The 87,820-nt window shown below is 59.5% G+C and carries 72 protein-coding genes (1 of these 72 running past the window's edge); 52 read left to right on the top strand and 20 right to left on the bottom strand.

The window, feature by feature from the left end:
- Window positions 1-396 precede the first annotated feature (396 nt).
- Window positions 397-876 (bottom strand): RodZ family helix-turn-helix domain-containing protein, encoded by a 480-nt coding sequence (locus tag HDF15_RS07905; protein ID WP_184254364.1) that lies wholly within the window; start codon window positions 874-876, stop codon window positions 397-399.
- A 427-nt stretch (window positions 877-1,303) separates the two neighbouring features.
- Between HDF15_RS07905 and HDF15_RS07900 the strand changes: the two genes are divergently transcribed.
- The 6 genes from HDF15_RS07900 (at window position 1,304) to HDF15_RS07875 (ending at window position 10,743) form a co-directional block, all read left to right on the top strand.
- Window positions 1,304-2,773, top strand: a complete 1,470-nt coding sequence (locus tag HDF15_RS07900; RefSeq protein ID WP_184254362.1) for a hypothetical protein — start codon at window positions 1,304-1,306, stop codon at window positions 2,771-2,773.
- Window positions 2,774-2,827: 54 nt separating this feature from the next.
- The gene (locus HDF15_RS07895; protein WP_184254360.1) at window positions 2,828-3,937 is read left to right on the top strand and encodes an ABC transporter permease; all 1,110 of its coding nucleotides are present in this window, start codon (window positions 2,828-2,830) and stop codon (window positions 3,935-3,937) included.
- Between the two features lie 9 nt (window positions 3,938-3,946).
- On the top strand, window positions 3,947-5,224 hold the full coding sequence (locus tag HDF15_RS07890; RefSeq protein WP_184254358.1) for a glycosyltransferase family 87 protein: 1,278 nt from the start codon (window positions 3,947-3,949) through the stop codon (window positions 5,222-5,224).
- 18 nt (window positions 5,225-5,242) lie between these two features.
- Window positions 5,243-6,895, top strand: coding sequence for a S10 family peptidase (locus tag HDF15_RS07885; protein ID WP_260330913.1), 1,653 nt, complete (start codon window positions 5,243-5,245; stop codon window positions 6,893-6,895).
- Between the two features lie 458 nt (window positions 6,896-7,353).
- Complete coding sequence (locus HDF15_RS07880) at window positions 7,354-9,027, top strand: hypothetical protein (RefSeq protein ID WP_260330912.1); 1,674 nt, start codon at window positions 7,354-7,356, stop codon at window positions 9,025-9,027.
- 174 nt (window positions 9,028-9,201) lie between these two features.
- Window positions 9,202-10,743: a glycosyltransferase family 39 protein gene (locus tag HDF15_RS07875; RefSeq protein ID WP_184254356.1), complete on the top strand. Its 1,542-nt coding sequence runs from the start codon at window positions 9,202-9,204 to the stop codon at window positions 10,741-10,743.
- Window positions 10,744-10,768: 25 nt separating this feature from the next.
- Here HDF15_RS07875 and HDF15_RS07870 read toward each other — a convergent pair whose 3' ends face one another.
- Together HDF15_RS07870 and HDF15_RS07865 are read right to left on the bottom strand one after the other, a co-directional pair.
- On the bottom strand, window positions 10,769-11,638 hold the full coding sequence (locus tag HDF15_RS07870; protein WP_184254354.1) for an energy transducer TonB: 870 nt from the start codon (window positions 11,636-11,638) through the stop codon (window positions 10,769-10,771).
- 12 nt (window positions 11,639-11,650) lie between these two features.
- On the bottom strand, window positions 11,651-12,445 hold the full coding sequence (locus tag HDF15_RS07865) for an energy transducer TonB (protein WP_260330929.1): 795 nt from the start codon (window positions 12,443-12,445) through the stop codon (window positions 11,651-11,653).
- A 312-nt stretch (window positions 12,446-12,757) separates the two neighbouring features.
- Here HDF15_RS07865 and HDF15_RS07860 point away from each other — a divergent pair, with 312 nt between their 5' ends.
- The 8 genes from HDF15_RS07860 to HDF15_RS07825 all read left to right on the top strand — a co-directional run bounded on the left by HDF15_RS07860 (window position 12,758) and on the right by HDF15_RS07825 (window position 22,179).
- Window positions 12,758-15,595 (top strand): TonB-dependent receptor, encoded by a 2,838-nt coding sequence (locus HDF15_RS07860; protein WP_260330911.1) that lies wholly within the window; start codon window positions 12,758-12,760, stop codon window positions 15,593-15,595.
- 462 nt (window positions 15,596-16,057) lie between these two features.
- Window positions 16,058-16,525: a 50S ribosomal protein L13 gene (rplM, locus tag HDF15_RS07855; protein WP_014267733.1), complete on the top strand. Its 468-nt coding sequence runs from the start codon at window positions 16,058-16,060 to the stop codon at window positions 16,523-16,525.
- Between the two features lie 130 nt (window positions 16,526-16,655).
- Complete coding sequence (gene rpsI / locus HDF15_RS07850) at window positions 16,656-17,051, top strand: 30S ribosomal protein S9 (protein ID WP_014267734.1); 396 nt, start codon at window positions 16,656-16,658, stop codon at window positions 17,049-17,051.
- Between the two features lie 196 nt (window positions 17,052-17,247).
- Complete coding sequence (gene rpsB, locus HDF15_RS07845) at window positions 17,248-18,183, top strand: 30S ribosomal protein S2 (RefSeq protein WP_184254348.1); 936 nt, start codon at window positions 17,248-17,250, stop codon at window positions 18,181-18,183.
- A 144-nt stretch (window positions 18,184-18,327) separates the two neighbouring features.
- On the top strand, window positions 18,328-18,987 hold the full coding sequence (locus tag HDF15_RS07840) for a translation elongation factor Ts (protein ID WP_014267736.1): 660 nt from the start codon (window positions 18,328-18,330) through the stop codon (window positions 18,985-18,987).
- Between the two features lie 407 nt (window positions 18,988-19,394).
- Window positions 19,395-20,609 (top strand): RtcB family protein, encoded by a 1,215-nt coding sequence (locus tag HDF15_RS07835; protein ID WP_184254346.1) that lies wholly within the window; start codon window positions 19,395-19,397, stop codon window positions 20,607-20,609.
- A 137-nt stretch (window positions 20,610-20,746) separates the two neighbouring features.
- Complete coding sequence (locus tag HDF15_RS07830) at window positions 20,747-21,556, top strand: hypothetical protein (RefSeq protein ID WP_184254344.1); 810 nt, start codon at window positions 20,747-20,749, stop codon at window positions 21,554-21,556.
- 104 nt (window positions 21,557-21,660) lie between these two features.
- Window positions 21,661-22,179, top strand: a complete 519-nt coding sequence (locus HDF15_RS07825; RefSeq protein ID WP_184254342.1) for a hypothetical protein — start codon at window positions 21,661-21,663, stop codon at window positions 22,177-22,179.
- Between the two features lie 74 nt (window positions 22,180-22,253).
- Here the strand turns inward: HDF15_RS07825 and HDF15_RS07820 are convergent, their stop codons facing one another.
- Together HDF15_RS07820 and HDF15_RS07815 are read right to left on the bottom strand one after the other, a co-directional pair.
- On the bottom strand, window positions 22,254-23,387 hold the full coding sequence (locus HDF15_RS07820) for a YaaC family protein (RefSeq protein WP_184254340.1): 1,134 nt from the start codon (window positions 23,385-23,387) through the stop codon (window positions 22,254-22,256).
- A 440-nt stretch (window positions 23,388-23,827) separates the two neighbouring features.
- The gene (locus HDF15_RS07815; protein WP_184254338.1) at window positions 23,828-25,120 is read right to left on the bottom strand and encodes a hypothetical protein; all 1,293 of its coding nucleotides are present in this window, start codon (window positions 25,118-25,120) and stop codon (window positions 23,828-23,830) included.
- Between the two features lie 1,314 nt (window positions 25,121-26,434).
- On the opposite strand from HDF15_RS07815, the gene HDF15_RS07810 reads away from it, so the two are divergent.
- Window positions 26,435-27,031 (top strand): hypothetical protein, encoded by a 597-nt coding sequence (locus HDF15_RS07810; protein ID WP_184254336.1) that lies wholly within the window; start codon window positions 26,435-26,437, stop codon window positions 27,029-27,031.
- A 27-nt stretch (window positions 27,032-27,058) separates the two neighbouring features.
- Here the strand turns inward: HDF15_RS07810 and HDF15_RS07805 are convergent, their stop codons facing one another.
- Window positions 27,059-27,208, bottom strand: a complete 150-nt coding sequence (locus tag HDF15_RS07805) for a hypothetical protein (protein ID WP_184254334.1) — start codon at window positions 27,206-27,208, stop codon at window positions 27,059-27,061.
- A 514-nt stretch (window positions 27,209-27,722) separates the two neighbouring features.
- Between HDF15_RS07805 and HDF15_RS07800 the strand changes: the two genes are divergently transcribed.
- On the top strand, window positions 27,723-29,402 hold the full coding sequence (locus HDF15_RS07800; protein WP_184254332.1) for a VWA domain-containing protein: 1,680 nt from the start codon (window positions 27,723-27,725) through the stop codon (window positions 29,400-29,402).
- A gap of 401 nt (window positions 29,403-29,803) precedes the next feature.
- On the opposite strand, the gene HDF15_RS07795 is transcribed toward HDF15_RS07800, so the two are convergent.
- Window positions 29,804-30,055 carry a GlsB/YeaQ/YmgE family stress response membrane protein gene (locus HDF15_RS07795; protein WP_184254330.1) on the bottom strand — a complete coding sequence of 84 codons (252 nt, stop codon included), beginning with the start codon at window positions 30,053-30,055 and terminating at the stop codon, window positions 29,804-29,806.
- Window positions 30,056-30,197: 142 nt separating this feature from the next.
- On the opposite strand from HDF15_RS07795, the gene kdsA reads away from it, so the two are divergent.
- On the top strand, window positions 30,198-31,028 hold the full coding sequence (gene kdsA / locus HDF15_RS07790; RefSeq protein WP_184254328.1) for a 3-deoxy-8-phosphooctulonate synthase: 831 nt from the start codon (window positions 30,198-30,200) through the stop codon (window positions 31,026-31,028).
- Here kdsA and HDF15_RS07785 read toward each other — a convergent pair whose 3' ends face one another.
- Window positions 31,029-31,559 (bottom strand): DUF2393 family protein, encoded by a 531-nt coding sequence (locus HDF15_RS07785; RefSeq protein WP_184254326.1) that lies wholly within the window; start codon window positions 31,557-31,559, stop codon window positions 31,029-31,031.
- 141 nt (window positions 31,560-31,700) lie between these two features.
- Window positions 31,701-32,462 (bottom strand): ATP-binding protein, encoded by a 762-nt coding sequence (locus tag HDF15_RS07780; protein WP_184254324.1) that lies wholly within the window; start codon window positions 32,460-32,462, stop codon window positions 31,701-31,703.
- Between the two features lie 67 nt (window positions 32,463-32,529).
- On the opposite strand from HDF15_RS07780, the gene HDF15_RS07775 reads away from it, so the two are divergent.
- The 10 genes from HDF15_RS07775 to HDF15_RS07730 all read left to right on the top strand — a co-directional run bounded on the left by HDF15_RS07775 (window position 32,530) and on the right by HDF15_RS07730 (window position 43,311).
- Window positions 32,530-33,723, top strand: a complete 1,194-nt coding sequence (locus HDF15_RS07775) for an acyltransferase (protein ID WP_184254322.1) — start codon at window positions 32,530-32,532, stop codon at window positions 33,721-33,723.
- Between the two features lie 76 nt (window positions 33,724-33,799).
- Window positions 33,800-34,186 carry a PadR family transcriptional regulator gene (locus tag HDF15_RS07770; protein WP_184254320.1) on the top strand — a complete coding sequence of 129 codons (387 nt, stop codon included), beginning with the start codon at window positions 33,800-33,802 and terminating at the stop codon, window positions 34,184-34,186.
- Window positions 34,183-34,827 (top strand): DUF1700 domain-containing protein, encoded by a 645-nt coding sequence (locus HDF15_RS07765; RefSeq protein WP_184254318.1) that lies wholly within the window; start codon window positions 34,183-34,185, stop codon window positions 34,825-34,827. The genes HDF15_RS07770 and HDF15_RS07765 overlap by 4 nt, the downstream gene beginning before the upstream one ends.
- Window positions 34,828-34,865: 38 nt before the next feature.
- Entirely contained in the window at window positions 34,866-36,245 is a 1,380-nt protein-coding gene (locus HDF15_RS07760; RefSeq protein ID WP_184254316.1) for an ethanolamine ammonia-lyase subunit EutB, read from the top strand.
- Window positions 36,242-37,042 carry an ethanolamine ammonia-lyase subunit EutC gene (gene eutC, locus HDF15_RS07755; RefSeq protein ID WP_184254314.1) on the top strand — a complete coding sequence of 267 codons (801 nt, stop codon included), beginning with the start codon at window positions 36,242-36,244 and terminating at the stop codon, window positions 37,040-37,042. Before HDF15_RS07760 ends, eutC begins: the two co-directional genes overlap by 4 nt.
- An 89-nt stretch (window positions 37,043-37,131) precedes the next feature.
- Window positions 37,132-38,661: an NAD(P)/FAD-dependent oxidoreductase gene (locus HDF15_RS07750; RefSeq protein WP_221314324.1), complete on the top strand. Its 1,530-nt coding sequence runs from the start codon at window positions 37,132-37,134 to the stop codon at window positions 38,659-38,661.
- The gene (locus tag HDF15_RS07745) at window positions 38,658-40,127 is read left to right on the top strand and encodes an aldehyde dehydrogenase family protein (protein ID WP_184254312.1); all 1,470 of its coding nucleotides are present in this window, start codon (window positions 38,658-38,660) and stop codon (window positions 40,125-40,127) included. Before HDF15_RS07750 ends, HDF15_RS07745 begins: the two co-directional genes overlap by 4 nt.
- A gap of 86 nt (window positions 40,128-40,213) precedes the next feature.
- Window positions 40,214-41,737, top strand: a complete 1,524-nt coding sequence (locus HDF15_RS07740) for an NAD(P)/FAD-dependent oxidoreductase (RefSeq protein WP_184254310.1) — start codon at window positions 40,214-40,216, stop codon at window positions 41,735-41,737.
- Window positions 41,738-41,740: 3 nt separating this feature from the next.
- On the top strand, window positions 41,741-42,832 hold the full coding sequence (locus HDF15_RS07735) for a glycosyltransferase family 2 protein (RefSeq protein WP_184254308.1): 1,092 nt from the start codon (window positions 41,741-41,743) through the stop codon (window positions 42,830-42,832).
- Window positions 42,829-43,311 (top strand): hypothetical protein, encoded by a 483-nt coding sequence (locus tag HDF15_RS07730; protein ID WP_184254306.1) that lies wholly within the window; start codon window positions 42,829-42,831, stop codon window positions 43,309-43,311. Before HDF15_RS07735 ends, HDF15_RS07730 begins: the two co-directional genes overlap by 4 nt.
- 143 nt (window positions 43,312-43,454) lie before the next feature.
- On the opposite strand, the gene HDF15_RS07725 is transcribed toward HDF15_RS07730, so the two are convergent.
- Complete coding sequence (locus HDF15_RS07725) at window positions 43,455-44,513, bottom strand: GTP-binding protein (RefSeq protein WP_184254304.1); 1,059 nt, start codon at window positions 44,511-44,513, stop codon at window positions 43,455-43,457.
- Window positions 44,514-44,785: 272 nt separating this feature from the next.
- Window positions 44,786-45,976, bottom strand: a complete 1,191-nt coding sequence (locus HDF15_RS07720; protein ID WP_184254302.1) for a GTP-binding protein — start codon at window positions 45,974-45,976, stop codon at window positions 44,786-44,788.
- A 324-nt stretch (window positions 45,977-46,300) separates the two neighbouring features.
- Here HDF15_RS07720 and HDF15_RS07715 point away from each other — a divergent pair, with 324 nt between their 5' ends.
- From HDF15_RS07715 to HDF15_RS07690, 6 genes are all read left to right on the top strand, one after another.
- Window positions 46,301-46,750, top strand: a complete 450-nt coding sequence (locus HDF15_RS07715; RefSeq protein WP_184254300.1) for a helix-turn-helix transcriptional regulator — start codon at window positions 46,301-46,303, stop codon at window positions 46,748-46,750.
- Window positions 46,751-46,801: 51 nt separating this feature from the next.
- Entirely contained in the window at window positions 46,802-47,215 is a 414-nt protein-coding gene (locus tag HDF15_RS07710) for a VOC family protein (RefSeq protein ID WP_184254298.1), read from the top strand.
- A gap of 184 nt (window positions 47,216-47,399) precedes the next feature.
- Window positions 47,400-47,933 (top strand): dihydrofolate reductase family protein, encoded by a 534-nt coding sequence (locus HDF15_RS07705; protein ID WP_184254296.1) that lies wholly within the window; start codon window positions 47,400-47,402, stop codon window positions 47,931-47,933.
- 302 nt (window positions 47,934-48,235) lie between these two features.
- Window positions 48,236-48,478 (top strand): 50S ribosomal protein L31, encoded by a 243-nt coding sequence (gene rpmE / locus HDF15_RS07700; protein ID WP_014267750.1) that lies wholly within the window; start codon window positions 48,236-48,238, stop codon window positions 48,476-48,478.
- A 493-nt stretch (window positions 48,479-48,971) separates the two neighbouring features.
- Window positions 48,972-49,508, top strand: coding sequence for a hypothetical protein (locus HDF15_RS07695; protein ID WP_184254294.1), 537 nt, complete (start codon window positions 48,972-48,974; stop codon window positions 49,506-49,508).
- Window positions 49,509-49,525: 17 nt separating this feature from the next.
- Complete coding sequence (locus HDF15_RS07690) at window positions 49,526-50,818, top strand: tRNA-dihydrouridine synthase (protein ID WP_184254292.1); 1,293 nt, start codon at window positions 49,526-49,528, stop codon at window positions 50,816-50,818.
- Between the two features lie 488 nt (window positions 50,819-51,306).
- Here the strand turns inward: HDF15_RS07690 and HDF15_RS07680 are convergent, their stop codons facing one another.
- The 4 genes from HDF15_RS07680 to HDF15_RS07665 are packed head-to-tail and all read right to left on the bottom strand — an operon-like array spanning window position 51,307 to window position 54,455.
- Window positions 51,307-51,690: a hypothetical protein gene (locus HDF15_RS07680; protein WP_184254290.1), complete on the bottom strand. Its 384-nt coding sequence runs from the start codon at window positions 51,688-51,690 to the stop codon at window positions 51,307-51,309.
- Window positions 51,690-51,962 (bottom strand): BrnT family toxin, encoded by a 273-nt coding sequence (locus HDF15_RS07675; RefSeq protein ID WP_014267753.1) that lies wholly within the window; start codon window positions 51,960-51,962, stop codon window positions 51,690-51,692. The genes HDF15_RS07680 and HDF15_RS07675 overlap by 1 nt, the downstream gene beginning before the upstream one ends.
- Window positions 51,963-51,996: 34 nt before the next feature.
- A complete protein-coding gene (locus HDF15_RS07670; RefSeq protein WP_260330910.1) occupies window positions 51,997-53,871 on the bottom strand; it encodes a hypothetical protein in 1,875 nt (624 codons plus the stop codon).
- A gap of 53 nt (window positions 53,872-53,924) precedes the next feature.
- Window positions 53,925-54,455: a YfiT family bacillithiol transferase gene (locus HDF15_RS07665; protein WP_184254287.1), complete on the bottom strand. Its 531-nt coding sequence runs from the start codon at window positions 54,453-54,455 to the stop codon at window positions 53,925-53,927.
- A gap of 89 nt (window positions 54,456-54,544) precedes the next feature.
- On the opposite strand from HDF15_RS07665, the gene HDF15_RS07660 reads away from it, so the two are divergent.
- Window positions 54,545-55,459: a glycoside hydrolase domain-containing protein gene (locus HDF15_RS07660; protein WP_184254285.1), complete on the top strand. Its 915-nt coding sequence runs from the start codon at window positions 54,545-54,547 to the stop codon at window positions 55,457-55,459.
- Window position 55,460: 1 nt separating this feature from the next.
- On the opposite strand, the gene HDF15_RS07655 is transcribed toward HDF15_RS07660, so the two are convergent.
- Complete coding sequence (locus HDF15_RS07655; RefSeq protein WP_184254283.1) at window positions 55,461-56,630, bottom strand: acyltransferase; 1,170 nt, start codon at window positions 56,628-56,630, stop codon at window positions 55,461-55,463.
- 154 nt (window positions 56,631-56,784) lie between these two features.
- Between HDF15_RS07655 and tldD the strand changes: the two genes are divergently transcribed.
- The 5 genes from tldD to HDF15_RS07630 all read left to right on the top strand — a co-directional run bounded on the left by tldD (window position 56,785) and on the right by HDF15_RS07630 (window position 62,762).
- On the top strand, window positions 56,785-58,251 hold the full coding sequence (gene tldD / locus HDF15_RS07650) for a metalloprotease TldD (protein WP_184254281.1): 1,467 nt from the start codon (window positions 56,785-56,787) through the stop codon (window positions 58,249-58,251).
- Window positions 58,252-58,326: 75 nt separating this feature from the next.
- Window positions 58,327-58,647, top strand: coding sequence for a hypothetical protein (locus HDF15_RS07645; RefSeq protein WP_184254279.1), 321 nt, complete (start codon window positions 58,327-58,329; stop codon window positions 58,645-58,647).
- Window positions 58,648-58,668: 21 nt separating this feature from the next.
- On the top strand, window positions 58,669-60,093 hold the full coding sequence (locus tag HDF15_RS07640) for a TldD/PmbA family protein (RefSeq protein WP_184254277.1): 1,425 nt from the start codon (window positions 58,669-58,671) through the stop codon (window positions 60,091-60,093).
- A gap of 68 nt (window positions 60,094-60,161) precedes the next feature.
- Window positions 60,162-60,935: a TIGR03435 family protein gene (locus HDF15_RS07635; protein WP_184254275.1), complete on the top strand. Its 774-nt coding sequence runs from the start codon at window positions 60,162-60,164 to the stop codon at window positions 60,933-60,935.
- 372 nt (window positions 60,936-61,307) lie between these two features.
- Entirely contained in the window at window positions 61,308-62,762 is a 1,455-nt protein-coding gene (locus tag HDF15_RS07630; RefSeq protein ID WP_184254273.1) for an excinuclease ABC subunit C, read from the top strand.
- Window positions 62,763-62,906: 144 nt separating this feature from the next.
- Here HDF15_RS07630 and HDF15_RS07625 read toward each other — a convergent pair whose 3' ends face one another.
- Window positions 62,907-63,881: a Gfo/Idh/MocA family protein gene (locus HDF15_RS07625; protein ID WP_184254271.1), complete on the bottom strand. Its 975-nt coding sequence runs from the start codon at window positions 63,879-63,881 to the stop codon at window positions 62,907-62,909.
- A 202-nt stretch (window positions 63,882-64,083) separates the two neighbouring features.
- Here HDF15_RS07625 and HDF15_RS07620 point away from each other — a divergent pair, with 202 nt between their 5' ends.
- The 11 genes from HDF15_RS07620 (at window position 64,084) to HDF15_RS07570 (ending at window position 80,029) form a co-directional block, all read left to right on the top strand.
- Window positions 64,084-65,595 (top strand): MFS transporter, encoded by a 1,512-nt coding sequence (locus HDF15_RS07620; protein ID WP_184254269.1) that lies wholly within the window; start codon window positions 64,084-64,086, stop codon window positions 65,593-65,595.
- 220 nt (window positions 65,596-65,815) lie between these two features.
- The gene (gene rpe / locus HDF15_RS07615) at window positions 65,816-66,559 is read left to right on the top strand and encodes a ribulose-phosphate 3-epimerase (RefSeq protein ID WP_184254267.1); all 744 of its coding nucleotides are present in this window, start codon (window positions 65,816-65,818) and stop codon (window positions 66,557-66,559) included.
- A gap of 155 nt (window positions 66,560-66,714) precedes the next feature.
- Complete coding sequence (locus HDF15_RS07610; RefSeq protein WP_184254265.1) at window positions 66,715-68,544, top strand: outer membrane protein assembly factor BamD; 1,830 nt, start codon at window positions 66,715-66,717, stop codon at window positions 68,542-68,544.
- A gap of 142 nt (window positions 68,545-68,686) precedes the next feature.
- Window positions 68,687-71,449, top strand: coding sequence for a valine--tRNA ligase (locus HDF15_RS07605; RefSeq protein ID WP_184254263.1), 2,763 nt, complete (start codon window positions 68,687-68,689; stop codon window positions 71,447-71,449).
- 95 nt (window positions 71,450-71,544) lie between these two features.
- Window positions 71,545-72,927 carry a metallophosphoesterase gene (locus HDF15_RS07600; protein ID WP_184254261.1) on the top strand — a complete coding sequence of 461 codons (1,383 nt, stop codon included), beginning with the start codon at window positions 71,545-71,547 and terminating at the stop codon, window positions 72,925-72,927.
- 34 nt (window positions 72,928-72,961) lie between these two features.
- Entirely contained in the window at window positions 72,962-73,774 is an 813-nt protein-coding gene (locus HDF15_RS07595; protein WP_184254259.1) for a biotin--[acetyl-CoA-carboxylase] ligase, read from the top strand.
- Window positions 73,775-73,801: 27 nt separating this feature from the next.
- The gene (locus tag HDF15_RS07590) at window positions 73,802-74,599 is read left to right on the top strand and encodes a type III pantothenate kinase (protein ID WP_184254257.1); all 798 of its coding nucleotides are present in this window, start codon (window positions 73,802-73,804) and stop codon (window positions 74,597-74,599) included.
- Window positions 74,600-74,682: 83 nt separating this feature from the next.
- Window positions 74,683-75,387 (top strand): hypothetical protein, encoded by a 705-nt coding sequence (locus tag HDF15_RS07585; protein ID WP_184254255.1) that lies wholly within the window; start codon window positions 74,683-74,685, stop codon window positions 75,385-75,387.
- Window positions 75,387-76,688 (top strand): 23S rRNA (uracil(1939)-C(5))-methyltransferase RlmD, encoded by a 1,302-nt coding sequence (gene rlmD / locus HDF15_RS07580; RefSeq protein ID WP_184254253.1) that lies wholly within the window; start codon window positions 75,387-75,389, stop codon window positions 76,686-76,688. Before HDF15_RS07585 ends, rlmD begins: the two co-directional genes overlap by 1 nt.
- 334 nt (window positions 76,689-77,022) lie before the next feature.
- Window positions 77,023-79,719, top strand: a complete 2,697-nt coding sequence (locus HDF15_RS07575; protein WP_184254251.1) for a DNA internalization-related competence protein ComEC/Rec2 — start codon at window positions 77,023-77,025, stop codon at window positions 79,717-79,719.
- Between the two features lie 19 nt (window positions 79,720-79,738).
- Entirely contained in the window at window positions 79,739-80,029 is a 291-nt protein-coding gene (locus HDF15_RS07570) for a hypothetical protein (protein WP_184254249.1), read from the top strand.
- Window positions 80,030-80,218: 189 nt separating this feature from the next.
- Here HDF15_RS07570 and HDF15_RS07565 read toward each other — a convergent pair whose 3' ends face one another.
- The gene (locus HDF15_RS07565) at window positions 80,219-84,052 is read right to left on the bottom strand and encodes a TonB-dependent receptor (protein ID WP_260330909.1); all 3,834 of its coding nucleotides are present in this window, start codon (window positions 84,050-84,052) and stop codon (window positions 80,219-80,221) included.
- A gap of 255 nt (window positions 84,053-84,307) precedes the next feature.
- Complete coding sequence (gene xrtJ, locus HDF15_RS07560) at window positions 84,308-86,002, bottom strand: exosortase J (protein ID WP_184254245.1); 1,695 nt, start codon at window positions 86,000-86,002, stop codon at window positions 84,308-84,310.
- A 167-nt stretch (window positions 86,003-86,169) separates the two neighbouring features.
- On the opposite strand from xrtJ, the gene HDF15_RS07555 reads away from it, so the two are divergent.
- Window positions 86,170-86,715: a hypothetical protein gene (locus tag HDF15_RS07555; protein ID WP_184254243.1), complete on the top strand. Its 546-nt coding sequence runs from the start codon at window positions 86,170-86,172 to the stop codon at window positions 86,713-86,715.
- A 3-nt stretch (window positions 86,716-86,718) separates the two neighbouring features.
- Complete coding sequence (locus tag HDF15_RS07550; RefSeq protein ID WP_184254241.1) at window positions 86,719-87,444, top strand: hypothetical protein; 726 nt, start codon at window positions 86,719-86,721, stop codon at window positions 87,442-87,444.
- A gap of 70 nt (window positions 87,445-87,514) precedes the next feature.
- Here HDF15_RS07550 and HDF15_RS07545 read toward each other — a convergent pair whose 3' ends face one another.
- Window positions 87,515-87,820, bottom strand: partial view of a hypothetical protein gene (locus tag HDF15_RS07545; protein WP_184254239.1) — the final stretch only. It continues 357 nt past the right edge of the window; 306 of the gene's 663 nt are visible here — the last part of the coding sequence; the start codon falls outside the window, past its right edge — the gene reads right to left on this strand; the stop codon is at window positions 87,515-87,517.

Raw genomic sequence — 87,820 nt, 5'->3', positions numbered from 1 at the left:
GACTTCCACATGCCTCCACGACATCCAGACACCCCCCACAAATCTGTAAAGGATGTCTGGAGACAATGTGTAAAGGATGTCATGAGTCCGTACAGCTTCAGCCCCGCCGTTGGGACAACACCTGAAGCGGCTTCAGCCGCGGAGGGAGCGATGTCTATTTAGCCAGCGACACTATCCGTTGGAATATCTTCGACCTGCGGATCGAAAGCCCTTGTAGAGGGCTCTTGCATGCGGAAGAGCGCAGGCTTCCCCTCTGCACCGTCTCCTCAGTGACTAAAGTCACTGTATATGGCTGCTTCTAACGGCGGGGCTGAAACCCCGCCCCTTCAAAACAAAAAACTGAGCTCTAACTTCACCCGCACCCATAGCTTGAACCTTTGAGTTTGAGGACACGCCCTAACAGGCACCGGGGCCCTGCAAGCCTGAACCAGGATTCTCCGGCAGCCGGAGCATGCTCGAGGAAAACACGCCGTAGGGACGCACTCCGGGCTGAATGACGTAGTGCCAGGTCACCCAGGCCAGCGCGACAAGAACGATCAGAAGCAGCAGCACGCCCCACCAGTGCTGGCGCATGCCCGTTCCCATCTGTACGCGATTGCGCTTTACGTTTTCCGCAAAGACCGCCCAGTCCCGCTCATCGCTACTGGTATGGGTACTGGCGGCAAACCGCGCGAGCCACGATTCTTCCGCGATCCCCAGGTGGCGGCAGTAGCTGCTGACAATCCCCTTATTGAAGACGCCACCGGGCAGGCCACTGAAGTTGTCGGCTTCCAGGGCGCACAAAAAGCGCGACGGCACCTTTGTGCCCTGTGCGAGCTCTTCCAGCGACACCCCGCGGTTTTCACGTTCCAGTTGCAAGTCTCTGCCGAAGGACACCTTCGATCTCCAACGGTTCGGCTATGCGAACCGTGTCGCCATACTGGCGGACCCGATCTCTGCTACAAGAGCAGATCGACATTACTGTGGCCCTGCGAAGACCGTGCCGTGGCGCTCCCGGAGCCCACGCAAGTATCTTTCGCTCCTGCATCTACCTCTTGTGAAACCGGCTGCCCCCATTCCCTGTTCCGGAAGGAGCCAGCATATATCCCATGCCAGAATGCCACGAACTATATAAAGATCGCGAATGAGCATTCGCTACCGCACCTAAATCGTTACGGGTGCTTCCACTCATACTAATAAAGAAGTTACCCCCGGCTGCAAGCCCTCACCCGAATAGTTCTTCTCCTATCGACGATGGCATTCCTGTCAAAACAACAGGATGTCTGCAGGCCTGCGAAATTGCTTTGCTAGAATGAGATGTCCAATGCATATCCCTTATCCAGAGCGGATTTCCTATGCTTGGGCCACCACGTTCGCCACGGCACTTTTCATTGTGCAGATCTTCGAGCAGACGCAACTGATGTTTGCGCTCTGCTCTTTCGCCTTCATTCTTACCGCGACGGCAGCTTTCAATATCGCCGGAGGCCTGGATCGCCCCGTAGGCGCCTACATCTTCTTTAACGCCACGCTCACAGCCATCGTAGGTCTTGTCGTGAAGGCGTGCATAGGCGAACCGGCCAACAGCAACCTGCTTACCCCCCAGCTCACGATGGAGGTCTACCTCTTCGGGATGCTGGCGATGCTGTTCGGGGCCTATGTCGAAAGCCGCTTCCGGCCCCGTAAATCCTTTATTCAAGCCCGGCTTCCCATGCCGAGCCTGCGCTCTGTCTACATAGGCTCAACGGCTATAGCCCTGTTTCTCAAGGTCATTTATGCGCTTGCCGCAGTAGGGCTGATATCGGGCAGCCTCATCCAGACCATTTATAACGGCGATCATTTTTTGCCCTTCGCTCTCATTCTGGGCGTGATGTATACCATTCGCTCCAGCCATGGAGAGCGCAGCGTTACCCCCTGGCTGGTCTTCCTGTTTGCGCTTTCAACGGGAGAAGGGCTCTTGAGCTTTTCCAAGCAGGCTCTCTTCGGTCCCGCCTTCTGTTGGGTTCTCGCGGCCGCAATATGCCGCTACAGGCTGAAGATCGTCAACATCATCTCGCTCGTGATCGTTATCTATGTAGCCTACGCGTACGCGACTCCTTACTCGCAATACGGCAGAATCTTCAGCCAGGGAGGTGGGTTAGACAATGCAAGGCTCGCCGCCCATCTGCTTACCCACATGGATGAAGTCGTCAAGGCAAATGCAGAAAGTACCGCCGGAGTATACGGCAAGCTGGCTTACTACGATCACTCCATGGGTCTCCTTGACAGGCTTCAGATGCTGTCGCCCGATGATGCGCTCATTGGAGTAACGGAAGAATACGGCCCCATGGGTTACCAGCCTATGGTGGAAAGTGCGGAAAACATTATTCCTCGCGTCTTCTGGCCCGATAAACCTTTCGTCTACTTTGGCAACCTCTACGGACACCAGGTCGGCGCCATCACCGACGATGATGTTTCCACCAGCGTCTCTTTTGGACTCTCTGCCGATCTCTATCGCGAAGGCGGGTTGACCGGCGTGCTTCTCGTTGCGCCTCTTTGTATGGCTGCTGTCTTTTTTATCGTCTCCTGGTTCCTGGGCGATGTCCGAAGTCATCCCGCCGCGATCATCGCGGTCCTGGTCGTCGCACATACGGGTCCAGAGGGCGCTGTGGGTGGCCTTTTCGGCATGGTAGCCACGACGCAATACATGGTGATTCTCGCCTTTGCCTGCAGGTACGTCCTTCCGGTCGTCAGCTCTATCTTTGATCCTGAAAAGGCCGCGCCTGCAACCGCCGAACGCACCTTCGGCATGGCATGATTATCAAAAAGCTGGTGCTCTCCCCAGCCACAATTGGAAATTTAGCGTAACCCTATGAACAAACTCATTGTCGGCAATCTGGTCCATCGTCCGCTTCGCTCGGTCATCAGCGCCTTCGCTGTCGCCATCGAAGTCATCATGATCCTCTCGGTCGTGGCGATCTTCTACGGCATCCTCAATGGCAGCCGCACCCAGCAATCCGGCATCGGCATGGACATGATCGTGCGTCCCGGCACCGCCGGCGCACTGCTCAATACCAGCGCCGCCGCCGCCGACGTTCGTATCGCCGATGTGCTCCGCAAGCTCCCACATGTTCAGGTCGTCTCTCCGGTGAACATCAAACTCACCACCGGAGCCTCGCTCGAAAACATCTCCGGCATCGACTACGCCAGCTACAACGAGCTGAAACCTTTCGTCTTTATCAGCGGAACTCCTTTCCAGCAGCCCTTCGACGCCATCATCGACGACCTGGAAGCCACGAAGGGCAAGGGCGTTAAGGTCGGCGACACGATCAAGATTCTCAACCACGACTTCACGGTCCGAGGCATCGTCGAGCACGGCAAAGGCGGACGCAAATACATCCCTCTCGCCACCATGGACCAGCTTGACGGCAATCCCGGCAAGGCCGCGGCCTTCTACCTAAAGACGGAGGACCAACCAAAGTTCCAGGAGGATGTTCGCAACGAAATCCTGAATACTGACGGCATGCAGCAGTACAGCGTACAGACCATCCAGGAGTATCTCTCCACACTCACACCCGACCACCTGCCAGGCTTCAAACCAGCGTTGAACGTCATCATCGGCATTGCTACCATCATCGGGTTTATGGTCATCTTCCAGTCGATGTACACCGCCGTCATGGAGCGAACCAGAGAGATCGGTATTCTCAAATCAATGGGCGCAGGGCAATTCAGCATCGTCTCCGTCGTGCTGCGCGAGACCATGCTGCTGGCCATAGCCGGCATTTTCATCGGAGTCGTCGCAACCTATGTGCTGCGCTGGTTCCTGCACGCCCACATCAACCCGACCCTGAGCTTCCAACTCACACTGGAATGGGACATCAAAGCCGTCCTTATCGCGTTGGCCGGAGCTCTGCTCGGGGCCTTTTATCCCGCGCTCAAAGCAGCACGCAAAGATCCCATCGATGCTCTCTCGTATGAGTAGACAGGTTCCGTGACCGAACACCGATCTCCAGTTTCGAGTACCCTGCGCCTCAAACTCGCCATTCTGCTGACAGTGCTCGCGTTCGCGGAGTTCCTCGTGAGGGGCCCCGTTCTCGCCATGCACCAGCAGGGCAACGATATGGCAGCACCTTATATTGCTGCCATAAGGCTGATGCATCACCAGGATCCCTACAAGTACCCCGGGGTCCTGGAGGAATGGGTGGCTCGCGGCGCCGATCCTGACATAGGCCTCGACGACTCTGCCCAGCGCCCGATCTATCCTCCTACCGCACTCCCGCTCTTCTTTCCGCTGGCACTCTTTCGCTGGGTCGCCGCGCGCGCCCTCTACGTGCTGTTATGCACCGCGCTCTATACGCTGCTTGTTATCCGTTTTTCGGCCCTGATCAACACCAGTTGGCATAGCTCCCGCCGCTGGTTCTTTCTCGCCTTTGCCTTTGGACTGGCACCCATGCACACCGCCATCCGCCTGGCGAACCCCAGTGCAATCACCTGCATCCTGTTTCTCCTGAGTCTCCTGCTGGCCCATGAAGAAAACGACGCCGGCGCCGCGCTGCTGCTCGCCTTGTGCCTTTGCATCAAACCGACCATAGGCCCGCCCGCCCTGCTCTTATTTCTTCTGGGGAAACGATGGAAACTGCTCGGCCTCTGCGCAGGTTTTGTCTCCGCCATCTCTCTCTTCACCCTGGTTTACCTTGCGCCGGTTGGACGAGACTGGATTCTTCACTTACGGGAAAACACTGCTTATCTGTTCTCTTACGATGGAGCCGCTTCCTTCTTCGGTCCCAACCCTGCCTGCATCAACCTGCAGATGCCGTTTTACGCCATCTTCCATAGCATCCCCCTGGCAAATGTGCTGGCGTGGACCACGGCATCTCTCCTGGTGCTGTGGTGGTTGATCCTCCTGCGAAAGTCGCACGCTCACGACCCTCAAAAGAGCTGGCTGCTCCTCTCTGCCATCAGCTTGATCGGGCTACTGCCTATCTACCAGCGCACTTACAACACCGGCATCATCCTTCTGGCGCTCCTGTTTGTCTTCCGGCATCCGAAGTCGTTCCAGGCCAGGGCGGTTCTTGCGCTATCCACGGTCTTTCTGGTTCCCATACACACCATTTTGATCATGCATGTAGCGTTCCACCTCTGGCCTGTATTCAGGCAATCCAGATGGTGGGTTGCGGGCTTCTCGTGCCTGGAGAGCTGGGTCATTCTGGCGGCCATCATCCTTTTGCTCCATGCGGCCTCGCAACGAACCAGGCGACTGCAGACTTAACCCCGTTGAGAAGAAGGCATGTCCCCGAGGCTAAAGCCTCCTCCCTTCCTCTCCTCCATGTCCGGGCCTATCTCAGAAGCAAAAGCAACAGCAAATCCTCTGCATCCCCGCACTGCGCGCTCAAACACAATTACCATATCTCCCATGGTCTTCAAGCGGTTCACTTGTACAGTCCTCCTGCCCCTTTCTTTGTCCGCGCTAGGCTCCTCCGCGCTTCTCGCTCAGCGCGGCGGCCAGCCCCCGCAGGCCTCGCCCGCAACCGGCACTCCCGCCAAGCCCGCCGAAATCAAGCTCGAGCCCCTTTCCCCCGACAAATCCGTCGCTCAGACCATCAGCGTTCACGGCAAGACCCTTCACTACACCGCTACCGTCGGTACCATCAAACTCACCGCGCCTGACGGCCACCCCACCGGCGAAGTCGTCTTCACCTCTTACATTCTCGATGGCGACCACACCAACCGTCCCGTGCTCTTCGCCTTCAACGGCGGCCCCGGTGCTGCCTCCGGCTATCTCAACTTCGGTGCCGTCGGCCCCAAGCACGTCATCTTCGGCAACGCCGGCAACTCCCCCTCCGACCCACCCACCCTGACCGATAACCCCGGCACCTGGCTCGATTTCACGGACGAGGTCTTTTTGGACCCCATCGGCACCGGCTACTCCCGATCTCTCGTGGATGAGGCGGAGAGCCGCAAGCTCTTCTACGGCCCCACCCAGGATGTCGAGTACCTTTCCACGGTCATCTACAAGTGGCTGACCAAGAACGAGCGGATGCCCTCCAAGAAATATCTTCTGGGCGAGAGCTATGGCGGTTACCGCGGTCCTCGAATTACGCACTATCTACAGGCGGACCTCGGCGTGGGCGTCAACGGCCTCTTCCTCGTCAGCCCTTATCTCAACCCCAGCTTTGGCGACGGCAATCTCTCACCAGTCCCCTGGATGATTACCCTCCCCGCGATTACCGCCGCTCACCTTGAAAACGAAGGCAAGCTCACCCCCGAGGCCATGAAGGACGTCATCGCTTACGACGAAGGCGAGTACGCCTCTACCCTCATCAAAGGTCCCTCCGACCCAGCCGCCACCAATGCCATGATCCAGCACGTCACTGAAATGACCGGCCTCGATCCCGAGTTCGTCAAACACTCCGGGGGCCGCCTCGAAACTCGCGCCTTCCTCCGGGAAATCCATCGCGAGAACGGCACCATTGGCTCTGTCTACGACTCCAATGTCACCGACCCCGACCCCTTTCCCTACTCTTCCTTCCAGCAGTCCGGCGATCCCATCCTCGAAAGTGGCAAAGCCACCATCACCGAAGCCATGGTCAACTTCGTCACCGTCACCGTCGGTTGGAAGTCCGAAGCGCGTTACGACCTGCTCTCGTCTGAGGTAGGCAACCTCTGGGACCGCCAGAACCGCGAAACCGAGCGCGGCTCCGTACCTGACCTTCGCGAAGCCATCGCCGCCGACCCCAAACTCCACGTCGTCGTCTTTCATGGCTGGAACGATCTCTCCTGCCCCTTCATGGGTTCAATCCTCACCCAGAACGAGCTCCCGCCAACCCTCGCCAAGCAGGTCTCCATTCACGAATTCCCTGGCGGCCACATGTTTTACACCCGTCCCACCAACAGCGACGAGCTCCACCATCTGGCCGAGCAGACAGTCGCCAGCCACTAAAGCAGTATTGCTGAAGGTATACCCGAGGGCATGAATCTCAAGGTCGTTTTTCTCAACAAAAACGACACTCCTCTCCGTCTTCCGGGGGATAGTATCAGCAATACTGCTCTAGCATCCCGTCCAGCCGAGGAGCGCGGTTACCCGAACCGCTCCTCGGTTGGGCAGGTGGCTCACGAAAGCCATCAGCACGCTCAGGAAATACCCCAACACCTCCAGGGTGTGTCATCAAATTAGCCCTATGAGAACCGGCGAAGTGGATGGCGGCGAGGAAATTGCGGGTGGTGTTGGCGTAGAGTGTGGTTGCTGAGAATTGGATGAAGCATGCTGCCGTTTTTCTTCGGAAAAACGGTGTCCAGGCTTTTGATACGCTCTACATCTACAGGGAAACTGCTTTCGCTCCAGGCGCACGAACCTCCGCGCTTCTTTAAACGTATTTACGACATCTCACTTTTCATCGAATGCTGTCCTCTGAACCCACCAACCCGGCCGCTGCACCCGTCTCGGAGCTGACCCCGGCGCGCCGTGCCCCCGCGCAGCTCATCGTCTACGCTCTCCTGGGCGTCTCCGCAGTCTTCTTCGCTCTGCACTTTCTGCACCTCAACGCCGACTTCCCCAACAACTCTCCCTGGATGGACTGGGCAAAGTACACCGACGAAGGCTGGTACGGCGACGCAGCCATTCGGCACTACCTGACCGGCCACTGGTACTGGGAAGGCGACTTCAATCCCGCGGTCGCACTGCCGGTATGGCCGGCTATCGAATGGATCGTCTTTCGTTTCACGGGAGTCTCCGTCGGCGCCGCGCGGTCGCTTACGCTTTGCGTCTTCGCGCTTACACTGTTCACGTTTTACCGGCTCATCAGCCGCCATACCAGGGCCAAGACACACAGCTCCGGTCCTGCTCTGGCCGCTCCCATCGCAATCCTGTTTCTCTGCGCCAGCCCTTATTTCTACGTCTTTGAGCGAATGGCCATCCTGGAGCCGCTGCTGATCGCGCTCACCGCCCTTGCGCTGTTGGCGGCTTCGCATATGCAGCCCTTCAGCTTCCGGCGAGGGCCGATCAAGGCGTTGCTTCCCGCCCTTGCGCTCGGACTCTTACTCCCTGCGATGGTCCTCACCAAGACCACCGCCGTCTTTCTTGTTCCAGCCATCGCCTACATGATCTGGGCACGAGCCGGATATCGCCTCCGCACCGCGCTTCACTTCGCCATTCTCCCCGCGCTGATGGCGATAGGCCTCTGGCTCGCTTACATCCTGCTGATCGTGCGCCCGCACTATCTGGCGGACTACAAGTATCTCTTCTCCGCTAACGCGTACACCGGCATCGAACTTGAACCGTTCCCCACCGTCATCCTGAACACCATCACTGACGGCGGGTGGATGGGCCATGTGATCTATCCCCTGTTCTTCGTCGTGCTGGCGCTGGCTCTCTTCTGGCGTCCGAGGCTCTTCCGCAATCCTCTGGTGCCCTCGCTGCTGCTCTGGGTCGGCGGATACTTCGCCTTCCTCGTGTATCACAACAATCTGCAACCGCGGTACTACCTCGTCATCGCCGCGCCGATTACGGTGCTGGTAGCGCTGGGCATCGACTGCTTCCGCCAGAACCACACGCCTCGCGCAAAGCTGGTCGCCTCTCTGCTCGCAGCGCTGGCCGTTCTGAGCATCGTGATTCCCGATGCCCTTCTGCAGCTTCACTTCATCCGGCATCCGGAGTACACCTTCGAGGCTGCGGTCAACGGCATCAAGGACATCGTCCTCGCGGACAAAACCCATTCTCATCTCGTGCTGTCGATCTCCGGTTCCGACCTGACGTTGATGACCGGTCTTCCCTCTATCGACGACGACTTCGGAACGCTCGATCTCGATCAGCGCGTGAAGCAGTATCGCCCAGGCTGGTACGCCGCGTGGAACGAACTCGACGACGACAAGATGGATGCGCTCACTCCGCTCTACCGCATCGAACGCGTCGCGGCGTTTCCGTCGATGGACGACCCCGACCGCAACCTGCTGATCCTCTACCGCCTTGACCCTGCAGAACAGACAACAACAACGCGAGCGCACAAGCGCCACACCCCGAAACCACTCATCACGAAGATGGGACAGCAACCCAGTACCAATCAACTGAAACATTGATCGGAAAACGCCTCTCCGAAAAGTTGCAGAAGAGAGAATCTGCTGAACCCGCGATAGAATACGGAAGCAAAACGATACAACATCCAACCCATCTTTCAACCCTACGGTTTGCTCTCCGCTGCTCCATGGACATGACAGGATGACGCACCCTATTTCCGCAGTCAGGAAAGCCCTATGACACGCTCCCCCCAGCAAACGTCTTTCCCTCTGCCGCGAGTCATGTTGTTCACAGGCGTCTTCTCGCTGATCTATTTCATTCTGTTGGGCTGTTATCTTTCATCGCACAACATCATGTGGCTTGACGAGTTCTTTGCCTGGAACCTTCTCTCCGATCCATCGCTTTTCCACGTGATCTCCGGTTGGAACCACGGTGCCGATAGCGGAGGCATTCTCTACTACATCGTGGGCTGGCTCCTGATGAAGCTCACGGGGCCCCACGTCCTTACCATTCGGCTCTTCTCTGCCGTCTCTCTCTGGCTGGCGAGCCTCCTTTACTGGAGGCTCCTCGCGCGCAGCTTCTCGCCTCTCACAGCATTCTGTGCTGTAGCGCTGCTCTGGTGTACTCACGAGTTTGTCATACGAGTCGCCGAAGTTCGCTTCTACGGCTTCTACATCCTGATGACAGTCGTCGCTACCTATGCGACGCTCAGCACGATCTCGCGGCCGATGAGGCCACTCAAAATCTTCTTGATCTGTCTGTGCGCCCACGCTGCGCTCATCGGCAGCCATCTCATGGGAGCGGTATACAGCGGCGCCATTCTCATCGCCATTCTCGCCGGCAAACGTTCAAAAAACACTCTGGCTGCCGCTGCGGGGATTGTCTGCGCATGGCCGATGCTTTTGTTCTTTCGCTCGGCTATTTATTACGGCGCTGGCAATCAGGCCTCGCTCGACATGCCGCGACTGGCGGATCTCCTCATCTACTACCACCTCTCCCCCAATCTCAAAGTCGATGGACTGTTGTTCCTTGTTCTTCTTGTTTGCCTCCGGCTGATTCTGCGCAAGGCCAGCCTTCACCGTTCAAGCTGGCTGCTCTCCGATGCTCCACAGCCGCTCCTGCTGCGAGTCAGCCTTTGCTTCTTCCTCTCTCCCGTAGCGTTTTACCTGGCCTCCCATCTCGCACAGCCCATGTTCGCCAGGCGTTACATGTATCCCTTTCTGCTGGGGACTGCCACTTTCAGCACCCTCGTTCTCTGGATCGCTTCAAAAAAGACACCGTTCCGCAACCACCCTGCTTTGCTCCGTAGCAGTCTCCTGCTGCTTGCAGCTTTGATCCTGGCTTTACATGTGAGGGAGGTTTTACATCAGCCATCGAGGCCGATGATAGACACGCAGACGCTTGCGCAGGTGGCCGATGGTCTTCCACTCGTCTCTCCGGATGAGGAGGCCTTCTTCCAATTAAACTTCTATCCCAACCAGCCGGGTCTGCATGTCTACTTTCTGTCGAATCTCGAATCTGATCTGCTCCATCGTCCCAATATGCCCCTCGGCATGATGGGAACCATCCAGCACCAGGGATACTGGGCCGGGCGCATGGAGGATGTCACTCGCTTCGCCGGCGAACACAACAGCTTCCTTTATCTTGATTTCCCCCTGAAACGCCCTTTCAGGCAGGCCTATTTGAGCGATGCCGACTGGCACACGCAACCTGTAGGAACGATCCAGGTCCGATCCGCTCCCATCTCCATCCTGAGATTCGATCGCATCCAGCGCTGACCTTCCCGCAGGGAGACACCACTTCCTACTGCGGTGTCTGCACCACCAGGAAATCCTGATTCATCAGCACATTCGACGCCACAGGCTTGCCATCGAGCATCGCCGGAGTAAAGCGATACTTCGCCGCAGCCTCAACTGCACGTGCATCCAGCCCGTAGCCCAACGGCTGAACGATCGCAATATGCCTCGCTGTTCCTTCCGTGTCGACCACCAGGCGCATGTGGACGGTTCCGGTAACGTGATCGTGCGAAGCCGGAAGCGTATAACCAGCCTCCGCACGATGCGTAACCACAGCCTGCGAGCTGCCTGCGGACGGCACAGCCGCGAAGGTAACAACCTGCGCCCCAGTCAGCGAGTCCTGCGGCCACGCCATCGATGGATCAAAGCAGTGCTGCCAGTACTCGGGCATGGAGCGCTGCAGGGGCCGATCGATGCCCGTCGAGAACACCGCCTGCAACTCTCGTTCAAAAGCCGCGGCATCGCCTTTGTCGGCAAGCGTGAGACGCATCTTTTCCTCGTTCTGAGGATGCCGGTCGAACTCATGCCGGTCTGTCGCATAACGAATAGCAACCCGCACACCTTCCAACTCAATCGCGCCCGGCCCCTCGCGCACGACCTTCTGCACGTTGATGCCGGACAACGTCCAGTCGGTAGTTTTTGCGGTGCCCTGCGGTCTTCCCTCAAGATCGAAGCTGAGATTGTTGTCCGCGCAGAAGCAGCGCAGGAACAGTGCACGGCCAATCTTGAGAGCAGCCGCATCGACGACCGGATCGTGCTGTACGATCGGCACGGGTCCGCTCTCCGGCTTCACCACCGTCTGTTGAGCAAAGGCTGGCTGTAGAACTCCCATCAAAGATGATGTCAGAATCAGCGCGCTACGTTGGATTTGGAACATGATCTACATCCCTCAAGAGCGCTGGAAGTTCACCTCGACGTAGACGTCTACCCTGATAGGCTTGCCATTCCGTTGCGCCGGAATAAACCTGTACTGCGCAACTGCGGCAAGGGCTTGCTCATCCAGACCTAGTCCAGCGGGTTTGGATATGCTCACGTGACTGCATGATCCATCTGTCTCTATCCAGAAATGAACCTCTACCTTGGCGGAATAATTCATCCGTCGTGCCGCAACACTGAACTCTGGCGTGGGGGCATTCACTATTTTAGGTGGTGTCACCTTGCCACCTGCGTTTAACGTCCCAGGTGTCTTGTTCTGCGCATCCGGATGTTCTGCAACACCCGCTGCCGGCTGCCCGACAAGATGACCTTTGGCATATGTTTGCCAATAGAACGGCAATGTGGGCGCCAGCTCTTCGAGAGATCCGGCAAAGATCGCATCCAATGCCTTGCTGAAGTCCCGAGTACCGCTGCCCTCGACCTCCAGGGTAATCAGCTCCGGTGTGCCGTTATCGCCATTCCCCAGGGTCAGACCCTGCCGCTTATATTTCCCCGATTTGTCGAAGGTGAGTCCAACGCGCTGTCCCTCAATCGTCATATGGTCGCCGTGGATCTTTACCCGGAACGCATTGAAGCCCGCTTCGGTGAAGGAGACAAGGGAATAACTTTGCAGCGGCTTGCCGGCAGCATCAAACTTCAACTTATCTTCAGCCCAGAAACCCCGCAGATAAAGCGGCTTGCCGATCAGACGGGCAGATACTTCTTTTTCGGAATTTTGTGCTACCGCGACATTGGTTAAAAAGCCCATGGCCGGCAAGAGAACGACAAGTACAAACGTAAGCCGAAGAGTGAATCGAGAAATAGGCACGGCACTATCATCGCGTATTTCGGGTAATTACCAGTAACAATTCGTTGTTAATGGCTACGCATTCCTCCCGGCTTAGGCTGAACAAGCCTCGACTCGCAGAAGCGAAAAATACTCTCTCGCGGCGATAACGTTCACACCTTCTCGCGGTCTAAAGGGGGACACGGGCCCTCAACACGTGATTTTTCTTAGGTGGTTTTGATGCCGAACCTCTGGCGGTCGTACTGTGTTTTCTTGCTGAGTTTGATTGGATTCATGGGTTCGCTAACCTGCCGTGCACAAGGCCCCGCAGCAAGCTCCACAAAAGATGGTGTACTCACAGGCGTCGTCGTAGATCCCTCCGGAGCCACGGTGGCGGCCGCTACCGTGCATGTAGAGGGTCACGGAATCGAGCGCAATATCACGACCGACAGCACTGGCCGCTTCAACCTGAGCCTGCCCGCCGGTTTCTATGAAGTCATCATCGTGTCCGCCGGCTTCGATCCTTATGTCGGCACCGCAAAGATCATTGGCCAAGGCTCCGTCACCAACCTGCCTGCCTCGCTGGTCATCGCTACCCAGACCGAGCAGGTGGATGTGGCTGCCGACAACTCCTCCAGCACCTCCGGAGCGGACAACAAGAGCGCGACTGTGCTCAAGGCTGACGACATTAAGTCCCTCTCCACCGACGACGGAACCTTTCAGCAGGAGGTCCTTGCGCTCGCCGGCGGCGGCGATCCCCAGCAGCCTCCGCAGGTCTACGTCGATGGCTTCAGCGGAGGCCAGTTCCCGCCCAAGAACTCCATCCGCGAGATCCGCATCAACCAGAACCCCTTCTCCGCGGAGTACAGCGAGCTGGGCTTCGGCCGCATCGAGATCTTCACCAAGCCGGGCAGCAATAAGTTCCACGGCGAGCTCAACACCTACGGCAACGACGACGTCTTCAACGCCCGCAATCCTTATAGCGGCACAGGCCCGCAGCCGCCGTATCACTCGGTTCATTTCTATGGCAATGTAAGCGGCCCGATCGGCAAAAATACCTCCTTCTTTACCGACGGCTCCTACAACGACCAGCTGAACAATTCGATCGTCAATGCCACCACGCTCGATGCGAACCTGCAGCCTGTCGCGATTACGGAGACCGTCACCAACCCGCAGACGACCGGCTACTTCAGTGCCAAGCTCGATCGCCAGTGGAGCACCAACAACACCTTCACCGGACACTACCAGTTCAACCGGGCCTCGCTGACCAACAGCGGCATCGGCCAGCTCGTCCTGCCGTCCGAGGGCTACAACAGCTCGACGACAACCCAGACCCTGCAGCTCAGCAACACCCAGGTCATCGGCACCAAGATGACCAACGAGATGCACTTCCAGTACATCCGCACACGCCTGCAGCAGAACCCTACCGACACCTCACCCACCATCGTCGTGCAGGGCGCCTTCAACGGCGGCGGCAGTCCCACCCAGCAGTTGCACGATAACCAGGACGCCTACGAGTTCCAGGAGTACTTCTCCCTCGAACACAAGACGCACTTCTTCCGCATGGGAGGACGCTATCGCCTATACCGCGAGGCAAACCTTGCCACGGCCAACTACAACGGCCAGTACATCTTTCCGAACATCACGGCCTACCAGATCACAGAGGCCGGCTTGCAGAACGGTGCCAGCGATCAGACCATTCGAGCGACCTGCCAGCAGACGACGACCAGCACAAGCCCCATCTGCGGAGGAGCCACGCAGCTAACCATCACCGGCGGGCAAACCAACGCCTCCGTCTCGACAGGAGACCTCTCCCTCTATGCCGAGGACGAATGGAAGCCGCGCAAGGACTTTACGGTCGATCTCGGGTTCCGCTTCGAGACCCAATCGGCCATCCCGGACCACGTAGATCCCGCGCCCCGCATAGGGCTCGCCTGGGCCGTTGGCCAGACCGACAAGAGGCAGCCGTTTGTCGTGCTGCGCACCGGTACCGGCCTGTTCTATGACCGGTTCAAGGCGACGAACCTGCTCACCACGATTCGCGAGAACGGTGTGGCACAGCTGTCCTACACCCTCAATAATCCGAGCTCGGACCTCTATCCCCTGACCAAGCCTTCGCTGTCGTCCCTCATCTCAAGCCCTCCGACGATCTACCAGGTCGATCCCAACCTGCGCTCGGAGTACACCATCACCAGCGGATTCACCGCTGAGCGCGCCCTCGGCAAAAAGGGTAATATCAGCGCGAACTATCTCTATAACCGAGGCGATCGCCAGTGGCTCACACGCAACATCAACGCGCCTCTGCCGGGTACCTATATTTATGGCGACCCCACCAGCGGCGTTCGCCCGCTCGGTACCCAGCAGAACGTCTACCAATTTGCCTCTACCGGCATAACGAAGAGCAATGTCTTCTTTATCAACGGCCACTATCAGGCCACCAAGCGCATTAACCTCTTCGCGGCTTACGTCATACCGGCCAAAAAGTCCGATGCCTCCGGCGCCACCAGCTTCGCCTCCAACCAATACGATCCCAGCGTTGACTTCGGACGCACCGCCACCTCGCGGCATCGTCTCTTCAGCTTTGCCTCGCTGGATCTACCCCTCGGCATCAGCAGCTATACGTTCTTCTCCTGGCAGGGCGGCGTTCCGTTCAACATCACCACCGGAACCGACCTGAACGGCGATACGCAGTTCAACGACCGGCCCGCCTTTGCGACCGATCTTACCCGCCCCTCCGTCGTCAGGACTCGTTTCGGCAACTTCGATACGTCTCCCCTGCCCACGCAGACCATCATCCCGATCAACTACGGCAACTCGCCGAGCTTTGTGTACTGGGAGCTGGGTCTGTCGAAACATGTGAAGTTCGGTCCGCGACCGGCCCCGGAACCGCTTGCACCCGGCACGCCTGCCCCGAAGACTCCGGCCCCCAAGCCCGATCCACGCTATGACCTGACCTTCAACTTCGAAGCGGACAACGTGCTGAACCACGTCAACCCCGGGGTTCCGGTCGGCGTACTGGGCTCCCCGTTCTTCGGCCAGTCGATCTCGCTCAACAACCCGTTCCAGGGCAATACGACGGCCAGTACGGCGGCGAACCGCCTCATTAGCTTTGGGACGTCGTTTACCTTTTAGGTGCCCCAAAAGTGCGTAAATGGGAGGAAAAGGGTGGATAATCAACCAGAGACTCAACTCTGGGCGATTATCGCCTATCCGTCCCAGTGGGCAAAGAAAACATTGACATTGGTGAGCCCTTTGGCTAGGCTGGAATCTCGCGCAGTTTCGCGCCTGCACCTCCGTGTGCCCGGGTTTTGGGCGGCAACGAGAGGGTAGAGCGAGACACCGAGGTGAGTCCACCGGGGCAAGGCAAGCTTTTATCCACATAAAGCCTGTCAGCCATCGAAGCACCCACTCCCCAGCCCTGCCGCTAGATTCCTAGCAAAGGCTCTGTGCGCTCCATCGCAACGCCGGCTTCCTCGTGTGCGGGCAATCGTGCCTGCGCTCGTTTTGCCGCCTAACGCTGTAAAGAGTCCACAAAGTCTTCGAGCTACAAGCCGGGCCACGAAGGACGAAGACGGCAGAACCAAGGAGTAAACCGTGAATCTGAATAACACCACCACGATCCCCAGCGGCAAAGATATCGTCCGCAAGTGGTTCGTCCTCGACGCCAATGGCAAGACCCTGGGCCGCCTCGCTTCCGAAGCCGCCTCCGTCCTGGCCGGCAAGCGCAACCCTCTGTATACGCCCTACATCGACATGGGCGATCACGTCATCGTGATCAACGCCGAGAAGATTCACCTGACGGGCATGAAGGCCGGCCAGAAGCTGTACCGCCGCTACACGGGCTTCCCCGGTGGCCTGCGCGAAGAGAGCTTCGTGAAGCTGCTCGCCCGCCGTCCTGAAAAGATTCTGGAAGAAGCCATCAAGGGCATGCTGCCGAAGAGCAAGCTGGGCCGCCAGATGGCCACCAAGCTCAAGGTTTACAAGGGCGCCGATCATCCGCACTACGCTCAGCAGCCTGTGGCGCTTGAACTCGTCGGCTCGAACTCGTCGGCGAAGTACTAGGTTTCAGGGCCCAGGTTTCAGGGCCCAGCGAACAAAATTTCTGGACCCTGGGCCCTATGCCCTGGGCCCTAAGCTTCTCAAAGATTTCTGAGCCCTGGGCCCTAAGCCCTAGCCCCTCAAGAGGATTCATATGGCAGACCTGATTCAGTATTACGGAACCGGCCGACGCAAGAGCGCCATCGCGCGCGTCTTCCTGCGCCCCGGTTCGGGCAACTTCACCGTCAACGGCAAGCAGTTTGAGGAGTACTTCGTGACCCCGGCGCAGCGCGCCGCCGCGAAGCTTCCCCTCGGCATCGCCGACATCAACGAGACCTTCGACGTCCTGACCACGGTCAAGGGCGGCGGCGTCAACGGCCAGGCCGACGCAGTCAAGCTCGGCATCGCCCGCGCGCTGATGGAGTTCAACATTGAGCTCCGCAAGGCGCTCAAGTCCGGCGGCATGGTTACCCGTGACGCTCGCGGCAAGGAACGTAAGAAGTACGGCCAAAAGGGCGCTCGCGCTCGCTTCCAGTTCAGCAAGCGCTAGCTCTTGCTTAGGGATTAGGGCACAGGGATTAGGGATTAGCACGACGCAAGTTGTGTACTTCCTAATCCCTGATCCCTGGTCCCTAATCCCTAGCTTCACCTACCGGCATCGTGCTGGTGGCAGGAATCAAATCTCCCCTCGGGGATCTCAATCGCTTCACGTCGCAGCGCAAGCGATGCACGCATAAGGAGCCTCTATGGCCAGCATCACAATGAAGGAACTGCTCGAAGCCGGTGTCCACTTCGGCCACCAGACCAAGCGTTGGAACCCGAAGATGAAGGAATATATCTTCGGCGAGCGCAACGGCATCTATATCATCGACCTGCAGAAGACCTTGAAGATGTTCAAGGACGCGTCGAAGTTCGTCACCGATCTGACCGCGACCGGCAAGCTGGTTCTGTTCGTCGGCACCAAGCGCCAGGCACAGGACGCCGTAGCAGAAGAAGCTACCCGCGCCGGCATGCCCTACATCAACAGCCGCTGGCTCGGTGGTCTTCTGACCAACTGGGTCACCGTCCAGAAGTCGGTCAAGCGTCTCCAGGAGCTCGACGACATGTCCACGGACGGCCGTTATGAGCTGCTGACCAAGAAGGAAGTCATCAAGCTGGAGCGCGAGCGCAAGAGCCTGTCGACCAACCTCTCCGGTATCAAGTCCATGAAGCGCCTGCCCGACGCGATCTTCGTTATCGATTCGAACAACGAAGCCATCGCCGTTGCAGAGGCCCGCAAGCTCGGTATCCCCGTCGTTGCTGTCGTCGACACCAACTGCGATCCGACCGTGGTCGACTACGTGATCCCCGGCAACGATGACGCACTCCGCGCCATCCGCCTCTTCACCACGAAGATTGCGGACTCGGCCTACGAGGGCACGCAGATGATCTCCGAGAAGGCCCTGTCGCAGGAGTACGCCGACATCCAGCCGATCGCGACCGAGTCTCACTTTATCGGTGAGGACGGCGAAGAGATCTTCGGCGAGATCCAGGAGTCCGCCGGTGCGGCCGAGGCATCCGTTGAGGATGTCGAGGACGATTCCGAGACCATCGACCTTAACGCCGTTCTGGGCGGGGGCATCCGCAAGGCCCCAGCCGCAGAGACCGAGCCCGAATCCATCCCTGCTGAAGCTACTGCCTAGGCACCCGGAAGGGGTTCGGCTTTGACGGGATGGGCATTAGCCTATTCGTAATCAAAGCCCCCTAATATATGGGGGTGCTGGCTTCCAAGCCTGCACCCCTTTTTCACGCGCCCTCCCTGTGCGGGCGAGAAGGAAATTACTGCAATGTCTGAAACTCCGAAGATCGACGCCAAGCTCGTTAAGGAACTCCGCGAAAAGTCCGGCGCCCCCATGGGTGACTGCCTCAAGGCCCTGCAGGAAGCCAAGGGCGACATGGAAGAGGCGTTCGTCGTCCTCCGCAAGCGTGGCATGGCCTCGGCTGCGAAGAAGGCTTCGCGCTCCACGAACGAGGGCGCAGTAGGCACCTACATCCATGCCGGCGGCAAGATCGGCGTGCTGCTCGAGATCAACTGCGAGAGTGACTTCGTTGCACGCACCGACGACTTCCAGGAGCTGCTGAAGGACATCGCGATGCATATCGCCGCTGTCGATCCCCGCTTCGTAGGTAAGGATGAAGTCACCGAGGCCGACCTGGCTCGCGAGAAGGACATCTTCCGTTCGCAGGCCGCTGCTACGGGCAAGCCCGCACCGGTCGTCGAGAAGATCGTCGAAGGCAAGATGTCGAAGTTCTACGAGGAAGTCTGCCTGCTGGAGCAGCCGTTCATCAAGGAAGCCTCCTTGACGATCGGACAGCTCATTGCCCAGAAGGTCGCCAAACTCGGCGAAAACATCAGCGTTCGCCGCTTCGCTCGCTTCAAGATCGGCGAGCCGAACTACACAGTTGCTTCGGCAAAGGTTTCCACGCAGGAGGAAGTAGCGGCATAAGCCTCTCCTTCACCGCGTACTACCGAGCCCGGGCGACAGCCCGGGCTCTTTCTTTTTGTGCCTCAAACGATTCGCGTGCGAGGAGCAAAACAACCCCGGCACGTCCCTTTTTTTGCTGGAACGGATTTCACGGTGTGCGCCTAACCACACTTTGTCATCTCGACCGGAAGCCGCGCTTTTGCGGCTGTAGTGGAGAGACCCCTGTATTTTGCTCGCGCTGGCGATATTGCCCAGTGTGAGCAGCATGGGTGATCGATACACCCTCGAAATACAGGGGTCTCTCCACTGCGCATGACATAAAGCCGTCATGCTTCGGTCGAGATGACAAATCTATAGGGCAGGGCCATCATCGCAAAAACATCCGTGCCAGCACCAAGGGGGATACCGCCAGAAAGGAACACACTGCAATGCAGATCATCGACAACATCCCCGTCTTCGGAGAGCACGAAGCGAACACCCTCGAACAGGCGCGTCTCTGCGCCCGCACCGCCGACCGTTTCGCCCTGATGGCCGACGGTCATCTCGGCTACGGCGTGCCGATCGGCGGAGTCATCGCGACCGAGTCGCGCATCTCGCCTACCGCTGTCGGCTTCGATATCGCGTGCGGCAACAAGGCCGTGCGCCTCGACATGCCCGGCACGGAGCTTCGCGCGAACATCCACCGCGTCATGGAAGAGATCTGGAGCACGCTGAGCTTCGGCGTCGGACGGAAGAACGCCGAGCGCGTCGAGCACCCGCTCTTCGAGCGCGATGCGCACCCCGGCTGGGCCACGGAAGCGGCCGCGCCGATCAAGCGCAAGGCGGAGGCTCAGCTCGGCACCATCGGGTCCGGCAACCACTACGTCGATCTCTTCACCGACGAGCAGGACCGCGTCTGGGTTGGGGTACACTTCGGCTCGCGTGGCCTGGGCCACGGCATTGCGACGTGGTTCCTGAAGGCAGCGGGGGCGAAGGACGGGATGATGGTCGATCCCGTCTTCCTCGACGTTACGAGCGATCTCGGCGCGCAGTACATCGCCGCGATGCAGCTTGGCGGCGCGTACGCCTATGCCGGGCGCGACTGGGTGTGCTCGCGTGTGGCGAAGCTGCTGGGCGCAACCATCGAGGAGGAGGTGCACAACCACCACAACTTCGCGTGGCTGGAGGAGCACGACGGCAGGCAGCTCTGGGTCTGCCGCAAGGGCGCGACGCCGGCCTTCCCTGGCCAGCGCGGCTTCGTCGGCGGAACGATGGGCGAGCAGTCGGTGATCCTCGAGGGCACGTCGCCCGACCTCAGCACGGCGGAGGGACAGGCGACGGCTGCTGCGCAGGCTGCTTCGTTGTGCTCGACCGTTCACGGCGCAGGCCGTGTGATGGGGCGCAAGCAGGCCGCCGGGGTCTTCGACCGCAAGACCGGTGTCTGCAAGCGCGAGGGGCTGGTGAAGCCGGAGATGATGAACGACTGGATGCAGAGGTCGAACGTCGTACTCAAGGGTGGCGGGCTGGACGAGTCGCCGCACTGCTACAAGCGCCTGCCGGAGGTGCTTGCAGCGCATGGTTCTACGATTCGCGTGCTACACACGCTTACGCCGGTTGGCGTGGCGATGGCGGGGGCGAATGAGTTTGATCCTTATAAGGATTGAGCTTTGGCGACGAACCCAAACGAGCACGAGCTTGGGCGATAATCCGGGCTCGTGTTTTATTTTCACGAGGACATCTATATCTCACAACGGATTCGCCTCACAATATGTATGTACTCAACTCTTGCAAGGGGACATCGATGGACAAAGAAGCCCTAATAAGAACCGCCAGCACGCAAGCAATCGATGAAATTGCGCGAGTGCTAAGAATCGAGCCGACACAAAATTCAGTCACTCCAGCATTGAAACTAGCAATGGGTTCAGATTTGATGAAGGCATATAAACTTTCTCTTTATTTTGGCTTAGAAGCAGATCGATGCTTCGACCAGAAGGCTTTCTTCGCGAGTTGCCTACTCACCGCTGCAGCGAATGAGGCCTTTTTGACATTGACTTGCATTCAGGAAGAACAAGCAGTTATGACCACCTCAATCTATCGGGGATTGAAAAAGCCTTCGAAGACCTTTCGGGAAACCATTGCAGACCTCAGCCTCGACAAATTGATCAAAATATCAAACGAGCTTGGGTGGATTCCTAATGATGTTGTAAACCCAGAACTGCTGGAGGCAGTAATTCAAGATTTCCCGAAGCTAGCAGAGACCGTCTACCCAAATTGGAATGCGGCTCAGGTTGCACAAAAAGTTGAGGCTTTTCGGCGAGCGCCTGGACCTGAGATGTTAAAAGTAATGCAGGATATGCGTAATCTTGTGCATGCGACCAGATGGCTAAAAACTGGCAGTCTACTTGATGACACCGAGTTTGAAAGCAACTGCAAATTAGCCGTGATAGTCGGACGTGAGGTCGTTCTATGTTTTTCGCTTCGATCAACTAGGACTTTTGAGGCGAACCTGCAAAAACTTGGGAAATTCGAAGAATTACCAGAAAGTGTAAAAGCACGAGTCCGTGAACTCTTGCTTAGTGACATTCAAGGCACTACCGAGGAAATCGTATAACACCAAGCGAGAACCGATACTCACTCACAACATTGAGAAAATCGCACACTACCGCAACATCGATAAAATCTTTGGGGTAGACTGGGGTCCTCGGAGGAATTGCTATGGGTGCTCTACAAGCACACTCGGACGTACACAACCTTCTTTTGGAGGCAGCTAACCGGAAGCTAGAAAGCCAAAATAGTGTCATAGAACTATTGGACCAGAAGTCTTCAGTAGTTCTCGGTTTTTCGCTGGTATCCGTAGTTGAACTGTTGGGATTTTTGCTACTGGTGGCATCCGAACATGGAAAAGCAGTCAGCCCCGAACCTGGTTGGATTCATACTCTCTTCTACCTATCGCTAATCCTAGTTTTCATCGGCAGCCTTGCGGGACTTCTGGCTCTTCGAGGTAATCCATCTCACGGCTTCCATGCGTTGGAATTCAAGTCACTCCGCGCTAACCAATCTGGATACGAGGTGCTAGTGGAGGCTTTGCTAGAAAGTGTCGAGATGGCAATAATTCGAAATCATGGCGTGATCCGCCACAAACGAATTGAGCAAAGGGTCGCAACCTTTGCGATAGGGAGCGCGCTCGTTTTTTACACCTTTCTCGTCGCCAGGATCTTCTCTTCAAGATTTTAAAAAAAAACGAAATCACCAAATTATTCCTTGAGCAGGTTAAAGACTTATAGCTCAACGACGAGCAAAAGGGCCTCTTATGCAAGAGATGCTCGCGTGACCTCTCGCTCCAGCAATTCTGAGGCCATAAGGTAGAGATATTGAGTCGGAATTTCGGTTACTGCTCCGATTAGATGGGCACCATATCGCGTCTCAAGTAAACGATCAAATTGGTGCGGCTGATATCGGGTAATTGAACCCAACAAGAACATGATGAGGTACATAGAGAGTAGCTGCGGCAGGACTGAATTGGTTTCATTCTTGGGAGATAGATAAAGATAATATTTTCGATAAGGCGGATGCAGCAAAACTGAACACCAGAGGTAAGGACGGACGTTTGAAGTGAGTTCAGATAAGGCTTCGCTAGGGCGATGACTGTAGGCCGTGCCTCCAACTTGCTCGATGTATAAGGGATTGGAAACGTCAGATTCGGATGGATGTACAAACCTCCAATGCCTTCCGAGCCTAGAAAACTTCAAAGCATCTTCTTGAGAGAGGTGAAGTTTGGCGAGTTCTTGTTTGTCAATATGAAGACGTATCCATGCTTCATGATCAGTGCGACTATCGATATATTGCACCTCCTTTATCGGCAAGAATCTTTCCGGCTCATTTGCAGCTGAACACCAAACCCGATGACCAAATAATATTTGGGGCATAAGACTTCCAAGACGGTAATAACGTGTTGAAGGGACCGCTGTACCAGTAAGCGCTTCCTGAAACTGTGAAAAGAGTTGTGGTTTCCTGGATTGAGATGGATGAACCGTCAGTCTTGCACCTTCAACCTGGCGGATTCTCGCTCTTTCGGAAATACCATGTCCAGGACGGTCTTCAGGTGCGGTGTGACCACGAGTCAGAAGATAGGCTTTACTTAGATTTAGAAAAGAGTAATAGAGGAGAAGTGGCTTTGCGCCAAGATTTCGATTTCCCATCGAGATCGCGGCATCATAGAAATCCTCGGCCTGGGCGCGGAAAGCGAGCGCCGCTTCTCGAGATCTCTTTGGACAGGAGTCCGCGATGCCTTCGGCTATAAGAGCCCACGGATCTGATGTGAATATACGTTGTTGCAGTTTGGCTCTTCGTGTCTGCTTTACAGTAGGCCAATAAGAAAAGGGGACAACTTGGCTGGCAATCGTAAGAGGAGATCCATCTTTGGCTGGCGATAATCTCGACACTGTTGTCTCCGTTATCGAACGAAATGATCCTACCATCAATTTGTCGTTGAATCCTTGTATCCGCACCACGGGATTAGTTTCGGTGATGGAGCAGCACGATCTGACAACATGGACAGAGCTGGTTGAACCAACCCCACAAATCGACTCACAGTAGGCGGGTAGCCCAAATCTCAAGTTGTTCCATAGAAGTGGGTGCCCACGTCTCGCTTCTGAGACGTGGGCGCTCGTCTTGGCAGGATCCCTAGGTGCAACCGTTTGATTCATAGGTTGCTATAGAACAAAATCCTTTGGCCTGTCCTACAGCCCACATCTCAAAAAGCGAGACGTGGGGCACCCATTTGTTCCTGCTCAGACCTGGGCCACCCGCCTTCTTCCTTCAACGGCTCGTGGGCAAATAACATTAAGCGCGTTCTTAGAATCGATACCGGGTAATAGCTCAATCATTCAATTGTTGCGGTAGGTGCATCACCGTAAACCTCGCGCAATGCAGCAACGTGCTCAGCCGTCACATCATCGCGGATTGACCTAAGATATGCCAAAAAATCGTCCTTTACATTGGGCGAAAACACTTTCGCTGTATCTGCTGGCCTTAGATCCATCGGCACATTAAGCAATAGCGACCGACAGCCATTATCCATAAACATCGCATCACAATAAGGCAATAGGTGCCCAATCGTCTCAATGTCCGTATTGGTTCCCTCGTTCGGCAGTTCCTTTTGACCACCGGCGGCCCGCATTGCAAGCGACGCATACATGAGCGCCTGCAGCTTCACGAACGGCGCTTCCGAAATGCGGTTTGCGTCTCCGAAGGTCTTTTCCAGCCTGTCACGCTCTTCGGGTGATCGTTCTCCGCCATCGCGTGGAAACCTCATGATGCGTTTCACCCCCTCATGAAGCACCTCAACGGGCGAAAATATCATTTTCTCCATGACTTCCAGCGACATCTCTACGTCAGGCCGGAATGCCAATATTGCCTGTATTCGGTCTCGCTGGCTTTTGATTATGGACCCCCTTAAGTGCCCCTGGTATTTCTGGCGCTCCAAGTCATACCAATATTTGAAGGTCCGCTTTTCTTTAGCCCATACATCCCTAAACAAATGTGAAATATGAGATTCAATCTCATCGCGAACTTGCCGTAATTCAGCCGGAATAACAAATGGGTTGTTATCAAACGCGAAGTAAAATCGCGCCTCCCACGCATTAGGGTCTTTCGTTAGTACACGCCTCGGATCGAAACCGAACTGAGGCTCACGATTCTCAGACCAAGCCAAAGCCAATTCCCTAATTTGGTTATTGCTTATGTCGTTAAATGAGTTGAACCTGATGCCCCCGGACAGCGCCTCATAAGTTTTCTTAAGCTCGTCATTGAACAACGAGATTCTCGACTCCGTTTCATGGGACCTAGAGTTCGGGCAACAGATCAACTGCATTCCCCGTAACTGAAAGAGTAGGTCTCTCAACTCCGTCCAGAAGGTCTCTTTGGTCAGACGATCATTCCGCTGAAATCCCGGATTATCGAGTTTCATCAAATTGCTAATGACAAACTGGTCAAGGTAGATGATCTTTTTTCGTAACTTTGGCAACGAGAAGTACTGGTTGTGCCAGCAATCCCGACACCGCCGCATATACCGATCCGCACTGATCAGGTGGACGCCAAACTCTTTCTTGCCGCACGCAGGACAATTCCTAAATGGCGGCGAAATCATGTTGCGCGGATTGAAGAGTTCGGCCACTACGTGATTCTAGTGAAGCGACAGCCGGAAGGCTTGTCCCAAAAGCTGAAGCCCGTTCTGAGGTTTAGCCTTTGTGTCCGGACTGAAGGTCGGGGTGGTACCGATGGGTCGCCCCTTCAGGGCTCTGCCTTTATGGAGCGTCCGTAACCCAGGGTTTCACCCTGGGCTGGGATATGTCGCCCCTTTGGGGCTTAGAGAGTGCTCGTTTTAGCAGGGCTGCTCTCTATTCGACTTTTGTCGCCACTTGTTTTCGTCGTCATCCTGAAGCGTAGCTGAAGGACCCCCGCATTCGTGGTGGCAGAGACGTAAAGCGCTGGCGTTTGCTTGTCCCGCTTTACATCTGTGGTGGCACCAATGCGGGGGTCCTTCGCCTTTGGCTCAGGATGACGGCGAAAAATAAGCAACGGCAAAGACAAGCAATAACGGCGGAGAACAGGCGGCGGTAAGGGCGAAAGACATTCGACCAACGATAGCTTTGGTTTCAAGGATCGGCTGTCAGTGTACTGGCCGGCGCTGTGCAGGGATGAGGGTGGGCGTTTCGAGATCGTGGATGCGGAGTCCGGGAATGTAGCGCGCTGAAGCGCGTTCCCTCAGCGGCTGAAGCCGTGGGTTGAGGTGGGCTTTAATGGCATGGGTGAACCCATGACCTTAACGAGGCGTGGCTTTTAGCAGGACTTTTCAGTTATGAACCGACGGAATGAAGAGCGGTGAAAGCGCGATCTGTCTGTGGCGCAATCTATAGGTCGCCCCTTCAGGGCCTGCATTTATGGGGTCCGTAACCCAGGGTTTTTACACCCCAGCGAACAAAGGACGTTCGCCGGGGACCCCGTGTTCGCCCTGGGCTGGGACATGTCGCCCCTTTGGGGCTGGGTTCGGTGCGGCTTCTATCTGTTTTGCGTAAGTCCTCAGCCTTGCCTGTTTCGCGTAGGTCTTCAGTTTTGCGTATGCTCTCGGCGTTCCCTCCGCGGCTGAAGGCGGGTGGCCCACACGTATCCTGAATCCTTTGGGTGCTACCTTCATGACGGCATCCTCGTCATGAAGGGGGATAACGAGGGAGTTGTGGCCGCCCACTCATGCGCAAAGAACGCGCATGAATGGGGCACCCGGCAGCAGCGCGTCGCAGAAGATGCCTCGCAATGCGTGGCTGCACTGGCTGGCACTCGCTCGTGTGGTATCTCTAACGTTCATTCCATCAATCTCGTACTCTTGCGGGACAAGAGGGCTACCCTTTCCAGCAGCTTCTATTTCGAACCAGCTTTGAAGGATGCTGCAAACTTTAGAGACAGGACACTAGAAGGACGCAACGGAATGTCAATGAAACAGCTTGTCCTCCGCACCGTACTCACGGCACTCGTGATCGCTTCTCCACGTTGCGCCTTCGCGCAAAAGGCCAGCCTGTGCACAGAGCAGGAGGACGTCCTGTTCACCTGCACGCTGGCGAGCAGGAAGATCGTATCCGCGTGCGCTGAGGTCGACGCAGCGCAGAACGGATACAAGTCGATCGTCTACCGGTACGGCGCCAAGGACGCGATCAAGCTTTCGACCCCAAAGGCTCCCACGGATTTCCGCACTGTGATCCGGGTCAGTGAATGGACCAACAAGCGGAGCAGCAAACTCAGCGAGGATGACAGGTATCTTCGTTTCCTGAACGGGCGTTACAGCTATCTCACCTATACCTCGACCGGAAACAATTTCGACATTGCGGGCCTCGCCGTCTTCGATGGAGCGAAGTTACTGAAGAATGAGAGGTGCCAGCCCGACAGCTTCGATAGTCCTATGCTCAGCTTCAACGAGCTCCTGAATCTTGGCGTGCGAGAAGAAGAGGCCGCTGGAGAGAAAGGATTCTGGAAAGCCATCGCGCCTCCGGGTTCTGCGGTTCTGCGTCATACCTCCGAGATGCGCTCCAAATAGAAGGCGGGTGGGTGCCTCGTTTTGGTTTCAAGGATCGCCCGCCAGCGTATCGGCCAGCGTTGTGCAGAGGATGAGGGTTGTCGTTTCGCGGTCGTGGACGCCGAGTCCCGGAATGTGGCGCGCTGAAGCGCGTTCCCTCAGCGGCTGAAGCCGTAGGTTGAGGTGGCTTTTTGGCATGGGTGAACCCATGCCCTTAACGAGGCGTGGGTTTCTCCATGTCTCTTTAGGCGGGGTATTTAAGGATGGGTCGCCCCTTCAGGGCTCTGCATTTATGGGGGTCCGTGACCCAGGGCTTTTACACCCCAGCGAACAAAGAACGTTCGCCGGGGACCCCGTGTACGCCCTGGGCTGGTATGAGGTCGCCCCTTCGGGGCTGGGTTCAGTGCGGCTTCTGTCTGTTTTGCGTATGTCCTCGGCCTTGCCTTTTTCGGGCGGGTGGCCGACACGTATCCTGAACTATTTGGGTGCCCCATTCATGACGGCATCATCGTCATGAATGGAGTGGCGAGGGAGTTGTGGCCGCCCACTCATGCGCAAAAGGCCCAGGGCTAAAGCCCTTTCTGGTTCGCCTTGTTTCCGCGGCCTAAAGGCCGCTGCTACTCCGAAAAACAAGAAGGCCGAAGGACTGAACTGTAAACCCATTGAATAACGACTTGTGTATCTTGGTAGGCGTCGTCTGGAGCTTCCCTCGATGCGCTCTCTATCTGCTTCTGTATCCGCCGCTGCCTCCGCTTCTCTGCCCCTCTCTCTATCGCTTGTCCTCGCTCTCAGCCTTGGTCTGGCCGCTGGCGCACAACAGCCTGCTGCCCCAGCTCCTGCCGCAGCTCCGGCGCAGGCTCCGACTCAGGTCGAGCAGCAGCAGGCTCCTTCCACTGCGACGAACACCATCCGGCGCAACGTGCGGCTTGTGGTTCTGGATGGGGTTGTCGTCGATAAACAGGGCAAGGCTGTCACCGATCTCAAGCGTGAGGAGTTTCACATCACCGAAGACGGCGCACCCCAGCAGATTCGCAACTTCGAAGTCCCCGGCCAGTACACGCCGACGCCCGATGTCACGATCAACTCCACGGCTGACCTCGATCGCCTGGCGCCCCGTGCGCCGGTGAATATTGTCCTGCTCGATGAGTTCAATACGCGCTTCGAAGACATGGCCTTCGCTCGCTACTCCCTGAAGAAGTGGCTCGAGAAGCAGCCGGACAAGCTCGACACGCCGACCATGTTGATCGCCGTAGACCTCCAACACTTCACCGTGCTGCGCGACTACACGCAGAACAAAGAGGAGATTCTCAACGCGCTCGATCACCACTTCGTCGCCTACCCCTGGCAGGTGCATCAGTTTGCCTGGGTAGCGGAGCGCTACAACACGGCCCTGTACTCCCTGCGGCGCATAGCCGAGGCCAGCATCGGACATTTCGGCCACAAGAACATGATCTGGATCGGCCGCGGCTTCCCCACGTTCGACTACTCGCTCGTCTCGGCCGACACGCAGCTTTCGGTTCACAGCTCGGTTGAACAGACGGTCAACGAGCTCCGCGATGCCCGCGTTACGCTCTACACCATCGACCCGGCGGGGCTCCAGGTCAACCCCGGCGAGTATGGCAGAGCGGCGGCGCTCTTCGCACCCTTCGGCGGCGACCCCGACTTCCAGGCGCTCGCCCGCGCCACCGGCGGGCGCAACCTCTATGGCCGCAACGATGTCGATGCCGAGATCGGCACGTCTGTCCGTGACGGCTCCAGCCTCTATACCCTCACCTACGTTCCCACCGACAACAGCGAGGAGGAACATAACAGGTTCCGCAAGATCAAGGTCACGCTCGATCGCCCCGGTCTGACGTTCGCGACGCGTGAGGGTTACTACCCCAACCGGGCGCCCGCGCGGCCGAACAACGAGGGGAAGATGGGGAAACGGCTGGCCTCGGAGCTGGCGAATGCCGGGTCCAGCAATATGGCCTATGACGCGGTCTCCTTTACTGTGACCACCTCTCCCACCGACAGCAATACGTTCAAGTTCCATGTGGAACCGCGCGGGGTGCCGTGGTACTTTACCGACGGGTCCAAGCCGCGCTATACCCGCCTCATCGTGATGTCAACCACCTTCGATCGCAAGGGCAAGGAGTTGAAGGCCGACGGGAGAAGGATGGAGTTCAAGGCTCCTGCTTCTGCTCCTGCTACGGGACGCATCGAGATTCCTCTGGATTTCGAGGTTAAATTCGACGCCGTTCCCAAGGCGGTGCGGGCTCGCCTGGTGGTTCGCGTGGAGGCCTCGGGCCGCATGGGGACAGCCGATCTGACGCTCGGGCCGGGAGCGACGGCCAGCTCGTTCGCGACACAGGACGCGGCGGCTCCGGCGAGCGCGCCCGCAACACCCTAGTATCGACACCCCTTTGTTTACGTCCCTTCCCCACAGAGGCGTCATCCTGAGCGGAGCGTCCCAGCCTTTGGGGACGCGGAGTCGAAGGACCTCGAGGGTTGACCTCTTGCCTATGCCCTTTGGAGCTTTTCTACCTCGAGCGCTTGAGCCTGAACTTTCGTGCTGGAAAAGGTTCTGGCAGTAAGGGCGAAACAAAGTCTCTCGGGGTCCTTCGACTGCGCACCTCGCAAAAAGCGCGAGGCGCTTCGCTCAGGATGACGATTCTGTGGGAGGGGTGAACAAGATATGGGATGAAAGTGGTTGTCCCCTATTCGCCAGACGCCTAAGAGTCCGTTACCAGATAACGCACAAACAACGAGAGCCCGGCATGCCCGGGCTCTTGTTGTTTTATTTGCAGGCTTTTATCCCTTATTCGTAACCAGTCGATACAGCCAGGTCAGGACGATCGCACCCAGCGTTGCGACGATGATGCTGTAGATGATTCCGCCACCACCGACGTGGAAGAAGCTCATGAGCCAACCACCCAGAATCGCGCCGAGAATACCGATCACGATGTCGCCGATGACGCCGTAGCCTTCACCCTTCATGATCTTGCCGGTCAGGAAACCAGCGATCAGGCCGATCAAAATCCACCAGAGAATTCCGTGTCCCATACAATCTCCTCTTCTGCGTTGATTTGACTACGTGCGAATTGAACCACGGCACTGTTCGCAAGTCCACGACTTTTAATAAGGCCTTTTTCCGCGGCCCTATTCCACGTCCATTACATGTCCATTTACCGAATACACTTAACCTGTGAGCCATCCAGAAAAATTCAATATCGGCAGCGTGACCGCGGGCAGCGGCGAGCTGTTTCTTATCGCCGGACCCTGTGTCCTTGAGTCCGAGAGCCATGCACGCGGGTTGGCCGATGCCATCCAGCGCATCGCCTCCGATCTCGGCGTGCCCTACATCTTCAAGGCCAGCTACGACAAGGCCAATCGCACCTCGATCCACAGCTTTCGCGGCCCCGGGCTGGCCGAGGGCTGCCGCATCCTGCGCGCGATCGCGGAGAGCAACAAGCTGCCGGTGCTGACGGACATCCACTCGCCCGAGCAGTGCGTGGCGGCGAGCGACGCCCTGGGGCCGGTCGAAGCGATGTTGCAGATTCCGGCGTTCCTGTGCCGCCAGACCGACCTGCTGATCGCCGCCGCCAACACCGGCCGCGCGATCAACGTGAAGAAGGGCCAGTTCGTTGCGCCGTGGGACATGCGCCATGCGGTCGAGAAGATTCGCGAGAGCGGCAATCAGCGCGTCTCGCTGACGGAACGCGGTGCCAGCTTTGGCTATAACAACCTGGTCGTCGACATGCGCGGGCTGCCGGTCATGCGTGAGTTCGCGCCGGTGGTCTTCGACGGGACGCACTCGGTGCAGACGCCGAGCGGCGGTAAGGGCGTCTCGGGCGGCCAGCCGGAGTTCATCCCCGTACTCGCCCGTGCGGCGGTGGCGGCTGGGATCGATGGCGTGTTCCTGGAAGTCCACGACAACCCCGCCGAGGCCAAGAGCGACGGCGCGAATGCGCTGCACCTGAACAAGCTCAAAGGGGTGCTGGAGACGCTGCTGGCGGTGCACGCGGCCGTGCGGTAGCTATCGCGTACTGACCTGCGTGGCGTGGATCGCGGGCTTCTGCTGGTTCCAGTTGTCGTTGATGCCTTCAAAGATCAGCCGGAAGTCGGCCTCCGCGCCGGGAGCCAGCGGGGCGGCGCTGACCGGCTCGGTGTCGATGTAGGGTTCGCGGGTGCGGATCAGGCTCAGGGGGACGGTCTCGGTCTGCGGCGGCATCCCTGTGTCATTGGCGAACAGTACCTGCACGGTAACGCCTGTGACCGTCGACGGACCGTGGTTGGCGATGTGGCCGTCGATGTAGGTGGACTTGCCGCCGGAGATACTCGTCGATTCGCTCATCTGAATGTTGCTGATCGCGAGATTGGGGCCATAGGCCGCGTTGGAAGCAGACGCGCCACCATGACGGTGGCCCAGCATCACCAGCACAAGCACCAGGATCACCACCGCGACCGAGGCGATGGCCACAGCCGTCGTGGGAAAGCTGCGCTCGCGGGGCGGCTCGTTGAACATTCCGGAAGATGGCGGCGTTGGCTTCGGGTCAGGTGCCTGCATGATTGCCGATTCTATACCGCCAGCGTGCGTGTGATTGCAAACTCGACTCTCGGGGCTCGCAACTCGGAACTGGGGGCAAGACTGGCCAGGGGTTTCTTACGAGATTCGAGAGATGAGTAGCGAGTTACGAGTTAAAAACGCTCAGGCGAAGCTGGCGCGTTTGACCTTCTGGCGAAAGTCCTCGCCGGTCATCTCGACGACGACGCACATCTCCTGCAGGCGCGAACGCATGCGCTCGCCGATACGGTCGCCCAGGGTCTCTTCGCGCACCGCGGCGCGCGCACCTGAGATCTCGCCGCCAAAGGGCGGAAGGTTGGCATAGTTGGTCGTGATGATGGTCGTGCGGCGGTCGTTGTAGCGGGTGTTCAGGATGTGCGCGACGGTATCCCACACCCAGTCGGTCGGCTTCGACGCGCCGAGCTCGTCGAGCACCAGCACTTCGGCCTCAAACACCGGGGCGAGGACTTCGAGCTCCGTCTCGTTCACGCTGCGGTTGTAGCTGTTCTGCACCTGCTTGAGCAGGTCGCGATAGTCGTAGAACAGACCCTTGGCGCCGCGCTCGGAGATCAGCGCCTGCAGCATTCCCACCGCAAGGTGCGTCTTGCCGACGCCGATGGAGCCGGTAAGCAACAGTCCATTTCCGTTGGTGTCGAACGGGTAGCCCTGCACGAACTTGCGCGCCATCACATGGGCGGAGCCCAGCGAGCGGCTGGCCCCGGCGAAGTTGGTGACGTACTCGTCGAGCGAGCAATGCGCGTAGCGCTGCGGTATCCGTGCCTGCTCGGTTGCCCGCTCGGTGCGGCGAGCCGCCCGGCAAACGCACTCCTGCGCGACGCGGATGCCGCCAGGGCGTTCGATGAGGCGCAGGCCGGAGCCGTCGCAGATAGGGCAGGGTTCAACCATCGATATCCAGTATCGCAGCCTTGCCGCTCTGTGCGAATCGAGCCGCAATTGTGCTAAATCTTGACGAGTGACCTCGCCCGGGATCGTCAACAAAAACGAAAGATCTTATTATCGAGGTCTCGACGGCCTGCGTGCCGTCGCCGTGATGATGGTCTTTCTGCAGCACTACGCGGCGGGACAGGCCTTTCTCTTCGGATGGGGATGGACCGGCGTCGATATCTTCTTCGTGCTCTCCGGCTTTCTCATCACCGGCATTCTCTATGACAGCCAGCATCAACCGCACCGCTACCGTGACTTCTACATGCGCCGGACTCTGCGCATCTTTCCGCTGTACTACGCCATCTGGCTGGCTGTTCTGATCGTCGCACCCCTCGCACAGTGGGAGTGGAACTGGCGCTGGGCCTTGTGGCCGGCCTACTTCGGCAACTACGCACGATTTCTGTTTCTGCATGTGCCGGGAGATCCCTATCGCTTCGACCGGCTCACATGCGGCCCCCTCGTCAGTCACTGGTTCCAGAGCCCCATGCACCTCTACATCGGGCATTTCTGGTCGCTGTGCGTGGAAGAACAGTTCTATCTGCTATGGCCGCTGGTGGTCTATACGCTACGCAGACGCGAGATCCTCATCAAAGTCTGCGCCGGTGTCATCCTCGCGGCGCCTATCTTCCGATGGGGCCTCACTCTGTTCTTCACGCCACAGATGCTGGGCATGGAGCTGCTTTACCGCTGCATGCCGACACGTGTGGACGCTCTCCTGATCGGCGGTCTTGTGGCTCTCTGTCTGCGTGGACCGGAGAAAGAGTGGCTTCATCGCTGGCGGAGAGCTCTGCTCGCATCGTCCGCAGTGCTGTTCGTTCTGGCCTACATCCTCGCCGTGGATGTTCTCAAGCTGCCCTTTCATGGCTCGGCGACGAACTGGATCGGAGTGTATGGCTTCACGCTGATCGATCTCTTCGCGGCCGGGCTCATCCTCGAAGCGATCCAGCCCAGTAGCTGGTTCAGCCGTCTGCTGAGCCTAAAAGGCCTGCGCAGCTTCGGCGTCATCAGCTATGGCTTTTACGTCTATCACGATCTTCTGCATGACCTGTTTGCCTATATGGCGAATCGATTCTTTCGTCCGCATGCGTTTGCCGTAACCATCACGCTGGCTTTCTTTGGCTCATGGGCCATTGCATGGCTCAGCTACCGCGTTCTCGAACACCCCATCCTGAAGCTGAAAGATCGTTTTGCGCACCAGGAGCACAGAGCACCCGCAATCTAGAGCTATAGAGAGAGCCAAATTTGGCATTGACAGCTTGTAGCCATTGCCATATACATTGCATTACGAGGTATGTTGCATGGGATTATCGAAAACGGAACTACCCACTGGAGATGCGCCGGATCGATGGGAGGCCCAACTGCGCAAGGGTGCTCTAGAGATGGCTGCTCTCGCCAGCCTGTGGGGAGGAAGGCTCTATGGGCTGGAGATCATCCGGTTTCTTGACAGCCAGTCCAGCCTTGCTCTCGCCGAAGGCACGATGTATCCCATTCTGAATCGACTCAAGGCAGAAGGCTTGCTCACATCCGAGTGGGTGGAGGCTGAAGCCGGTCATCCCCGCAAGTACTACTCGCTCACGCAGGCCGGTATTCAGCGGCTCCGGTTAATGGCCGAGGCGTGGAACAACTTCTCCCGGGGCCTCGATCGCCTCCTTGAACCCGTACTTGAAAAACAGGAGGCACGATGACGGACGAACAACAAGTCGAGCAATATCTCTCTTCTCTCCGCGCCAATCTCGGAGCCATCACTCTTGCCGAGCGCGAGGAGATCCTTCGCGAAATCCGCGCACACATCCGCGACTCCGCGGAGGAACCAGGCAACTCTGTGTCTGTTGTCCTGCTGCGTCTCGGCCCCGCAGCCGCGCTGGCCGCTGAGTATCGCGATGGCGTGCTCATTCGTCAGGCCAGCCGCAGCTTTTCGCCCTGGTCATTGATGCGAGCGACGCTTCGGATTGCCGCCAGAGGTATCTTAGGTATTCTGGTTTTCGTCTGCGGTCTCTCCGGATATCTCACCGGCTTCGTCCTGATTCTGACAGCCTTCCTCAAACTCTTTTTCCCTGGCCGTACAGGCCTGTGGACGAACGGCAGCGCCGAACATCCTCAGTATCTCGGCGGGACGATGTCTCACACACCACAACCTCCAATGCATGAGATTCTCGGCTGGTGGCTCATTCCCGCCGCTCTCCTCGCGGGTGCTTTCTTCCTTGTTCTTACGACCTTTGCCATTCGCTTCTTTCTGCGTATTTCACCGCGAAAACGAAGCGGACCCCGCAGTTCATCTCCGCACAATCAACAGTCACAAACAAGGAAAGCCGCGGGCATCGCATAAGTCTGTAACGGCGACCTACTACAATCTGGGCAACACGTATGCCCTACAGCCATACAGTTCGCGGCATGAAACACACCTTCGCCGACCTGCGGACGCTGCTGGCCAAGGCTTCGCCGCTGCGATCGGGCGACCAGCTTGCGGGCATTGCAGCCTCCGGGGCGGAGGAGCGCGTCATCGCCCAGATGACCCTCGCCGAGCTGCCATTGAGCGTCTTCACGAATGAAGCCGTCGTCCCCTACGAGACCGACGCTGTAACACGCCTCATCATCGACAGCCATGACCCACAAGCCTTTGCGCCGATCGCCGGGCTGAGTATCGGTGAGTTCCGAGACTGGCTGCTTTCGGATGAAGCCACCAGCGAGCGGCTCGCAGGGCTGTCGATCATGCCGGAGATGGCCGCCGCCGTCTCCAAGCTGATGCGTGTGCAGGATCTGATCCAGGTGGCGCGCAAGATCTCGGTGGTCTCTCGCTTTCGCACGACCGTCGGTCTCCCCGGACGGCTCTCCACCCGGCTGCAGCCGAACCATCCCACCGACGATCCACTGGGCATCGCCGCCAGCATCCTGGATGGTCTGCGGCTGGGGTCCGGCGATGCGGTCATCGGGATCAACCCGGTCTCGGACAGCGTGGCCAGTGTGACCCATCTGCTGCGGCTGATCGACCACGTGCGCCTGCGCTACAGCATCCCCACCCAGAGTTGCGTGCTGGCCCATGTCACAACCCAGATGGAAGCCATGCAGCAGGGAGCGCCGCTCGATCTCCTCTTTCAGTCGATCGCCGGAACCGAGGCGGCGAATGCGTCGTTCGGCGTCAGCCTGGAGCTGCTCGACGAGGCCCACGCCATGGCCCGCGAGCTCAGGCGTGGCGGACTTGACGGTGAGACCGGCGGAGAGAACGTCTTCTACTTCGAGACCGGCCAGGGCAGTGCGCTCTCGGCGAACGCGCATCACAAGGTAGATCAACAGACGCTCGAAGCCCGCGCCTACGCGGTCGCACGCCGCTACAAACCGATGCTGGTGAATACCGTGGTCGGCTTCATCGGGCCGGAGTATCTGTACGACGGCAAACAGATTCTGCGTGCGGGGCTGGAAGACCACTTCTGCGGCAAGCTGCTCGGCCTGCCGATGGGCTGCGACATCTGCTACACCAACCACGCCGAAGCCGATCAGGACGACATGGATGCCCTGCTGACCATGCTGGGCGCGGCCGGCGTCAACTACATCATGGGCGTGCCCGGCGCCGACGACATCATGCTGAACTACCAGAGCACCTCGTTCCACGACGCGCTCTATCTGCGCCGCCTGCTGGGCCTCAGGCCCGCGCCGGAGTTCGAAGCCTGGCTCGCCGGCGAGGGCTTCCACCAACTCCAGCGCCTCGGCCAGCCTGCGGCGCTTCTGCCGCCGGAGGTTGCCCAATGAGCCGCGAGATCGACAGCCGCGAGATTGACAAGCTCGATGAGCCACAAGCGCTCCCCACCACCGCGCGCCTCTCCCTGGGACTGACCGGTGCTGCCATTCCTACGCGGGAGCAGCTTCGCTTTCAGCTCGATCATGCGCTCGCGCGCGACGCGGTTCACACCCTGCTCGACATTCCGGCACTGCTGCATGGGCTGCAGCAGCGAGGGCGCGCGGGCTTCGTGCTGCGAAGCGCGATCGAAGGTGAATCCCGACAGAAGGGCCGCCATCTCTACCTGCGCCGCCCCGATCTCGGCCGCACCCTGCATCCCGACTTTGCACAAGCGCTGCGGGACTATGCCGCGAGCACCCCGGAAAAACCCGACGTTGCCTTCATCCTCGTGGACGGACTCTCCGCGCTGGCCATCGAGCGCCATGCGCTGCCGCTGCTCGATGCCCTGCTTCCCACGCTGGACGATCACAGCTCCCTGGCGCCCATCTGCATCGTCTCGCAGGGCCGCGTGGCCATTGGCGATGAGATCGGACATCTGCTCGGAGCAAAACTTGTCGTGCTGATGATCGGCGAACGCCCCGGACTCAGCTCGCCGGACTCGCTCGGGGTCTACATTACGTGGAACCCCCTTCCCGGCCGCACGGATGCCGAGCGCAACTGCGTCTCGAACATCCGTCAGGAAGGTCTGAGCTATAACGATGCTGCACAACGTATCGCGTTCTATATGAAGGAAGCCCGGCGGCTTGAGACTACCGGCATCGCACTCAAGGAGACCTCGGCGCCGGAGAGCAGCCGCGTCTCCGATTAGCCAGCGCCCGGGAGTTGCCCGGCTGGAATAAATGCGCGAATCAAAATTCGATCCATCCAGATGTTCCGTCGCGCCGTACTATACGGAGAATGATAAACAGGCGCATCGTTGTAATCGGAGCAGGTCCGGGGGGACTGGCGACTGCGATGCTTCTTGCGCGAAGAGGCTTCAAAGTCCAGGTCTTCGAGAAGGCCGACCGCATCGGGGGGCGCAACGCAGAAGTCGTCCTGGGAAGGTATCGGTTTGATCTCGGACCTACGTTCCTGATGATGAAGTACATCCTGGACGAGCTCTTCGAAGAGAGCGGTCACGCCACGGATCACTACCTGGACTGCCGTCCTCTAGATCCCATGTATCGCCTCTATTTTCCGAATAAATCCATGCTGGTTCGATCCCGTCCGGAGGATATGCGCCGGGAGATCGAGAAGGCTTTTCCGGGAGAAGGAGCGGGGCTCGATCATTTCCTCTCGGCTGAAAGCATCCGGTTCAAGAAGCTGTATCCCTGCCTGCAACGCGAGTACGGCAGCCCGTTCGATTTTCTCAGCGGGACGCTGCTCTCCGCCTTGCCGCATATTGCTCCCGGCAGATCGCTGTACGACGTGCTTTCCACGTACTTCCGCTCCGAGGAACTTCGGCTCGCATTTACGTTTCAGTCCAAGTATCTCGGCATGTCGCCGTGGGATTGCCCAGGCCTGTTCGCCATGATTCCCTACACGGAGCACGCGCACGGAATCTACCATGTGATGGGCGGCCTCTGCCGCATCTCGGAAGCCTTTGCTCAAGTTGCTCGCGAGGCAGGAGCGGAGATTCACACCTCGTCTCCGGTCAAGCAGGTATTGCTCGATGGCCGGAAGGCCTGCGGCGTGGAGCTGGCCAATGGAGACAAAATCGCTTGCGACGATGTCGTCATCAATGCCGACTTCGGGTATGCGATGAGTACTCTCTTCCCGGAGAACACCCTCAAGAAGTACAAGCCGGCGGCGCTGCGCAAACGCGAATACTCCTGCTCGACCTTCATGATCTATCTCGGGCTGGACAAGACGTATCCCGAGGCGGAACATCACATGATCGTCTTCGCCAAAGACTATAAAAAGAACCTGGAAAGCATTACGAAGCACAAGACCGTTTCGGAAGACCTTTCTGTCTATATCCGCAACGCGGCGACGCTCGATCCCTCGTGCGCTCCGGCTGGACATTCCGCCCTGTATATTCTGGCGCCGGTGCCGAACAATACCAGCGGCATTAACTGGGAAGAGCATAAGGCCGCCTATCGCGATCGCGTGCTCGATCTGATCGAGCAACGCACCCCCTGCAAAGACATCAGCCAGCATATTCGCGAGGAGCTGATACTGACTCCCGACGACTGGGAGAAGAACCTCTCCGTGTTTCTGGGCGCGACCTTCAATATGTCCCATAGCTGGGACCAGATGCTGTACTTTCGCCCCCATAACCAGTTTGAAGAGTTCGACAACACCTACCTTGTCGGAGGCGGCACCCATCCCGGCAGCGGATTGCCCACCATCTTTGAATCGGCCCGCATCTCTTCCAACCTGATCTGCCGGAAATACGGCGTGGCTTATCCCGAGCCCAAACTGTTTACCGAGGAACCGCAGGCGTGAGCGAAGGCAATAGCTTCGCCACTCGCATCGAGAATGCCCGCCGAGCCCAGGCTCAGTGGGCGAAGCTCAGTGTCGCTCAACGCTGCCGCGCCCTTTGTCCTCTGCGAAACGCAATCGCCTCGCAGATCGACCGGATCGTCTCCGTCCTTTCTGAAGAAGTCGGCAAGCCTCCGCTGGACGCGCTTACCGGCGACATCATGGTTACCCTGGAGCAGCTTCGATTTTATGAACGTGAGGCCCCACGGATTCTGCGCACCCGTTCGATCGGCAAACCGTGGTTCCTGTTCTCAGGCACACGTTTCAGAGAGTCTCCACAACCTCATGGCGTCGTCCTCATCTTCTCGCCCTGGAACTATCCTTTTCAGCTCTCGGTCATCCCGATGGCGACCGCGCTCTTCGCAGGCAACGCTGTCTTGCTGAAATGCTCGGAGCAGACACCACGCACAGCTTCACTGATAGAAGCTCTTTGCCGCGAGGCGAACCTTCCCGAGGGTTTGGTGCAGGTGTCCTGCGAACCGGCTCAGGCCGCGGAACCTGCCGAGGCGGCCTCCGGCCTCATCGATGCCGGCCCTGATTTTCTCTTCTTTACCGGCTCCAGCCGGAACGGCCGTGCTGTCGCGCAGCACGCAGCCAGACATAGGATTCCGGCGGTATTTGAACTCGGAGGAAAGGACGCCTGCCTCGTCTTTTCCTCCTGCGATCTTGCGCGCGCTATCCGGGGTGCACTCTATGGCGCCTTCTCCAATGCCGGGCAAGCTTGTGTTGGAGTGAAACGCATCTATGTCGAGCAGTCTATCTACGCTGCTTTCCTGCGGGGGTTTCTGGAGGGCATCGGAAGCCTTCGCATGGGCACAACATTCGACTCGGATTTAGGACTTGTCCGTTTCGACTCTGTCAGGCGGCTGCTTTCGGAACAGGTCGATGACGCTCTGGCGCGCGGCGCAACCCTGCACACGGCATGGCAGCGCGACTCCGGCCAGGTGCCTCCGTTGGTCCTTACCGGGGTTCCCCCTGAATCGCTGCTGCTCACGGAAGAATCCTTCGGGCCTGTTGTCTGCCTGGAGCCCTTCCGCGATGAAGCGGAAGCTCTCGCGCTCGCCAACTCCACCGCCTTTGCGCTCAGTGCCAGCATCTTCACGGGAGACTCCACTCAAGGACAACGTCTTGCCCTGCAACTTGACTCAGGGACCTGTGCGATCAATGACGTGATCCGCAACATCGGCAATCCAAGTGCGTCGTTCGGAGGGAATCGCGCCAGCGGGTATGGCCGCTATCATGGCCCGGCAGGTCTCCTTACGTTCTCCCGCACAAAATCGGTCATGACCGTCACACGGCCCCAGGCGACGGAGATCCACTGGTTTCCTTTTACTCTTCGGACTTTTCAGCGTCTCCGCAGCCTGCTGCTCTTTCGACATGCGAGCGGGTCTATCGGAAAACGCATCAGACATCTGTTCCCGCAGCGCTAAATGGGCGTCTATTCAGATTCACGGAGTTTCACCGGCACAGGTTACTTCCAGCAGTCTTATACCAAAGAGAATCCACCGAGAATGTCATGAGCACACCAGCCACCAGGACGGGAAACGCAAGACGGGTCGTTGTCATCGGTGCGGGGCTGGGGGGAATGACCACCGCCATCCAGCTTGCGCGCGAAGGATTTCAGGTCGATCTTCTCGAAAAAAATGGCTGCGTCGGCGGCAAACTCAACCTGCGTCGGGAGGCAGGATTCAGCTTCGATCTCGGTCCTTCCATCTTCACGCTTCCACAGATCTTTCGCCCGGTCTTTGAAGGCGACGGCAAGCGATTGGAGGACTACATCACTCTCCAAAGAGTGGATCCCCAATGGCGTAACTTTTTTGAAGACGGCAAAATCATCGACCTATGGGAAGATCCCGCGAAGATGAGCGAGGAACTCAGCGCTCTCGGCGGCGATGCCGTTCTGGACTACAAGCGCTTTCTCGAGTACTCCCGCAAACAGTACGAGATTGTCGAAAGAGGCTACTTCGAACGCGGCCTCGACACCTTCTGGCAGTTTGTTCGCTTCTATGGTCTTCGCGGCGCGCGCGATCTGGACTACACGGGAACGATGGCAGGCGGTATCGCCAAGCGCGTACGCGATCCCTATCTACGAGACATCCTCGAATACTTCATCAAGTATGTGGGATCTTCCGCGTATGACGCTCCAGGGTTCATGAATCTCATGCCGAATATTCAGCTCGAGTTTGGGCTGTGGTACGTCTCCGGCGGCCTCTACGAGCTGGCTCGCGCCTTCGAGAAGAGGCTGGAAGAGACTGGGGTTCGTCTACATCTCAAGCATCGAGTGTCGGATATCGACAAGGAAGGCGACCGGGTTACAGGCGTTCAGGGTATCTCCGATCAGGGGGAGACGTTCTCCTTCGCAGCTGACTTTGTTGTCTCCAACATGGAAGTGCTTCCCGCCAACCAGCAGCTTCTGAAAGAGCCCGAGCGAGTCATGAAAAAACTTGCCCGGTTCGAACCCGCCTGTTCCGGTATCGTGCTTCATCTGGGTCTCGATCGCACGTATCCACAACTGGCACACCATAACTTCTTTTTCTCCGGCGATCAAAAGGCACACTTCCATCGCGTCTTCCGCGAAAAGCTTCTGCCCGACGACCCCACGATCTATCTGGTGGCCCCTACGCGCACCGATCCCTCCCAGGCTCCCCCCGGCTGTGACAACATCAAGATCCTTCCGCACATCCCCTACCTGAACGACCAGCACCCGTACACGCGTGAAGACTGCGTCGCGTTGAAGGAGCGCTGTCTCGACAAACTGGAACGCATGGGCCTGACCGATCTGCGAAAGCACATCGTTGTGGAAGATTTCTGGACGCCTTTCGACATCGAGGAGCGATATCTTTCCAACCGCGGCTCTATCTATGGAGTCGTCTCGGACAGGCGGCGCAACTTCGCGTTCAAAGCTCCAAAACGCAGCCCCCGGTACAAGAATCTTTTTTTTGTCGGAGGCAGCGTCAATCCAGGCGGCGGAATGCCCATGGTGACTCTTTGCGGACAGCATGTAGCCAAGCTCATCCTGGAGCAGTCGGAAGAGAGCTGAACCATGATGGCGATTCTGATGACCTGCATGGGAGGGTTTGTTTCAGGGTTTCTACTCCTGCGCCGAATTCAAGTGATCCCTGAGGCAGTCTCCATCGAGGCAGAGTTCCTGGATGTCTCGGTGCAGGATGTCTCAGTGATCATTCCCGCTCGCAATGAAGCCGAGAATCTTCCAACACTCCTGGCCTCCCTCCTGCATTCGCAGCCTCCTCCCGCCGAGGTCATCGTTGTGGATGACGGCTCTACCGACAATACGCGTGCCATCGCCCTGAGCTTTGGGGTCTCTGTCATTACACCCGGCGACCCGCCGCCCGGCTGGCTCGGCAAGAACTGGGCCTGCCATCATGGTGTTCTGGCTGCAACCTCGGAGACGCTTCTGTTTCTGGACGCGGATACCTGGGTGGTCGCAGGAGGGCTGGAGCGCATCCTCTCGTTCTTTCGTGGCTTGCCACCCGACAGCGCTCTTTCCATCCTTCCCTTCCACACGACCAGGAAACCCTACGAGGAGCTTTCGCTTTTCTTCAATCTTCTGATGGCGATGGGAGCGGGCGGATTTAGCGGCCTGGATAAACCCCGTCTCTTCGGGCAGTCCCTGATCCTTCATCGAGACCTCTATCTGCGAGCGGGAGGCTATGCCGCCATTCGTGGAGAGCTTCTTGAGAATTTGCATTTCGCTTCCAGCATTCAGTCTGTAAACGGCCATACCCATACCGTCTCCGGTCGCGGGACACTCCTGATGCGGATGTTCCCGCAGGGAGTGGGTCAGCTTTGCGAGAGCTGGCAGAAAGGATTCGCAGCCGGCGCGCGGGCTACGTCGACCGTTGTCCTTTGCCTCTCAGTGCCCTGGCTGTCTAGTGCGGTTTTCGTGTTTTTGGCGGTTCTCGCAGGGACGGGACTGATGCGTTCCTTGGCCTTTGCCTTTTATCTTCTCTTCGCTGTACAGATCGCGGGTATGGCCCGGCAGGTCGGCAGCTTCCGGCTCACTACAGCCCTTCTCTATCCTCTCCCGCTGCTGTTTTACTTCGCCCTCTTTGGCCGTTCGGCCTGGTTGCAGTTTGCGCGCCGCCCGGTTACGTGGAAGGGGCGCCAGCTGTGAACCTCATCGCGATCACCGCCAATATCGTCGGCTGGCCTATCCTTCAACTCTCTATTGCCCGCATGAGCCTGCACCTGCCGCAGCGCTGTTTCGCGATAGACCGCGCGCCTTCTGCTCGTCAATTGCGGGAGGCCGACTTGTACCGCAGGGTGCTTCGCATCAGGAAATGGAAGGCTCTCCTGCCTGACGGGACAGGCTGGATTGGGGGGACATTTCCCAAACGCCGGCTGGCATCGCGCCATCCTGAATACCTTCTGCGCTTTGCGCTCGAAGCGCGTCGCGGCGAGTGGGCCCATTGGTGCATGCTCTGCTGCGCTCCTATTTTTTATCTGTGGAATCCGCCCTGGGCCTCGGTGGTGATGACCATCTATGCGCTCCTGGCAAACCTGCCTTGCATCCTCGTGCAGCGTTACAACCGCATTTTGATTCTGAGAGGCGTTAGGGCGAACCATCAAGCTGGCGTTCGGGATAAAGATTGAGCTGGGCAAATCGCCTACTTAAGGCGCAGCAGACGAAAGCAAACTGCAAACGCGAAGGACGCCGGGTTGCGCAGAGTTTACGTTGCGTGAGCTCGGCGCACTCGGCATTTGCACTTTGATGGCACATGCTAAGAAAGACCTAGCTACGTATTGGGATCCTGACAGGCCTCGTCCATGGCGGAGATAAGCGCATTGAAGAAGCCTTCGACGACGTCTTTCTTGATGCTCTGCGTGATAATGACGAGCCGGGTACGGTGGTCCTCGTCGGGCCATTGATCCAGCCACTGCACGGGATGAAAGATGTGCTGCACGCCGTGAACCACGGCAGGGCGGTCCTCTCCCTTTACATTGACGATGCCCTTCATGCGCAGCAACTGTGGCCCTACCTTCGCGGCCATAATCTCGATGAACATCTCAAAGGCCAGCCCGTGGATCGGCTGTTCGTGCGTGATGGCAAACGATTCGATCTTGTCGTTGTGCCGATTCACGTTGTGATGGTGATGATGATCTCCCTCGTGCTCCTGCTTCTGGTAGGCCTCTGCCTGGAGCCAGCTTCTTACGTCCTCGGTCTTCTTGAAAGGGTCGTATCCCTCTTCGCCGAAGAGATCCGACACGGAGAGTTCCGGTGGCCGTCCCGTGAGAATCTTCGCCGCAGGGTTGATGCGGTGAAGCCTGTCGATCAGTTCTTCGCGAACGTCTTTGCTGACGAGGTCCGTCTTGCTCAGGAGGATGCGTTCCGCCATGGCGGCCTGTTTGCAGGACTCCCGATGGGTATCGAGCGTGTGGCTGCCATTGACGGCATCTACCACCGTAACGACACTGTCGAGATGGTAGAGGGCCTGTAGCTCCGGCGAGGTCATCAGTGTATGGATGATGGGTACAGGGTCCGCGAGGCCGGTTGTCTCGATCACCACCCGGTCGAATCCTGAGCCGACGTAGCGCCTTGCGATCAACGATTGCAGGGTTTGATGAAGATCGTCCTGGATGGTGCAGCAGATGCAGCCGCTCTGCAGTTCGACGATGTTCTCATCGCTATGCTCGACGAGACTGTGATCCAGGCCTACTTCGCCGAACTCGTTGATGATAACGGCGGTGTTGGTCATCTCGGGCATCTTCAGCAGGGCGGAGAGCAGCGTGGTCTTGCCGCTGCCGAGAAATCCGGTGATCAGACTGACGGGGACGGTGTTGGGAAGATGGGACATTCGAGGGGGCCTCTCCTGAGAGAACTTTGCGCAGATTCAACACGCACACGGTCTTGTCTTTGTCGTTTTTGCTTTTCTGGTTGTCATTCCGAGCGGAGCGAGGAACCTGCTTTCCGCCGGTGCCGCCGCAGCACTTTTTCAGCGCCACAATTTCACCCTACGTTTTCTGGGTAATACGAACGAAGAACGGGAGACAGCAGGTTCCTCGCTCCGCTCGGAATGACAACTAGAAAAGCAAAAGCAAAGATAAAAACGGCAACGGCAAAGACAAGTTATCGGCCGGCCTGAAATCCATACCAGGCGTTGGGTCCGGCCTTCATCTCGCTCTTTGTCAGCAGACACTCGTCAAACGTTTTGGTCAGGCCTTCTTTATCCATATCGACGCCGATGAAGACGATCTCTTGCCGCCGATCGCCGTACTCTCCCTCCCACACGCGTCCCAGATAGTCCTTCAGGTGCGGCTGGTCGCGCAGCAGGTCGTCGCGGTCTCCGTAGCAGGCCATCCACGGGCCTGAGTTGCTCATGTCGGTGGTGCCGCCGGCGATGGAGAAGGTGTAGCACTCGTTGGGCTGCGAGGCGAACCAGACGAATCCCTTCGAACGCAGCACGCCCTCCAGTCCGGCGTTGGTCGCCATGGCGAAGCGGTGAGGATGAAACGGGCGGCGCGCGCGGTAGACGAAGCTGGAGACGCCGTACTCCTCGGTCTCCGGCGTGTGCTCGCCGCGCATCTCCATCAGCCAGCCGGGGCTGTTGCGGGCGGCGGCCATGTCGAAACGGCCCGTGTTCAGAAGACGCTCCGGAGCGACCTTTCCATTCACCGTCTGAATCACGTCGGCGCGGGGATTCAGCTTACGGATCAGGTCCTGCAACAGGCCCATTTCCTCTTCCGAGACCAGGTCGGCCTTGTTCAGCAGGATGATGTCGGCAAATTCGATCTGCTCGTTCAGCAGGTTGGAGAGCGTGCGCGTGTCGTCATCGCCCATCGCCACCTTGCGGCGCAGCAGAGAGTCCTGCGAGGTGTAGTCGTGGACAAAGGCCCTGGCGTCAACGACCGTCGCCATCGTATCCAGGCGCGAGACCTTCTCCAGTGAGTCCCCGGTCTCGTCCTCGAAGGTGAAGGTCTGGGCGACGGGCAGCGGCTCGGAGATGCCGGTCGACTCGATCAACAGATAGTCGAACCGCTGTTCGCGGGCCAGCCGGGAGATCTCTTTGAGCAGATCCTCGCGCAGCGTGCAGCAGATGCAACCGTTCGTCATCTCGACGAGCTTTTCGTCGACCCGGCTCAGGGGCGACTGCTGGTTGACCATGTCCGCGTCAATGTTGATCTCACTCATGTCATTGACGATCACCGCAACCTTGAGGCCGCTGCGGTTGTGCAGGATGTGGTTCAAAACGGTGCTCTTCCCCGCTCCGAGGAAGCCGGAGAGGACGGTAACGGGCAGGCGGGTATCGGTCGTCGACATATCCGCACTGTAATTTATTGAGAATTTATTCGCAATAGAAGCCGGCCGGCATTTGCGCTTGACGTCAGAAATGCGGAGATACCAAGCAACAATTACATGCTTTTCTCTCGCTTGAAGTAGTGGAAAACGCCCATCCAACTGCCGCAGCAGAGGATACGTGTCATGTTATGTGTCCGAACACAGGGAGTCGTCAATACTCGCAATCGGAAACACGTCCCCCCCTGCCTGAAAAATCGGCAAAGCGGACAAGGCTTTACAATCGTGCCGTGGCCGCGAGTCCCTTACAAACGCTGCCGCATAAGCATCTGTACCTCGTGAGCCTGTATGTCCGAACAGGAATTCCAGAAGCTCTATCTGTACCGCCGCATCGTTCAGGCAAAGCTGTTCATCGATACACACTCCGCTGAGAGCATCGATGCCGGCGATATCGCGGACGAGGCATGCTACTCGAAGTATCACTTTATCCGCACCTTCAAAAGCATCTATGGGAAAACGCCTCACCAATATCTGATCGCTGTTCGGATAGAACGAGCCAGGGCGCTGCTGGAAACCGGCATGCCCGTAACGGAGGTGTGCCTATCGGTCGGGTTTGACAGCCTCGGATCTTTCACGGGACTTTTCAAACGGCGCACCGGCCTTACGCCTTCGGCTTACCAACGCGACAAGCTTGCACGAACCCGGCAAATTGCCGCTGCGCCGCTGGCCTTTGTTCCAGGGTGCTTTGCCGCGATGTACGTACGCACGCAAAATAGCAATATTCGAGAAGCGTCGTAGCCACTCGGGCCGCTATATTCATCTCCGTAACTCATCTACGGAGGAAATGAAATGATTACCAAACTGAATCACGCAAGCATCTTTGTACTCGACCAGGACAGTGCCTACGACTTCTACGTCAACAAGCTGGGCTTCAAAGTAAACACCGACGCGCAGATGGGACCGAAGGGAAGATGGCTCACCGTCAATCCTCCGGAGCAGCCCGATCTCGAACTTACCTTGATGGCCATCGATGAAAAGATGATGTTCGACAAGGACTCAGCGGCGAAGATGCGCGAGCTCGTCGCTGCAGGCACATTCGGCTTCGGGACCTTCCTGTGTGACGACATGCTCGCAACCTACGAGGAGCTCAAAGCCAAAGGCGTTCACTTCAAGAAAGAGCCCACCCATGAGTTCTACGGTTTTTCCGCCGTCTTGCAGGACGACTCCGGAAACTGGTTCTCGCTCAGTGAACGGCCTAAGTAGACGATTTATTGATTGTCAATTGGAATGAAAATGCGGTAGCGTCTCAGTTTGGATCTCGAGATTGGGAAGCGTACCTCTGCTGCTTGGTCACACCGGCAATGCGTCGCGCAGATAGTGTTGAACTTCACCTCCGCGCGACGTCGGCTCAAGCTGTTCTGAAGAACCTGGAAAGGAGATTCACAGCATGGCGAAACTTGTCTACGGATTGAACCAGTCTCTGGATGGCTACGTCGACCACACGAAGTTGGGGCCGCCTGTGCCCGAGATCTTCCGTCACTTCGTTGAGCACGTGCGTGGTCTGACGGGCCTCCTATACGGTCGCCGCATGTACGAGATCATGCGTTATTGGGACGACGACCTTCCCGATTGGGACGCGAACGAACGCGACTTCGCGGTTGCATGGCGAAGCAAACCGAAGTGGGTCGTGTCGCGCTCGCTCAAATCAGTTGGCCCCAACGCCACGCTTGTTGCGGACGACTTCGAGACGGCGATACGCAGGCTGAAGGCTGAGCTGGCTGGCGAGATTGGCGTTGGCGGACCAGACCTGGCACAAAGCCTGACCGAGGCCGGCCTTATCGATGAGTATCGACTCTACCTCTGCCTTGTCGTGTTTGGCAGCGGCAAACCATTCTTCGTCGGCCCCCGCCCCCCTCTCCGCCTGGTGGCCAGCGATCTCATGGGCTACGACGTGATTCGGTTGACGTACGTTCCTGCTTAAAAGTATTTCCCCTGTTACCGAGAAGTAGATAGAGGATTTGAGTGCCGTTCTTCCTGGGGAAAACCGGCACTCAGACCCGTGACTAGCTCACCTACGGGAAAATGCTCTAGTTGTGCGACTCGCCCTTGACAGCAAGTGCTAAACTAGTAAAAGCGCCTGAAACCTCGGGAGTCGGGGTCCAAGCTCGCAGCGCGACAGGAACATCGATGCATTGAGCCCCTTGAAGATCGGCCCAACCGGCTGGTTTCAATGCCACTGCAAGCGAACCGTTCTGCGGCGGGTTAGCTACGAAAGGTATCACCATGGCAAAGACTGGAATTCATCCCACCTACGAAAACATCAATGTGAAGTGCGCCTGCGGAAACATCTTCCAGACGCGTTCCACGCACAAGGGCGACATCGTCGTCGAAATCTGCTCCGCCTGCCACCCGTTCTTTACCGGCAAGCAGAAGCTGGTCGACACCGCCGGACGCATCGAGCGCTTCCGCCGCAAGTTCGCGGCAACCGATGCGAAGAAGGCCGAAGCCGCTGCCAACGCGAAGTAACTCTCGCAGCATTTCAGCGAAACCGAGAGGCCTCCGCGATCAGCGGAGGCCTTTCTTACTTACGGTTTGTGGAACAATGTCGCCATGCCGCCTGTAACGATACAGCACTACATTCAACGAGCGACAGATTTTGGTCGGGGGATGAGACTCACGCAGGATGACGATTCCTATAAAAACTCATCTGCACTCCTTGCAATACACTCTGCCATCTCTTACGCCGATGCGCTACGAGTCGGATTGGGAGATCGACAGCTTTCATCCGACGATCATAAGACTGCTGCGGACACATTGAAGCAGCTTTTGGCTTCGAGACCCCTTGCAGACCAAGCTGGCCTAGGCCACCTGCAGTATCTGATTTCGAAAAAGAGCGGCGTAGCTTACGGCGACCAAAGACTAGATACAAAGATCCATCAGATGGTAATCACTAAAGCCGAACGATTCGCACAGTGGGCCAATAACGTTGGGGCTCAACTCAATATCGAGGGGTGGAAGCATGACGACAACTGAAGAGAAACAACAGCTGGGAAGAGCTAAGAATGCGACGCTGACATTTTTGGAACAGCGGCTCTCGGTTCCAAAAATTTATATAGATGCCGACTGGGATGGAAGTCATGTCGATGTGTTAGCGATTGATCGCGATGGCGTGGGCGATGTGCATGTTGCATTGCTTTGTATTCGCAAACGCTTCGAGGACCAAAGTTTAGACATCGTTGACCAGGCACGGAATATCGACGAGCTTATCGACCGGTTTGCCGGCATCCCCGCGCAATACAAGTACGTCGCCATCGTGGATGTTCTTCGAGGGGCTTCTGCATATAGCGAACCGTTTGGATTGTCATCACTCCTCCTTGAAAAGTCGCTTGCTCCCGACGGGATTGGAAGAATCGGGTTTCTTAAAATCGAAGTTCCTTTCGTTGGCGACCCAAAGGTCAATATGGAAATTAAGCCCGAGCGGTTTCGTGCAACGATTGCAAAGCTGGCTGACGAATACGTAACGCAGCATAGTGCCGACTGGGAAATTCGCGCCTAAGGATTCATGAAGCCCCAATGAAGAAGGACTGGAAGAACAATACGACCTTAGACACACGCGAGATGCCGCCCGAAGCGCGCGTGCCCGCCGAGATGCACATCGGTGGCGTCCGGATCGCGCCCGCGACCGTGCTCGCGCCCATGGCCGGAGTTACGGATACGGTCTTCCGCCGCTTCATCAAGAACTCATCGATGTTTACCGCCGAAGCGGCTACGCCCGAAACACAGGGCTCTGAAACACAGGGTGCGGACATTGACGTTGAGACCTCGAATGAGGTCTCCGGCTGCGGGCTCATCATGACGGAGTTCACCTCGGCCGACGGGCTTTCGAGGATGCGCGAGACCAAGCGCAAGCGCTACCTGACCTACTACGAAGACGAGCACCCGATCTCGGCGCAGCTCTTCGGATCGAACCCGGCCACGCTCGCGGAGAGCGCCATCATCTGCCAGGACGCGGGCTTCGACCTCGTCGACCTGAACCTCGGCTGCCCGGCCAAGCGCGTTGTTGCGTGCAACGGCGGCTCAGGCCTGCTGCGCGACCTGCCCGCAATCCGCACGATCTTTGAGCGCGTGCGCGCGGCGGTGACGATTCCCTTCACCGTGAAGTTCCGCATGGGCTGGAACGACTCGAACATCGTCTGCGTGGAACTGGCGAAGATGGCCGAGGACTGTGGCCTGAACGCCGTCGCGCTGCACGCTCGCACGCGCGAGCAGGGCTATACCGGCGAGGCCCGCTGGGAGTGGATTGCCGCCGTGAAGGACGCCGTCACGATTCCCGTGATCGGCAACGGAGATATCCGCACCCCGGAAGATGCCGCCGCCATGGTTGAAGCGACCCACTGCGATGCCGTGATGATCGGCCGCGCTGCACCGGCGAATCCGTGGATCTTCCGCCAGATTGCGCAGTACACAGCCTCCAAGCAGGCCACCGGCGTGGGCACATATGACAAGCCCTCCGACATGGACCGCTACCGCATGATCCGCGACTACTTCGAGCGCCTGATGCACGAGGTCGCGGAGCATCCGGAGATCGTCGGCCCTGCCGATAGCGATCTGGAGAAGCGCCTGAAACGCAATCACGAGAGCGCGCAGCGCGACGCCATCGGACGGATGAAGCAGTTCGCGAGCTGGTTCACGCATGGCGTTCCCGGCGGCGCCACGCTGCGCAAAGAGATCTTCGATGCCAAGCGCGGGGCGCAGGTGATGGAGAAGGTGGAAGCGTTCTTTACGCAGCGCGCGAACGAGTCGCAGCCGGACTTTGTTTCCGAACCGGACGCGGAGCTTGAGGCTGCACCCGCGGCGTGGGGCTAGATTTTCGTCTCGACGCGCGGGTGCGACTTGCTGTCGCACGAACTTCAGAAGTTCCGATCAAGATGTCCGCCGGAATCTTCAACTCAGCATTAAGCCGCCGAATCATGGGAAGAGTCAGCCTACGGCTTCCGCCCAGCACCTCGGACACACGAGCTCGACTGCCAATAAGAGGCTCAAGGTCGCGGCGTGTCAGCCCTTGCTGCTCCATACGAAAGAGGATCGCCGCGACCGGATCAGGAGGCGGCACAGGGTAGTGCTGTTCCTCATAGGCCGCAACCAGTGTGGATAGCACGTCCAGTTCGTCGCCTTCAGCCGTGCCCGACAGGAGCGCCCCAAAGGCGTTCAATGCGCTTGAGTGCGGCAACGTAGTCACGTTTATTGCGAATCGGTTGGATCGTCATATCGGCTCTCCATGTACTCCACTGTCTTCACGTCGATGCGGTCATACTCGGCGTGCGTTCCAAGCCACTTGATGTAGATCGCGTTCTCTACACAGCGCGCGAACGAGCCGCAGCCGGAGTTTGTTTCCGAGCCGGACGTTGAGCTTGAGGCTGCGGCCGCCTGGATGAGCTAGATGTTTCTTTTGATTCTTGAGCCAGGGCCTCATGCAGCAGCATCTTGAGATACGTCTGATAGCGCAGGCCCTTTGCCTCCGCCTGCGTCCTAGCTTTGGCGAGATCATCATTGCTGAGCCGAATTGTGGTTGCAGTGGTGCTGAGCCCCAACCGCCTGGCGGTCGTGCCACGGGTGATTTTGCCCTCTGCTTCAGCTCTCTCGAACAGTTTAACGACCAGGTTGGGATTTGCATCCCACCATTCAGCCTCTTCGCGTTCTGTCGCGAACTTTGGAACCCCTTCCACTTTGACACTCATCACTGTCTCCTTTGGCCCTGTATGTATTTCAATCGAAGCGCGCGAGGAGCTTCATAGGCCGTAACCACCCGCAATCGTTCTTCGCGCCACGTTGTGAGTACTACGAGATAGCGCAACGCTTTCGTCGCGCCAACATGCAATACTCTCTCTTCATCTCCGTGAATCTGCACCATCAGTTCGAGGGGATCATTGAGAAGGACGTGTTCCGCCTCCTCGGGTGTAATGTCGTGCCGAGCGATGTGGCTTATATTTGCTTCATCCCAATCGAACACCTACTCCTCCATTGTACATACAACGTATTGACACTCAACTCCGCCCGGCCTGCTTCCTCCACACCACACGAATCTCCTGCCGCCAGCGCTCGTCGAGCGCCAGCAGGCTCCACTCCACGCGCGGTGAGACGTAGCGCAGAATTGTCTCCGTTGCCGGGTGGATGTGCAGCGCGGGAGCCACGAGATATAGCCGCGGAGGCAAGGGCGAAAGCTCGACACCACGAAAGTAGCCGTGGCGCTGAAACTCGCCGAGGCCCGTCGTCGCGTCGGCGGTCTGCAGATGATGGTGGCGCACGCGTATCCAGTAGTCGAGCCCTTGCAGCGCGAGCTGGAGATCGTCGTCGGCCTTGAGTTCGATGACTGCCAGGCGGCCGTCGGCGGTGACGCCAAGCAGATCGAGCAGGCCACGGTCGCTTGCACCCGCAATGGCGGGCACCTGCGTGTAGACATGATTCGGATCGAGATGAGGGATGACGCGGGGTTCGTGAGGATTGCCCGCCTCAGCGAAAGACGGGGCGGACTCAGAGCTATCCGCGCGGTTGCCGCGCGTATCGGGATCGGGGTCGTTTGCGAAGGCTTCGTCTCGCGGCAAAGAAGCAACTCTCGGCTGAGGCGCGAGGCTGCGTGTGAGCGGAGCGAGATCGCGGCGCAGCACCGACTCCAGCCAGCGTTCGGGAGCAGCCCGGTAGAGAGGGTCTTGTGCAGGATTGTCCGCCTTCGCAGGACGCTCCGCACGAAGCTGCAATCGCGAGTGCGCGGCGGTGGCCGAGGCTGCGCCGATACGACGTGACGGTCTCTGGCCGCGACGAGCGAAATCGGTAGCAGAGCCAAATGCGCGGCGACGGCGGAAGAGTTCCGCGATCCTGGCTGCAATCTCGCGGCGAGTAGCGGGCATCAGAGGTGTCTCATCGACTCCTGCCGTAATCTCCAGCGTACGCGCAAAGCTGTTCGGCGCAAGACCGATGCGGGCGCGGGCGAACTCCATGCCGTGCAGCAGAAAAGCCAGCTCCGCCGTGCTGCGTAGACGCTGCTCTACCCGTTGCTCTTCATCAGCGGGCACAAGCTGCATCACCTGCTCGATGGCATCTGCAAATCTCTCGCTCGCGGCCTGCTCGTCGGGATGATGCACCAGCCGCGTGCGTAGATTGCCCTGATCAGCGGCATCACGCGGCGTCAACTCTTCCGTGATCTGATCGAGTTCGTAGAGCCGCCACTGGGCTGCCGCCTCGTTGAGCCAGGCAAGACGCGAGAGCGTCAGCGTTGCGGTGCCACGCGGCAGAATGAGCTTGAGCCCTTGATACAAGCGCCTGCCGCCGGCCTGCTCACGGCAGTGATGCAGCCACAGAATGCCGAGCGTAAGGATACCGTCGATAGTCGTTGCGGTCTCCTGCTCGTTTACCCCGATCACGGCCCAGGCCTGGTTACCCCGCACCAGCGAACCACGCGCATAGGCCGGACCAAAGCTGCGTTCGAGGTCCATCGCGGTGCGAAAGGCGTCGGGTTTCCAGTCGGGAAACTCGCGTTGCAGCACTCGTTCCAGTGTCTTGAGGTAGCGCGTGCGTGCAGCCTCGCGAGTGGTTGGAGTGCGGCGCTCACGCGAGCTTACGAGTTCCAGCAGCTTGGGCTGCGCCTGACCGAAGCGTTGCGTCGAGAGCCGCAGCGATCCATTGCGCGGAGTCGCGGAGAGGATGCGGCGCACCATGTTGCGCTCTTCGCTCCACAGATGCAGCGTGCAGCGGTCGTGCTCGGTGGAGAGCGTGTACTTCGCGGAGCGGAGGTCGAAGAGAACTTTGCCGTCTTCGAGCACGGCGGCTTCGCCATGTTGCGCGACGAAGTCTTCGATAGCGATCGCGATCTGCGCGGCGGTTTGTTGCGCGGCTGATTTGTCCGCGGAGGGTCGGGGCGGCATAGGGAAGCTAAATGACCTTGCTGTTTTCTGTTGGCTACTTCCTGTTTCCTGCCTTACCAGCCGCGCTGTGTGCGCAGTCTCGTAATGTGCGCGACATGGTGGAGCGAGTGCCACGCATACTCCAGCGTCACCAAATCGAGCGGCCTCGGGCCTCGCTCGCTGTGGCGAAAGCCGCGGTGCCACTGCTCTTCGGTCATCGTCTGCAGCAGCATCACCCAGCGCGCATGGACGCTTTCGATCAGTTCCAACGACCACTCGACGGGCGCTGCAACGTCAGGCAGTTCGGCGAAGGCTTTTTCGTCGTAGCCGTTGACCTCGGGCCAGTCCTCGGTGAGGGCCTTGCGCAGGCGGTGGAAGGCGGTCATGTGCGAGTCCGCGACGTGATGTACCACCTGGCGCAGCATCCAGCCTCCCTCACGATAGGGAGTACTGAGCTGTGCCGCGCTGAGGTCCCGAACAGCCTCGCGCAGCAACTCCGGCATCTCAGCCAGTGTAAGGATCGCGTTGCGACGGTCTTCCGGGGTAATGGTCTGGGGCGGCGTGAACGTACCGATAGGATAGCGAGGGTCCGGCGGCTCGGGCATCGTGCGATTTCCTTGAGGGTAGCGCTCTACATGGCCGCTCTCTGAGAGAGATTGTAGCCGCAGTTGTAAGCTGGGCAGGAGGAGAATCAATGCGCATCGTGGGTCTGGGTATCTTATTGGGAACAATGGCCGTCTGCGGCTGTTCACGGGGCAGTGGTCCAGCGCAATCCGCCAGTTCCACTCCTGCAACTTCCGCTTCGGCGCAATCTGCTGTTCCGGTCGCATCCTCTGCCTCGGCCGACACACAATCTCTCGGCTTCGACCGCAACGACTATCCCGGCGACGACACCATGGCCGCCATGCGCAAGGACTTCGCCTTTACCGGCTACTGGCTCACCGTCCCTCCCGGCGACGACACCAACTCCTGGGCAGGTAAACGCGAATTGCTCAAGCAGCAGGGCTGGGGCTTTCTCGTGCTCGCCAACGGCCGGCTCGACGCGGAGATTCTCAAGGCGAAGAAGGCCGGAACTACACCTGCAGACCTCGGGCGCAAGGATGCCGCTGTTGCTGTAAAGGCTGCCCAGAGCGAAGGCTTTCCTAAGAACACCATCGTCTTTCTCGACCAGGAGGAAGGTGGCCGTCTGCTCGATGAACAGGCTGCCTACCTGCTGGGCTGGACGGAGGCCGTTGCTGCCTCGGACTACCGTCCGGGCGTCTATGCCAGCGGGCAGCGAGTACAGGATGACCCCGGCGTGTGGATCGACACCGTGCAGGACATCCGCGAGCGCGTGAAGAAGGGTGGGCTGCATGAGGTCGCCATCTTCGACACGCAGGACCAGTGCCCTCCCGCAGCGGGGTGCACGCTGAAGACCAAGCCGCTCTCCGAAGCCGGAGAGCCCGATCTGGTGGCGTGGCAGTACTCGCAATCGCCGCGCAGACCGGCCATCACCAAGAGCTGCGCGAAGACCTACGCGTCGGACGGCAACTGCTACGCTCCGGGATTCCCGAAGGTATTTCTGGATATGAACGTCGCGAACTCACCCGACCCCTCGCACGGACGTTGAGCTAAAGAGCGGGCTCCAGGCGTGCTTCTTCATCAACCGAAACTGGTACGCGTTTTTCGCGGCGATCGCGCAGTGCCAGGAAGGGCCGCTCCACGCAGAGATAGAGAATGGCCGCACCTGCGAGACAGGTAAAGCCGAAGAGCACTACCGAGCGCCAGTCGCGGGCCTGCGCGAGGTGGGGCCAATAAAGACTGTCGAGGTGCGCGATTTCCTTGTGCGTCAGGTAGAGGCTGAAGGCGAGCGTTGCCAACAGCTTTGCGCCCGGAATGCGCACGCGCCCCAGCCAACTGCGCGTCTCGATGGCGGCGACCACCAGGAACGCCAGCCCCAGCGATAGCAAGGGGTAACCGATCACGATACCCACGGCGGCTGGGCCCGTATCGGAGCTGAAGCGATTGGCAAACAGGTACGTGCAGCCGCCAACAAGAGCGCAACCCGCCAGCAAAAGCCAGTTCGCGCGACGGGCGATGGCGGACCACCATGCCGGGCAAAAGATCCTGATCAGCGCCAGAGCCACTCCCGCCAGCAGACCATCGAGACGGCTATAGGTCGGGTAGTAGATGCGTTCGATGTACCGCGTGCTGAACTCGTCTCCGTGCGGATCCAGTGGGCGCAGGACGTGTACTAACTCGTAGCTGCGCATGACAACTCCCAGCACAACGAAGAAGAGCAGTACGGAGACGGTCTTCCATGCCGCAGGCCGGCGCGACAGCCACAGCACCAGGAGCGGGAGCAGCAAGTAGAAGTGCTCTTCCACGCACAGCGACCACACGTGCGAGAACGCATAGTTCTTTGAGTAGTCGACAAAGAGGTTCTCGGTGAAGGTCAGAAACTGCCACAGGGGCGACATTCCCGTGTTCTCATGCCATGCCGGCCAAAGCAGGTAGAGCCCCAGGACTACGAGGTATGCCGGCAGAATCCGGTAGGCGCGCTTGCGATAGAACTCGATCAGCGATACCTCCTGCCTCCGGCTCACCGGCCGCAGCAGCTGCGAGCCGATCAGGTAGCCGCTGAGTACAAAGAACAGGTCGACGCCCATCCAGCCGAACCTCGCGACCGGCATCAGCTGCTCCGGCAGCCTCCAGGACAGGTGAAAGGCCATTACGGCCAGAATTGCCAGCGCGCGGAGGGTGTCGAGACCTGCAATTCGGGTGGAGATAGGCTTTTTCATGGGGTTATGGGGTTAAAGCGGCGTCTGAGCACGATAGTACGGGCCATTCAGGCTGCGGATTTCGCGGGGTATACGGAACGCCAACACTCCCGTTCAGGCGCGTCAGAAAGGCCAGCGGCGCTGCAATGTCCGAGTATCGGACTAGAATAGAAAGATGGCGTCCGCCTCATACTCATTGCTGCCTGAAATCACCGACCACAAACGATATTTCTTCGAGAAACTCGGTCTCAGTGAACGTCTGCTCGAGCGCTGCCTCGGGGAGGCCCTGAGCGCGGGCGGTGAGTTTGCCGATCTCTACTTCGAGGCGGTCACCTCAACCTCGCTGGGCATGGATGAGGGAATCGTCAAGACGGCATCCCAGGGGATCAGCGTGGGGTGCGGGATTCGCGTGCTTTCGGGCGAGCGCACCGGTTTTGCCTACACCGACGACCTCAGTTCGGACCGCCTGCTAAAGGCTGCGCGGACAGCAGCACTGATCGCCAGCGGACCGCAGATTGAGCGCGTCCAGGGCTTCACCGAAACGCGCACACCACAGCTCTATCCGGTGGCAGGGGTGAGCAGCGACGTCGAGATCGCCGCGAAGCTGAAGCTGATCGAACGCGCCGACAAGGCAGCCCGCGACTTCGACCCGCGCATCGTGCAGGTGCGCGCCAGCATCAACGACGAACTGCGCCGCATCCTGATCGCCGCCAGCGACGGCACCTTTGCCAGCGACACGCAGCCGCTCGCGCGGCTCAACATCTTCGTCATCGCGAAGGATGAGCAAAACAACATGGCGCGCGGCACCAGCGGCGGCGGCGGACGCGTAGCCCTGGACTTCTTTACCGGCGACAAATCTCCCGAGCACTTCGCTCGCGAGGCCGCACGCACGGCAATTTTGCAGCTTGGCGCAGTAGCTGCACCCGCAGGGGAGATGGAAGTCGTGCTCGGCCCCGGCTGGCCCGGCGTGCTGTTGCACGAGGCCGTCGGACACGGCCTTGAGGCCGACTTCAACCGCAAGAAGACCAGCGCCTTTGCGGGCCTGATCGGACAGCAGGTGGCGTCGAGCAAGGTGACGGTCGTCGACAACGGAACGATGCCCGGACGGCGCGGGTCGTTGAACGTGGACGACGAGGGCAATCCGACGCAGGAGACAGTGCTGATCGAAAACGGCATTCTGCGCGGCTACCTGAGCGACAAGCTGAGCTCGCGGCTGATGAAGATGCCGAACACCGGCAGCGGTCGCCGTGAGAGCTACCAGGCCATCCCCATGCCACGCATGACCAACACCTACATGCTCAACGGCGAGGACCAGCCCGAGGACATTCTGAAGAGCGTGAAGCGCGGACTCTACGCCGTGAACTTTGGCGGCGGCTCGGTCGACATCACCAACGGCAAGTTCGTCTTCACCGCCAGCGAGGCCTACCTGATCGAAGACGGGAAGGTAACCGCGCCGGTCAAGGGCGCAACGCTGATCGGCAATGGACCGGAGGCCCTGAAGTATGTGTCGATGGTGGGCAACGATCTCGCACTCGACGAAGGTATCGGCACCTGCGGCAAGGCCGGGCAGAGCGTGCCGGTCGGCGTTGGCATGCCGACGGTCAAGCTGGACCGCATGACGGTCGGCGGCACAGGCCGCTAGCCGCGGCAAACAGTTTCGAAGACTACAGAAAAGAAGCCTTCACGCACCGCAACCGCACCAGGAAAGAAATCATGCATGGCTACGAAGGTTGAAGCGAAAACGGAAAAACTGTACGAGTGCGAGGTAAAGCGGCGCCGCGTTCGCGCGAGCGGAACCGGCTATGAGCCGTTCTGGAAGATAAAGAACGTGGACGAAGCCCTGGGCGACGGCGACACCGAGTTTCGCTGCAAGGACTGCCACGGAGCCTTGAAGGTGCACAAGCGCCACATCGCCAACGGCCCGGCCTCGCATGCGGCGCACAAGCTGAAGAGCGATGCGGAGCACTGCGCCGGCATCCTCATCCGCGCGGCTGAGGAAAGCCGTCCGGCGAGGCTTTCGAGCACCCCAGTACAGTAGACCAACAGGCAGGAAGATACATTGGCTACCGAAACAGATTCGAAGACAGAGTGGCAGAGCCTGGCTGCCGACATTGTCGCACGCGCGCTCCAGGCGGGTGCGACCGACGCCGAAGCCGTTGGCTTTGAGAGCGAAGAGTTCTCCGTCAACATCCGCCTGGGACAGGTGGAGCAGCTCACGGAGTCAGGCTCGCGAGCGCTTGGGCTGCGTGTTTTCTTCCCCTCCCAGGGCGGACAACGCACGGCCAGCACCTCGACCTCGGACCTCTCACGTGAAGGCCTGGAGCAGTTGGTGCGCGGCGCGGTGGAACTCGCCAAGGTTACAGGCATCGATCCCTTTGCGGGCCTGCCCGAGCGTGAGGCCTTTGGCTCGCAGAACGTCGACGAACTGGCACTCTACTTCGACGACGTGCACGACATTCCCGCCGCCGAGCGCATCGACATCGCCCGCCGGTGTGAAGCCGCCGCGATGGGCTTCGACACCCGCATCCAGAACTCCAGGGGCGCGGACTTCGACGCCTCGAACGCGCGGCAGGTGATGGTGAACTCGCGAGGCTTTGCCGGCGAGTATCGCCGCAGCTACTGCGGCTTCTCGGCAGCGCCTATCGCACAGGATGCGAGCGGAGCGATGCAGGGCGGCTCCTGGTACTCGAGCGCACGCAGCGCGAAGCTGCTCGATTCGCCGGAAGAGATCGGCATCATCGCCGCCAAGCGTGCGCTGCGGAGACTCGGCGCGCGACGCGTTCCTACGCAGAAGTGCTCTGTCGTCTTTGCGCCGGAGACCGCGCGAGGGCTGATGGGCAACCTGCTGAACGCGGCCGACGGCGACGCGATCTATCGCAACGCGTCGATGTTCGCGGGTAAGCTCGGCGAGCAGGTTGCGGGCGAAAATATCACGATGGTCGATGACGGCACGATGGTCTTCGATCACGCATTGGCTGACGGCAGCACGCTGCGCGTGGGCGGCTTTGGCACCTCGCCCTTCGACGGCGACGGCCTTCCGACACGCCGCACCGTGGTGATCGAACGCGGCGTGCTGAAAGAGCTGATGCTGAACACCTACACCGCGCGCAAGCTCGGCATGCAGACGACTCACAAGGCCTCACGGGGACTCGCAGGCGCTCCGGGTATCGGCGGCGGCAACTACTTTCTTGAGCCGGGAACGGCGACGCCGGAGCAGATCATCGGCGATGTGCCCTCGGGGCTCTACGTGCTGCAGACGATGGGCACCGGCGTGAACCTTGTCACCGGCGACTACTCGCTGGGCGTGAGCGGGTTGTGGATCGAGAATGGCGAGCTCGCATATCCAGTCGAAGAGATCACGATTGCGGGAAATTTGAAGGATATGTTCCGCAGTGTGTCGGCGATTGGGAATGACCTGGAGTTTCGCGGCAGCGGCGCGGTGCCGACAGTGCGGGTTGAAGGCATGACGGTGGCGGGAAGCTAAGGCTTTTGCCTTTGTCTTCCGTATCCCCTCCAGCTCAGGATGGTGCAGGATGCAAGCAAGGAGGTTCGATGCGGAATACGCTTCTTTTATCGTTCTGCTTCCTTGCTTGTGGATTGTTGCCAGCGCAGCAAACTCCTGAAGCACCCCAAAAGTTTGCGGTTGCGACCATCAAACCGAGCAAACCGGACGCGGTGGCGCTTACGCAGATTCGCGGTAATCGTTTTGTGACTGAAGGCACGACGTTCATTGACGTCTTCAAGTATGCGTATAACGTTCATCCGGACCAGGTGGTGGGAGGCCCGGCGTGGCTGCGGACAGATAAGTTCGATATTCTTGCCGACCCCGAGACAGAGAACCGGCCGAGCTCCGATCAGATGAAGGCGATGATGCGGACTCTGCTGACGGAGCGCTTTCATCTGGTGATGCATCGCGAGCAAAAGAATCTTTCGGTCTATGCACTGTTGAAGACAACAGATTCGCCCAAGCTCACGAAGAGCACTGCCGATCCCAACGGCATCCCGGCAGTCGGCTATGACCCACGCGGCGAACTGCAGGCAGGAAATGCAACGATGGCCAACTTCGCGACGTTCCTGCAGCGTTTCGCACTTGATCGGCCTGTGGTTGATCAGACGGGCATTGCCGGGCATTTTGATCTTGTACTGCGGTGGACACCTGATAATTTTCGGGCAGACGGCAAGTCTGGCGATTTACCGCAGGACATGTCTGGAGTTCCTGGTTTATTTACAGCGATCAAAGAACAGCTTGGATTGAAGTTGCAGCTGACCAAGGCGGATACCGATGTGTTCGTGGTCGACCACGTGGAGCAGCCTTCGAACGATTAGGCCATTGAATTCAGTGCCTGGCACGAATGTGGCTTTTAAGCCTGGGCCTTCGTTCCGCTCCCGGCAAAAAGCCCGGGGCTGAAGCCCGATTCCTGCCTACCCTTAATTCCGTAGCCTAAAGGCCACGGCTCCCTCCGACCCGCGACGCTAAAGCGTCACGGTTTGCGCTTCGCGCTATTTAGAATATCTCCACAGTTCGGCGAAGGAACAACTCGCCACACTCGCGGGCATCGTTTGTACTGGCGCATACCTCGGTGACGGCTCTGGCAAAGAACGGGAGAAAGCAGATTCGCTCGCTGCGCTCGGAATGACAAACCAGAAAGGCAAAAGCAAAAAAGCAAAGGCAGCTTCACCCCGGCTACAATTCTCGCTGTGAGCGCGGACTTTAATTTCAGCCATCGCATCGAGTTTCTCCCGGCCAACGCCGATGAGATTCTGCGCAACGTTCCCGCAGCTCCTGGCGTGTTCGCCCTGCGTGGCGAACGCGAAGGCGATGAGCCTTACCTCACGCGCGCGGCGGATCTGCGCAGAAGATTGCGGCGATTGCTCGCTCCCCCGGAAGCGGTCGATGAACAGGGCCGCCCGGTTCTTTCCAAGCGCCTCAACCTGCGTGAAAAAGTCCGCTGGATCGAGTGGACGGCAACGGGCTCGGAGTTCGAGTCCGCATTGGTGCTCTACTGCGCATCGCGTGCAGTCTACGGGGCCGAAGAGGCACGGCGGCGACTGCGGCTGCATCCTCCTTACTTCCTGCGCGTGACCATGACGCACCAGCATCCACGGGCCTACTCGACCAATCGCCTGAGCAAGCGGGCCCTCGCGGAGACCTTCGGCCCCTTCCCTTCGCGAGCGGCGGCGGAACGCTACTGCGACGCGGTGCTCGATCTCTTCAAGCTGCGGCGCTGCTATGAAGACCTGCAGCCCTATCCGGAGCATCCCGGCTGCGTCTACGGCGAGATGAAGAAGTGCATGGAGCCCTGCAAGCTGGCGTGCTCCGCCGAAGAGTACGCCGCTGAAGCCCAGCGTGTCTTCCGGTTCTTCGCCACGAGCGGCGAGTCGATGCTGGCGGAGGTTGCCGAGCAGCGCGAGAAAGCCAGCGAGGCCATGGACTTCGAGGAGGCAGCCGCTCTGCACAAGCAATGGGAGCGCGTGAAGGCTGCTTCCCTACTGGTCGACGAGCTGGTACGTCCGGTCGCGGAGCTGCGTGCTGTTGTCCTACAGGAGGCTGCGCCACGCGCGGGAGAGAAGCTTGAGGAGGCCGCAGTCTTTCTGCTGGAGCGGGGAAGGATCGTTGGGCCGGAGCCGTTGTCGACTCTGGGTGTTCGTGCGGTACGCGAGCAGACAGCTGTGGGAAGCTCCCTGTTCGCACAACCGCTGATGCTTTCGGCCGTCCCGCTCGATGAGCCTGCTTCCGTGCCCGAAGCTCCGGCTGCCATGAAGACCGCGACGCTCTCTCCCGAGGACCGTGCGCGCGAAGTATTGCAGCGGCTCGCGGAACGCGCAGACTCTGCGGGCGAGGCGGAGATCAACGAGCGCTGCGATTCGCTCTCGCTCTTTCGGCGCTGGTACTACCGGCCCGAAAAGCAGCGTGCAGGTGAGGTCTTTCTGCCGAACGCCGATGGCGCCTGGCCCATACGCCGCATCCTGAACGGAGCCGCGCGGATTGTGCTCGGGCCTCCGGGTGAGTTGCAGTCCGTCGATCGCGAGGCCGCGAAGAACTTGAAGACGAAGGTGATTCACCCGGGCCGCGAGGGCGTGGAACGCGTTGTGCCGGTGCTGCCGAAGCGCAGCCGCTCGCGCAAGAGCGTGACGCCGACAGATATCGGGTAATAGATCTTCCTGGCATCCTTCGGTTTTGCTTCGAGTAGCGAGAGATGAGTTGCGAGAGGCGAGTAATGACTCGTATCTCGTGTCTCGCTGGCTCGGAGCATCTTTTCGGTAGTTCCCGAGCCTCTGTGGCCGCCCATCATGCGTCTATCCTCGATGAAGTTGCGAAGCCATCACCTGCGCGCGCGCCGCATCGAGAATGTGCATCACGTCGCGAGAGATAGTATGCGTCAGTACAGGACTCATCTTCATATCCGTGCGCAGCAACTGACAGAAATGATCCACCTCATACTGAAGCCCGCCTCCCGCAAAGGGCTCGTCCAGTGTGACCGTGCGACCGTCCTTATACCGGATGGTGGCCCGTACGGGGTTCCACCAGGGCGCATGCAGGGACACATGGCCGCCCTCCGCGCAGAGCGTTGCTTCACCGGGGGACGAGAGTCCCATGCCGCAGTGAAGCTGCGAAAATCCGCGCTGATGCTCCACCTGCACAAAGGCAAAGGCGTCTACACCGTTCTGCATGCGACCAATGGTCGCGATAGACGAGGCTGGCCCAAGCCACTCCACGGCCAGCCACGCCTGGTAGACGCCGATACCCTGCAAGGCGCCTCCGTGCAGATCGGCCCGCCACGAAGGATGATACTGCGACACACGCGCATCGCAGTATCCCGACTGCACATACTGCACATTGCCGATGGGATCTTTTTCCAGATGCTCGCGCAACGAGCGGTGAAGCGGAAAGAAAGGAGGCTTCATCGCCTCCATAAAAAGCTGGTTGTTTTCGCGAGCCGCGACCAGCACCCGATCCAGTTCTTCGCTGCTTCGCATCAACGGCTTCTCACATAGCACCGGTTTGCGCGCCTCCAGGGCGGCCAGCGCAAATGGCTCATGCGTGTCCGGCAGGGTAGCGATATAAACGGCATCGCATCTGTCGAAGAGTGCGTCCAGCGTCAGGCACACCTCGGCATTGCCGGCTTCAGCCAGGGCGGCCACGGTCGCTTCGTTGCGTCCCCACACGGCGGAGACACAGGCGTTCTCCGTATGCTGCATGCTGAGGGCGAAGCGACGCGCGATGCCGCCGCTGCCAATGATGCCAAACCTGATCTTGTCTTTTCCGCTCATGTCGGCATTTGTACCTTGCCGGTCGATAAGCCGCAAGGGCGCGGCGTCCTTCTGGTTCCTGCCTCTTGGCGTCGAGTTGCGAGAGATGAGTTGCGAGAGGCGAGTAAGGACTCGTATCTCAATTCTCGTATCTCGCGACTCGGAGCATCGCTTCGGGTAACGGATCGGTAAGATGATCCTCGTGTCCCTCTGGAGGGCGACGATGCACGCTTCCTCGAAAACACCCTCGGCCGCTGTCGGACGAGGGGTTCTGGTTGCGACCATTCTCGGATCGAGCATGGCCTTCATCGATGGGACAGTCGTCAATGTCGCACTTCCAGCAGTGCAGGGTGCTCTGCACGCGACCGCGAGTGATCTTCAATGGGTCGTGGAGTCCTATGCGCTTCTGCTCGCTTCGCTGCTTCTGCTGGGAGGCTCACTCGGTGACCTCTACGGTCGCCGAAGGATCTTTGTCTCAGGCGTGCTGGTCTTTGCTGCTGGTTCAGCGTGGTGCGGATTCGCTTCTTCGATTGAGTTTCTGATTCTTGCGCGAGCCTTCCAGGGAGTCGGCGCAGCGCTATTGATACCGGGAAGTCTAGCCATCATCAGTTCGTCCTTTCCGGCAAGCGAACGAGGCCGCGCCATCGGCACGTGGTCGGGCTTTACAGCCATTACGGCGGCGATCGGTCCGGTTTTGGGAGGCTGGCTGGTCCAGCATGGCTCCTGGCGGTGGGTCTTCTTTATCAATCTCCCTCTGGCGGTTGTCGTTGTGGCGTTGACGCTGCGTTATGTCGCAGAGAGCCGCAATCAAGAGGCCAGCCGGATTCTGGATTGGCGAGGAGCCTCGCTGGCAACCATTGGCCTGGGAGCGACAACCTACGCGCTGATCGAAGCTCCACACGGTGGCCGTATCGTGTGGGCGATGGGCGTTGCCGGGGTTGGCGCGCTCGCCGCCTTCTTACTGCTTGAGGCGCACTCCCCAGCTCCCATGGTCTCCCTGAAGCTATTCCGCTCGAAAGACTTCAGCGGGGCCAACCTGCTTACCTTTTTCCTGTATGCGGCTTTGAGCGGCCTGCTCTTCTTTCTCCCACTCGATCTCATCCAGGTCCAGCACTACTCCGCGACCCAGGCGGGAGGCGCGCTGCTGCCGCTGATTCTCTTAATCTTTCTACTGTCCCGCTGGTCCGGTGGATTGATCGCACGCTATGGGGCAAGGACACCTCTGACGATCGGACCGCTTATAGCAGCGGCAGGCTATGCGCTCATGCTGAGAGGCGGCATCGGCCAGTCCTATTGGACGACACTCTTCCCGGCCATCTTGACGCTTGGACTGGGGATGGCGATCAGCGTAGCTCCGCTCACTACAGCCGTGATGGAATCCGTTCCCGACAGCGAAGCGGGTGTGGCTTCGGGAGTCAACAACGCCGTTTCACGAATTGCCGGACTCTTAGCGGTCGCAGTCTTCGGCCTGGTCTTGTCGTTCGGGTTCAATCGGGCTCTCACTCACAGCCTTGACCATCTGGCGCTCTCGTCCGAAGCCCTGCAAAGCATCAACCGTGAACGCCCGAAACTCGCGGGAGCCGAGACCGGTGACCCGCGAGTAAGGCGAGCGATCAACGAAGCCTTCCTGTCCGGGTACCGCGATATCATCCTGATCTCCATTGCCCTGAGCGTACTCAGCGCGTTCAGCGCCCGCATGATTTCATCCAGCAATCGGGAGACGGCGGGGTCATAGAAGCTGGCATCCGTGGTGTTCTTCTGTTTGCTTCGAGTTACGAGATATGAGTTGCGAGAGACGAGGAATCAGCTCGTATCTCGACTCTCGTGTCTCGCGACTCGACGCATCCCTGAGTGGTAGCCCCTGGCCTCTACGGCCACACCCTCATGCGCAAAGCTTCAGTCACGATACGCGAGGCTGGTAATCTTGAAAGATTCCGGCAAGCGGGAGAAACATTGTGATTGAGTTAGCATTTTCGATTCTGGCGGCGGACTTCGCACATCTTGCGGACGAGATCGCGCGCGCTGAGCGTGGCGGCGGCACCATCGTCCACGTCGACGTGATGGACGGCCACTTCGTGCCCAACATTACCTTCGGGCCTCCGGTCGTGAAGGCGATCCGCCCCGTCACCAAACTGCCGCTCGATTGCCATCTGATGATCGAGGACCCCGACCAGTTCATCCCGGCGTTTGCTGAAGCCGGGGCGAATATGGTCAGCGTGCACGTGGAAGTGTGCCGCCACCTGAACCGCACCCTGCAGCACATCATCGACCACGGCATGGGCGCGGGCGTCGTCATCAACCCGGCGACGCCGGTGGAGATGCTCATTGAAGTGCTGCCGATGGTGCACCACGTGCTCGTGATGAGCGTGAACCCCGGCTTCGGGGGGCAGAAGTTCCTGCCGCGCTCTGTCGAGCGGATCGCGCACCTGCGCCGCCTGCGGGAGGAGATGGGGCTGAACTTTCGCATCGAGGTCGATGGCGGGGTCGCTCACGATACGGTGGCGAGCGTCGTCGAAGCAGGAGCGGACATGCTCGTGGCCGGCTCGGCGATCTTTGAGAAGGGCAAGACCGAAAAGAATGCCCGTGAGTTCCTTCGTATCGCACGTAAAGCTGCGGGAGAGAAAACAACAAGGGTGAAAGCAGTCCCCCGCCCAGGCAAGAAGACGCTCCCCCGCCGGGTTCCCCGCGCGGGCAGATAGAGCAGTTCACAGCAGATCGGCTGAAAAGAGAGAGGTTTGCCCGGTTTCTTCCCCTGAAAACCATCCGGCACGGCTCTCCCGAGGCCAGTAACGGTGAAACTGCACTAGAATAAAAGGCAGTTCCCGCAGCATCGCTGTGGGCGGATGGAGTTGCAATGCGTACAGGGTTTGGAAGTTTTTTCACGAGCCGCCGGGCTGGATGGATGGCCGGGCTGGCAGTAGCAGCGATGCTGTCCCCGTCTCTTGCCCTTGTGGCTCAGGAAGCAGCACCGGCAGCGGCGACGCCGCAGACAACCGAGCCTGCTACGACCGCTCCCGCGCAGGCTACCGACGGCGCTCAGGCGACCAGCGCTACGCTCAGCAATACCCCCGACAAGAAAAAGAAGCACGAGAAGGTGGCCAAGGCCGATCGCGTCAAACAGGGCAAAGACACCCGCGCGGTGATCAAGCGTGACACGAAGCTCCAGCCGCAGCTCAGCAAAGACGCGCAGTTGCCGGACAAGCAGCTCTACGACAAGGCGCTGGCCCAGTCCAAGAGCGGCCACTACGATGTAGCCCGTCTCGACCTGCAGACGCTGTTGAACACCTATCCTGACTCGCAGTACCAGATGCGCGCCAAGCTGGCCGTCGCCGATAGCTTCTACCGCGAAGGCGGTTCAGCCGCCCTGGCCCAGGCCGAGCAGGAATATACCGACTTCATCACCTTCTTCCCGAACGTACCCGAAGCCGCCGAGGCCCAGATGCGCGTCGGTGACATCTATCTGAAGCAGATGGACGTTCCGGATCGCGACTACACCAAGGCTCTGAAGGCCGAGGAAGCTTACCGCACCATGCTGCGGCAGTATCGCGATGCTCCCCCCAAGCTGCTGGAAGAGGTACGCCAGAAGCTGCGTGAGGTCCAGGAAGTAATGGCCACGCGTGAGGCCGAGCTGGGCGCGTTCTACGCCTCGCACGAGAACTGGGCAGCAACGATCGCTCGCTACCAGACCGTGATCGACACCTACCCGCAGTACAGCCACATGGACGACGCCCTGATCGGACTCGGCGATGCCTATGCGGCCCAGGCCCACATCATCCGCTCGCAGACCCTGCCGGAAGCAGCGCGCGCCAAGCTTCTGCAGGAGTATGACGGCAAGGCCGCAACCGCCTACCGGACAGTGGTTCTGGAGCACTCGGCTGCGCCACATGTGGAAGACGCCAAAGAGCGGCTCGCCGCCATGAACCTGCCGATTCCGGAACCGACCCCGGAACAGGTCGCGGCCAGCGAAGCCCTCGAGAACAGCCGTGCACAGTACACGATGTCCCGCCGTCTCCAGTTGCTGATCCTGCATAAGCCGGATACGGTCCCCGCAGCACGTGCGGGCGATCCTCCGCTGGACGATGCGGCAATCACCACAGCTCCGCAGGTCATCAAGCAGATGCTGGTCAGCTATGCGGGCGCACTCAATCCTGCAGCAGCAGCCGCTGCCGATGCAGCCAAGACTCCTATTACAGCCGCTCCAGCGACCGACAGCGCCGCTCCAGCCGCCACACCGGAGCCTTCAGCCGCTGCCGCGCCGCCTACCCTCTCCGACGTTCCCGCACCAGGCGAGGCCGCTCACGACAGCACTACGAACACGATGGAAGCCGCCCCAGCCCGTAGCGGACCCACGGGTACAGGCCTGGGAGTTGAAGTGCTGACTCCTGGAGTGAGCACGTCTCCCGTAAGCAATCTGCCTGCGGCGACGGGAGCTCCCGACCCCAACAACGGACTGCCTACTGCCGGACCGAAGGACACGGCTGCTCTGCCGCCTATCGAAAAGCCAGCCGAGGCTCCCGACCAGGTAAACGAGCTGAAGGGTGCGCCGGCACAACCGGCGGCACAGACGGCGACGACCGGGAAGAACGGGAAGAAGAAGAATCCCAAGCAGCCCTTCGACAAGGATGACGAAAGCTCCAGCACCCACAAGAAGAAGAAGGGTCTGGACAAGCTGAACCCGCTCTAAGAAGCAGAGTGTAGAGGATAGAGAGTAGAGCGAATAAGGGGGCGGCGCTGAATGATCGTATTCAGCGCCGCTCTTTTGTTTTCTCTATCCTCTACGCTCTATTCCTCTACACTCTGTCCTCCTCCTGCTACGCTTAAAGCTTATGAATCAGGAACTGCCAAAGGCATACGATCCGTCGTCGATTGAAGAGAAGTGGGCGAAGTTCTGGGTGGAAGAGCGGCTGTTCGATGTCGCCACCCCCGCAGGCGAAGCCGACCCAGACAAGACCTTCGTGCAACTGCTGCCCCCGCCCAACGTCACCGGCCGGCTGCACATGGGCCACATGCTCAACCAGACGGAGATGGACATCCTCACGCGCTGGCACCGCATGCGCGGCGACACCTCCGTGTGGGTTCCGGGCACGGATCACGCGGGCATCGCGACGCAGATGATGGTCGAGCGGCAGCTCGCCGCCGAAGGCACGACGACGCGCCAGCAACTGGGGCGCGAGGCCTTCACCGAACGCGTCTGGAAGTGGAAGGAACAGTACGGCAGCGCGATCACCGACCAGATGCGGCGGCTCGGCGCGAGCGTCGACTGGTCGCGCGAGTACTTCACGATGGACGAGCGCCTGAGCCGTGCCGTGAAGGAGAGCTTCGTGCGTCTGTACGAGCAGGGGCTGATCTATCGCGGCGCGTACATCGTCAACTGGGACCCGCAGATTCAGACCGCGGTCAGCGATCTCGAGGTAGAGTCTGAAGAGCGTGCAGGCTCGCTCTTCCACATTCGCTACGATCTGGCAGATGGCTCCGGCTCCCTCGTCATCGCGACCACTCGCCCCGAGACGATGCTCGGCGACGTCGCCGTTGCCGTGAACCCAACGGACGAACGTTACACGGCGTTCCTCGGCAAAAATCTAATTCTTCCCCTGGTCGGCAGAGAGATTCCCGTTGTCGCCGATGACTGGGCCAATCCTGAGTTCGGCACCGGCGCGGTGAAGGTCACGCCTGCGCATGACCCGAACGACTTCGCGATCGGCCAGCGGCACAATCTGCCCTCGCCCAACATCATGGACGAGCGGGCGCACATCAAGCTCGAAGGCTCGCCCTACGACGGCCTCGACCGCTTCGAGGCCCGCAAACGCATCGTCGCCGACCTTGAAGCCGCGGGGCATCTCGTGACCATCAAGGACCACACCCTGACGCTGCCCGTCTCGCAGCGTACCGGCGCGATCATCGAGCCGCGGCTCTCCATGCAATGGTTCCTCAAGATCCAGCCACTCGCCGACAAGGCCATTGAAGCGGTGGACAAGGGCTACATCAAGTTCACGCCCGACAACTACCGCAAGACCTACGGCGAGTGGATGAAGAACATCCACGACTGGTGCATCTCGCGGCAGCTCTGGTGGGGACACCGCATCCCTGCGTGGCACTGCGGCGATTGCGGTGCGATCAACGTCTCGCGCGAGACGCCCACTGATTGCACCAGGTGCGGCGGCGCGAAGCTGGTACAGGAGACCGACGTGCTCGATACCTGGTTCTCGTCGGGCCTGCTGCCCTTCACCGTCTTCGGCTGGGACGGAAGCGATAAGCTCACACCTGATCTTGCAGCCTTCTATCCGACACAGCTTCTCGTTACGGGCTTCGACATTCTGTTCTTCTGGGTCGCCCGCATGATCATGCTGGGCTGCCACTTCATGCTCGATGTGCCGATGCCTGACGGCTCGCAACGCACACTCGCCGATGCCGTGCCTTTTCGCGAGGTCTACATCCACGCGCTGGTGCGCGATGCCGATCGGCAGAAGATGTCCAAGACCAAGGGCAACGTCATCGATCCCATCGAAGTCGTCACAAAGTACGGAACGGATGCAGTCCGATTCACGCTTGCCTCGCAGGCTTCGCCGGGAACGGACATCGCCTTCAGCGAAGCCCGCACTGAGGGCTATCGCGCGTTTGCGAACAAGATCTGGAACGCCGCGCGCTTCCTGCAGATGCAGATCGAACGAGGCCACGAAGCCGGGTACAAGGTCTCGCTGGGAGCGCACGATTCCATCTCTCTGGAGCTGCCGGAGCAGACGCCGCTTGAGACGCGCTGGATCTTTGCGCGCCTGAGCACGGTGTGCGCTGACGTGGAGCGCTCGCTCGCGGACTATCGCTTCGACGAAGCCGCGAACGCCGTCTACCAGTTCTTCTGGGGCGAGTTCTGCGACTGGTATCTCGAGCTCGTGAAGCTGCGGCTTGAATTTACCGCCGAAAAGAACGAGATCACCGCGCTCACACTCGGCGCGCTGGTCAGCGTGTTCGAGGCCGCGCTACGGCTGCTCTCGCCCTTCATGCCGTTCATCACCGAAGAGCTCTGGCACGCGCTCTATGCCTCGGTTGGCAATGAATCACCGGCGAAGTCCATCGCGCTCACACGCTTTCCGCAGGCTGGCGACTTCGCCAACGATGCCCTCAGTGTCGAGGCGATGAATACGCTGCAGGAGCTCATCGTCACGGTTCGCGGGCTGCGCAAAGAGCTCGGCGTTCCGGAGAAAGAGGCCACGCCGATCCAGGTCCATGCGAACAATCGCATCTCCGCGCTGGCCGATGCGAACTCCGACATGCTCGCCAGGCTCGCTCGCGTCAGCTCCGTTGAACTGGTGCACGAGGCCCCGACGGGCAATAGCGCGCGCGCCACGGCCAACTTCGATGTAGCGGTGATCTACGAACGCCAGATCGATGTTGTCGCCGAACGCGAACGCCTGGAGAAGGACCTTGCGAAGTACGACAAGGGCCTGCAGGCGGCAGAGCGGCAGTTGAACAACGAGGGCTTTGTGGCGAAGGCTCCGGCACATATCGTCGAAGGGTTGAAGAAGCAGGCCGCCGAGACGCGTGCGCTGAAGGACAAGGCCCAGGCCGCGCTTGACGCGCTGCCGGCGGTCTAATCCTGGCTGCCGAATTTATCGGTTTTTTGTTTTGACTTGCCTGCGGCCTGCCCTTAGCCTGCGAACACTTGTATTCGCGCCGGCGAGGAGTTTCTATGGCAACCGCACGAAAGTCTCAGGCAAAGAAAACCGTTAAGAAAACTGCAGCGGCTGTGGCGAGCACACTCTCGCCACAGCCCCCCAAGGGCACGCCCGCCGGTACGCCGATCTTTGCCGATCCCACCTTTACGCCGGACCCGACAAAGTACAAGGTTGCGCACGCCTCCGACACGCAGGCCTACAAGGAGATGGACGCTCTCATTGCGGCCCACAAGTTTCTTCCGCTGGCGTTTCCCAGCGTTCCTGGCGTCGCTGAGCCCGTCCTGAACCTCGCCGATGCCCTCGGGCCCGGCGGCGCGGCCATCGTCTCCAGCATCGAGAGCGCCGGCAAGATGGTGTTTCACTCGGCAGGCGACACCGGTGCAACCCAGGGCCCGAAGACCGAGAACGAAGTGGTGGACAAGTTGCTCGCCGACTTCACCGGTGAGGCAGCGGGAGCCGCACCCCGGTTCTTCTACAACCTCGGCGACATCGTATACAGCTTCGGCGAGCACAAGTACTACTACGACCAGTTCTACGACGCCTACCGGAACTATCCCGCACCCATCTTTGCCATCCCCGGCAACCACGACGGCATCGTTCTGCCCGCGCCCGCCGGTACCGGCAACCCGGACGATTCGCTGAGCGCCTTCCTCGCGAACTTCTGCACGCCGGGCTTCGCGCACTCCACCGACTCCGTAGGCATCTCGCGCACCACAATGATCCAACCCGGCGTCTACTTCACGCTGGAGGCGCCCTTCGTTCGCATCCTGGGCCTCTACAGCAACATCATGGAGAATCCCGGCGTCATCTCCTCCACCCCCGATCCCAAGAGCGGCAAGCCGAAGTTCCCCAATCTCTCGGACGTCCAGATCGACTACCTGACGGCCGCACTGACTCGCATCAAGAAGCAGAAGTTCACGGGCGCTGTGATCCTCGCCGTCCATCATCCTCCCTATGCCTTCGGCAAGCACTCCGGCTCGATGGTGATGTTGAAGGAGATCGACGCTGTCTGCGCGGCGGTCGGCGTCTGGCCCCACGTGGTTCTCTCAGGACACGCGCACAACTACCAGCGCTTCACCCGCACCCTGGGCTCGCGCCAGATCCCGTTTTACGTCGTCGGAAACGGGGGCCACGGCCTCTCCAAGCTCAACATCGACCCTACGCTGCGCACGCCCATCCCGATGCCGGCCTTCGCACAACCCGAGCGCAATGATTCCGTCACGCTGAACAGCTACGACTTCAAGAACTACGGCTATCTCCGCATTGTGGTCAACACAAAGCTGCTTCACCTTGAGTACCATCCGGCCTCGGATGGCACAGATACCAAGACCCCTGACGACTCCGTGACCATCGATCTCGCGACCGGCACACTCACCACCCAGACGATCCAGAGCTGAGCCCGCAACGCGTAATCGCTGTAGCATTGAAGATATGGTTTCGGCTGAAGAGTTCAATGTTGCGGAGATCCGCGCCGCGCTGATCGGCACACGCTTTGCCCGCGGGCTTCAACACTTCGCATCCGTCGACTCGACCAATGCCAGGTTGCTCGAAGCAGCGGCTTCAGGCGCGCCTGAAGGCACGGTCTTCGTCGCGGACGAGCAGACCTCGGGCCGCGGGCGCGGAGGCCATACGTGGCACTCCACGCCGGGAGACGGCCTGTATGTAAGCATCCTCACCAAACCCGCGCTGCCGCTGCGCGATGCACTCCTGATCTCGCTCGCGACCGGCCTTGCGGCACAGCGTGCCATCCGAGAGTGCACCGGACTGACCGCCGACATCCGCTGGCCGAACGATCTCCTGCTCGACGGCAAGAAGTGCGTCGGCATCCTCGTCGAGACCGCGCTGGAGCGCGACCAGAACGCCGCTCTGCGCTATGCCGTCATCGGCGTGGGAATAAACATCAATCACCCGTCCTTCCCAGAGGAGATCGCTCCTTTGGCGACGTCACTGCGGCTCGCGAGTGGCAAGCCACTGCAGCGTAGCAGTCTGTTGATCGCGTTGCTTCGAGCCCTTGACCACGAGTTGATGCTGCTGGAAGACGTATCGGCTCCACGCGAAAAAGATCTGCTCACCCGGTTTGCGGAAGCCTCTACCTGGGCGCGTGGAAAACGCGTGAAGGTGCCCGAACAGGGCGGATATACTGGCGTAACGGCCGGTCTGAACGAGCATGGGTTTCTGCTCGTCGCAAGCGACGACGGCGTGCTGCGGACGGTGCTCTCGGGCGGCGTTCGCGAGAGGGAATAACACCTCAACCGAGGCGGAAAGGCGACCATGCTACTGGCACTCGATATCGGCAACTCCAATACGGTCGTGGGCCTCTTCCGTCTCTCGGAGGGCGAACCGCACGAACTGGTTGCGGACTGGCGCATCACGACTCCTTACAAGCAGACGGCGGACGAACTGGGAGTGCTGCTTCAGACGCTGTTCTCCATGCGCGGCCTGAAGCCGGACGTCGTCACCGGCATCGCCATCTCCTCCGTCGTGCCGCCGCTCGACTCCAGCCTGCGGCTTGTGTGTGAGATGTACTTCCACATCAAGCCGCTCTTCATCGAGCCCGGCGTCAAGACCGGCCTGCCGATACTGACGGACAATCCCAACGAGGTCGGAGCGGACCGCGTGGTGAACTGCGTCGCAGCCTATGAGCTGCTCGGCGGCCCGACCATCGTCATCGATATGGGCACAGCGACGACTTTCGATGTCGTCTCGAAGAAGGGCGAGTTCCTGGGCGGGGCCATTGCTCCCGGGCTGGGCATCTCCGCCGAAGCACTGTTCTCGCGCGCCGCGCGGCTGACGCGCGTGGAGATTAAGAAGCCGGCAAAGATCATCGGCACCAGCACTACCGACAACATCCAGATCGGGCTCTACTACGGCTACATCGGGCTGGTCGACGGCATCCTCGAACGGTTTATCGCGGAGCTCGGCCCGGAGACCAAAACGATCGCCACCGGCGGCCTCGCCAAGCTGATCGCGGGAGGCTCCAAATACATTGGAGCGGTCGACGAGATGCTCACTCTGAACGGCCTGCGGCTCATCTGGGAACGCAACCAGGAGCGCCATAGAAGGCGGTGAAGCAGGGATTAGGGAACAGGGATTAGGGATTAGAAAACCTATGTTCCCTAATCCCTAATCCCTAATCCCTAATCCCTGCTTTTATGAATTACTTTCATTATTTTTCGGAGATCGAAGAGCGCTTCAGCCGCAGACGCGGCTCGTTGCTGATGCTCTCCACGCTGGACTGGGCGTTGATCGAGACCTGGCGCGAGGCCGGGATTCCGCTCGAGGCTGCGCTGCGCGGAATTGACGACGCCTTCGATAAATACGACGCCAAAATGCAGCGGGCCAAAGGCCGCATGCGCAAGGTCAACGGCTTGGCGTGGTGTGCGCAGGCCGTCATGCAGGCTGCCGAAGATATGGCCGAAGCAGCGACCGGCGCTGTGAAGACGGCACCGCAGGAGGCCGTCGAGAGCGGCTTCGAGACGGAGCGCGTCGCTCGCTTCCTCGAGGAGAATGCGAAGGCCGTTGACGCGGCGAAGCCTCCTTCGACTGCACTCGGCGAAACTGCACGACGCCTGCGCGAACTCGCGGAGGTGCTGCGCAGCGCCGCTCCGATGCCTCTGGATGAGCTCGACCGCACGCTGACGGTGCTCGAAGAAAAACTCTTCGCGACACTGATGAGCACGGCTCCCGAAGAGGAGATCGTCGCTCTGCGTGAACAGGCGGACCGTGAGCTCGCGCCATACCGGGCGAAGATGGGCGCGGTGCAGATTCGGCAGATCCAGGCGCAGTTCCTGCAGAAGCGCCTGCTCGAAGCCCGCAGCCTTCCGCGCCTCAGCCTCTTCTACATGGGGCACGAGTGATGGCAGAGACCGTTCGCATCGAGCGAGCTGTTTACGGAGGTGCGGGTCTTGCGCACAGAGCCTCGGGCGCAGTGGCCTTTGTGCCCTTCGTGCTGCCGGAAGAGCTTGCAGAGATCGATGCGCCTTCAGGGGCGAACGAAGCCGTACTGCAGCGCGTGATGGAACCTGCACCCACGCGCATCGATCCACCCTGCCCGCACTTTGGCCGCTGTGGAGGCTGCCAGTATCAGCACGCAGAGTATGCGGCGCAGGTTGAGATCAAGCGCGACATCCTGAGAGAGACCATGCAGCGCGCGGGCGTCGACGCGCTGCCGGAGATCGCAAGCCACATGGGCGAGCCGTGGGGTTACCGCAATCGCGTGCGCTTTCGTCTTGGCAAGGTGGAGGGCGCATTTCGCGTTGGGTATAGCGTTCGCGGAACCAATGCGTTTCTTCCCATTACGCAATGCCCTATCGCTGCTCCCTTGCTATGGAAGGCTGCCGCGGCTCTTCTACAGCTTTCCGAAGATAACAGTGAAGCGAAGCTATGGCTCGAGGCTGCGAACGAAGTAGAGTTCTTCTGCAACGCCGATCTTTCGCGCCTGCAGATGACGCTGCTGTGCACACGCGCAAAGCCTGCCAAGAAGAATAGCTTCGCTCGTCTGTGTGAGGCCTTGCAGCAGGGTGTGCCGGAGCTCTCGGGGGCTGGCGTTCTTACGGGCGATGCTCGTGGGGCGAATACGAACTTCACAGAGAGCTGGGGAACAGCAGGCCTTGCGTATCGCGTTGCCGATGAAAACTACTGGGTAAGCCGCGGCGGTTTCTTTCAGGTCAATCGCTTCCTTGTAGAGGAGCTACTACCTCTCGTCTGCGACGGACGCAGCGGTGATATTGCCTGGGACCTGTACGCTGGCGTCGGGCTTTTCTCGCGGGTGCTGGCGCGTAGCTTCGCGCAGGTGACCGCCGTAGAAGCCAATCCCTCTGCGGCAAACGATCTTCGCATCAGTCTCGGAAAGCTTGGCTCGCAGCACCGGTCGGTACAGGCTTCGACACTGGAATTTCTGCGGGGCGCTGTCGTGCAGAGAGAACGGCCTGCGTTGATCGTGCTCGATCCGCCACGCGCGGGTGCGGGACTGGAGGCTTGTGAGCTGCTGCTGAAGATCGCGGCCCCTGCCGTGGTCTATGTCTCGTGCGATCCGACGACGCTGGCGCGCGATCTGGTTGTGCTGCAGCGGGACTATCGTATTGCGGCGATGCATCTGGTCGATCTCTTTCCCCAGACCTTTCATCTGGAGACTGTTGTGATGCTGGCGCGCAGGTAGGGTGGAACCGCGATAGGTTGTGTTCTCAGCGCTCTTGCCTTTGTTCTTGTCTTTGCCTTTCTGGCTTGTCATTCCGAGCGTTGCGAGTGAACCTGCTTCCTCCCGTTCTTTGCCAGTGGCACCGCAGACGTTTGTGCATCAGCCCAATCACGCTCCAGTTCTAGCTCACATATTTTCTGGGTGATACAAACGAAGAACGGGAGACAGCAGGTTCACTCGCTGCGCTCGGAATGACAAACCAGAAAAGCAAGAACAAAAGCACCGCTTTAATGGCACACTGGGCAGAACTCAGTCGTCGCCTCTCATGCGGGTCATAGGTACTTCAGGTTTCTGGATGGACTCCGCTCCGGCGGTCGAAGCTCTGCGCTTTCGCAGGATGCCCCTGCTGGTTGCCGCGCTTTGTTTCGCTCTCGGAGACATACTCTCCCGAAGCGGGCATGCTCCCGTTCTGCTTGCTGGATCGACCGCGTTGTTACTGCTGCTCGCAGTCCTCAGCCAATGGCGTGCCAGGCGCATCGCCATTGTTCCCGCGCTCACGTTATGGATCGTTGCCGGCTGCTGGTGCGCGCAGATACAACCCGCGATTCCGCCACAGACAGCGCTGATCCCCTACGCCGATGGCCTGAGCCGCATCGTGCGTGGGCGTGTGGTGCGCGTGCGGCTGCTCCACGAGACACAGCAGAACGAAGCTGCCCCACAACAGCCGCAGGAACCGTGGCGCATGGAACCCGGCGCGTGGGAGACCGACAACGAACATCCGTTGGAGTCCGTCGATCTGGATGTGCAGGCCATTGAAGATGTAACGCCGGACACCTCCACCATGCGGCCACTGCAAGGCGGAGTGCGCGTGACGATCACTGGCAATGCGCCGGTGCTGGACTGCGGTGACGTGCTCGAGCTGCCGCTTCGTCTGCGCGTGCCGGACACCTATCGCGATCCCGGCGCATGGTCGCACGCGGCTGCTCTGCTCAATGAAGGCATCGCTGTGCAATCCAGCGTGAAGGCCGCGCGCGTGCGCAAGACCGGAGCCGCGATTCGAGACTGGCGATGCCGCCTGTACGCCGCACAGTCATGGGCAGCGAGCCGCATCGACACGCTCGTACACTCCCGCGCCAATCGCCTGCTGCCCGCAGCCGCACACCTCAGCGCCGAAGATGCCGCAATCCTGAGCGCAATGCTCTTCGGCGACCGTGGACGGCTGAGCCAGACGCTGCGTGCAGGCTTCGAACGGACCGGCACGTTTCATCTCTTCGTGGTGTCGGGGCTGCACATCGTGCTGCTGTCAGGAGCGCTCTTCTGGGCTCTCCGCAAGCTGCGCACGCCGGAAGGCATAGCCGTTGCAACAACCATCGTTGCAGCAACGGGCTATGCACTGCTCACAGGCTTTGGCGTGCCGGTGCAGCGTGCACTTGGGATGACGGCGGTGTATCTGCTGGCGCGCTGGCTGGCCCGTGAGAGCGGTGCGCTCAATGCACTCGGTGTGGCAGGGCTCGCCGTACTCGTGTTCGATCCGCGTGCGCTATTCGAGGCTGGCTTTCAGATGACCTTCCTGGTCATCCTCGCCATCGCAGGACTTGCGTTGCCGCTAAGCGATCGCCTGCTGCACTCCTGGAAGCGAGCCACGCATAATCTCTGGCTCGTGCGGCTCGACGCCTTTCTGCCGCCGCGGGTCGCGCAACTTCGCGTGCGTCTGCGCATGTTCGGCTTGGTCTTTGCTCAACTGCTCGGCAAAGGCGCACGTGATCTGCCGCTATGGCTGCTGCTCGCTGTGACCTGGGCCTGTGAAGCGTTTCTGATCGGCGTCGTCGTAGAGCTCTGCATGGTGCTGCCAATGGCCGTCTACTTCCATCGCGCCACACTGCTGGCACTGCCGCTGAATCTGATCTCCGTACCGCTGATCACAGTACTGATCTGCGTTGCGGTTCTCACGTTCTGTCTGGCTTTGCTCAATAGTTGGCTGGCGATGATTCCCGGCGCGCCCACCGCTCTGCTGCTGCACACCGTACGCGCTCTGGTGGAGCATCTCGGCCACATCGCTCTAGCCGATCTGCGCGTGCCAATGCCTGCCCCTGCGGCGATCGCGCTGGCCTGTGCCGCCCTCGTCTTCTGCTGCTGGGCCCTGCGTGCTCGGCAGCGGAGGTGGCATTGGATCGGTGTTGCCGCCATGGCCGTGATACCACTGGCAGTGCTGCTGCCGGAGCCGCCGTTGCTGCATCGCGGCCTGCTGGAGGTCACGGCGCTCGACGTTGGCCAGGGAGACTCGCTACTGGTCATCTCCCCCGAAGGCCGCACGCTGCTCGTCGATGCAGGCGGTCCCGTCGGGCAGCAGGTACCGTCTCCGGACCGGTGGGACGTCGGCGAGGAGGTCGTCGCGCCCTATCTATGGTCGCGGCGCATTCGCCGTCTCGACGCGGTGCTGCTGACGCACGCGCACAGCGATCACATGGGCGGCATGCCCGCGGTGCTGCGCGAACTGCGTCCACGCGAACTCTGGCTCAGCGTGCAGCCGGGCAAATCGCCGGGGCTGCACGCCTTGCTCGAAGAGGCACAGGAGCTTGGGGTCACCATACGCTGGTTTCGAGCGGGCTACGCGTTTCCCTGGGGAGGACTGCACGCCAGCGTGCTCGCTCCCGAAGCGAGCTATGAGAATCCCCACGAGGCCGTGAACAACGACTCTTTAGTGATGCGCCTGGACTTCAACAAAGCCAGTGTCCTGCTCGAAGGCGATGCCGAAGCGCCGAGCGAAGCGGCGATGGTTGAGCATGGACGCGTCGCGCCGGCGACCCTGTTGAAGGTTGGCCACCATGGCAGCAATACTTCGACGACACCGGAGTTTCTGGCCGCCGTCGCGCCTCGCGAGGCAGTCATCAGCGTCGGCCGATACAACACCTTCGGGCATCCACGCTTTGAGGTGCTCGGCCGCCTTGAAGCCGCACACGTCAAGACCTTTCGCACCGACCGTGAGGGCGCGGAGACGTTCCTGCTGACGAGCGAGGGTGGAATCTCCGCTGGTACCGCCGCATCTCATTAAGTAGGCGAAAGGAGCTACTATGCAAAAAGATATGGGAGCGACAGGAGTCACACCGGATCCCGTGAAGCCTCTGCCAACGCCAGAAGCGCTCGAAGAGCAGCGCCTGATCCGCCGCATGCAGATGATGATGAACATGGTGATGCAGGTGATCGCGCAGGACTCCACCCTGACCATCGACGACGCCTCGCAAATGATCGCTGACGCCCGCTCCGCGGCGCTCGCGATGTTCCCCGGCAAAGAGCTCGCCTACGACCTGATCTGGAAGCCGCGCTTCCAACGGCTGATGCGCGAGCGCTTCCTCATCATGTAATGTCTCATGTTCGCAACAAACAAAGAGGCCGCCCGACGGGCGGCCTCTTTGTTTGTTGCGATTGAAAGACTGAGGTTAGAGCATTTTCCCTGTTGCTGGGAATCCGGAAACGGGCGTGCAGCGGCGTTTTCATTGGGGAAAACACCCATAAAGATCGAGGCCCCGCTCTACACCTACAGGGAAAATGCTCTAGAACGCCAGGCGGCCAGAAAGCTGGATAGCCCGACGGTTGTAGTTGGCGTTAGGACCGACCGTTCCGAAGCTCGAGTTACCGAGCTGCGTGCTCGCGACAGCGAAGAACGTGTGGTTCGTTACGTTGTACATCTCGGCACGGAGGTCGAGTTTTGAATTGATGACGTGGATAGGAAAGCTGCGAACCACGGCCAGGTCGAGCTGGTAGTTGCCAGGACCGTAGAGGTTATACGCAGCCGTACGCGCGCCGTTGGCGAAGGTATACAGCGGAGCGAACGGAGAACCGTTGGGGAAAGCACTGGTAGCGGCTAACTGCGACGGGTAGATGAAAGGTCCCGTCGGAGCAGCCTGAGTTCCAGCGCTGGTCGCGATATAGCTGATGGCTGTCGTATTGGCAGCAGTGATGCCCTTGCCCCACCTGCCGTTCACGCGAACCGGACCGGTGAAGTTGGGATTGTAGTTGGCCTCATTGCAGGTTTGCGCAGGGTTGGTCTGGCAGGAAGAGGCTGTAATCGAGAGGGGAGAACCGGAGAACGCCTGGAAGATCTCCGAGATCTTGAAGCCTCCGAAGATGGCGCGCTCGATCTCGTTGCGATTGGCGATCGTCTTGCCAAAGGGCACATCCCAGACACCCGTGATGACCACATGCTGCGGCTGGTTCGTAGTCGATACGCTACGTTCTATACGATCGGCGGCATAGGATTTGTTTGGCTGATTGGCGATGGTTCCAGCCGGAATGGCATAGCCCGTCCGGAAGGTGCCTCCGTCATCGATGGAACGCGACCAGGTGTAGTTGGCCATGAACGTAAGGCCATGCGCGGGACGCATATTGAACGAAGCCTGGAGGGCGTTGTAGTTGGCGTTCGCGACGTATCCGAACGTGTCGCTGACGGACTGGAAGGGGAATGGTTTAAGCGCTGTGGCAATCGACTGCGACGTGGTGAATTTGGCTGGGCAGGCTGCGCCATAGAGCGCACAGTTGGCCGGAGTCGCCAGGGCAGTCAGCCCTGAACCCAAGGCAAGATACTTGGGGTCCAGCGCATCGGCCCAGACGCCGCGGGGATTGCCTCCATCGGTGGGAAGGAAGTGGCCCTGCGACCCGACGTAGGAGATCGTGGACGTAAAGGCGTCGGTCCACTGATGCTGGAACCCGAAGCTGTAGTTGACGAACTCAGGAGCGCGAGCACCAACGTAGGGATCGTCATATCCTATGCCGGATGGCGTTCCGGTAAAGCCTGACACGGTCGTATAACCCGTTCCAAACTGTGGGCCCGATGCAACGCCAAGTGCGGGAGCGTAGGCCGGAATTGCGCCGTTCGCACCTGTCAGCGGCGCGGTGCTCAACAACATGCCGTTGGCTGAGAAGCTCGGAGCCGCGGAGAAACCCAGAGTCCCAAGGCTGGTGGCCGATCCACCAACCGCGTTGCCATGGGAGAACATGAGCCCGTAGCTGGCGCGCCATACCGTCTTCGGATCGCTCTGGTAGGCCAGCCCGATGCGCGGACCAAAGTTCTTGTACCAGTTCTGAACCGGCGTGGAGCAGTTACAGGTGCCCGGACCAGTGCCGGTGAACTGCAGCGCACCGTTCGCGCCGGTAACAGGGTTGGCAAGCGTAGGACTGAAGAAGCTCTCCGCGTTATGAACCTCCCGGACGGACGGATAGTAGTCCCAGCGCAGACCGAGATCGGCTGTCAGCTTCGAGGTGATCTTCCAGTTGTCCTGAACGTAGGGTGAGATAGGGCGGAAGCGCGCGCCAAACTCCGACTGGAGATAATCCGTAAAGGATGCCTTATCGATCTGCCCGATCAGGAAGCTGGCATACGCTTCGCCCGTACCCGAGACCGCTGCGTACTTCGGATTGGTATTGCTGGAAGGAGTGATGCCCGCTGTCTCGGTGACCGCGTTGGAAAGGGTAAGCGGCGAGCTGCCGCCCGTGTCATTGATTACGTTATAGAGCAGCCACGCGATCTGGGCGCCAAAGGTGAAGGTATGTTTGCCCTTGACCCATTGCAGGTTGTCGACCAGCGTGTAATTTTCGGCCAGGGTAACGTTCGGCGCATTGCCGCTCCACCAGCTGGGAGAGTTGTTGATCGGCGACGCGATGGAAGAGCTGAAATCGACAAACGGAAAGGCGTTCTGCGCCGCTCCCACCGGCAGACCGGAGAGGCCGGCAGCGGTAGCGGAGTACTGCGGTGACTCATCGGAATCATAGGTCGGCCCGTTGTAGCGTGCATACCCATACTTGAACTGGTTGACGAGGTGCTCGGTGAAGGTATGCGTCTCTTCAACGATACCCACGGCTGTTTTAGGAGCGAACGCCTGGCCCCAGTTGTAGGGAACTGGGCCGACATTGCGGCCTGCGGTAGTCTGCGCAGCCGGATTAGAGCTGGCTTGCCGGCCGATGGCCGTAACAAAGGTGAGAGTGTCCCTGGGCGAGACGACGTAGTCAATACGATCCGTCGTAGACCAGTTGACGAGGGCGTTCGGGTTCGGGGAGAGATAGTTCCCCTGCGGGTTCTGATTGGACAACTGCGGGAGGAATTGCTGCAGGTTCAGCGCGACCTGGGAGAATTCGCTGGAAGGGATGACATTAGGCGCGCCGATCGCCGTCGGAGAGCCTGCAGGACCATGAGCTCCGGTAGGGCCGTAACCATACTGGTAGCGGCAGGGACCGTTGGTGCTGTTCGCCGTGCAAGTGGCCTGCGTATTCGGGTCATAGATCGGGTAGCCGATGGCACTGAAGTCGCCATGCTGCTCCGCTGTCGTAGGGAACGTAACCTGTGTGGGCGTGGAGCTGGCATAACGGAAGCCGTTATAGTTGCCGTAGAAGAAGACCTTGTTCTTCCAGCCGCCAAACGGAATAAGTGGACCGCTTAGATTGATGCCGAACTCATTGCTGTTCTCAATCGGCTTGACCTTGGCGCCCGTGGCAGGATTAGGGACAGAGCCGAAAAAGCCCCAGGTGTCGAGCGCAGTGTTGCGGAAGAACTCATATACGCTGGCATGATATTTCGCGCCGCCTTGCTTGACGGTGTAGTTCTGAATGCCCTGACCTTCGTAGATGGCCGAGTAACCACTCGTCTGAACCTGGAATTGGTCGATAGCATCGACTGAGATGGCCGTCCATACATAGCGCGGGTCGCCGTTGCCGCCGGCGCGCACAAACGCCACGCCATCGACATAGACATCGGAGACAGCGCCCCTACTGCCTGAGCCGTTGACGATGCCGGTATTGGTCGTTGCGTTACCGTTGGTGTTGTTGCCCTGCACACCGGGCATCAGGAAGGCGAAGTCCGTCGCGCGGCGCTGATCGGGCTGACCGTAAGCACCCATTTCGATGGGCAGCGCGGAGTACATCTCATTCTCCATCGTCGCGCCCAGCGTGGCATTGGTAGTTTCCAACTGTGGAGGAATCGTACTCACGGTTACCGTCTCTCCAAGGGAACCCACCGTCAACTTCGGGCTGAAGCTGACCGTCTCAAGGGCGTTCACCTGTACATTCTGCTGTGCCAGCTTCTCAAACCCCTTGGCGGTGACGGTGATGGTGTAAACGCCCGCATCGAGTGTCGCGACGCTGAAGTCACCCGCGGAAGTGCTCGTTGTCGTTGTGGCGATCCCGGTCGCGTTGTTCGTCATCACGATCGTCGCGCCGGGAACGGACGCTCCGCTGGCATCGAAGATTGTGCCTGCAACCGCACCCTTGCCAGCTAACTGCGCGTGGATTGCTCCACCAGCCATCAAAAGCACGGCCATCAGACAAACGATTGCGTTCAGGCGTAGCGGGAGAACTGGAATATTGAAGATACATCGTACGGATAGTGTGCGGTTCATGGGACTCCTCAAATGACTGCGAAAACTCGTGATCATCCAAGCCTCTACTCTTTCTTTTGCCGGTGAAAAAGAGTGGGTTGGATGTGCGACGAGAAGTATCCTCTCCCCCATCAAAAGCTGTCAAGTCGGAAATGTTCGCTGTCATACAGAAGGATGACAGCGGAAAACACCCCCGCTCAAAATACGCGGAGCGGTGCTTTAGCGAAAGGCCTTAGAAAGCCGTCGTCATGGAAGGAAATCCCGGACGCAAGACGCTCAGGGCTGGCGGTAAGAGCGCGTGAACGCCGGAAGATCGGCTTCGGAGAGGAAGTCCCGCAGGCTAGCTGTCAGTGCGGCGCGGGCGGTGTCCGGGGCCAGCGCAGTGTCCGGCGTCGCGGTGCGCAACAGAACCGGGATCGGGCGTGTAGGGCTCTGGCTCAGCAAATTGCGAGTGTCCGGCCGGCTGTAGACAAACCCAAAGTGCTTGAGGCCGTTCGAATACTGCCCGCACGTTGTGCCGGTGCAAACCGTCGTCGCCTCAAGGTACTGTGTCGCTCCGTTATTGAAGAACAAGAGGCTGAAGCTCGTAACGTCCCTGGCCGTCGGCAAAAGAAGATCGCCATGCCAAAGCCAGTCTTCTCCGCGGGCCGAGTGGCAGAGCAACGTATCGTGCGCCCCCAGTACCGGCGAGATGCCGACTGAAACCACCGCATTCTTTTCGGGAGCGACGCTGCCATCCGGAGCATAGTCCGCCCAGTAGTAGACCAGCGGGCCGTTCAGCATGTACTCATTCCACTCGCGCTGCAGCTTGTAGTGGCCCACGTGCTGAGGGAACAAACCAAGCGCCTTCGGATCGCTGGCAATACGGGATGTCTTCCAGTCCTGCACGATAGCTCGCGCATACGTAATGCTGCCCAGCAGTACCAGCAAGGCCAACGCGATCCAGCGCGGCAGGAACGAGCCTGGCGCCAACAAGCCCGGCGCCACACCGGCAGTGCTCTCCGGCGTTGTGGCTAATGCCGGCACGCGTAAATCATGGCCAGGGCTGAATCGGCGAATCAAGGTAAACAGCAGCGCGGTCGCGAGGAAGAACAGGCAGGCGCCGATGAGGTAGTCGCCCATCTCCGCGCGGCTCTGCAGCCATTGGATATGCAGTGCAACGATGTAGTACAGCACCAGGACACACAGCCGAACGAGGTTGAAGACGTATCCCAGCAGCACGGCCCCAGCGACCACAAGAATGTGCACGCGCAGACGAAACCTGTAGAGATATCCCGCGATCAGCGCGAGGAAGCCCATCGTGACCGCTCCCCGGATGCCGTTGCAGCCCGGCGCGATGAACATTCCAAAGTCCGGAGTAAACATCAGCCGCAACTGGTCGCTGGTGAGCTGTTGCCCCAGGGCGTGAGCGAAGGCACGTGCGATCAGGGACGAGGCGTGCTGCAGCGGCAGATCGACATGCAGCGTAAAGAAGGTGGGAACCGGGTTGACGAACCCCATCAGCACGAGGGGGAAGAGCGTGGCGCGAACAAGCCTCGGCCCTCCGAACAACAGCACTACGCCCGCCGCATAGGCAATGGCCACCAGCGAGTGGGGCGGGAGGAAGAGCGTCCAGGAGGGCGAGAGGATCAGCTCGAGAATGGCGCGGTCGCGCAGATGGACCAGCGCAATCGTAGCGGCAAGAATCGCCAGTCCCCACCAGCTTCCGCGCATCTCCCAGCCAAGCGATCGCCAGACTCGCAGGATGAGCACAAAGCTCACCAGAGGGATGAGGCCCCCGATGGATTTGAGCGGATCATTCGTCCAGAGGACCCAAAGCGCGAGCGCTGTCTGAAAGATCGCGAATACACCGACGATGCTCAGTGCTCCCACCAGCATCACTGCTGTGGACCGTGTCAGCCTGCGCCCTGCCGGTTCAACCAGAACACGCGCATCGGGCGACGGCACAGCAGCCGTGGGAGAGGTAGACATGCTTCCGATTCTAACTACGCTTCCGCTATGCCAGAACATATCTGGACTTCCGTGAAAAATTGCTGCCGCCGTTCCTGTTCTACTCTTCAAGGGAGAGCAACCGCAGCCTGGGCTATACACTATTTGCGAATCAGCTCTATGGCTGCTCTTCTCCGCATCCAACGCACATGGCCTACCAAAAATCCGGCTGGGGCACTGCCCTCCTCATCACCTTCATCGCCGTTCTGTGCATCTGGGGTCCGCAGATCATGCACAAGCTCGACCTGGGCACCCCCAAGACCGCCCAGCAGCTTCCCGGCGACTGGCAGGGCTCCTTTACCATCAACGGCACCTACAAGCCGGCGATCTACGGTGAAACCTCCGGCCCCCATACCGGCGGCACCCTCTTCTTCCATGCCTACCGCATGAGCCCCAATCTCGACTGGATTGAGGCCAAGGGTGAAGTCTGCGTCAACGGTGAGTCCACGGCTCGGCCCCTTCAGATCAGCATCACCCATTACGACAGCGACGGTACCTTCTCCACGCCTCCAGGTACCACCCCGCCCCTGGGCGCCTTTCCCTGGCTGGGACGCCTCACTCAAACCAAAGGCGCTCCCGATACCCTTACCCTCGGCAACGACATCGAGCTCGCGATCCACGCCACGCTCCACCGCGGCACCCGCGCCGCCTTCCGAGCGCAATCCTCCTGTGCCCCGCCACCCGACAAGGACTAAGCCATGGCCGACACCTCCGACCGCTTGAACCCGCCGCGCCGTGTCTTCCACTGGCTCAGACACCCCTTCTTGCTCATCGTTCTCGGCCTTCTCCTGTACTGGGGCTGCTCCTTTCTTTATCACCTCGTCGTCCCCCGCCCTATCGCGGCTGTCTCCCCTGCCAACCCTAACGGGGAATGGATCGGCGAACTCACCATGGACGGCCGCCGGTGGGAGCCCAGCCTACAGGGCGACACCCCTGGCCCCCACCGCCACGCCATCCTTCGCTTCCGCCTCGAAGACGCCGACTCTTTTATGGACACCCACCACGGCCCCGGCACCATGATCATTCTCGGTGAAGGCATCACCCGCACGTTCCGCGCCATCAATTGGGAATCACACCCCGACGGCTCCATACGATTCGGGATCGACGCCACACCCGACGTCGTCCTCAGTGAGTTCTCCTGCGAAGCCGACGGCAACATCCTCACCTGTAAAACTGGCGACCCACTGGAGCACCGTCTCACTCTACGTCCCGGCACCGACGCCGATGCCAACGCCCTGCTCCACCGCGTCGAGCAGCAAGCCGCTAACGAGCCATCGCTCCCACCCCTGGCGACCGCCCCCAGCGTCTCCGACTTCGAGCGCGAACTGCACCGGCAGGAACAAGAAGACGACCAGGAAGAGCAAAATGAGGACAACAGTGCGGCCTCACCACACCATGCCCAAACTAAACATCGCCCTCATTAGAGCGATGTATCCCATGACTCGGGACGCCAGGTGAATATTGGTAGGAGTCTTGACCTGAGACTCCTACGCGCTATTGCGCCGGTTGTCGTGCCGACGCAGTCAGACTCGCGCAAGCCTGCTCGAAGTCTTGACGTGATCCGCGCCGGAGGTCACCCAGCAGGTACGGCTCAAAGCCGTGGTAGTCGGCTGCGAGGACGCCTTCATGAAGAGTTGCATCGAGATTGCCGAACTGCGATTGAGTGTCGTTGTAGAGGATGAGAGACATGCCAGCATTGGAGACGCGGTTTGTGGTGAAGGCGTAGTTGATTAGCTTGCCGTCACGACCGCACATCGTAACGGAGCCGCGCAGTGAGGCAGAAGCGATGTGAAATGGATC

This window comes from Granulicella mallensis (genome assembly GCF_014203225.1).
In the GTDB taxonomy this organism is placed as follows: Bacteria; Acidobacteriota; Terriglobia; order Terriglobales; family Acidobacteriaceae; genus Granulicella; species Granulicella mallensis_A.
This window is presented reverse-complemented; position numbering and strand designations above follow the sequence as displayed.

Excerpts from the sequence above, each read along its gene's own strand:
- HDF15_RS07810 (WP_184254336.1), top strand. The coding sequence starts at position 26,435 with ATGAAACAGCTTGTCCTCCGCACCGTACTCACGGCACTCGTGATCGCT.
- HDF15_RS07865 (WP_260330929.1), bottom strand. The coding sequence starts at position 12,445 with ATGGGCTTTTTAACCAATGTCGCGGTAGCACAAAATTCCGAAAAAGAA.
- rpsI (WP_014267734.1), top strand. The coding sequence starts at position 16,656 with ATGGCAGACCTGATTCAGTATTACGGAACCGGCCGACGCAAGAGCGCC.
- HDF15_RS07665 (WP_184254287.1), bottom strand. The coding sequence starts at position 54,455 with ATGCCCGAGCCGCCGGACCCTCGCTATCCTATCGGTACGTTCACGCCG.
- HDF15_RS07805 (WP_184254334.1), bottom strand. The coding sequence starts at position 27,208 with ATGCCAAAAAGCCACCTCAACCTACGGCTTCAGCCGCTGAGGGAACGC.
- HDF15_RS07660 (WP_184254285.1), top strand. The coding sequence starts at position 54,545 with ATGCGCATCGTGGGTCTGGGTATCTTATTGGGAACAATGGCCGTCTGC.
- tldD (WP_184254281.1), top strand. The coding sequence starts at position 56,785 with ATGGCGTCCGCCTCATACTCATTGCTGCCTGAAATCACCGACCACAAA.
- HDF15_RS07595 (WP_184254259.1), top strand. The coding sequence starts at position 72,962 with ATGGTTTCGGCTGAAGAGTTCAATGTTGCGGAGATCCGCGCCGCGCTG.
- HDF15_RS07575 (WP_184254251.1), top strand. The coding sequence starts at position 77,023 with ATGGACTCCGCTCCGGCGGTCGAAGCTCTGCGCTTTCGCAGGATGCCC.
- HDF15_RS07840 (WP_014267736.1), top strand. The coding sequence starts at position 18,328 with ATGTCTGAAACTCCGAAGATCGACGCCAAGCTCGTTAAGGAACTCCGC.
- HDF15_RS07645 (WP_184254279.1), top strand. The coding sequence starts at position 58,327 with ATGGCTACGAAGGTTGAAGCGAAAACGGAAAAACTGTACGAGTGCGAG.
- HDF15_RS07895 (WP_184254360.1), top strand. The coding sequence starts at position 2,828 with ATGAACAAACTCATTGTCGGCAATCTGGTCCATCGTCCGCTTCGCTCG.
- HDF15_RS07760 (WP_184254316.1), top strand. The coding sequence starts at position 34,866 with ATGCCCTACAGCCATACAGTTCGCGGCATGAAACACACCTTCGCCGAC.
- HDF15_RS07695 (WP_184254294.1), top strand. The coding sequence starts at position 48,972 with ATGACGACAACTGAAGAGAAACAACAGCTGGGAAGAGCTAAGAATGCG.
- HDF15_RS07610 (WP_184254265.1), top strand. The coding sequence starts at position 66,715 with ATGCGTACAGGGTTTGGAAGTTTTTTCACGAGCCGCCGGGCTGGATGG.
- HDF15_RS07710 (WP_184254298.1), top strand. The coding sequence starts at position 46,802 with ATGATTACCAAACTGAATCACGCAAGCATCTTTGTACTCGACCAGGAC.
- HDF15_RS07860 (WP_260330911.1), top strand. The coding sequence starts at position 12,758 with ATGGGTTCGCTAACCTGCCGTGCACAAGGCCCCGCAGCAAGCTCCACA.
- HDF15_RS07620 (WP_184254269.1), top strand. The coding sequence starts at position 64,084 with ATGCACGCTTCCTCGAAAACACCCTCGGCCGCTGTCGGACGAGGGGTT.
- HDF15_RS07715 (WP_184254300.1), top strand. The coding sequence starts at position 46,301 with ATGTCCGAACAGGAATTCCAGAAGCTCTATCTGTACCGCCGCATCGTT.
- HDF15_RS07885 (WP_260330913.1), top strand. The coding sequence starts at position 5,243 with ATGTCCCCGAGGCTAAAGCCTCCTCCCTTCCTCTCCTCCATGTCCGGG.
- rpmE (WP_014267750.1), top strand. The coding sequence starts at position 48,236 with ATGGCAAAGACTGGAATTCATCCCACCTACGAAAACATCAATGTGAAG.
- HDF15_RS07720 (WP_184254302.1), bottom strand. The coding sequence starts at position 45,976 with ATGTCGACGACCGATACCCGCCTGCCCGTTACCGTCCTCTCCGGCTTC.
- HDF15_RS07870 (WP_184254354.1), bottom strand. The coding sequence starts at position 11,638 with ATGTTCCAAATCCAACGTAGCGCGCTGATTCTGACATCATCTTTGATG.
- HDF15_RS07565 (WP_260330909.1), bottom strand. The coding sequence starts at position 84,052 with ATGAACCGCACACTATCCGTACGATGTATCTTCAATATTCCAGTTCTC.
- HDF15_RS07585 (WP_184254255.1), top strand. The coding sequence starts at position 74,683 with ATGAATTACTTTCATTATTTTTCGGAGATCGAAGAGCGCTTCAGCCGC.
- HDF15_RS07605 (WP_184254263.1), top strand. The coding sequence starts at position 68,687 with ATGAATCAGGAACTGCCAAAGGCATACGATCCGTCGTCGATTGAAGAG.
- HDF15_RS07830 (WP_184254344.1), top strand. The coding sequence starts at position 20,747 with ATGGACAAAGAAGCCCTAATAAGAACCGCCAGCACGCAAGCAATCGAT.
- HDF15_RS07600 (WP_184254261.1), top strand. The coding sequence starts at position 71,545 with ATGGCAACCGCACGAAAGTCTCAGGCAAAGAAAACCGTTAAGAAAACT.
- HDF15_RS07555 (WP_184254243.1), top strand. The coding sequence starts at position 86,170 with ATGGCCTACCAAAAATCCGGCTGGGGCACTGCCCTCCTCATCACCTTC.
- HDF15_RS07690 (WP_184254292.1), top strand. The coding sequence starts at position 49,526 with ATGAAGAAGGACTGGAAGAACAATACGACCTTAGACACACGCGAGATG.
- HDF15_RS07880 (WP_260330912.1), top strand. The coding sequence starts at position 7,354 with ATGCTGTCCTCTGAACCCACCAACCCGGCCGCTGCACCCGTCTCGGAG.
- HDF15_RS07825 (WP_184254342.1), top strand. The coding sequence starts at position 21,661 with ATGGGTGCTCTACAAGCACACTCGGACGTACACAACCTTCTTTTGGAG.
- HDF15_RS07735 (WP_184254308.1), top strand. The coding sequence starts at position 41,741 with ATGATGGCGATTCTGATGACCTGCATGGGAGGGTTTGTTTCAGGGTTT.
- eutC (WP_184254314.1), top strand. The coding sequence starts at position 36,242 with ATGAGCCGCGAGATCGACAGCCGCGAGATTGACAAGCTCGATGAGCCA.
- HDF15_RS07705 (WP_184254296.1), top strand. The coding sequence starts at position 47,400 with ATGGCGAAACTTGTCTACGGATTGAACCAGTCTCTGGATGGCTACGTC.
- HDF15_RS07780 (WP_184254324.1), bottom strand. The coding sequence starts at position 32,462 with ATGGTTGAACCCTGCCCTATCTGCGACGGCTCCGGCCTGCGCCTCATC.
- HDF15_RS07635 (WP_184254275.1), top strand. The coding sequence starts at position 60,162 with ATGCGGAATACGCTTCTTTTATCGTTCTGCTTCCTTGCTTGTGGATTG.
- HDF15_RS07765 (WP_184254318.1), top strand. The coding sequence starts at position 34,183 with ATGACGGACGAACAACAAGTCGAGCAATATCTCTCTTCTCTCCGCGCC.
- HDF15_RS07680 (WP_184254290.1), bottom strand. The coding sequence starts at position 51,690 with ATGAGTGTCAAAGTGGAAGGGGTTCCAAAGTTCGCGACAGAACGCGAA.
- HDF15_RS07785 (WP_184254326.1), bottom strand. The coding sequence starts at position 31,559 with ATGCAGGCACCTGACCCGAAGCCAACGCCGCCATCTTCCGGAATGTTC.
- HDF15_RS07835 (WP_184254346.1), top strand. The coding sequence starts at position 19,395 with ATGCAGATCATCGACAACATCCCCGTCTTCGGAGAGCACGAAGCGAAC.
- HDF15_RS07625 (WP_184254271.1), bottom strand. The coding sequence starts at position 63,881 with ATGAGCGGAAAAGACAAGATCAGGTTTGGCATCATTGGCAGCGGCGGC.
- rlmD (WP_184254253.1), top strand. The coding sequence starts at position 75,387 with ATGGCAGAGACCGTTCGCATCGAGCGAGCTGTTTACGGAGGTGCGGGT.
- HDF15_RS07725 (WP_184254304.1), bottom strand. The coding sequence starts at position 44,513 with ATGTCCCATCTTCCCAACACCGTCCCCGTCAGTCTGATCACCGGATTT.
- rpsB (WP_184254348.1), top strand. The coding sequence starts at position 17,248 with ATGGCCAGCATCACAATGAAGGAACTGCTCGAAGCCGGTGTCCACTTC.
- HDF15_RS07740 (WP_184254310.1), top strand. The coding sequence starts at position 40,214 with ATGAGCACACCAGCCACCAGGACGGGAAACGCAAGACGGGTCGTTGTC.
- HDF15_RS07655 (WP_184254283.1), bottom strand. The coding sequence starts at position 56,630 with ATGAAAAAGCCTATCTCCACCCGAATTGCAGGTCTCGACACCCTCCGC.
- HDF15_RS07795 (WP_184254330.1), bottom strand. The coding sequence starts at position 30,055 with ATGGGACACGGAATTCTCTGGTGGATTTTGATCGGCCTGATCGCTGGT.
- HDF15_RS07670 (WP_260330910.1), bottom strand. The coding sequence starts at position 53,871 with ATGCCGCCCCGACCCTCCGCGGACAAATCAGCCGCGCAACAAACCGCC.
- HDF15_RS07750 (WP_221314324.1), top strand. The coding sequence starts at position 37,132 with ATGATAAACAGGCGCATCGTTGTAATCGGAGCAGGTCCGGGGGGACTG.
- HDF15_RS07800 (WP_184254332.1), top strand. The coding sequence starts at position 27,723 with ATGCGCTCTCTATCTGCTTCTGTATCCGCCGCTGCCTCCGCTTCTCTG.
- HDF15_RS07590 (WP_184254257.1), top strand. The coding sequence starts at position 73,802 with ATGCTACTGGCACTCGATATCGGCAACTCCAATACGGTCGTGGGCCTC.
- HDF15_RS07770 (WP_184254320.1), top strand. The coding sequence starts at position 33,800 with ATGGGATTATCGAAAACGGAACTACCCACTGGAGATGCGCCGGATCGA.
- HDF15_RS07570 (WP_184254249.1), top strand. The coding sequence starts at position 79,739 with ATGCAAAAAGATATGGGAGCGACAGGAGTCACACCGGATCCCGTGAAG.
- HDF15_RS07550 (WP_184254241.1), top strand. The coding sequence starts at position 86,719 with ATGGCCGACACCTCCGACCGCTTGAACCCGCCGCGCCGTGTCTTCCAC.
- HDF15_RS07900 (WP_184254362.1), top strand. The coding sequence starts at position 1,304 with ATGCATATCCCTTATCCAGAGCGGATTTCCTATGCTTGGGCCACCACG.
- HDF15_RS07875 (WP_184254356.1), top strand. The coding sequence starts at position 9,202 with ATGACACGCTCCCCCCAGCAAACGTCTTTCCCTCTGCCGCGAGTCATG.
- xrtJ (WP_184254245.1), bottom strand. The coding sequence starts at position 86,002 with ATGTCTACCTCTCCCACGGCTGCTGTGCCGTCGCCCGATGCGCGTGTT.